This window comes from Paracoccus sp. SM22M-07, assembly GCF_001887735.1.
GTDB lineage: Bacteria > Pseudomonadota > Alphaproteobacteria > Rhodobacterales > Rhodobacteraceae > Paracoccus.
In genome coordinates this window covers 309,356-422,240 of record NZ_JPKW01000004.1, presented here as the reverse complement: position 1 = coordinate 422,240, position 112,885 = coordinate 309,356, and the positions used below count along the sequence as shown (strand labels likewise).

Below are 112,885 nucleotides of genomic sequence, written 5' to 3'. Positions count from 1 at the left end.
ACCTCGCCTGTGATGGCATAGCGCGACCCCATTTCCGCGGCGATCCGGGTGTCGGCGCCGTTGGAATGGGCGGGGTTCCGGATGCGGGCGACGTCTTCGGGGGCGGGTTCGGTCAGGGTGAAGCCGCGTTCGGTGAGCAGACCGGCCACGTAATCCTCGGTCATGGCGACACGGTCGGTTTCATCCTGACGGGGTCCGTTGATGTCACCTTCGGTCGAGGTGTCGATGAAATGGATGCCGAACCACGCGGCGGGGCCGGGTGTCAGATCCTGCGCCGCAGCGTGCTGGGACGACATCGCCAGCGATGCCACGGCAAGGGCAAGCGCCCCGATATGATGTCTGATGGTCATGCGCCAAGCTTGAACCCGTGCGCGCCGCGTCGTCCATAAGACCAAAGCCTGATGTCTCTGCGACCAAGGGTGCAGGGAAAAGTTCCCGTGTCTGACGGGAACAATAACCGGCTTGCCGCAAGGCCCCGTGATGATCACCATGTCCCCCAGGGAGACAATAAATGTTCAAGGGAATCATAGGGATTCTGGCCGGTGCCTGCGCATTGGCCCAACCCGTTCATGCCCAGGCACCGGAACCGGTGGTCATTCGTGCCGCCGTCCTGCGGGTCGACGACCCCGGCCTGCCGCCGATATCGCGGCTGGAGCTGCCGCCCGAGGATCTGGGCTTTGCCGGGGCGGATCTGGCCACCGACGACAATGACACGACCGGCCGCTTCATGGGGCAGGACTTCCAGACGGTGACGGTTTCCGCCACGCCTGAAACCGCCGCCGACAGCATGCGCCAGCTGCTGGACCAGGACATCCGCTTCATCGTGGTCATGGCCGATGACGCCATCACCCTGTCGCTGGCCGACCAGGTGGGCGACCGCGCCATGCTGATCAACGCGATGGCGCGGGGCGACAACCTGCGCGGCGCCGATTGCCGGATGAACACCATCCATGTCGCGCCAAGCCGGGCCATGCTGGCCGACGGTTTGACACAGTTCCTGATGTGGAAGAACTGGCCGCGCTGGATGCTGATCCATGGCAGCCATCCGCAGGATCATGCCATGGCCGAGGCCTATCGCCGGTCCGCCGCCAAGTTCGGTGCCGAGATCGTCGAGGAGCGCGAATTCGAGGATACGGGCGGCGCACGGCGCACCGACAGCGGGCACGTCCAGGTCCAGTCGCAGATGCCGGTCTTCACCCAACGCGCCGAGGACCACGACGTCGTCATCACCGCCGACGAGGCCGATGTCTTTGCCGTCTATCTGCCCTATCTGACCTGGGACCCGCGCCCGGTGGCGGGATCGGCCGGACTGGTCCCCCGCAGCTGGCATCCCGCGATGGAGGCCTGGGGTGCGACCCAGTTCCAGAATCGCTTCGAACGCCTGGCCAACCGCCGCATGCGCGAGGCCGATTACCAGGCCTGGCTGTCCCTGCGCATCATCGGCGAGGCCGCGACCCGCACGAATTCCGGCGATCCCGACACCCTGCGCGAGTTCATCCTGTCGCCCGAATTCGACGTGGCGGGCTTCAAGGGCCAGGCGCTGACGGTGCGCGACTGGGATCACCAGGTGCGCCAGCCGATCCTGCTGACGACGGGCGATCTGACCACCTCGGTCAGCCCCCAGGAACAATATCTGCATCAGACCAGCCAGCTGGACACGCTGGGCGTGGACCGCGCCGAAACCGAATGCCGTTTTGAGGACCCGTCATGAAACATCTGCTTGCCACCGCGGCGCTGATCTGCGCCGCCCAGCCCGCGCTTGCCAACCGCGTCTTCGTCACCAATGAACGCAGCAACGACATCACCGTGCTGGATGGCGAAAGCTTCGAGGTGATCGGCACCTATCCCGCCGGCAACCGGCCGCGCGGCATTACCATCAGCCCCGATGGGACGGAGCTTTACGTCTGTGCGTCGGATGACGACCTGGTGCGCGTCTTCGACCCCCAGACGATGGAAGAGATGCACACCCTGCCATCCGGCCCCGACCCCGAACTGTTCGTGCTGCACCCGTCGGGAAATCCGCTGTTCATCGCCAATGAGGACGACAACATCGTCACCGTGGTCGATACCAAGACCCACCAGATGCTGGCGGAGATTCCTGTTGGCGTCGAACCCGAAGGCATGGGCGTCAGCCCCGATGGCCGGGTGGTGATCAACACGTCGGAAACGACGAACATGGCGCATTTCATCGACACCGAGACCTATGAGATCACCGCCAACGTCCTGGTCGACAGCCGTCCGCGCTTTGCCCAATACACGGCCGATGGCAGCAAGCTCTATGTGACCTCGGAAATCGGCGGGACGGTCAGCGTCATCGATCCGGCCACGCAACAGATCACCAAGAAGATCAGTTTCGACATTCCCGGCGTCCTGCCCGAGGCGATCCAGCCGGTCGGCGCCCGCGTGACGTCCGACGGGTCCAAGCTGTTCGTGGCCCTGGGGCCGGCCAACCGGGTCGCGGTGATCGACGCCGCCACCGACGAGGTGATCGATTACCTGCTGGTCGGCCAGCGGGTCTGGCAGCTGGCCTTCAGCCCGGACGAGAAATACCTCTATACCACCAACGGCAATTCCAACGACGTGTCGATCATCGACGTGGCCGCCAACGAGGTCGTCCGCTCGGTTCCCGTGGGGCAGCAGCCTTGGGGTGTCGTCGTCGCCCCGGACTGATCCGGCATCCCTGCATATCCTGAGGAGGAGAGATTCCATGACCACGCTGACGAAACTGATGTCCGGTGCCGCCCTGGCCCTGATTCTGGCTGTGCCCGCCACCGCCCAGGATGCCGCGGCCCCCGATGCCTCTGCCGAGCAGGTCTCCGGTGGCGATGCCGTGGTGGGCGAACCCGCCGAGGCGGGCACCCAATCGGGCGAGGCTGTCGAGGCGGACGAAGATGATGACGACGACGAGGAAGAGGCGCCGTCCGAGGGCACCTATGACGCGACTGGCATGTTCGATTACGGCTTCTCGGGCCTTCTGGCGCGGGAAAACCGCACCGACCTGGCGCCCCTGACGCTGGCATCCGGCCAGCCCGTCGCGGGCGGCGAATACACGATCAAGTCGGGCGGCTACTATCGCATCAACATCGTGGCCGACGGCAGCCAGGAGCTGGCCCTGTCGGGTGGCGACTTCTTCCGCGCGATCTGGATCAACGAGATCGTCATCGGCGATACCGAGATCCGGCCGATGGGCGTGCACAGCATCGAATTCGATGCCGACGGCACGGCGGTCCTCAGCTTTGTCGCGGTGCTGCCCGGTCGATACACCTTGTCAGTGCCGGGTTCTTCGGGCGACAGTCTGCAAGCCGTCTTCAACATTCAGTAGGGCTCATTGACCGCCGCGTTGCAGATCGACCATGTCAGCCATAATTTCGGTGCCGTGCAGGCGCTGGACGACGTGTCGCTGACGGTGCCGCGCGGCGGGTTCACCGCGCTTCTGGGCGTGAACGGGGCGGGCAAGACGACGCTCTTTTCGTTGATCACGCGGCTTTACGACAACCGGTCCGGGGTGATCCGCGTGGGCGGCCACGACCTGCGGCGCGAACCGTCCAAGGCCCTGGCGCGGCTTGGCGTGGTCTTTCAAAGCCGCGCGATGGATGCCGACCTGACGATCCGCCAGAACCTGATCTATCACGCCAGCCTGCACGGCATTCCGGGCCGCATCGCCCGCCCCCGCATCGCGCAGGTGCTGGACCAGGTCGATCTGGCCGACAAGGCCGATGCCCGCGTCACGGCCCTGTCCGGCGGCCAGTCCCGCCGGGCCGAGATCGCCCGCGCCCTGATCCATCGCCCCGACCTGCTGCTGCTGGACGAGGCGACGGTGGGCCTTGACGTGAAATCCCGCGCCGAGGTGCTGGCCCTGACCCGCCGCCTGATTGCCCGCGACGGGGTCTCGGCGCTGTGGGCCACCCATATCATGGACGAGATTGCCCCCGACGACGACTTGGTGATCCTGCATCGCGGCCAGGTGCTGCGCCAGGGCAAGGCCGATGCCATCGCGGGATCGCAGGGGCTGACGCAGGCCTTCCTGGACATGACCGGGGTGGCGCCGTGACCGGATGGCTGACCGCCTTTCTGGGCATCGCGCGGCGCGAGACGCTGCGCTTCGTCAACCAGCGCGGACGCTTTCTGGCGGCACTGGTGCGGCCCTTGGTCTGGCTCTTCATCTTTGCCGCCGGCTTCCGCGCGGTCCTGGGCCTGTCGATCACGCCGCCCTATCAGACTTATGTCCTCTACGAGGTCTATGTGACCCCCGGCCTGGTCGCGATGATCCAGCTGTTCAACGGCATGCAATCGTCGCTGTCGATGGTCTATGACCGCGAAACCGGGGCCATGCGCACGTTGCTGGTCAGTCCCTTTCCGCGCTGGTTCCTGCTGGGGTCCAAGCTGGTGGCGGGGGTGATCGTGTCGATCATCCAGGTCTTCACCTTTCTGGCCATCGCCTGGTTCTGGGGCATCACGCCGCCGGGCTGGGGCTATGTCGCGGTGATCCCGGCGCTGATCCTGTCGGGGCTGATGCTGGGGGCGATGGGGCTGTTCCTGTCATCGGCCATCCGCCAGCTGGAGAATTTCGCAGGCGTGATGAACTTCGTGATCTTCCCGATGTTCTTTGCGTCATCCGCGCTTTATCCGCTGTGGCGGATGCGCGAAAGCAGCCCCCTGCTGCATGACATCTGCGCCTTCAACCCCTTCACCCATGCGGTCGAACTGATCCGCTTTGCGCTTTATCTGCAGGTGAACTGGACATCGCTGGCCGTGGTCATGGGATGTTTGGCGGGGTTCTTCGGGGCGGCGGTCTTCATGTATGATCCGCAAAAGGGCCTCTGGGCCCGCCGGAAAGGAGGACCCTCATGATCCGCATTCCCCTGCTGTTGGCCCTGTTGGCCGCGGCACCCGCCCATGCCGCGACGGGCAGCGACCCCGATTGGCCCTGCATCCAGCGCAAGCAGCCGCACCTGTCCCTGGGGCAGCTGTGGACGGGGCCGGTGCCGGACGAGCAGGTGATGAAGCTGGCGGAAACGCCCCCCATCGCCCAGCTGGCCGCAAGGCTGGAACAGCGTCGCCTGCCTCTGGATCAGGCTGCCACCCTGATCGGCGACTTTGCCCAAGGTGCCGACGACCGGCAGCTGACCGCCCTGATGCAGGCGATCTTTGCGCGCATCGACCGCGATCGCAGCGCGCTGATCGCGGGGATATCGCGCTATGGCCGCACGCAGGTGGCGCTGGCCGATCGCATCAAGGACCGCCGCACCCGGTTCGAGGAATTGCAGGCCGCCCCCAGCCCCGATTTCGACGCCATCGACGCCGAGGAAGAGGCGTTGGACTGGGACACGCGCATCTTCGAGGACCGGCAGAAATCGCTGACCTATGTCTGCGAAACGCCCGTCATCCTGGAACAGCGCGCCTTTGCCCTGGGCCGCGAAATCGCAGGGCATCTGGATTAGGGCGCAGCCCTGGTCAATCAGATCCTGACCGGCGCAGGATCTCCTCATGCGGGCGGTCCAGCTTGCGGGCCAGACCGTCGCGGACCGCCAGGTCCAGCATGACCCGGAAGGTTGCGGCATCATCGCCGTAATCGACCGCCTTGCGACGCCATTTGCGCAGCAGCACCGGCACCAAGGGCCAGAACCACGGCCCCGCCGCCACGCGATAGGCGATCAGCGCGTTGCGATACATGTAGAACACCTTCCACAAGGGACGCAGGACCAGCCCCGTCTTGCCCTGCAGGGCAAGGGTGTCATGTTCGAACCCGATATCCGGGGCAAAGCCGATCCGCAGTCCCTTGCGGCGCATCTGCAAGGTGTAAAGCTGGTCGTCACCATAGATGAACAGGCGCGGGTCGGGCAGGCCCGCATGTGACAGCGCGTGACGGGACAGGAACAGGCCGACAAAGCTGGACATGTCGACGGGCAGGATCGGACCGCCCGCCCGGTAATCGGCATCCGACAGGTGAAACCCCGCGCGCCCCTTGCCCAAGGGCATGCGGATCAGCGTGCGGGCAAAGCGGCCCAGGTGCCAGAACGGGTTGCGATAGGGGCGGTTCATTTCGCAGATGGCCCCGTCGGGATGCCTGACAGCCGCCCCGATCGCGTCCCACCCCGACAGGTCCATGGCGCGAAAGGCGTCGATGGCCCCCGGATGGGGTCGCCCGTCGTCATCCATGACCACCACCCAATCCGAACCGGTCCGGTCCCGCGCGATCTGCATGGCGATGGAAAAGCCGCCCGCGCCGCCCAGGTTCGTGTCGCTGCGATGCACGATGATGCGCGGATCATCCTGGCCCGCCAGCCATTCCGCGGTGCCATCCGTCGATGCATTGTCGACGATCACGACATGATCCAGGGATTCCGCCTGAAGGCGCCGGATCGTCTCGACCAGCTTGGGCAGCCTGTCATGGGTGACGACGGCGGCGGCGATGGTCATGGGGGGGTGGGGCATTCGCGGCTTACTCATGGCTGAAGAATGGCAGAAACCCGCATCAGGCCCGGCCAATCGCCGACCGCGTTAGCATGATCGCGCTTGCCCGGGCAACCGTGCAGCCACAACCCCGCCCGTGCGGATCTAGGCAGTCTCATCGCTGGCGGCGACCTGCTATTTTTCAAGGTTCGCGAAAATGGGGCAGCTAAAAGCCGAACTGAGATCCGAAACAGAATGACGTCTCCTGCTTTCGGAACGGAAAGCGCGCATATCGACCACGAGATCACCGCGGCGATGGCGATTATACGCGGGTTTATCCCACGCAGAAGCGGACCTTCATCTTCTGTCAGGGCAAGGATCCGATCCATGGTGCACCCAGCATCATCGAAGGGCCGTTCACCTTTCGCCCGCATCATCTCAGCCCGGAATACCTGGGCCGGGTCACCCGTCCGGGTGCCGGGGTCGATTCGCCGGAAGTGACGATCACCCTGACGATTCCCGGCCGTCCGACTCCGACCGAAGCCAAGCAGACCGACGCAAGCTGGCGGCCCGTGCGCCCCCTGGCCCGCCTGTTCACAGCCTGGCCGATCGGTTACGAGAAGATCCGCTATCTTGCGGAAATGCGGCGCAAAAAGCGTCGCGACAGCAAGATGACAAGCCGCGGTCTGTTGCGCGGCGAGGGTTCGGGGCACTTTCCGCCGCCCGCGCGCCCGGCAAGCGACAAGAAGCCTGCCATCCTGATCGGCATGCACTGGCTGGAGGTGGGCGGCGCCGAGAAGCTGGGCTTTGATACCATCCGCTGGGCGCTTGAGGCCGGGCTGCGCGTCTTCGTCGTGGCCAGCGTGCCCGCCCTGCAACGGCTGCAGACGAACCTGCCCGACAGCCCCGACGTCACCTTCATCCGGCTGGACCGCTATCTGGCGCATGACAAATGGCCGCGTTTCGTGGAACGGTTGATCCGGGACGAGAATATCGGCCTGATCCACAACCACCACTGCATTCCGCTGTACGAATCACTGCCGCAGATCCGTGCGATCCTGCCCTGGGTCAAGGTGATCGACAGCACGCATATCGTCGAATACGCGAACGGGGGCTATCCGCGGACATCGGGCGTCTGGTCCGAATTCGTCGACATCCACCATGTCATCAGCCGCGAGCTGGTCGATTATTATCGCGACAATTTCCAGGTCATCGGCAAGGTGAAGCTGGGTCGCATGCTGGACCGGGTGGAACCTGCGCGCGAGCTTCCGGCCATGACGATGACGCCGGGCCAGAACACGTTGCGCGTGACCTTCGTCGGCAGGCTTTACTATCAAAAACGCCCGGTCGTCGTGGTCGAGGCTTTGCGCGCCCTGGACAAATGGGCCGCCGCGAACGGCGTACAGCTGCGCGGCCGCATCATCGGCGAGGGGCCGTTCCTGGATACCCTGCGGCAGATGCTGAAGCGATACGGCCTGACCTCGAAGGTCGAACTGCTGCCGGCGGGATCGCCCGTCTCGCAGATCATGGCCGACAGCGACATCCTGCTTCTGCCCTCGAACAACGAGGGACTGGCCCTGGTCTGCTACGAGGCGATCGAGCAGGGCTGCATCCCGATTTCGACCGATGTCGGGTCGCAGGCTGAGATCGTTCCGGCCGATTTGCTGGTTCCGCTGGAACCTGCGGCCTGCGTCAAGGGCATCGTCTCGGTCGTCGATCGTCTATGGAAGGACGCCGCGTTCTGCGACCGCCAGAAGGCCGAACTGCACGCCGCATGGTCGCGGATCGCCGCCGACCCGACTGCCTATGAGATCCTGATGCCGGTCTATCGCGACGCGGCCCACGTGACAGAAGAATAGGTTTCCGCCATGCCTGCCCTGAACAAGACCGCGGCGATCATCGTCACCTTCAACCGGTCCGCCAAGCTGGTGAAGGTGCTGGATGCGCTGGACCGCCAGACCCGCCGCCCCGACATCATCCTGATCGTGGACAACGCCTCGACCGACGACACGCAGGCACTGATGGAGGCGCGGGCGCGCGACGACGACAGCCTGCGCTATCTTCGGCTGCCCAAGAACGTCGGCGGGGCAGGCGGTTTCCATGCGGGGCTGAAGGCGGCCTATGGCATGGGCGCGCATTATTTCTGGATCTCGGATGACGATGCCTATCCCGAACCCGATGCCATCGCGAACCAGCTGCATGCCATCACCACCTTCGAGGAAAGCCATGCCTGGCGCCCCAGCTTTGCCTGTTCGCGGGTCGAGTGGATCGACGGGACCCTGTGCGAGATGAACACCCCGCGCCCGGTCTGGGACTGGCCGCGTTTCGTCACTGCCGCCCAGAACTGGCCGCTGGTGGACAGCGCGTCCTTCGTGTCGGTCCTGATCCCGCGTTGGGCGGTCAGCGAACACGGGCTGCCGATCCCGGATTACTTCATCTGGTTCGACGATGCGGAATATACCCGCCGCATCGCGCGCAGCTATCCCGGCATCTTCGTTCCAGAAAGCGTCGTGCTGCACGACACCCCCGACAACAGGGGCGTCAATTTCGGCATGATCGACGAAAAGAGCCTGTGGAAATTCAAATATGGCGCCCGCAACGAGACATCGTTCCGCCGCCGCGAAGGCGGGCTGGTGAACGTCCTGGCCTATGCCTATGGCGTGCGCCGCCAGATGAAGGGGGCCAATGTTCCCAAGGTTCTGCGCCGCCAGATCTATGGCGCGATCCTCAAGGGGATCAGTTTCCGCCCCCGCATCGAGCGGGTGTGACGCCCAAGACCTTCCGTATGAGTATGGGACAAGAAAGTTAAATGACGATGCAGAACCTTTATATCCATGTGGGCACTCACAAGACGGCAACCACGTGGCTGCAGCATTATCTTGCCAAGAACAGCGACCTGCTGAACGATTTCGGGTTCTACTACCCCACGTCGGGGCGGGTGACGCAGGCTCAGCACCGGCTGGGGCAGGCGATCTTCAACCGCAAGGCACCCAAGGAAAAGCTGGACGGTATCGCGGTCTGGGAACGATTCAAGCGTGAGATCTCGCAGGTCAAATACCAGAACATCATCATCAGTTCCGAAGAGTTCGAATGGGTCCAGCACCCCGCGCTGATCAAGCGGTTCCTGCCCGAATTCTCGATCAGGCCGATCATCTATCTGCGTCGCCAGGATGATTACATCGAATCGCTCTATGGCCAACAGATCCGCGACTTTCAACCGCGGCTGAAAAAGACGATCCACCAGTATCTTGAAACCAGCAAGCTGGCCTTCCTGGATTACAAGCGCCTGATCAGCCAATGGCAGCAGGCCGCCGACGCGATCCATATCCGCGTCTTCGACCGCAAGTTCATGAAGAACGGCGATGTCGGCGCCGATTTCCTAAACGTGCTGGGCATCACCGATCCTTCGGGTTTCGAGCCGGCCTCGGGGCCCGTGATCGACCAGAAGACCAATCTCAGCATGGAAGCCCTGGAATTCATGCGTCAGTGCAACGCGCTGCCGATGACCGCCGCGCAACACATGCAACTGATCAATCACGTGATCCGCCTGGACAAGGTCGCCACGCAGGCGCAGGACAAGAAGCGCCTGCGCCTGCTGGATTTCCAGACCCGCAAACAGATCATGGAACGCTATCGGTCCATGAACAGCGCGATCTCGGCGGCGCACCCGTCGGCGACCGGCCTCAAGGATCTTTTCCCCGAGATCTCGGACGACGCTGCCGTCTTTTCGCAGGCCGAACAGTTCAACATGTTCGATGTGCTGTTGAAGGCGAACAGCCTGGTGAAGATGGGTTGAACGACATGGAGCAGGTGAACGGCAACCGCCGCACTCTTTATCTGCACTTCGGCGTGCATCGGACGGCCACCACCGCCATCCAGGCGACAATGATCGCCAACCGCGACACGTTGCGGCGGTCCGGCTTCCTGCATGCCTTGGGCGTCAAACGGCATATCGGATTGTTCAACAGCATCTTCGCCGGAAAGCAGAGCGTTGCGCATGTCGCCGAAACGCTGCTGGAGGAGGCCGATGCCCAGGACTGCGACATCCACAGCCTGATCCTGAGCGACGAGGCCGTCAGCAAACGTCCCGACCTTGGTCTGCTTGCCGGGTTTCGGGACCATTTCGACGTCAAGATGGTCATTGCCCTTCATCGACGCCCCGATGAAGCTGCGCCTTCACCTGATCCGCATGGCCGAGGCCGTGGAACGCCAGATCAGGGAACAGGATGCCACGACGCTGATGATCCCGCGGGAGGAGCTGTTTCTGGACGCTCTGCCCGATCCGTCCGCCCCGGTGAAGACGCCGTCCTTGCCGGACGACGCGACCCAAACGATGCAGCAGCTTGTCGTTCCGTTCATGCAGGAACTGGTCGCGCATTTTCGCGACAAATAGACCGGATTGACGGACATGCCGGATCGGGACTGATCCGGCATGTCCCGTTCTTCAGCTGGGGTCCGCGACGAAGGCGGGCATCGGTTGACCTTCGGCGGATTGCGCCAGGAAGGTCTGGGCGGTGTCCAAGGCCTCGCGGATGGTAACGTCCATGTCCAGATAACGATAGGTCCCCAGGCGACCGACGAAGGTCACTCCCCGGGTGTCGCGGGCCATTTGGACGTAGTCGGCCAGCAGGGCTTTTTCCTCGACCAGACGGATCGGGTAATATGGCGTGTCGCCCGGTTCGGCCAGGCGCGAGAATTCACGATAGCAGACGCTGCCGTCATGGGTTTCCCAAGGGCTGAAATGCTTGTGTTCGGTGATGCGGGTATAGGGCACCTCGGGGTCGCCGTAATTCATCACCGCGCAGCCCTGATAGTCGCCCTGGTAATCGAACCGTTCGAAATCCAGCGTGCGATAGCCAAGGCGCCCCAGCCGGTAGTCGAAATAGCTGTCCAGCGACCCCGACCAGAAAACGTGATCGGCCTTTTCGCCCATGTCCGGGGTATAGGGCGTGTCCAGTTCGACGGTGATGCGCGGGTGATCCAGGATCGCCTGCACCATCGCGGTATAGCCGTCCTGCGGCATGCCCTGGAAACGGTGGAAGAAATAATTGTCGTCATAGTTGAAGCGCACCGGCAGGCGCTTGAGGATCGAGGCCGGCAGTTCGGTCGGCGAACATCCCCACTGCTTTTCGGTATAGCCTTTGAAGAAGGCGCGATACATTTCGGGGCCGACAAAGCGCAGGGCCTGTTCCTCGAAGGTCCGGGGATCGGTGATCGTGGTATCGGCCTTGGATGCGACAAAGCTGCGGGCCTCGTCGGGGCGCATGGTCTGGCCGAAGAACTGGTTGATGGTCAGCAGGTTGATCGGCAGGGAATAGACCGCGCCCTGCGTCGTCGTCTTGACGCGGTTCTGGAAGGGCATGAAGGTCGCGAAATCATTGACGTAATTCCAGACCGCCTCGTCATCCGTGTGGAAGATATGGGGGCCATAGACATGCATCATCACGCTGGTGTCGGCGTCGCGTTCCGTGTGGCAGTTTCCGGCGATATGGGGGCGCGCATCGATGATGCGGCAATCATGGCCGGCCTCGGCCAGCTGGCGGCCGATCACTGCACCGGACAATCCGGCGCCGACAAGAAGTATCACCATTCAGCCCCCAATCCTGCGCAATCCGTGGCGTCGCGCCCATGGGCATCGCCCAGCCATGCCGATATCACGATAGTCCCGCGCGATGCCATATAGGGGCGCGCCTCAGGCGGGAATCCGGGGAACCTCCCAAGGGCGCAGAACGGCCTTCATCCAGGTGCCATGGGCGGCGTTCGGAAACACGATCCAGTCCTGGCCGAAGCGGTCGGCATGATGTTCGGCCAGCCTGTGCTGATCGTCCAATGCGGCCCCCGCGAAGGCGCCGTGGAAATCATGCAGCGTGTCGCCCAGCTGCAGGATGATCCGGTGATCGCGTTCGACGGCGGCGCGGCGTTCGGCCTTGGGGGGGCCGAACAACAGGACCTGGCGGTCATGGACCTGGGGAAGGCCCAGCCTGGACAGGGTGGCGATGGTGGCCAGCTTGTTTTCGTCGAACCGATCCGAGACATAGAAGATCGTCACGCCCAGCTGGTCTGCCAGATCGAAGAAGGCGGCCGCGCCGGGGATCAGGTGCGGATCGCCTTCGCGTTCCCACAGCTTCCAGGTCTCGAGGCTTTCGAACATGGCGTCGTGATGCATGGCCAGCGCCATGACGGCGCTGTTGTCCAGGATCGTCTCGTCGATATCGCTGAGGATCGCCAGCCCCGCACCGCCCCCCGCCGCATCGACCGCCTGGCGCAGGCGCAGGGTGGCCAGCGCATAGCATTGGCGCTGCAAGGCGCGGATTTCGGCCGAGGCCTGCTGATAGCGGACGGCGATGGCGTGATCGTGGGGGGTGCGGGTCATGGTCATTCCCAGGGCTCGACGACGGGTTCGGCGGCCCATTCGGTCAGGGGCGCCTCGGACCAGGTGCCATAGGCGGCATTGGGAAAGACGATCCATTCCGCGCCCCATTTGTCGCCGCTGTCGGTGACCAGGTTGCGCTGATCCTCCAGCGGCGTCTTGCGGAAGCCGCCGTCGAAATCATGCAGCGTGTCGCCCAGAAACAGAACGATCCGGTGATCCTTGGCGACGATGTCGCGCCGTTCGAACTTGGGCGGGCCCAGCAGCAGGACCGATTCCTCGCTGACCTGCGGCAGGCCCAGGGCGGTCAGGGTGGCCATCGTATCGACCTTCTGTTCGTCCGAACGGTCCGAGACATAGCGGATGGTCACGCCCAGGTCGTCGGCATGGGCCAGGAACGCCATCGCGCCGGGGATCAGCGTCGGCATGCCGTCGCGTTCCCAAGGCAGCCAGGTGTCCCATGCGTCATACATGTGGCAATCGGCCAGATCCCGCGCCAGCAGGGCCGAATTGTCGATGACGGTTTCGTCCAGATCGGTCACGACGGCCAGCTTGGCGGGGTCCTCGGCGCCTTCGACGGCAGCATCCAGGCGCATGGTGGCGATGTTGTAGGCCTGCATCTGCAGGGCGCGCACCTCGGCCGATTGCTGCTGATAGCGCAGTCCCATGGTGAATTCGGACACCTTGCAGTCATCCTGCGCCTGCGCGGCGGTGGCAGTCATCAGGGCAAGCCCGGTGGCAAAGGCCAGTGTCGGTCGTGCGGTCATGGTCAGGGGTCCCTTCGGATCGTGGCATGGATGTCGGCGCCACGACCCTAGGCAGGCGTTGACGCAGGGTCAAATGCCCCGTCCCGTCGGCTGGGCTTCAGGCCGCCAGGGGCACGCGGGCCGGGGCCTCGCGGACGGGCAGATGGATCAGGGCGCTGAAGGCGCCGACACCCACGCCGATCCACCAGACCAGCAGATAATCCCCCGAGGCGTCATAGAGCCAGCCGCCCAGCCAGACGCCCATGAAGGACCCGATCTGATGGGACAGGAAGACAAAGCCATAAAGCGTCGCCATGTATCGCAGCCCATAGATATAGGCGACCAGCCCCGATGTCAGCGGCACCGTCGCCAGCCACAGCCCGCCCATCACCAGCGAAAACAGGATCACCGATCCCGGCGTGATGGGCGCCAGGATGAAGGCGGCGGCGGCGATGGTGCGCAGGGTATAGATGCCCGCCAACAGGTATTTCTTGCTGTAGCGTTTGCCCAGCCAGCCCGCCAGGATCGCACCTGCGATATTGGCCAGCCCGATCATGGAAATGGCCACCGCCCCCAGGGCCGAGGTCGTGGTGATGCCCAGCCCGGCCAAGATGCCTGCCGGATCGATGGGGCCGCACATCTCGGTGATCATGGCGGGGAAATGGGCGGTGATGAAGCCCAGCTGATAGCCGCAGGAAAAGAAGCCCGCAAAGATCATCAGATAGGACGGATCGCGAAAGGCGCGCTTCAGCACCGTGCCAAGGCTGTCCTCCAGCTGGCCACGAGTGGCGGGCTTGCCGTCGCCCAGCATCGGCAGGAACAGCAGCGTGGTCAGGACGATGACGCCGAAGATGATGAAGACTGATTGCCAGCTGTAGAAACCCAGCAGGATCTCGGCCAGGGGGGCGCCGAAGACCTGGCCCGCCGACCCCGCCGCGGTGGCGATGCCCAGGGCAAGGCTGCGGTTTTCGTCGCTGGCGGCGCGGCCCACGATGGCCAGGATGACGCCAAAGCCGGTGCCCGCGATGCCGAAACCGACCATCACCTCCAGCAGCTGGATGCCGGCGGCGGTCGTGGCAAAGGCGGTCAGGATCAGCCCCAGGCTATAAAGCGCGGCCCCCAGAATGATCGCCCATCGGTCGCCCCACCGTTCCGCCAGCGCCCCGAAGATCGGCTGCCCGATCCCCCAGGCCAGGTTCTGGATGGCGATGGCCAGGCTGAATTCGGCCCGAGGCCAGCCGAAATCGGCGGCGATGGGGATCTGAAAGACGCCGAAGCTGGCGCGCAGCGCAAAGTTGATCAGCAGGATCAGCGATCCGCCGATCAGGATGGGGGTGAAGATGCGCGCGTTCTGGGACATGGCTGCGGCCTTGAAGGGATCAGGGCCGCAGGTTTGCGCGGCGACCGGGATCGGTCAATCACGCAATTGTATGGTCGCAATCGATCAGCGGCGGTTCAGCTCGGACTGGATCGAGAAACGCGATGACGGAATCGATCCGCCCTTGGACATGTCGCCCAGGATCACGGTCGTCTTCTGGCCGCTGTCATCGGTGACTATCCACTGGCGCAGCTCGGTCGGGTTGGAGAAGACCATCTGGATATTGCCGTTCTGCGGGCGCTGCGGGTCCTGCGCGGTCACGATGGTGGCGTTGTCCTTTTCGCTGTGCCCGGTGACCATGTTGGCGCGGCCCAGATCGACATTCGCGTCCAGGATGATCGACAGCGGCGTCTGCGACAGGGGGTATTGCTGCGGTCCGCCATTCGACTTGCTGTCGAAGACCGCGACGTTGCCGCCCGAGGCCAGGACCAGCGTGTTGTCGTTGTCGTATTCGAAGCGCACCCGCCCCGGACGGTGGATATAGACCGTGCCGGTCGACACCGTGCCGTCGGGATTGATCTGGGTGAATTCGGAGGTCACCGTCGACAAGCCGTTGAGATAACGCGAAATCTCGGACAGAGAGATACGCTCGGCCAGGGCCGGGAAGGCAAGACCGATGAGGAGGGCGGGCGCAAGTGCGAGTGAGCGAATGTTCATGACCCCGATCTTATCCTTTCGCGAAAGCGTTGCACATCACGTCTGGAGGATGGCTTTGCGGGCAACGATCGCGCCGCTGTGACAGTTCCGCGCAGTTTGTTTCAGCTTTGGCGGCTTGTCTGGAACATAAGCGGAACATATAGTCATGGCATGGCCCAGAGAACCCTTGATCAGAAATTGGCGATCCTGTCGGACGCGGCGAAATACGATGCATCCTGCGCCTCCAGCGGGACGACGCGTCGCGATTCGCGGTCGGGGGGCATCGGCTCGGCGGGGGGGACGGGGATCTGTCACGCCTATACGCCGGACGGGCGCTGCATCAGCCTGCTGAAGATCCTGATGACGAATTTCTGCATCTATGACTGCGCCTATTGCATCAACCGGGTCAGCAGCAATGTCGAACGCGCGCGGTTTTCCCCCGAAGAGGTCGTGAACCTGACGCTGGAATTCTATCGCCGCAACATGATCGAGGGGTTGTTCCTGTCATCGGGCATCATCCGCAGCCCCGATCAGACCATGGGCGACATGGTCCGCATCGCACGGATGCTGCGGGTCGATCACGGGTTCAAGGGATATATCCACCTGAAAACCATCCCCGATGCCGGCGCCGAATTGGTGGCCGAGGCCGGTCTTTATGCCGACCGCCTGTCTGTGAATGTCGAGCTGCCGCAGGATGCAAGCCTGCGCCAGCTGGCCCCCGAAAAGCGCCCCGAAACCATCCGGGCCGCCATGGCCGATGTCCGTCTGGGCCGCGAGGCCGCCAAGGAAAAGACCTTTACCGGCAAGCGCCCGCCGCGCTTTGCCCCCGCCGGTCAATCGACGCAGATGATCATCGGCGCGGACGCGGCGACGGATCGGGACATCCTGAAGACCTCGTCGAACCTCTATTCGGGTTACCACCTCAAACGGGTCTATTATTCGGCCTTCAGCCCCATCCCCGACGCTTCGGCCGCGCTGCCGCTGATCAAGCCGCCGCTGATGCGGGAACATCGCCTGTATCAGGCCGACTGGCTGATGCGTTTCTATGGCTTCGACGCCGAGGAGATCGGCGCGGCCCACCCTTCGGGCAACCTGGACCTGGCCGTGGACCCCAAGCTGGCCTGGGCCCTGGCGAACCGGGGCCAGTTTCCCGTCGATGTGCGCAACGCTTCCCGTGACATGCTGCTGCGGGTGCCGGGTTTCGGCACCAAGACCGTGGGCCGCATCCTGGCCGCCCGGCGCAGTGGGGCGGTGCGCTATGCCGATCTGTTGCGGATGGGGGCGATCATGTCCAAGGCGCAGGCCTTCGTGACGCTGCCCGACTGGCATCCCGGCGCGCTGACCGACAGCGACAGCCTGCGCGCCCGCTTTGCCCCTGCACCCGAACAGCTGTCGCTGTTTGGATGATCCGGGTCGATCTGCCCCGTTTCGACCGGTTCGAGGCATGGCGCGACGCCGCCCGCCACCTGGTCGGCGCGCGCATTCCCCCCGATCGGATCACCTGGGCCGATCCTGAAGCCCCCGCCGACCTGTTCGGCAGCGACCCGATGCCACCGGCGGGCGATGCCAAGGTCAAGGCGACCAAGGATTACCTTACACTGGCCCGCACCGTCGCCAGCCATTCCGACCCCGAACGTTGGTCGCTGATCTATGCGGCGCTGTGGCGCGCCCAGTCCGATCGTGGTTTTCTGGACAACCCTGCCGATCCGCTGATGGACCGACTGAATCGGCTGGCGAAATCCGTGCGCCGCGACATCCACAAGATGCATGCCTTCGTGCGGTTCCACGAACTGCCCTCGGACGGGCCACGCCGCAGCTTTGGTGCCTGGTTCGAACCCGAGCATCTGATCCTGCAGGCCGCCACGCCATTCTTTGCCAAGCGTTTCGCCGACATGGACTGGCTGATCGCCACACCCGAAGGCATCGCCCGTTTTACCGGCGACACCATCGCCTATGACCCGCCCGCACCCCGCCCCGATCTGCCCGAGGATGCGAACCACGGTCTGTGGCAGACCTATTTCGCCAACATCTTCAATCCGGCGCGCATCAAGACCAATGCCATGCGGTCGGAAATGCCGGTGAAATACTGGAAGAACCTTCCCGAAACGCACCTGATCCCGCAAATGCTGGCCGACGCGCCCCGTCGCGTGCAGGCGATGCGGGACGCGGGCGCCAGCGATGCGCCCGCCTTTGCCGCCAAGGTCACGGCCCGCATCCGCCAGCCTGCGCAGGACACGCCCCCCGAAACGCTGGCGCAGGCCCAAGACCAGGCGGCCCGCTGCACGCGGTGCGAGTTGTGCCACGCCGCGACCCAGACCGTCTGGGGGCAGGGCGATCCCGATGCCCGACTGATGCTGGTGGGCGAGGCGCCGGGCGATCAGGAAGACCTGTCGGGCCGCCCCTTCGTGGGTCCCGCGGGTCAGCTACTGCGCCAGACGATGGCCCAGGCCGATATCGACCCCGAGAAGGCCTGGCTGACCAATGCGGTCAAGCATTTCCGCTTTGCCCCGCGCGGCAAGCGCCGGATGCACCAGACGCCGGACCGGCCCCATATCGAACAGTGCCGCTGGTGGCTGGGGATCGAACGCGGCTTTGTCGCCCCAGACCTGACCGTGGCCCTGGGCGCGACGGCGGCCTTCGCGCTGACGGGTGACAAGACGCCCCTGACGCCGCGCCGGGGCAAGGTGCAGGCCGGGTTGGATGGCGGGCCGGTGCTGATCACATGGCATCCCAGCCTGATCCTGCGCCTGCCCGATGATCGCGCGGCCGCGGCGCGGGCCGAATTGCTGGAGGACCTGCGGCAGGCGGGGCGGATGCTGGCGGCCTAGGGCCTAGCCGAAGACCGACCAGCCGGTGAATTCCGCCAGTTTCTCGGCGGCCAGGGTGCCGGCGCGCGAATTGCCCCAGCCATCCAGCCCCGGCGACCAGATCGCGATCGAGGCCCGGCCCGGCGCGATGACCAGCAACCCGCCGCCCACGCCCGACTTGGCCGGCAGGCCGACGCGAAAGGCGAAGTTGCCCGACCCGTCATATTGCCCGCAGGTCATCATCAGCGCGTTGATGCGGCGCTGCTTGACGCGCGACAGCAGGCCCGGCGCGCAATCCAGGCCCGCGATGACGCGGCCCGCGCGGGCCAGCTGGATGCAGGACATCTCGATCGCGCATTGGTGGTAATAGGTGCCGGTCACATGGGTCGGCGGATTGCGCAGATTGCCGAAGCTGCGCAGGTAATGGGCCAGGGCCGCGTTCCTATGACCGGTGGCTGCCTCGGATTTGGCCACCGCCTTGTCGATATGGATGTCGTCATCTTCGGCGGCGCTGCGCAGAAAGCCGATCACCTCGGACAGGGCCTGACGGGGGCTGCGGCCGGTCAGCAATTCGTCTGTCACCACCAGCGCGCCCGCGTTGATGAAGGGGTTCCGAGGCCGGCCCTTTTCCTGTTCCAGAAGCAGGATCGAATCGAACCGGTCGCCCGAGGGTTCGCGCCCTACCCGCAGCCACAGCTGTTCCCCGATGCGCCCCAGCACGCAGGCCAGCGCAAAGACCTTGCTGACCGATTGGATCGAAAACGGCTGATCCGCCTGGCCCGCCGTCAGGACATTGCCATCGGCGGTGGCGACCGCGATGCCGAACTGGGCGGGATCGATGCGGCCCAGTTCTGGAATGTAATCGGCCACCTTGCCCCAGTGGCCGCCCGCGCGGATATCGCGGTCCAAGCCCGTCAGGAATTCCCCCAGATCGCCGGTCATGCTGCCCCCCTTCGCCTTGCGGCAAGGCTATGGCGTGAAACCGGCCTTGTGAAAAGGCTAAAGCGGGCGTCCGGTCAGCAGGCGCGGCATCGGGTCGACCGACAGCCCCGCCGCCTGCCGCATGAAGCCGCGACGCAGGGCGGGCAGGGCCGTGACCATGCCCATGCCAAGGCCCCTGACGGCGGAAACCACGGGATTGTCGGTCGCAAACAGCCGGTTCACCCCGTCCATCCCAAGCGCCAGCGCGGTGGCATCGAAACGCCGCCAGGACTGGTATCGCTGCAGGACCAGCTCCGATCCGATATCCTCGCCACGGCGCGAGGCCTCGACCAGCACCTGCGCCAGGGCGGCGACGTCGCGCAGGCCCAGATTCAGCCCCTGTCCCGCGATGGGATGCACCCCATGGGCCGCATCGCCCACCAGCGCCACCCGTGCCACCGCATAGCGATCGGCCAGCGACAGGCTGAGCGGATAGGAGAACCGCCCCCCCGCCAGTGCGATATCGCCCAGGAAATCGCCGAAACGCGGGCGCAGGACCTTCAGGAAGTCGTCATCGTCCAATTGCAGGATCGCCTGCGCGTTGGCCTGTGTTTCCGACCAGACGACGCTGCTGCGGTTGCCGGGCAGGGGCAGGATCGCCAAGGGCCCGGTGGCCATGAAATACTGCTGCGCGATGCCGTCATGCGGCAGGTCGTGATCAATGGCCGCGACCAGCGCCGTCTGGCCGTAATCCCAGCCCCGCCGCGTGATGCCCGCCCGTTTCGCGACCCCCGATCCGCGCCCGTCGGCGCCCACCAGCATGCGCGCCCGCATGGTGCCGCCATCCGACAGGGTGACCGTGACGCCCGCCTGATCGACCTGCTGACCCGTCACCGCGACGCCCGGCAGATGGGTGACGCGCCCCGTCATCGCCCCAAGCAGCGCCTTGTAGAGAAAGCGATCCTCCAGCATGTGGCCGACGGGGCCTTCCTCGGTCTCGGCGCTGTCGAAATGCAAAAAGAACGGCGCGGCCCCGTCGCCGGGACGCCCCTGCGACGCCTTGACCTGGCGGATGGGCTGGCTGTCGGCGGCCAGCCCGTCCCACAGCCCAAGCGCCTTCAGCAGCCGTTGGGACGACACCGCCAGCGCATAGGCCCGCCCGTCGAAGCTGTCGGTGGCGCGGGCATCGGCGGGGCGGGGGTCCACCACGGCCACGCTCAGCCCGGCCTGGGCCAGCGCAAGGGCCAGCGCGGGGCCGTTCAACCCGCCCCCGGCAATCAGCACATCATGCGTCTTTGTCATGTCGCGATCCTTGCATGGGGCGGTGTGATGCGCCGTCGGTTGTTTCGCTGGCCAGCAGGGCGGCCAGCCCGCTGCGGTAATCGGGGTAAAGCAGCCGGACACCCAACTGCGTCTTGATGCGGTCGTTCCGCACCCGCTTGCTGTCGGCATAGAAGGACCGCGCCATGGGCGACATGTCGGCCTGGTCAAAGGGCACCGCCGGTGGCAGGGGCATGCCCAGCAGATGCGCGGCATGGGCGATCACGTCCTGGGGCGGTGCGGGATCGTCGTCGCAGAGGTTGAAGACATCGCCTACGTCAGGCTGCAGGATCGAGGCCAGCAGCACCTGCGCGATATCATCCGCATGGATGCGCGAAAACACCTGTCCGGGCTTGATGATGCGGCGCGCCGTGCCGTCCAGAACCTTTTTGAAGGGGCCGCGGCCGGGACCATAGATGCCAGCCAGACGAAAGATCCGCAGCGGCAGGTGGTGGTCGCGTGCCAGGGCCTGCCAGTCGGCTTCGGCCCTGATGCGGGCCTGGCCGCGCGGGCCGGTGCCGTCCAGCACGCTGTCCTCGTCCACCCAACCGCCGTCGCGGTCGCCATAGACACCGGTGGTGGACAGGTATCCCAGCCAGCGCGGGCGCGCGGCGGCCAGGGCGTCGCGGAAATCGGCCAGCACCGGATCGCCGCCTTCGCCGGGCGCGGCCGATACCAGGATCGCATCCGCCCGCGCGATGGCGTCCAGCAGGGGCTGGCGTGGGCCGGGCCACAACAGGGGCTGCGCGCCCGCATGCGCGACGCGCGCCAGATCGCCGCGCGTCGTGCCCGTGACATCCCAGCCCCGCGCCCGCAACAGCGGCGTCAGGTGGCTGGCCGAGTAGCCGTGACCGAAAACAAGCATTTCCATGACGCTATCGTAACCCTGCCGTTCGGGCAGCGCCAGACGCTTGCCTGTCGCAGGCGGTGCTGGCAGGCTTTGTGCAATCACAAGGACATAAAGCACCATGACAACGGATTCCCGCTTCCTGCCGGTCGAAAGCCCCGAAACGCCCACCCGCCGCGAATTCACCGACCCCGCCGAGGCCATCGCCTATCTGCGCAGCCTTTACGACCAGGCGACGGGGTTCCTGCTGGACAACTTCACCCGCATCCTGGAGGGCGACCAGCCGACCGCGCGCTATCGCGCCTTCTATCCGGAAATCCGCCTGACGGTCCCGACCCATACCAAGACCGATTCCCGCCTGTCCTTCGGCCATGTGGTCCAGCCCGGCAGCTATGCCACCACCATCACCCGTCCGGACCTTTTCCAGAACTATCTGATCGAACAGGTGGGCCTGCTGATCCGCAACCACGGGGTGCCGGTGCGCATCGGGCTGTCGGACACGCCGATGCCGGTGCATTTCGCCGTCGCCTCGAACAGCGACCTGGCGGTGCCGCAGGAAGGGGTGCTGGCCTTTTCGCTGCGCGACGTCTTCGATGTGCCGGACCTGAACAGCATGAACGACGACATCGTCAACGGCATGGCCGCGCCGCTGCCTGACGGGACGCAATACCTGGCGCCCTTCACCGCGCAGCGCGTCGATTATTCGCTGGCGCGGCTGTCGCATTACACCGCCACCGCCCCCGAGCATTTCCAGAACTTCGTGCTGTTCACGAACTATCAGTTCTATGTCGACGAATTCGAGGCCTATGCCCGCCGCGTCCTGGCCGATCCGGATGCGGGCTATACCGGCTTTGTCGCGCCGGGAAACCAGGAGATCACCACGGCGGACGGCCAGATCGCGCCGCTGTCCAAGATGCCGCAGATGCCCACCTATCACCTGAAGCGCGCCGACGGGCAGGGGATCACGCTGGTCAATATCGGCGTGGGGCCGTCCAACGCCAAGACCGCCACCGACCATATCGCGGTCCTGCGCCCTCATGCCTGGCTGATGGTCGGCCATTGCGCGGGGCTGCGAAACAGCCAGTCCCTGGGCGATTTCGTCCTGGCCCATGCCTATCTGCGCGAGGATCACGTCCTGGACGACGACCTGCCCGTCTGGGTGCCCATCCCCGCCCTGGCCGAGGTGCAGGTCGCCCTGCAGGAGGCCGTGGCCGAGGTCACCCGCCTGGAAGGGTACGAGCTGAAGCGCATCATGCGCACCGGCACCGTGGCCACCATCGACAACCGCAACTGGGAATTGCGCGACCATTCCGGTCCCGTCCACCGTCTGTCGCTGTCGCGCGCCGTCGCGCTGGACATGGAAAGCGCCACCATCGCGGCCAACGGTTTCCGGTTCCGCGTTCCCTATGGCACGCTCTTGTGCGTCAGCGACAAGCCGCTGCATGGCGAACTGAAATTGCCGGGCATGGCCACGGATTTCTATCGCACCCAGGTCGCCAATCACCTGCTGATCGGGATCCGGGCGATGGAAAAGCTGCGGGGCATGCCGCTGGAAAAGATCCATTCGCGCAAACTGCGCTCATTCAGCGAGACGGCCTTCCTGTAAGGCGGCCTTCGGACGCGGGTTTCCGCAGGTCGGGCGAAAAAGGCTTGAACTGCTCGTCAAAACCGTGTGTAGCAAGCGATATGCCGCAAAAGGCGCAATATTTGGGCCCCGTCGGAACAGGGCAAGAGGAGACAGACCATGACTACGGCTGCTGCAAAACCGATGACCAAAACCCAGCTGGTGGCGACGCTCGCCGAGGAAATGGGTTCGGACAAGAAGTCGGCTTCGGCCGCACTGGACGCGATCGTGGCGATCGTCACGCGCGAAGTCGCTGGCGGCGGCGCCGTGACCCTGCCGGGCATCGGCAAGATCGCCTGCCGTGCCCGCCCCGAGCGTCAGGTGCGTAACCCGCAGACCCAGGAAATGATGACCAAGCCTGCCGACAAGCAGGTCAAGGTGACCATCGCCAAGGCCCTGAAGGACAGCGTCAACAGCTGATCCCTGACTGGATGACAGTCGCGAAGGGGTCGCACCTGCGGGTGCGGCCCCTTTTCTTTGGTCTTCACGGTTGCCCCTGCGTCTGCTAGCCGTTTTGCATGGCGTGAAAGAATGGGGCTGGCATGGATTTCAAGGCGTTGGTGATGGGCCTGGGGTTTGCGGTGATGTGGGCCTCGGCCTTCACCACCACCCGGATGATCGTGACCGAGGCCCCGCCCCTGACTGCCCTGGCGCTGCGCTTTGCCCTGTCGGGCGTGCTGGGCATCCTGATCGCGCTGGCGATGGGCCAGTCATGGCGCGGCCTGACGCGGCCCCAATGGCGGGCGGTCGTCATCCTGGGGTTGTGCCAGAACGCGCTTTACCTGGGCCTGAACTGGGTCGCGATGCAGTCGATCGAGGCCAGCCTCGCCTCGATCATCGCCGCCACCATGCCGCTGATGGTCGCCTTCCTGGGCTGGAGCCTGCTGGGCGAACGCCTGCGCCGTCTGGGCGTGGCGGGACTGGCCCTGGGGGTGGTGGGCGTGGCCATCATCATGGGCGCGCGCCTGCAGGGCGGCAGCGATCTGGTCGGAATCGCCATGTGCTTTGCGGCGGCCTTGGCCCTGGCGGTGGCGACCCTGACCGTGCGCGGCGCCAGTTCCGGCGGCAATGTCATGATGATCGTGGGCCTTCAGATGCTGGTGGGGGCCGTCACGCTTGGCGTCATCGCCCCTTTCGTGGAAACCTTCCAGTTCACGCTGACGCCCCGCTTGGTCGCGGCATTTGTCTATACGGTCGTGGTGCCGGGCATCGGCGCCACCTGGGTTTGGTTCCTGCTGGTCAGCCGCATCGGCGCGGTGCGCGCAGCGACCTTCCATTTCCTGACGCCGTTCTTCGGGGTGTCGCTGGCAGCGCTGCTGTTGGGTGAAAACCTGGGCGCGGGCGACGTGATCGGCGTGGCGATCATCATGGTCGGCATTCTGGCAGTTCAGCTGTCCAAGGCCCCGCCGGTCAAGCGCCCGCCCCCCAGCTGAGGGCCGGGCGCCCCGGTCACGCGGCGCGCGGCGAAAAAATCGCCGTCGCCGGATCGCCCCGGTATCGCGCCAGATGGTCCGGCGCATCGGCCGCCAGCCGGGTCATCGCCGCCAGGATCGCGTCGATCTCGGCCTCGGGGGCGGCCCAGCACAGGTTCAGGCGCACGAAACCCGGCTTATCGATCTCGCGCCCCGACAGGATCGCCGTCCGCATCGCCTGCGATTCTTCCTCCCCGATGCCCAGCAACCGATGCACATAGGGACCGGCGCAGGCGCAGCCGCCCCGCGCCTGCACCCCGAACAGGTCCGACAGCATCCGCGTCGCCAGCTGCTGATGGACAAAGCCGCCCGCGCCATCGCCGATCCGGAAGGCCAGGATCGGCAGCCGCGCGATGTCGTCGCGGCCCAGCATCCGCAACCCGGCCACATTCCGCAGGGCCGCCGCCTTGGACAGCCAACGCCGATGCCGGGCGTCGATCCAAGGCTGGCCCACGTGATCCTTCAGCGCAAAGACCAGCCCGGCGCGGATGTCGCCCACGACATTGGGGGTGCCTGCCTCCTCGCGGGCTTCGACCTGGGTGGCGTAATCATGGCCCGAATCGTTGACGAATTTCACCGTGCCGCCGCCAGGCAGGCTGGGCCGGTCCGACCGCACGGCATCGCGACGCAGGATCATCACCCCCGATGCCCCCGGACCGCCCAGGAACTTGTGCGGCGATGTCACCACCGCATCCATCCCCAGCCCCATGTCGATCGGCAGATAGGGCGCCCCCCCGGCGTAATCCCAGACCATCGCGGCCCCGGCGGCCTTGGCCATGGCGGTGATGCCGGCCACGTCGCTCAGCGCGCCCGTCACGTTCGAAGCCGCCGACATCGCCACGATCCGCCGCCCCTTGCCCGCCAGCGCCTTGGTCAGCGCCTCCACGTCCGGCCCGCCCTGTGCGCCCTCAGGCAGCTGGATCACCGTCGCGCCGCTTTCGCGCCATGGCAGGATGTTGGAATGATGCTCATAGGGGCCGATGATCACCGTCACGTCCGGCCCGGCCTGCATCAGATGCACCAGCCGGTTGATCCCCGCCGTCGCACCCGATCCGGTGAAGATGACGGCATGATCGACCCCGCCCCCGACGCAGCCCAGGATCTGCGCCCGCGCCGCGCGCCGCATGCGCGTCATCATCCCGCCGCAATGGCTGGCCTCGGTATGGCTGTTGGCATACCAGGGCAGAACATCCTCCATCACTGCCCGTTCGACCTGCCGCAGCGCCCGCCCCGAAGCGACGTAATCGGCATAGATCATGCGCCGCGGCCCGAACGGCCCATCGATCACCTGATCGTTCCCGATGATGTCGCGATGCAGATCCTCGGGGCGCCCCAGACCTGCGCGAAACCTGTCGAAAATATCCATGCCAACCCTCGTTCATTGGCCTGCAAGGTGACACGGAAAGCAGCAGGATTTGATTTCTCTTTTGCTCAAATACCCCTATTCTGCGGGTCATATGAACGACCAGACATATCAGATCGACGAAATCGACAACCGCATCCTGTCGGCGCTGCAGCAGGACGGAACCCTGTCGCAACGCGACCTGGCCGACCGCATCGGCCTCTCGCAGAACGCCTGCTGGCGGCGGCTGCAGAAATTGACTGCGGTCGGCATCCTGCAGGGCAACCGCGCAGTGATCGATGCGGCCCGCGCCGGATTGCATCTGACCGTCTTTGTGATGATCCGCACCCGCCATCATGACGATGCCTGGGCCGGCCGGTTCCGCGCCCGCGTCGAATCCATCCCCGAGATTACCGAGTTTCACCGCATCGGCGGCGAATGGGACTATATGGCCAAGCTGGTGACGACATCGATGTCGGGCTATGACCGCTGCTACAAGGCTTTGATCCGCGACATGGATCTGGAACGCGTCACGGGCGTTTTCTCGATGGAGACGATCTTCACGGCCCGCCCGCTGCGCCTGCCGCGTTGATTTTCGCGAAACACTCGCCATCTGGATCCTATGCGCGCCGATCAGATCTTGCACCCGACCGAGGCCGGGCTTTACTGCCCGCCCGGCGATTTCCATATTGACCCGATCCGCCCGGTCGCCCGCGCGCTGATCACCCACGGGCATGGCGATCACGCCCGCGCCGGCCATGGGGCCGTCATGGCGACCCGTCAGACGCTGGACATCATGGCCATCCGCTATGGTGCCGATTTCACCGAAACCCGTCAGGTGGCCGACGGCCCGATCCGCGTGGGTGATACCACCGTCAGCTTTCATCCCGCGGGGCATATCCTGGGCTCGGCGCAGATCGCGGTGCAGCCGGACAAGGGCCCGAAGATCGTCGTTTCGGGCGATTACTGCCGACGCCCCAATCCCGTCTGCGCGCCCTATGAACCCGTCCCCTGCGACATCTTCGTGACCGAGGCGACCTTCGGCCTGCCGGTCTTTCGCCATCCCGACCCGCTCCAGGAAATGGCCCGCCTGCGCGCCAGCATGGCCGAATTTCCCGAACGCCAGCACCTGATCGGGGCCTATGCGCTTGGCAAGGCGCAGCGGGTGATCTCGTTGGCCCGGCAGGCCGGGATCGACGGTCCCATCGCCATCCACGGCGCAGTGCAGCGGCTGTGCGACTACCACGTCGAACAGGGGATCGATCTGGGCGAACTGATCCCCGCCACCGCTGCCGACGTGCCTGCCCAGCTGGTCATCGCGCCGCCCTCGGCCTTCGCCAGCGCTTGGGTGCAGCGGTTCCGCGACCCCGTCATCGGTTTCGCATCGGGCTGGATGCAGGTCCGCGCCCGCGCCCGTCAGCGCGGGGTTGAGCTGCCTTTGGTCATCAGCGACCATGTCGATTGGCCGCAGGTCACGCAGACCATCCGCGACCTGGCCCCGTCCGAGGTCTGGATCACCCATGGCAACGAAGACGGGTTGATGCGCTGGTGCGAACTGCACCAGATCGCCGCCCGCCCCCTGCGGCTGGTCGGATACGAGGACGAGCCCGAATGAAGGCCTTCGCCACCCTGCTGGAGCGTCTGGCCTTCACCGCCGCGCGCAATGCCAAGCTGCGCATCCTGCGCCATTACCTGGAACAGACCCCGGACCCCGATCGTGGCTTTGCCCTGGCGGCCCTGACCGGCGATCTGAAGCTGCGCGCCGTGACGCCCAAGCTGTTGCGCGGGCTGATGGCCGAACGGGTGGATGAACAGCTGTTCGCATTGTCCTATGATTTCGTGGGCGATCTGGCCGAAACCATCGCGTTGTTGTGGGATGGTGACGGCGACGATGACGTCCCCTTGGGCGACGCGGTGACGCTGTTGTCGGATACGGGACGCGCGGGCCTGCCTGCCGCCATCAGCGCCATGCTGGACCGCCTGGGTCCGTCGGAACGGCTGGCCTTCCTGAAGCTGGCCACCGGCAACATGCGCGTGGGGTTGTCCGCCCGCATGGCCCGCATGGCGCTGGCCGAAATGGGCGAACCGCAGATCAAGGACCTCGAGGAGATCTGGCACGGCCTGACGCCCCCCTATCAGCCGCTGTTCGACTGGATCGCGGGCGGGGCGCGGCCCGAACATGCGGCCAAGGCGCCGTTCCGCCCGGTCATGCTGTCCACCCCCGTCGATCTGGACCAGCTGCGCGCGCTGGACCCCGATGACCATGTTGCCGAATGGAAATGGGACGGCATCCGCGTGCAGGCGATCAACGACGCGGGCGTGCGCCGGCTGTACAGCCGCACCGGCGAGGATATCAGCGGTTCCTTTCCCGACGTGATCGAGGCGCTGAATTTCGACGGCGCGGTCGATGGCGAATTGCTGGTCCGGCGCGGGGCCGACGTGGCGCCTTTTGGCGATCTGCAAAAGCGCCTTGGCCGCAAGGTGGTGGGCCGCGCCATGCTGGACAGCCATCCGGCGGGGCTGCGCGTCTATGACCTGATGATCTGGGACGGGCAGGACCTGCGCGACATGCCGCATCAGGACCGCCGCGCGATCCTGCAACGGGCCGATTTCGGCAGCGACCGGATCGACGTGTCACCCCTGCTGGATTTCACCAGTTGGGACGATTTGGCCGCTTTGCGCGCCGATCCGCCCAGCATCGTGATCGAAGGCGTGATGATCAAGCGCCGCGACAGCCCTTATGTCGGCGGCCGTCCCCGCGGACCCTGGTTCAAGTGGAAGCGCGACCCGATGGTGGTCGATGCGGTGATGCTCTATGCGCAGCGCGGGCATGGCAAGCGGTCGGGCTTCTACAGCGATTTCACCTTCGGCCTGTGGGACGGGGACGTGCTGGTGCCGGTCGGCAAGGCCTATTTCGGCTTCACCGACGAAGAGCTGCGCGAGCTGGACCGTTTCGTCAGGAACAACACCACCGAACGTTTCGGCCCCGTCCGGTCCGTCGCGCCCAAGCTGGTGCTGGAGGTCGCGTTCGAGGGGTTGAACGCATCCGCCCGCCACAAATCCGGCGTCGCCATGCGTTTTCCGCGCATCAGCCGCATCCGGTGGGACAAGCCCGCCCCCGAGGCCGACCGGCTGGAGACCCTGAAAGCCATGATCCCGTGACACTGCCCCCGCGTTTCCAAGACTGGTTCACCCGTCAGGGCTGGCAGCCTCACCCCCACCAGATCGCGCTGTTGCAGGCGACGGGCGACACGCTGCTGATCGCACCGACGGGGGGCGGCAAGACGCTGGCCGGGTTCCTGCCGACGCTGGTCGATCTGGCCGAACCGCATGACGGGATGCACACGCTCTATGTGTCGCCCCTGAAGGCGCTGACCGCCGATATCGCCCGCAACCTGTCGCGCCCCGTGGCCGATCTGGGGCTGGATATCCGCATCGAGGATCGCACCGGCGACACCCGCGCCAGCCAGCGTGCGCGCCAGAAGGTCGATCCGCCCGACATCCTGCTGACCACGCCCGAATCGCTGGCGCTGATGCTGTCCTATGAACAGGCGCCGCGCATCTTCGGAGGCTTGCGCCGGGTGGTCCTGGACGAACTGCACGCGCTGGCCGAAAACAAGCGGGGCGATCAGCTGATGCTGTGCCTGGCACGGCTGAAGGCACTGGCCCCCGACGTCACCGTGACCGGCCTTTCGGCCACGGTCGAGGACCCGCAGGCTCTGGCCGCTTTCATGGGCGGGGCGCAGGTCATCGACGCCGATCCGGGCCCCGATCCCGACATCGCCATGCTGCCCACAACCAACCCCGCCCCCTGGGCCGGCGGCGGGGGGCATTACGCGGTCCGCGACGTGCTGGCGCAGGTGGCCAAGGCCACCACCACCATCATCTTCATCAACACCCGCGCCCAGGCCGAGCTGTTCTTCCAGGCCATCTGGGCCGCCAATGACGACAACCTGCCCATCGGCCTGCACCATGGCAGCCTGTCGCGCGAAGCCCGCCAGCGGGTCGAGGCCGCGATGGCCGCCGGTGAATTGCGCGCCGTCGTGGCGACCGGCAGCCTGGATCTGGGCATCGATTGGGGGGCCGTCGATCTGGTCATTCAGGTCGGCGCGCCCAAGAACGTCAAGCGGCTGGTCCAGCGGATCGGGCGGGCCAACCACCGCTACAACGCGCCAAGCCGCGCGCGGATCGTGCCCGCCAACCGGTTTGAGGTGATCGAATGCACCGCCGCCCTGCAGGCGGTGCGCGAACGCGATCTGGATGGCGATCCGCGCGGCCCCGGCCCCTTGGACGTGCTGTGCCAGCATATCCTGCTGACGGCCTGCGCTGGCCCCTTCGATGCCGACGCCCTGTTCCGCGAGGTGCGCGAGGCCGGACCCTATCGCCACCTGACTCGTGACGATTTCGACGCCTGCCTGGATTTCGCGGCGACCGGCGGCTATGCCCTGCGCGCCTATGACCGCTGGCAGCGGCTGATGCTGCGCGACGGGCTGTGGCGGCTGCGCGACCCGCGGGCCACGCGCGACCTGCGGATGAATATCGGTACCATCGTCGAGGCCGAGATGCTGAAGGTCCGTTTCCGCGGCCGGGGCGGCGCCCCCTTGGGCGAGGTCGAGGAAAGCTTTGCCGCCACGCTGGAATCCGGCGACACCTTCCTGATCGGCGGGCAGACCGTCCGCTATGACGGGCTGCGCGACATGGTGGTCGAGGTCACCAAACAGCCCGCCCGCGAGCCCAAGATCGCGGTCTTTTCGGGGCTGAAGATGGCGACCTCGACCCAGCTGTCGCATCGGGTGCAGGCGCTGATCGGCGATCCGACGCAACATGGCACGCTGCCCGCCGACACCGCCGATTGGCTGGGGCTGCAGGCCACCGTCAGCGCGCTGCCGCGCCCCGGCGTGCTGGTCAGCGAAAGCTTTCCCCATCAGGGGCGTTGGCATCTGGCGGTCTATGGCTTTGCCGGACGCAACGCGCTGCAGACGCTTGGCCTTCTGATGGCCCGCGTGATGGAGGAGGCGGGCCTTGCGCCCTTGGGTTTCCTGTCCACGGATTACGCGCTGCTGATCTGGTCGCTGGACCCGGTGACCGATCCCGCGGCCCTGCTGGACCGCCATGCCCTGCGCGAGGGTCTGGGCGACTGGCTGGGCCGCAACGCCGTGATGAAGCGCAGTTTCCGCAATGTCGCGACCATCGCGGGGCTTATTCACCGCAACCTGCCCGGACAACGCAAATCGGGGCGCCAGGCGACGTTTTCCAGCGACATCCTTTACGACACGCTGCGGCGCTATGATCCCGATCACCTGATGCTGCGCATCACGACCGACGAAGCGCGGCGCGGATTGGTCGATTTCGACCGGATCGAGGAAATGCTGGATCGCAGCGACCGGCTTGATCACCGCATGCTGGATCGCGTATCGCCCTTGGCGGCGCCCCTGATGCTGGAAAAGGGTCGGGTGCCGATCGCGGGGCAGGGCCGCGAGCGTCTGGCCGAGGCCGAGGCCGCCGCCCTGATGGCAGAAGCGGGACTGACGTGACGACGCATGATTTCAACTTCGACGGCCAGCGGCTGCAGGCGCGACCCTCGGGAGCGTTGTTCTGGCCTGAACGCCGCTGGCTGGTCGTGGCCGATCTGCACCTTGGCAAATCCGAACGCATGGCCCGACGCGGCGGTGCGCTGCTGCCGCCCTATGAAACCCAGGCCACGCTGGACAGGCTGGGCGCCGAGATCGAGGCGACCGATCCCCGCAGGGTCATCAGCCTGGGGGACGGCTTTGATGACGATGCCGCGGGCATGGCGCTGCCCGATCCCGTCTGCCACGCGCTGCAGGCCATGGCGCAGGGGCGGGACTGGACCTGGATCAGCGGCAATCACGATCCGGGTGCGCTGAACCCACGCCTGCCGGGGCAGGTTCTGGCGCAGATGGACGAGGGCCTGATCTTCCGGCACGAAGCGGGGCAGGGGCCGGATGTCTCGGGGCATTTCCATCCCTGCCTGCGCCTGGCCGGACAACGGATGCGGTGCTTTCTGGCCGGGACCGATCATCTGATCCTGCCCGCCTTTGGGGCCTATACGGGCGGGCTGGCCATCGACGATCCGGTTCTGCGTGTACTGGTGCCCGCGGGCATGGCCATCGCCTGTGCCCATCGCGCCATCCCCGTGCCCGTCACCGACCAGGCGGCACAGCCCAAACCGACCCGAACCCGGCAGCGCGCATGAAAAAGGGCCGACCCGCCCATGGCGTGTCGGCCCCTTGTTCAAGTTGCACCAAGATCAGAAGCGATAGTTCACGCCAAAGCTGACATTGCTGTGCGCGGGGGTCGCCTCGGACGTGATCGTTTCACCGAAATCATCCGAGAAACTGACGGTTTCCTTGCCCAGATCGCGATACTGATAGGCCGCAAAGATCGACATTTTGTCGTTGATCATACGTTCTACACCCAGGCCGGCAGCAATACCGGTGGCGCTGAAGCCATCGGTATAGGACTGGCCACCGGTCGACAGGTTATAGTCGAAATCGCCATGGGCCACACCAAAGGTGCCATAGATCAGGGTGCCGGGCTGAACTTCGTAGCCGGTCTTCATGACCAGCGTGACCAGATAGTTCAACTCGGATTCGATGGTGGCCGCGGTTCCGAAGGGCAGGATGTCGGTTTCGCCGTCGACGCTGCCGCCTTCGACGCCCAGTTCCGGACCGAAGACCCAGTTGCCGCGCTGCCAGCGATAGCCGGCATGCAGACGGGCGGTCACACCCTTGATGTCGGCATCGCCAAGGTCGGTATCGCGGGCGATTTCCTCGCCATCCTCGACAACCGCAATGCCGACTTCGTCGTCACTGCCAAAACTGTAGCCCAGACCGCCGCCGACATAGGCCCCTGCCCAGTTGCTGGCGACCGGCGCCTCGTCGATCATGACGGGCTGCGCTTCGACGACGGGAACGATGGCGCCGCCAGCAAAGGAAGCCCCCGCGCTCAGCATCATGACAGTGGTGGTGGTGAACATGGGCATGAGATTCATGGCTAACTCCTGAAACAACGGGCCACCAAATGGAGGCTTTACCAGCGGAAAACTGCCACCTTTTACTACGAAAGCATGCTTTCAGGCAAATCAAACCAAGGGGACACGTCCGACATAATACCAAAGGTTATGGTCGAACGTGCTTATTTGGCAACAAATGCTTGGCAGAAAGCTCAGGTATCCAGGTTTTCCACGTTCAACGCATTTTGCTGGATGAATTCGCGGCGCGGCTCGACCACATCGCCCATCAGCTTTGTAAAAAGATCCTCGGCTTCGGCCACGTCTTCGATCCTGACTTGCAGCATCGTGCGGGCGACCGGGTCCAGTGTGGTTTCCCACAGCTGCTCGGGGTTCATCTCGCCCAGACCCTTGTAGCGCTGCAGCGACAGGCCCTTCTCGCCTTCCAGGAACACGGCCTGCAACAGGCCAAGCGGGCCATAGATCGGCTGGTCGCGGTCCTTGCGGATCAGGCGCGCGGGCTTGGCATAGATGTCCTGCAGCGCTTGGGTCATTTCGCCCAAGCGACGGCTTTCCCCGCTGCGCAGCATCTGCCCATCCAGGGTGCGGCTTTCCTCGACGCCGCGCAGGGTGCGGATCAGGCTGATGCCGGCGTCCTGCGTGGGCCGACCTTGCCAGCCGCGTTCGTATTCCTCGGCAATCAGGTCCAGGCGCGCGCTGATATCGTTGGCCACATCCTGGGGGTCGTCGTCGATCCGGCCCGGGCGCAGGGCCCCGGCGATGGCCGCCTGTTCGGTGATGTGCGGCGGATAATGCGTCGGGTAAAGCCGCAGGATGCGCCGCGCCATGCGGGCTTCCTCGACCACGCGGGCCAGGTCGTTGCCGGTGATCTCCTCGCCCGAGGCAAGCCGGAGGGCCGCACCCTCGACGCCCTGCTGGATCAGGTAATCCTCCAGCGCGGCCTCGTTCTTCAGATAGACCTCGGACCGGCCGCGGCCGACCTTGTAGAGCGGCGGCTGCGCGATATAGAGATGCCCGCCTTCGATCAGCTCCGGCATTTGGCGGAAGAAGAAGGTCAGCAGCAGCGTGCGGATATGCGCGCCGTCGACATCGGCGTCGGTCATGATGACGATCTTGTGGTAGCGCAGTTTCTTCAGGCTGAATTCGTCGCGCCCGATGCCGGTGCCAAGCGCGGTGATCAGCGTGCCGATCTGGTCGCTGCCCAGCATTCGGTCGAACCGCGCGCGTTCCACGTTCAGGATCTTGCCGCGCAGGGGCAGAACGGCCTGGTTCTGGCGCGACCGCCCTTGTTTCGCCGACCCGCCAGCCGAGTCACCCTCGACGATGAACAGTTCGCTGAGTGCCGGGTCCTTTTCCTGGCAATCGGCCAGCTTGCCGGGCAGGGACGCCACGTCCATCGCCGTCTTGCGCCGCGTCAGCTCGCGCGCCTTGCGGGCGGCTTCGCGGGCCAGGGCGGCTTCGATGATCTTGCCGACGATCTGGCGGGCCTCGGTCGGGTTCTCCTCGAACCACTCGGCCAGCTTTTCGCCGACCAGTCCTTCGACGGCCGGACGAACCTCACTGGAGACCAGCTTGTCCTTAGTCTGGCTGGAGAATTTCGGGTCGGGCACCTTGACGGACAGCACGCAGGTCAGGCCTTCGCGCGCATCATCGCCGGTAAAATCGACCTTTTCCTTTTTCGCGATGCCGCTGTCCTGCGCGTATTTGCCGATCACGCGGGTCAGCGCGCCACGGAAACCGGCCATGTGTGTGCCGCCATCGCGTTGGGGGATGTTGTTGGTGAAGGGCAGCACCGTCTCGTGATAGCTGTCGTTCCACCACATCGCGACCTCGACCCCGATGCCGTTCTTTTCGCCGGTCATGAAGATCGGCTCGGGCATGACCGAGGTCTTGGAGCGGTCGAGGTATTTCACGAATTCCCGCACGCCGCCTTCATAGAACAGCTCGGTCTTCTGCAGTTCCGCGTGGCGTTCATCCTCCAGGATGATGCGCACGCCGCTGTTCAGGAAAGCCAGTTCCCGCAAGCGGTTTTCCAGGGTCTTGAAGACATAATCCAGGTTGCTGAACGTGCCCTCGGGGTGGTTGGACTTGGCGGATGCCAAAAAGCGAACCTCGGTCCCTTTTTCGCCGGGCTGGGCATCGCCGACCTCGCGCAGGGATTCGACCGTGTCGCCATGTTCGAAGCGGACGTAATATTCCTTGCCGTTGCGCCAGATGCGCAGCTCCAGCCAATCCGACAGCGCGTTCACGACCGACACGCCCACGCCGTGCAAGCCGCCCGACACCTTGTAGCTGTTCTGGTCGAACTTGCCGCCCGCATGCAGCTGGGTCATGATGACTTCGGCGGCACTGACGCCCTCGCCGGCATGCATGTCGACCGGGATGCCGCGACCATTGTCGCGCACGCTGACGCTGCTGTCGGCATGGATCTTGACGCGGACGAAATCGGCGTGACCGGCCAGGGCCTCGTCGATGCCGTTATCGACGACCTCATAGACCATGTGGTGCAGGCCGGATCCGTCATCGGTATCGCCGATATACATGCCGGGCCTTTTGCGCACGGCCTCCAGTCCCTTGAGAACCTTGATGGAATCGGCGCCGTATTCGGCAGGCTGAGAGGCTGTGTCGGTCATGCGTCGGGCTTCCTGTTCGTCATGCCTCGATATAGTGCTTCGGGGCGGCAAAGTCACGGCTTTGACAGGGTTTTTCCCCGCCATGGGCAGGTTTTCTGCCCCCATGTGGCCAAAGGGACGGGGCGGGTCACGAAAGGGCGGGCAGATCGGACCGCCCGTCATGCTTTTCCACCGCAAGCCGCCGTGCCGCATCGCCCAGATCGGCAAACAGCTCGGGGCCCGTTCCCGTCAGCAGGCTTTGCGCGGGCAGGTCGCGGATCAGGTCGTAAAGGGCCGCGCGGCGGTCGCCGTCCAGATGGGCCGCGACCTCATCCAGCAGCAGCAGGACCGGCTGATCGGACAGGGCGCGGGCATTGGCCATGATCAGCGACAAAAGCAACGCCTTCTGCTCTCCGGTCGATGACAGGGCCGCGGGCATGTCCTGCGGTCCCCATGTCGCCCCCAGATCGGCCCGATGCGGCCCTGTCAGGCTGCGGCCGGCGGCAAGATCGCGCGGGCGCATCGCGGCCATGCGCGCGGCGATGCTGTCGGCGTCGTCGTCATCGGCATGGCCTTCGCCCGCCAGCAGGGTCAGGGTCGCGGCCGGAAAGGCGTCCGACTGCCCCTGCGCGGCCATGATGGCGGACAGCGCGGCCTGACGGTTGCGGGTCAGCGCCGCCCCGGCTTCGGCCATCTGCGCCTCGAGCGCGCGATACCAGCCGGGGTCCCCGATCTGGTCGCGCAGCAGGCGGTTCCGTTCGCGCATGGCCTTGTCATAGGCCAGCGCCAGATCGGCGTGGTCGGGCATCAGCGACAGGGTGACCCGGTCCAGAAAGCGGCGGCGCCCTTCGGGGGCCTCGGTCCACAGCCGGTCCATCGCGGGCACCAGCCAGATGACGCGCACCAGCCGCGCCAGGGCCGTCTGCGGAACGGGCTTGTCGTCCAGGGCGACGGTGCGGGTCTGGTCGGGCGGGGCCTGCGTGACCACCCGGTGGTCGCCCAGATCGGCGGCGATGCGCCAGCCAGCGTCCTTGCCCTGCCGCGCCTGTTCGGGCGCAGCCGAACCGCGCAGCCCGCGGCCGGGGGCCAGCATCGACACGGCTTCCAGAATGTTGGTCTTGCCCGACCCGTTCGGTCCGAAGATCGCCACGGGCCGGGCGTCCAGGTCCAGGTCCAGCCGGGGCCAGGACCTGAACTGTGCCAGCGACAGACGGCTTAACGTCAAACGCGCATCGGCATGACGACATAGACGGCGCTGAGGTCGCTGCCCTCGCGGATCAGGGCCGCATCGCCCGAGCCGTTGAACAGGAAGACCGCATTGTCGCGATCGACCTGGTTGGCGATTTCCTGCAGATACTTGGCGTTGAAGCCGATCTCCAGCGGCTCGGAGTCATAGGCCACGACCAGCTCTTCCTCGGCGGCGCCGGAATCGGGGGCGTTGACCGACAGGACCAGCTTGTCGCTGTCCAGGGACAGCTTGACGGCGCGCGAGCGTTCGCTGCTGACGGTGGCCACACGGTCCACCGCGCGGGCGAAATCGGTGGCGTCCACCTCCAGCTTGCGGGTGTTGCCCTGCGGGATGACGCGGCTGTAATCGGGGAAGGTCCCGTCGATCACCTTCGAGGTCAGGGTGATGGTGGTGGTGGCGAAGCGCACCTTGGTCTCGCTGACCGAAACCGAGATCTCGTCCTCATCCTCGTCCAGCAGCTTGCGCAGCTCGCCCACGGTCTTGCGCGGCACGATGACGCCAGGCATGTCCTCGGCGCCCGCCGGCAGGGGGGCGTCGATGCGCGCCAGGCGGTGGCCGTCGGTGGCCACGCAGCGCAGCACCGGTCCGTCCTCGGACTTGGCGACATGCATATAGACGCCGTTCAGGTAATAGCGCGTCTCCTCGGTCGAGATGGCGAATTTCGACTTGTCGAACAGGCGGCGCAGCACCTTGGCGGGCGCGGTGAAGGTGGCGCTGTATTCGCTGGTCGCCATGACCGGGAAATCCTCGCGCGGCAGCGTCGCCAGGCTGAAGCTGGACCGCCCGGCCTGAACCGCCAGCCGGCCCGTCGCATCGTCGGCGCTGATCTGGACCAGCGCCCCGTCGGGCAGCTTGCGCGAGATCTCGTTCAGCATCACCGCGCTGACAGTCGTCGATCCGGGGCGTTCGACATGGGCGGGCGAATGGTCCAGCACCTCGGTGTCCAGATCGGTCGCGCGGAAGCTGACGCCATCGGGCGTCGCCTCGATCAGCACGTTGGCCAGGATCGGGATGGTGTTGCGGCGTTCGACGACGGATTGGGCCTGCGATACGGCCTTGACCAATACGGCGCGCTCGATCGAGAATTTCATAAGCTTCCCCTGTCATTCAGGCGCATCGGCCGGTTTGTCGGACCTGATGTGTAACCGCCCGCGCGGGCGGTCACAAGAATAACGTGAGGGGGTGGGTGCTTACGCCTCCAGCATCCGCTTGAGGACGGCGATGTCTTCCGACATGGCGCTGTCGTCGATGATCAATTCCTCGATCTTGCGGACACCGTGCATGATGGTGGTGTGGTCCCGGCCCCCGAAGCGACGGCCGATTTCCGGCAGCGACCGGCTGGTCAGCTGCTTGGACAGATACATGGCGATCTGGCGGGGCCGGGCGACATTGCGGGCGCGTTTCGGACCCATCATGTCGGCCAGGCGGATATTGTAATGTTCGGCGACCTTGCGCTGGATGTCGTCGATGTTGATCTTGCGGTCGTTGGTGCGCAGGATGTCGGCCAGGCATTCCTGGGCCACCTCCAGCGTGATCTCGCGGCGCAAGAGGCTGGCATGCGCGAACAGACGCTGCAGCGCGCCTTCCAGCACGCGGACGTTGGTGGTGATGCGATGCGCCAGGAATTCCAGCACGCCCGCGCCGATCTCCAGGTCGGGCTGCTGGGCGCGGAAGACGGCGGTCTTGGACTGCAGGATGCCCAGACGCAATTCATAGGTGGTCGGGTGCAGGTCCACGATCAGGCCGCAGGACAGGCGCGACTTGATGCGTTCCTCGAGGCCCTTGATCTCGGCGGGGGCGCGGTCGGCGGAAATGACGATCTGCTTGCCCTGATCGACCAAGGCGTTGAACGTGTGGAAGAATTCTTCCTGGGTGCTGTCCTTGCCGGCGATGAACTGGACGTCATCGACCATCAGCATGTTCACGTTCCGGAACATGCCCTTGAAATCCATGATGGTGCTTTCGCGCAGCGCTTGGACAAAGCGGTACATGAACTGTTCCGCCGACAGATACAGCACCTGCGCCGAGGGGTGGCGGGTCTGATAATCATGCGCGATCGCATGCATCAGGTGCGTCTTGCCCAGGCCCACGCCGCCATAGAGGAACAGCGGGTTGAAGCCCACGGGCCCGCCTTCGGCCACGCGGCGGGCGGCGGCATGGGCCAGTTCGTTCGGCTTGCCGACGACGAAATTTCCGAAGGTATAGCGCGGGTCCAGCGGCGCGCCCAGATCGGCGCGGGGGGCGACGCGCGCGGTCGGGGCCTGGGCGGGCATGTCGGCCGGGGCGGCGGCCTGCGCTGCAGGGCGTGCCGCGGCACTGCCCACGTCAAAGCGCAGCCGTTCGACATGTTCGCCGGTCCGGTTCAGGACCGACATGATTTCCTTGGCAAAGTGACGGTTCACCCAGTCCGAGATGAAGCGCGTCGGGCTGATGAAGCGCGCGGCGCCCTCTTCGATGGCGGCAAGACGAAGCGGCTTGATCCAGTGGTTATAGTTGTTCGGCCCAACGCTGCTTTCCAGTTCGGCGCATGCCTGACCCCAGATCTTGTCCATCATCTTCCGTATCCCGTGCCTGTCCCCAAATCCCGCCGGGCGATCCGACGGGACAACGTTCACGCAGCAAGGGCCGTGACGCAGAAAAACAGGCATCCTCCGCGTCCGAGACCTCGGTCGCTAGAAGGGCGCCAGCCCGCTTTTCCAGTTCACAGACACAGATCCCGTGACAGCCGATGGCAGCCGACAGTCCGAAACCCGAGAGCAGAAGAAGGACGGTTGTCCCGACCTCGTCGCCCGGTCGATTTCTTGGTCGGCATCTGCCGGCCCCGAGGTTCGACCCGTCCCCCAAGCGACGTGAATCGCAAGATGGAAATTAGCCTCAGCGCGACGACCGCTGCAACCGAACTATGCGCTTGACAGCAACTTGGCGAAATCGAATCTGCGAGCCCTTTGACTCCAAAGACAAAAAACTGACTGTCTTGAAAATAAAGGATTTTATCGCTTTTCGCAGGCGCAGAAATGCAGATCGGGCGCAAAGCAAAGCTTGCACCCGATCGGTCGTTTCCAAGGCCTATCGTGGCCGTATGTCTGGATATTCTTCAGCCCCGAAGGGCGGGCCATCAGGCCGTCTGCAGCGCCTTGACGCGGGCTGCTAGGCGCGAAACTTTCCGCGATGCAGTATTCTTGTGCACGATGCCCTTGGTGACGCCGCGCATCAGTTCGGGCTGGGCGTTCTTCAGGGCTTCGCGGGCGGCGTCCACGTTGCCGCTGGCAATCGCTTCTTCGACCTTGCGCAGATAGGTGCGGATGCGCGAACGGCGGGCTTTGTTGATGTCGGTGCGACGCTCGGTCTGGCGTGCGCGTTTCTTCGACTGGGGCGTATTGGCCATGGGTCAGAATCCTAACGGGTCAGTTGCATTTCGATTGCGCAAAAGCCCCATGGCGCCGCACCCCGAAAGGTACGGTCATGATTCTTGCCTAAGCGGGCCCACACGCATGTAAGGGTGGGCCTATAGGACATGGGGCGGAAAAAGAAAACCCTTTTCAGCGGTCGCGGAACTGGGCTTCGCGTTTTTCCAGGAAAGCGGCCATGCCTTCCTTCTGATCCTCGGTCGCGAACAGCGCATGGAAGGCGCGGCGTTCGAACAGCAGGCCCTCGGCCAGGGTGGTCTCATAGGCGCGGTTGACCGATTCCTTGACCGTCTTGACCGCGATCTGCGATTTGTCGGCGATCTTGCGGGCGGCGGTCAGGGCTTCGGGAATCAGCTTGGGGGTGGGGACGACGCGGCTGACCAGCCCCGAGCGCTCCGCCTCGGCGGCATCCATGAAGCGGCCGGTCAGGTTCATGTCCATGGCCTTGGACTTGCCGACGAATCGCGTCAGGCGCTGCGTGCCGCCGATGCCCGCACAGACGCCCAGGTTGATCTCGGGCTGGCCGAACTTGGCGTTTTCCGCACAGATGATGAAGTCGCAGACCATCGCCAGCTCGCAGCCGCCGCCCAGGGCATAGCCGCTGACGGCGGCGATGATCGGCTTGCGGACGCGGGTGATCTTTTCGATCTGGGCGCCGAAGAGGTCGGCCTCATAGACCTCGACGAAGGATTTCTGCGACATTTCCTTGATGTCGGCACCTGCGGCAAAGGCCTTTTCGCTGCCGGTCAGGACGATGCAGCGCACCTTGTCGTTGCGGTCGGCGTCAGACAGGGCCGCAGACAGCTCGTCCAGAAGCGTGGCGTTCAGCGCGTTCAGCGCCTCGGGACGGTTCAGCCGGATCAGGGCGACCTCGTCCTCGATCTCCACGATGATGGTTTCAAAAGCCATGGGCTTGGACCTCGTTGCCAATTTGCATTGGCACAAGTCCTATCAGCTTGGACGCGGGAAATCCAAGCGTTCAGCGTTGGCAGGCCGGGCAGTAGAAACTGGACCGCCCCGACTGCACGATGCGCCGGATGGTCCCGTCGCATCCGTCCCGCAGGCAGGGTTGCCCCTCGCGGTCATAGGTGCGGAAGCTGTGCTGGAAATAGCCCAGCTCGCCGCTGGCCTGGCGATGGTCGCGCAAGGACGACCCGCCCGCCGCGATGGCATCCGACAGGACGTCGCGGATATGGCCGACCAGCGCCGCCAGCCGCGCCGCCCCGATCCGCCCCGAGGCCCGGCGCGGATCGATCCCCGCCCGCCACAGGGATTCGCTGACATAGATGTTGCCCAGGCCCGCCACGATGCGCTGGTCCAGCAACGCCTGCTTGATGGGCAGGCGCCGACCCGCCAGGCGCGCGGCCAGGTATTCGGGGGTAAAGACCGGATCGAAGGGTTCCGGCCCCAGATGGTCCAGCAGCGGATGCGCCGCGCCGTCGCGGATCAGGTCCACCATGCCAAAGCGGCGCGCGTCGTTGAAGGTGATGGTGGTGCCCGCATCGGTGGTCAGAACCACGTGATCGTGGCGCGCGATGATGCCCGGATCGCGGTGGAAACCGGCCAGGCCCGCGCCCTCGACCAGCATCCGCCCCGACATGCCCAGATGCCACAGCACCGTGCCGCCACGGTCCAGATCGGCCAGCAGGTATTTCGACCGACGCCGCAATGCGGTCACGGTGGCACCCGTCATCACCTGCACCAGGTCGGGCGGCATCGGCCAGCGCAGATCGGGGCGGCGGACCTCGGCGCGGGCGATGCGGGCGCCCTCCAGATGGGGCAGCAGGCCGCGGCGGACGGTCTCGACTTCGGGCAGTTCGGGCAATCGGGTTCCTTTCGTCGCATTGCACCCGTGGCGCATCGCGGTCATTGTGCCAGCGGCTGGCCGGACTTATCTGGCGATGGAACAGGTAAACGGCAAGCGTGATGACGGATTCAAAGACGACACATTTCGGTTTCCAGACCGTGGACGAAGATGCCAAGGCAGGCATGGTCCACGAGGTCTTTTCCAGCGTCGCGTCGAAATACGACGTGATGAACGACCTGATGAGCGTGGGCATCCACCGCGTGTGGAAGACGGCCATGATGGATTGGCTGGCCCCGCGCGAGGGTCAGCACCTGCTGGACGTGGCGGGCGGCACGGGCGACGTGGCCTTCCGGTTTCTGGACCGGGCGCCGCACGGCCGGGTGACGGTCTGCGACATGACCGAATCCATGCTGGTCGAAGGGCGCAAGCGCGCCGATGCGGTGGACAAGGCCGACCGGCTGGCATGGGTGACGGGCGATGCGATGGCGCTGCCCTTCGCGGATGCGACCTTCGACCGCTATACGATCAGCTTCGGCATCCGCAACGTGACCCGCATCCCCGATGCCCTGTCCGAGGCTTACCGCGTGCTGAAACCCGGCGGTCGCCTGATGGTGCTGGAATTCAGCCAGATCCCCGTCCCGGCGATGCAATGGGCCTATGACCGCTACAGCTTCAACGTCATCCCGGCGATGGGCAAGGCGGTGACGGGCGATCGCGACAGCTATCAGTATCTGGTCGAATCGATCCGCCGCTTCCCCGACCAGGAAACCTTTGCCCAGATGATCCGCGATGCGGGCTTTGGGCGGGTTCAGTACCGCAACCTGACCATGGGCATCGCGGCCCTGCATTCCGGCTGGAAGTTGTAGTTTCATGCGCGGCCCCCACAACATCCTGCGCCTGATCCGCACGGGCGCCACGTTCGAGCGCACCGGCGCGATGGAGGCCGTGCTGGACGCGGTCGAAGCCCCCGTCCGGCTGCGCGTCGCCGCCAGGGTGCTGGGCTGGCCGTTCCGCTGGCTGGGCTACAAGGGCGATCCGAACCTGCCGCCGATCACGCGGGCGATCACCGCATTGGGGCCGGCCTATATCAAGTTCGGGCAGATCCTCTCGACCCGCGCCGACGTGGTGGGGCCGGAACTGGCCGGGCAGCTGCGGATGCTGCAGGACCGCCTGCCGCCCTTCCCGACCCCCATCGCCAAGCAGGCCATCGCGGCCGAATTGCGCCGCCCCGTCGACCAGATCTTCTCGGAATTTTCCGAACCGGTGGCGGCGGCCTCGATCGCCCAGGTCCACCGCGCCCGCCTGCGCGACACCGGTCACGAGGTCGCGGTCAAGGTCGTGCGCCCCGGCATCGGCGCCGCCTTCAAACGCGACATCGACGCCTTCCATTTCGGCGCCCGCATCATCGAGATCCTGTCGCCCGGCACGCGCCGCCTGCGCCCCCGCGACGTGGTCAACCATTTCGAACACACGGTCATGGGCGAACAGGACCTGCGGCTGGAGGCGGCGGCCGCATCCGAATTCGCGGAAAACACCGCGCAGGACGCGGGCTTTCAGATCCCCATGCCGCATTGGGCCTATTCCTCGCGCAGCGTGCTGACCGCCGATTGGGCCGAAGGGCTGCCGATGGGCGATCCGCAGGCGCTGATCGCGGCGGGACACGACACGACCGACCTGGCACGGCGGGTGATCCAGCTGTTCCTGTCCCATGCCCTGCGCGACGGGTTCTTCCATGCCGACATGCATCACGGCAACCTGAAGGTCGCGGCCAATGGCGATGTCATCGCCTATGATTTCGGCATCATGGGCGAGATCGACGAATATACCCGCCGCGTCTATGCCGAGATCCTCTATGGCTTCATCCAGCGCGATTATCGTCGCGTCGCCCGGGTGCATTTCGAGGCGGGCTATGTCCCTCGCGACCAGGACGAGGCCGCCTTTGCCCGCGCCCTGCGCGCCGTGGGCGAGCCGATCTTCGGCGCCGATGCCAGCCGCATCAGCATGGCGAACCTGCTGTCCTATCTGTTCGAGGTGACCGAACGGTTCGGCATGCCCACAAGGACGGAACTGATCCTGCTGCAGCGCACCATGGTCGTGGTCGAAGGCGTCGCGCGTTCGCTGGACCCGCAGCTGAACATCTGGGACGCGGCCAAGCCGGTGGTGTCGGATTACATCAAGGGCAGCATCGGCCCCAAGGCGGCCCTGCGGGATCTGTCGCATGTGGCGCAGACCATCGGCCGCTATGGCCCGCTGTTGCCGCGCATCGTCGAACAGGCCCTGTGGGAACGCGCCCACCCCGAGGAAGCCCGCCTGACCGTCGTCCAGCCCAAGCCCGCCGTGCCCCTGTGGCTGGTGGCCGTGCTGGCCTTGGCGGCAGGGGCGGGCATCGGGCTGGGCCTGGGCTGAGGCTGGCGATCAGAAACAGATGATCTCGGCCTCGGCCTCGGCGCGGCGCAGGGTGGCGACGGTTTCGTTCATCTGCGCCATCCCCTTGAACATCGAGGACCTTTCGCCATTGGTCTGCTGCATGCGCAGGATGGTTTCGGCCCCGACATAACCCTCATAGGGCAGGATTTCGGCGATGCGGTCGATGGCGCAGGAACAGCGGTCCAGCATTTCCCGCGTGTTGCCGTTGGTGGCCATGCAGGTGGTCACGTATTCGACCCGGGCATTGGTGGGGTAATCGTTCACCGACTGCGCCGCCGCCGGCCAGGCCAGCAGGGCGACGCATCCGGCGGCGAAAACCCTCATTGCAGCACCAGCGTATTGCGATAGCCGGGGGTCTGGTCGGTGGCGGCGCGCAATTCGCGGATCGGGTCCTTGGGGTCATCCATGACGAAGGTCAGGGTCAGCGAATCGAAACCCTTCATCCGGGCGGCGTTCTGATCCTGGGCGAAGGGCTGGAAGGTCGCGACCTTGCGGCCATCCTGTTCGGTGATCTCTCCGCCGCGGAAGATGGCATCCTTCATCCGGTTGCGGATGTAATGCGGGCTGCCCCCGGTCAGGGCGGCCATGTCGCTCACGGTCTCTTCCAGGAAATAGGTCAGCACCGGGTCGCCTGCCGAAATCGGAAAGGGCCCGATCTTGCGGTTCGCCGTATCGCCCTGCTGTTGCAGCTGCAGCACCGGCTGCTGATCCGAAGGGTCGATGATCTGGCTCAGGATCAGGCGGCTATCGGCGGTCGGGCGGAACCCTTCGGCGGCGGGGCCTTCGACGGTCATCTGCCATTCCAGGGCTTCCTGCCCCAGATCCCACGGACCGCGTTCGGAAAAGACCGCATCGCCCGCCTCGGCGGCAAGCCCGGCCTGAGGAATCGAAAGGGCTGCCCAAAGGGCAATGGCAATGGCGCGTTTCATCATCTCTCGTCCTCCCAAACGTGGGGCCATGATGGGGCAGTGGGCGGGGATCGCAAGCCCCGCAATCGGTCCTGTCCACCCTTGGTCTTAGGCCAGAAGCCGGCCCAGCATCTCGGCCAGCTCGTGGGGATGGACGGGCTTTTCCAGCAGATGCACCCCCATCGCCGAACAGGTTCGCGCGATGATCGCGTCGCGATGGGCGGTGACCATGACGGCGGTGACAGGACGATCCGAGGCGGCCCGCAACGCCTCGATGGCCGCGACGCCGGTATCACCGTTTTCCAGGTGGTAATCGGCCAGGATGACGTCGGGGGGCTCGTCCCCCATGGTGGCCAGCGCCTCGGCCGTGCCGCCGGCGATGCGGGGAACCATACCCAGACGGTCGCGCAGGATCATCTCATAGCCGCGGCGCATGTCGGGATCGTTCTCGACGACCAGCGCGACCCGCCCGCGCAGGGCCAGGATGGCGGCATCGGTCGGCTTGTCGGGCTTGGCCTCGCGGGCGTGGACCAGGGGCAGGCCGACGCGGAAGGTGGTGCCCCGCATCGCTTCCGAACTGAAGCTGATCGGATGGCCCAGCTTGGCGCAGGCGCGGCGGACGATGGACAGGCCCAGGCCCATGCCGGGTGTCGCCTGATCATGGGTCAGGCGCTGGAATTCGTCGAAGATGCGGTTTCGATCCACGGCCGGAATGCCGATCCCCGTGTCATGGATGGTCAGCCAGCACATGCCACCCCGTCGCCTTGCGCCGACGATGACCCCGCCCTTGTTTGTATATTTGATGGCGTTCGATACAAGATTTTGTGCAATGCGCCGAAGAAAGACCGGATCGCTTTCCACGACCAGATCGGTCGGGCGGAACCCCAGTCGCAGATCCTTGGCCTCGGCCAGAGGCGCGAATTCGGCGGCCAGCCTCCGGAACAGATCGCCCAAGGGGACGGGCTGGCGGTTGAATTCGATCCGCTGGCTGTCCAGCCGCGAGATGTCCAGCACCGCGTGCATCAGCTGTTCGACCGATTCAAAGGCGCTGCCCAGCCTGTTGGTCAGCTCGGTCTGATGATCGTCCATGGGCGTGTCGGTCAGCGCCGACAGGAACAGCCGCGCCGCCGACAAGGGCTGCAACAGGTCATGGCTGGCCGCGCGCAGGAAGCGGGTCTTGGACCGGTTCGCCTCTTCGGCCGAGGCGCGGGCCACGGCCAGTTCGCGGTTGCGCTGCGACAGGTCGGTCATCGCCCGTTCCAGGTCGCGGGTGCGGGCCAGGACCTCCTGCTCCAGCGCGACGGCGGCCTGGAACATCGACCAGGCCGATCCGCGCGATTCCTCCAGCCGGTCGATGCGGTCGATCAGGACGGCATTGATGCGGTCCAGTTTCTGGACCTGGCGCGCGGGGGTGTCGTCGTCACGCAGCATCGCTGTCCCCGGCCTCGGGGGCCATGAAGGCCAGTCCCACGAAGGTTTGGTTCACATGCATGCCGCAATGCTGTTCGCCATAGGTGTTGAACCCGGCAATGCGATAGCGGCGATACATGGCCGACATGCAATCGGTCAGCCCGGCGCGTTCCAGCGCCAGCCGTCGCAGGATGCAGTCGAAGGCCAGAACCATCAACGGTGGGCGGGGCAGGGCGTCCAGCGCGTCGGAAAACCCCTGGGTCATGTCCTCGGCCCGCCCCAGGGTCAGCACGGTGCCGATATCGATGGCCGACAGCAGGGACAGGCCGTCATCCTCGGTCACGGCACTGATGGCGCGGACATGGTGACGGCGGCCCATGCGCAGCAGCAGCGGGTGGCGCGCGAATTCCGACGGCGTCAACCTGTCGGGGCTGAGCCCGGCCAGCCGCGCATATTCCAGCGCGGCGGGTTCGGCATTCAGTTCCAGGATGCGCCGCTTTTCGGGAATGGCGGCGGTGACCACGGCGCGGATCGGGGTGGGGCTGAAATGGGCGAAGGTCACCTCGGAAATGTCCAGATCCGTCTCGACCAGCATGAAGACCGCGACATTGGACATCACCCGCGATTGCGCCAACAGAGAGGTGCGTTCGAAATCCAGCCCGTCGCCCGCCGACCCCCCGATCACCGGCAGCGATGGCAGGGCCGCGTCCAAGGTGGCGACCAGCGCGTCCTCCTGTCCCGAAAGACCGTCGACCAGCAGCAGACCGAAAAGATTGCGCCGCGGATCGGGGCGAAAGGCCCGGTGCATGTGCCGCAGCCCCGCCAGCCAGTCCGACACCGGAAGCGCCGAGATGTCGGGCAGCACCATCGCCCGCGCCCGGAACTGCGTCGCCGGAAAGCCGATGGCCACCACGCTGTCGCTGGAATAGCCCTGTGGACCGATCTCTCCGGCCGATGAACAGCCGGTGATGACGCAATCGGGGGGCAGGTGGTCGCGCAACGCGGCGTCCAGATCCGCCAGCTGCTGTCCCTGCGCCCCGAACAGCAGCACCAGCGCGGGATTGATGCCGCGCAGGCCGTCCAGCAGGGTCGGGACCAGATCGGCCCCGCCGCGGTCAGCCTGCACGGCCACCGGCCCGGATGCGCCCTCCTTCGCCGCCGGGTCGGTATGCATCACCCAGCCTCGAAAAGCCGGATCGAATTGGCCAGCAGCACCGCCTGCGTGCGACGGCGTGCGTTGATCTTGGACATGATCGCCGTGATGTGGGTCTTGACCGTGGCCTCGGCGATCGACAGCTCGTAGCTGATCTCCTTGTTGGCCTTGCCCTTGCAGATCAGCCGCAGGATCTTCATCTGCTGCGGTGTCAACGAGGCAAAGCGGCGGGCCAGTTCGGCCCGTGCCTGATCCTCGGCCCCGTCCAGTTCCGGGCAATATCCCTCGGGGGTGACATGCTCGCCCTCCCACATGCGGCGCAGGCTGTCGACCAGCGCCTCGCGCGACAGGGACTTGCTGATGTAACCCTGTGCGCCCGCCGCCATCGCAGCCGAAATCATCGCCCCTTCCAGATCGGCCGAGATCATCGTGATGGGCACGTCGGGCAGTTGCCGACGCAGGGTGACGATGCCTTCGGCACCGCGGGCATCGGGCAGGTTCAGGTCCAGGATCACGGCATCGGGCGCGCCCTGCGTCCGGATCTGTTCGACGGCAGCCGCCAGGCTGCGGGCCGTGCGGACATTCTTCAATCCGAAGCTGATCTTCAAAGTCAGCGCCAGCGCATCGCACATCAACGGATGGTCATCGACGATCAGGATTTCACGGACCTGGTCGGCGGTGGGTCGCGGTGACGGCGCAGGGCGCGCCTGAATGGCGGCTGCGGTCATGGCATTCCTCCCTGGTTTTCGGCGGTGCCTCCTCCTCGAGGCGTCCCGTCCGAAAGGTCAGTTTAGGTAAGGTTGCACATAAAGCAAGCGTCATGGCGCGACCTAAGTCGCATGACCCGCGATTGGTCCTTGGGGCTTAGCCGCTGACCGGCTGGAAGGTTTCGTCCCAGACGTTGCCTTCGGTATCTTCGACATGGACATGGATCGGCCGACCGTCATCCTGATAGGCAAAACGGAAGACCGGGTCCTCGGCGACCGAGATGCCCGCCGCCATCGTGAACAGCACCCGGTCCCCCTGCCGAACTTCCAGCTTGTCGATGAAATGGGCGGGGATGTTCAGCAAGGTGTACTGATCGCGCTGCAACCCCGAAAAGTTCGGGTGTCGAATCATCAGCGTGCCGATGTCGCGCCCGTCCTCGGTCGCGGTCCGCCAGCGCATCTGGCCCATGGTGCGCGTCACCTCGGCCATGTTCTTGCCCGCCGGGGCCGAACAGCCGCCCGCCGCCTTGACAAAGCGCCCCGCCATGACCCGCGATCCGTCGGCGGTCGTGGCGATGCTGCGCAGGTCGGAATAGCGGTCGACACGAACGCGCATTTCGAAATCCAGCGGCATCAGCGCATCGCCGAAGGTGTATTCCGCGGCGACGGGCGCCGGGTTTTCATCGATCACGATCGTCGCCGCGGTCACCGGCGGCGCGTCCTGGGGCTGGATCAGCCGCACAGGCACGATGGCCGGGTCGTTGGCGCGATGGGGCGCGGTCAGGTCGATCACCCCCGGATCGACGGGCGGTTCGGTCGCAAGACCCACGACGGATTCGCGGATGTCCTCCCATGTGGGCGAGGGTTGCAGCGGGTTGTCCGGTGGCGTGCCCTGAGCCCAGAGGGGCGTGGCCAGCGCAAGCGCGGCGGCGATCAGCCAAGGCTTCATGTCCTATCCTCCCTTTGACATGCGCCGATAGACGAACTCGGTCGTGTCGGCGGCCGCATCCTCCTCGGCCCGCCGGACGATCTGCGCATGAAGTGGTGACTTGGAACAGACCGGGTCGGTTGCCCGCGCATCACCTGCCAAGGCCATAGCTTGACACCGACAGCCGCCGAAATCCACGGTTTTCCGCTCGCAGCTGGCGCAGGGTTCGGGCATCCATTCCGTGCCGCGAAAGGCGTTGAAGCTGTCCGACAGGTGCCAGATATCCGACAGGCTGCGGTCCTGCACGTTCTCGAAGCGCATCCAGTCGATCGATTGCGCGGCGTGGCAGGGCAGGACCGTGCCGTCCGGCCCAACATTCAGGCCAAGCGAGCCCCAGCCCCCCATGCAGGCCTTGGGATAGATGGCATGGTGATCGGCGGGGACGTAATCGATGACCATCCTGCCGCGCAGGCGGATGCGGGCCTCGTTGACGATCCGGCGCGCCGTTTCGGCCTGGTCGCGGGTCGGCATCAGCGCCTTGCGGTTCAGCTCGGCCCATCCGTGGAACTGGACGGTCGCCACCTCGATCCGGCGGGCGCCAAGACGTTCAGCCAGCGCGATCATGTCGGGCAGGCGGTCCATGTTCTGGCGGTGCACGACGGCGTTGATGGTCAGCGGAAAACCGATTTCGGTCACCCAATCGGCAAAGCCCATCTTCTTGTCCCAGGACCCCGGATGGCCGCTGATGCGGTCGGCCATGTCGGGGCGGATGCCCTGCAGCGACAGCTGGACGTGATCGACCCCCGCCGCGTCCAGTTCCAGCAGCCGGTCACGGGTGATGCCGATCCCCGAGGTGATCAGGTTCACATAGAGCCCCGCGTCGCGCGCATGGGCCACGATCTGCGCCAGGTCACGCCGGGCGCCCGGTTCCCCGCCCGAGATATGGACCTGCAACACGCCCAGTGCCGCCGCCTGACGAAAGACGCGGCCCCAGTCATCGGCGGTGATTTCCGATTTGGCGCGGATCAGCTCGACCGGGTTCGAACAATAGGGGCAGGCCAGTGGGCAGCGATGCGTGATCTCGGCCAGCATCGCCATGGGCAGGCCGGGGGTCACGGTGTTGCCGTCAAGGTCGCGGGGCTGTGCGGGAAGATCCTTCATGTGATGTCCCGCAGGAAGACCATGCGCCTTTCGATCAGCCCGGTCAGAAAGTCGCGGACATCGCCCTCGATCTGTTCCACCGGCGCGTCATAGCGAGCGGCCAGATCCCGTGTGATCTGCGCCAGGCTGCGTGCGCCGTCCAGTTCGCCCAGGATGGCATCGCCGATCTGGTCCAGCTGCATGGCGCGTTCGGGGGCCTGCAGCACGCGGATGTTGCGCAGCTGGTCATTCTCCAACCGCACGCCGCGCGGCAGATAGGGGACGTCGTCGGGGGTGATCAGTGCGGTCATGACAGCATTCCTTCGCCCGGTTGCCACGCGCCCGGCGGCGTGTTGCCCATGACATAGCCGTTCCACAGCGCATCCAGCTGCGCCCACAGGACATCCGTCTTGAAGATCAGCGCCGCCGCCGCCGCATCCTGCTTTTCGCGGGTGTCGGCATGGGTCAGCACGTAATCCAGGCCGAATTTGACGTCGTCGGGGGCCTCGGTCAGGCGCTTGCGGAAATAGGCCAGGCTGCTGTCATCGGCGAAATCGTAATGGGCCAGCAGCCCTTCGATGCGTTGGGCATGGATCTTGGGGGCGAACAGCTCGGTCAGGCTGGCGGCGACCGCGTCCAGCAGCGGCATGTCCCGCACGAAGCGGACATAGGCATCGACCGCAAAGCGCGTCGCCGGCATGATGCCCACGCCCGATGCGACATAGTCGGGGTCCAGCCCCACGGCCTGCGCCAGGGCCAGCCAGCGACGGATGCCGCCGCCTTCGGTCGTGCCGCCGTCATGATCCTCGATCCGCTTGCGCCAGGCGCGGCGCAGGTCGGGATCGTCAACGCGCGACATGAAGGCCGCGTCCTTCATGGGGATGCGCGACTGGTACATCCAACGGTTGATGACCCAGGCCCGGACCTCGTCGGGGGTGCAGTCGCCGCCATGCAGGCGGGCGTGGAACGGGTGGCGGTCGTGATATCGCTCGGCCCCGATGGCGCGCAGCCGCGCCTCGAAATCCTGGCGCGATTGCGCCTGATTCTGGATGTCCTTCACGGCAAGATCTCCATTCCGTCGCGACCCACCTGCCAACCCTGCGCGCGGGCCTGGGCCGTCTGCGCGCTGTCGGGGTCGGTCAGGGGGTTCGAATTGTTCATATGCACGAAGATCCGCTGCCCGATGGACATCCCATCCAGCGCGGTCATCGTGTCGGTCACGGCCATGTGGCCCATCCTGCGACCCGTCTTGACGCCCAGGCCCATGCGGATCATCTCGTCATCCTCCCACAGGGTGCCGTCGAACAGCAGCGCATCGGCGCCGTCGATCCGGGCCTTCAGCCAGTCGGGCATGTCGGCGCAACCGGGGATGTAGAAGGCGCGCTTGGCCCCGGCCTTCAGTTCGACACCGACCGTGGTCTCGCCCATCAGGCCGGTCTGAACCTCGCCCTGTTCCTGATACAGCGGCACCTTGCCCGGCACCGCGAACAGCGTGGCTGTCAGGCCGGGGGCCAGGTCGATGGTCCGGTCCAGCGCCACGGTCCGGCGCGGCACCAGATCGGCGCGTAGGGCGCCGATCATCGGATTGGCCGCCAAGGCATCATGGATCGCCTGCGTCGCGAACAGGTCATAGGGCTGGCTTTCGCGCAGCGTCAGCAGACCAGCCACATGGTCGATATCGCCATTCGTGACCAGGACGGACCGCAGCGGCATGTCGCGCGGGCCGGTGGGATGCAGGGCAGGGGTCGCGGCCAGCTGCATGCGGATGTCGGGGGATGCGTTCAGGATCGCCCAATCCCGCCCGTCCGCGCTGACCGCGACCGAGCTTTGCGTCAGCGAGGGTATCCGCCCCGCGCGCGCCGCGTTGCAATTGTCGCATCCGCAATTCCACTGGGGCAGGCCGCCACCGGCCGCCGCCCCCAAGATGATGATCCGCATCAGACCCCGCTTGATGAAAAAGACCCCGTCCGACGGAATCGGACGGGGCCGTCACTTTGCCGGTTAGGCAAGGCTCAGAACAGGACGGGTTCGTCCTCGGCCGGCGCATACATGTTGATTTCCATGCCGCAGGCGATCTCGGTCAGTGTCGGTTTCTTCCAGGCCATTCACATATCCTCCTTCATGTCAGGTCCGCCACATCGAAGGCGACTGGATTCAAATGTAGATCAGGGGCAGGATGAATCAACCCGACAAAAGTCTTAAGGTTAGGTCCGATGCGGGCGGATCGTGAAATTACTGGATTTTTCGGGCATGTTTCATCTGATTGTGAACGTCTGTCTGGCTGCGGCCCCCTCTGATTGCGCACCTGTGCTGCTGCCCGCGGGGGATGCCGCGACGCGGCACCAGTGCATGTCGCGGATGCAGCGAATCGCGGATGACTGGCTGGACGGCCGTCCGCAGCTGCGGGGTGACAGCCCCGACTGTGTCGACAATGCCGATCTGCCCGCCGCGCCCCTGACCGAATTGCGTCCCGGCATCCACGCGTTCCTGGGCGATCCCGTGCAGATGGAACAATCCCCCGATGGCCGCATCGCCAATCTTGGCGTCATCGAGGGGCGCGACAGCCTTGCCGTCATCGATGCGGGCGTCTCGCGGGCGCAAGGGCAGGCGATGTATGTCGCGATCCGGCGGATGACCGACAAGCCGATCAGCCATCTGGTCCTGACCCACATGCATCCCGATCACGTCCTGGGCGCCGAGGTCATGGCCGAGGCGGGCGCCACCATCGTGGCCCATCACGCCATGTCGAACGGGCTGCAATACCGCGCCGGCACCTATCTGGAAAACCTGCAGCGCCTGTTTCCGCCGTCGGAATGGATCGGCACCGGGGTCGCGCTGCCCCGGATGGGGGTCACGGATCGCGACGGCATCGACCTGGGCGGGCGGCCCATCCGGCTGCAGGCCTGGCCTTCGGCGCATACCGACAACGACCTGACGGCGCTGGATGTGACGACGGGAACCTTCTTCACGGGCGACCTTGTTTTTCGCGGCCTGACGCCGGTGGTTGACGGATCGCTTTCGGGATGGCTCTCATGGTTGCAGGGGGACCCTGCGGACGGGGCGCGGCTGATCGTGCCGGGGCATGGCGAACCCACCGCGGACTGGGCGCTGGCGCATCAGCCCCAGGAGGATTTTTTGAAAGCGCTTGCAGAGGCTGCGCGAAGCCGCATCGCCCAAGGTATTCCCATGTCCAAGGCCGTTCCGATGATCGCGAACGATCTGAAATCCTTTGCGACATCGTGGAATTCCTTCGACATGACCGTGGCACGCGATGCCACCGCCGCCTACAAGGAACTGGAGTGGGAATGATAAGCGTTTGACAGCATCGGTGAATCTGTCGAATGTTCACGGCAAAGGGCCGCCGCAAGGCCCGCAGCGTTCAGGGAGGACGACTTGAAGAAAACATTGCTGACTACCGCCGCCATCATCGCATTGGGTGCTGGCTTTGCGCAGGCTGAACTGGTGATCGAACCGGGCAGCGACGACCGCATCAACTGGGCCAGCCTGGACGAATTCAAGGCCGCCCATCCCGGTCTGGAAGGCGAAAGCTTCAACATTCTGGGGCCGTGGCTTGGCGGCGACCAGGAGCTGTTCCAGTCGGTCATCGCCTATTTCAACGAGGCGACCGGGGCGCAGGCGAACTATTCCGGTTCCGACAGCTTCGAACAGCAGATCGTCATCGACAGCGAGGCCGGATCGCCCCCCGACATGGCGGTCTTTCCGCAGCCGGGGCTGGCCGCCGACCTGGCCAAGCGCGGCTTCCTGCGCCCCTTGGGTGACGAAACCGCGCAGTGGCTGAAGGACAATTACGCTGCCGGCGAAAGCTGGGCGGCGCTGGGCACCTATGCCGATCAGGACGGCACCGAGCAGCTGTTCGCCTTCCCCTACAAAGCCGACGTGAAATCGCTGGTCTGGTACGTCCCCGAGAACTTCGAGGATGCCGGCTATGAGGTTCCCGAAACCTACGAGGATCTGAAGACCCTGACCCAGCAGATCGCCGAGGAGGGCGAGACGCCCTGGTGCATCGGCCTGGGATCGGGCGGCGCGACCGGCTGGCCCGCCACCGACTGGGTCGAGGACCTGATGCTGCGCACCGCCACCCCCGAGGATTACGACGCCTGGACCACCAACCAGATGCCGTTCAACGATCCCAAGGTCGTGGCGGCCATCGAGGAATTCGGCTGGTTCGCCAAGAACCCCGATCACGTCGCGGGCGGCGTCGGGGCCGTCAGTTCGACCGATTTCCGCGAGAGCCCGGCCGGATTGTTCGACAGCCCGCCCGCCTGCTATCTGCATCGCCAGGCCAGCTTCATCACGACCTTCTTCCCCGAAGGGACCATCGTGGGCGAAGATGCCGATTTCTTCTACATGCCCGCGCCCGCTTCAGGCGATCTGGGCCAGCCCGTTCTGGGCGGCGGCACCATGTTCGCGGTCCTGTCGGACAACCCGGCCGCCATGGCCTTCGTCGACTTCCTGAAAACCCCCGCCGCGCACGAGATCTGGATGGCGCAGCAGGGCTTCGTGACGCCCTTCACCGGCGCCAATGTCGAAGCCTATGACGACCCGACCGTCCGCCGCATGGGAGAGATCCTGCTGGACGCCACCGTCTTCCGCTTTGACGGGTCGGACCTGATGCCGGGCGCCATCGGCGCGGGCGCCTTCTGGACCGGCATGATCGATTTCGTGGGCGGCGCGTCCGCCCAGGAGGTCGCGGACCGCATCCAGGACACCTGGGCGTCGCTGAACTGATCGCGGCAGGAACCGACCGGCGCGACGGCACCAGGCTGTCGCGCCCTTTGTGACCAAGGGGGGTAGGACATGGAACTGCTGTGGTTGGCCGTCAGCACGATCGCCATCGGGGTGTTCGGATGCGTGGCATGGTTCTGGGGGTCGAACTGGCTGCTGGACCGGATCTATCCCGCCAAGGGTGAAAAGGCGGGCGACAACATCCGCCGCGCCGGCCAGATCAGGCCCTGGCTGTTCCTGGGGCCGGCCATCCTGTTTTTGGGGATGTACCTGGTCTATCCCGTCTTCGACAGCCTGTGGCGGTCGCTGTTCAATTCGGACGGGTCGCAATTCGTGGGCGTCGACAACTATGTCTGGCTGATGGGCGACGCCAAGTTCCGCGAATCGATGCTGAACAACATGCTGTGGCTGTTGGTCGTGCCGGCGCTGGCGACGCTGTTCGGCCTGCTGGCGGCGCAGCTGACCGACCGGCTGAAATGGGGTAATATCGGCAAGTCGCTGATCTTCATGCCGATGGCCATCAGCTTTGTCGGCGCGGGCGTGATCTGGAAATTCATCTATGAATATCGCGCATCCGGCGAAACCCAGATCGGCCTTCTGAACTGGATCGTGACCCAGTTCGGAGGCGAGCCGCAGATCTGGCTGACGCTGCCCGGCTGGAACAACTTCTTCCTGATGATCGTGCTGGTCTGGATCCAGACCGGTTTCGCCATGGTGATCCTGTCGGCCGCCCTGCGCGGCATCCCCGAGGAAACCATCGAGGCCGCCGTGCTGGACGGCGCATCCCCCCTGCAGGTCTTCTTCAAGATCAAGGTGCCCCAGATCATGGGCACCATCGCCGTCGTCTGGACCACAATCACCATCGTCGTGCTGAAGGTCTTCGACATCGTGTTTGTGATGACCAACGGCCAGTGGGGCACGCAGGTGCTGGCCAACCTGATGTATGACTGGATGTTCCGCGGCACGCCCGATTACGGGCGCGGATCGGCCATCGCCATCGTGCTGATGATCCTGGTCACCCCGATCATGGTCTGGAACATCTACAACGCCCGCAAGGAGGTTCGCTGATGGAAGGCATGGCCGGACAGAAATCGTCGCTGGCTTGGGCGGTCAATCTTGCCGCCTTCCTGCTGGTGCTGTTGTGGACGATCCCGACGCTGGGCTTGTTCGTGTCCTCGTTTCGCGACCGCGACCAGATCTCGACCTCGGGATGGTGGCAGTCGTTTTCCGGGTCGGTGCAGACCGGCTTCGTGCGGTCGGGCACGACCGATGACCAGGTCCAGCGCGACGGGCTCTACGTGATCGAGGGCAGCGCGCTGGAAGGCACGCAGGAACTGGTGTCCTGGGGCACCAGCGCCCGCGCCCCCGATGCCAACGCGCCCGGCGACACCGTCGAGATCGAGCCGGGCGTCAACCTGACCGTGGCCGAGGATGGCCGCTATCAGATGACCTCGGCCCAGCCCTTCGACATGCGGCGCGGCGAGCGGATCTTTACCACCACGGAATCGCCCCCCAGCTTCACCACCGACAACTATGCCAGGGTGATGACGGCGGGCGGTCTGGGTCGAGCGTTCATGAACACGATGACGGTGACCATCCCGGCGACTGTGATCCCGATCCTGATCGCGGCCTTCGCGGCCTATGCGCTGGCATGGATGCGGTTTCCGGGCCGCGCGATCCTGACGGCCTGCGTGGTCGGCCTGTTGGTCGTGCCGCTGCAGGTGGCGCTGATCCCGCTGCTGCGGATGCATAACGACCTGGGCATCGGCAAGGGCTATCTGGGGATCTGGCTGGCCCATACCGGCTTCGGCCTGCCCTTGGCGGTCTATCTGCTGCGAAACTACATGGTCGGCCTGCCGCGCGAGGTGATCGAAAGCGCGCGCGTCGACGGCGCGACCGAGTTCCAGATCTTCCGTCGCATCATCCTGCCCCTGTCCTTCCCGGCGCTGGCCAGTTTCGCGATCTTCCAGTTCCTGTGGGTCTGGAACGACCTGCTGGTCGCGACGGTCTTTCTGGGCAATACGCGCGAACAGCTGGTGATGACCGGCCTGCTGCGAGAGCTGATGGGATCGCGCGGAGGTGAATGGGAGATCTTGGCGACCTCGGCGTTCATCTCTATCGCGGTGCCCTTGGCGGTCTTCTTCGCGATGCAGAAATACCTGGTCCGCGGATTGCTGGCCGGGTCAGTGAAAGGTGGATGAATTGACGGAAATGAAGACGGATTGGTGGAAGGGCGGCGTGATCTATCAGATCTATCCGCGCAGCTTTCAGGACACGACGGGGGACGGCATCGGCGATCTGACCGGGATCGCGCAGCGCCTGCCCTATGTCGCGTCACTGGGCGTGGATGCGGTCTGGATCTCGCCCTTCTTCACCTCTCCGATGCGTGATTTCGGCTATGATGTCAGCGATTACCGCGGCATCGATCCGATCTTCGGCAAGATGGACGATTTCGAATGGCTGGTCGAACGGGCGCATGAACTGGGCCTGAAGGTGATGATCGACCTGGTGATGTCGCATACCTCGGACCAGCATCCCTGGTTCAAGGAAAGCCGCGCCACCCGCGACAACCCCAAGGCGGACTGGTATGTCTGGTCGGACCCCAGGCCCGACGGAACGCCGCCCAACAACTGGCTGTCGATCTTTGGCGGCAGTGCCTGGCAATGGGATGCGCGGCGCGAACAGTATTACCTGCACAACTTCCTGAACTCGCAGCCCGACCTGAACTTCCACAACATGGAGGTGCAGGACGCGTTGCTGGACATGGTGAAGTTCTGGCTGGAAAAGGGTGTGGACGGCTTCCGGCTGGACACGATCAACTTCTATTTCCACGACGAACAGCTGCGCGACAACCCGCCCTTGGCGCCGGAACTGCGCAAGGCCGACACCGCACCGGCCGTGAACCCCTATAACCACCAGAGCCACCGCTACAGCAAGTCCCAGCCCGAGAACCCGGTCTTCCTGGAGCGGTTGAACCAGGTGATCGTGCCCTATGGCGCGTCGGTCGTCGGCGAAATCGGCGACAGCGAACGTGGGCTGGAACTGCTGGAGGAATATACCGGCGTGCCGGGGCGCGTGCAGATGTCCTATGTCTTCGACTTCCTGTCGGGCGACAACCTGCCGGCCAGCCGCATCGTCGAGGTCTTCGAGGGCCTGCTGGCGACCGCGCCCAATGCCTGGCCGTGCTGGGCCATGTCGAACCATGACGTGGTGCGCCATATCAGCCGCTGGAACCTGACCGATCAGGCGGCCAAGGCCTATGCCACGGTGCTGATGTGCCTGCGCGGGTCGGTCTGTCTGTATCAGGGCGAGGAACTGGGCCTGCCCGAAGCCGAGCTGAAATTCGATGAATTGCGCGACCCCTATGGCATCGAGTTCTGGCCCGAGTTCAAGGGTCGCGACGGCTGTCGCACGCCGATGGTCTGGGACATGGGTGTGAATGGCGGCTTTTCGACCAGCCAGCCTTGGCTGCCGGTGCCGCATCCGCATCTGCAGCGGACCGTGGTCGGCCAGGAAGCCGACGCCCAGTCCATGTTGCACCACTACCGTTGGGCGATCGGACTGCGCAACAAGCACAGCGCCCTGCGTCGCGGCAGCATGACCGACATCAGGTCCGAGGGTCCGGTCCTGTCGTTCCGCCGCGCAGACGACCAGCAGACCCTGCTGATCCGGGCCAACCTCTCGGAAGACGAGGTGGCCGGGCTGATGCCGTGGCAGGTCCAGATCATCGAAGGATAAGGGAGAGAGAACCGAAATGGCCGACCTCAAATTGACCAGCCTCGCCAAGTCCTATGGCGATGTCAGCGTGCTGAAGGACATCGACCTGGATATCAGGTCGGGCGAGTTCATCGTCTTTGTCGGCCCTTCGGGTTGCGGTAAGTCGACCCTGCTGCGGATGATCGCGGGGCTGGAACAGATCACGGCTGGCGAACTGCAGATCGCGGGGCGGGTGGTCAACGACATCCCCCCCAGCCAGCGCGGCATCGCGATGGTGTTCCAGTCCTATGCGCTTTATCCGCACATGACGGTGCGCGACAACATGGCCTTTGCCCTGAAGATCGCGGGCCAGTCCAAGGACCAGATCAGGGCCGCCACCGACCGCGCGGGCAAGATGCTGCAGCTGACGCCCTATCTGGACCGCCTGCCCAAGGCGCTGTCGGGCGGCCAGCGCCAGCGGGTGGCCATCGGCCGGGCGATCGTGCGCGATCCGCAGGTCTATCTGTTCGACGAACCGCTGTCGAACCTGGACGCCGCCCTGCGCGTCGCCACAAGGATCGAGATCGCGCAGCTGAAGGCATCCATGCCCGACCGCACGATGATCTATGTCACCCATGACCAGACCGAGGCGATGACGCTGGCCGATCGCATCGTGGTGCTGGCCGGTGGCGGCATCGCCCAGGTCGGCGCGCCGCTGGAGCTGTATGAACGCCCGGTCAATGAATTCGTGGCCCAGTTCATCGGCAGCCCGGCGATGAACCTGCTGCCCGGCCGCGTCAAGACCGTCGGCCCCGTCACCACCGTCGCGCTGGAGGGTGGTCTGGAAGCCCGGGTCGCCATCCCCACGCGCGAGGGCGATCAGGGCATGCAGGTCAACCTGGGCGTCCGCCCCGAGGACATGCGCGAGGCCGATGGCGATGCGCTGTTCGAGGGCACCGTCGATCTGACTGAGGCCCTGGGCGAGGTGACGCTGCTTTATTTCGGGACCAATGCCGAAACGGTGCCGATCATCGCCAAGCTGCCGGGCATCCATCCGGGCCTGAACGGGCGCAAGGTGCGCCTGACCGCCGATCCCGATGCGCTGCACCTGTTCCACAACGGGCAGTCGCTGCTGTATCGTGACGGCGACCTGCCGCCCTATCAGCCGCGCACGACGCCTTCGGGCAGCATGGGCAGCACGCCTGCGGGCGACGACCGTCAGGCCCCGACCGACGGCATCATCAAGCCGGAAGGCCCGGTCCGCTGAGGACCCCTCCGGGGTGCGACCAAAGTTCTGCATCGCGCCCCGGAAACTCTGTTATAGTTCCCCCACCTTGGGAGGGGGAACATGATGCAACGCAACCACGCCGATCTGGTCGCCGAGCAATCGCAATCGCGCAGCGCCACATCGGCCCTGGCCGCATCCTGGCGGCGGTCGATGATGAAGCACGGGCTGGATCCCGGTGATCACCGCACGCCCGACCGGCTGTCGGCCACCGAACTGCGACAGCGCCACCAGGCGATGCAGGCGTTCCTGCATGTCGCGGGTCCGCAGCTGGACCAGCTTTACAATCTGGTCGGCCTGTCGGGCTGCAACGTGCTGCTGACCGACGCGCATGGGGTGGTGCTGGACCAACGCGTGTCGGATGGCGATGCGGCGCAGTTCCGCGAATGGGGTCTGTGGCGCGGCGCCGACTGGTCCGAGGCCGCGCAGGGCACCAACGGCATCGGCACCTGTCTGGCCGAGGGGCGGCAGGTCACCATCCATCGCGACGAACATTTCCGCACCCGCAACACCGGCATGTCCTGCATGGACGCCCCCATCTGGGGCCCCGACGGGCGGCTGCTGGCGGCGCTGGATGTCAGCAGCGCGCGCGCCGACCAGACGGAACGCTATAACCGGCTGATCTCGGCGCAGGTGGCGCAGACGGCGCGCGGGATCGAGGCGATGTTCTTCCGTTCCAGCTTTCCGGATGCGCGGATCGTGGTGGCCTCGGACGATCACCCCGATGCGGCGGTCCTGCTGGCGGTGGACAAGGACGACCTGGCCATCGGCGCGACGCGGGCCGCCCGCCGCATGCTGGGTCTGGAACGCGAGGGGCGCATCCGTCCGCGTCCCGCCGCCGATCTGCTGGGCCGCCAGGACGACCTGACGGGCTTCGACCGCGCCGAACGCGCGGCCGTCATCCGGGCGCTGGCGCGGGCGCAGGGCAATGTCTCGGCGGCGGCGCGGGCCCTGGGGATCGGGCGGGCGACCATGTACCGGCGCATGACGCGGCTGGGGATCAGCGAAAACCACGGCTGACTGTCCCACCGCTGATACACCTTCTGCGCCGCGGCGATGATCACCCGTTGCCGCGAATCGCTGCGCGGCTCAGCCTTGGGGCATACCCGGATGGGGAGATCCGGGAAGACACCCCAAGGAGGAAACCGATGCCGAACGACCAGACGCATGAATTCAAGGGCGTGGGCGTGATGCCCTTTGCCGCCCGTTACGACAACTTCATCGGTGGTGAATGGGTCGCGCCGAAATCGGGCAAGTATTTCACCAACACCACCCCCATCACCGGCGCCGCCATCGGCGAGATCGCCCGGTCGAACGCCGATGACATCGAGGCCGCGCTGGACGCCGCCCACAAGGCCAAGGACGCCTGGGGCAAGGCCTCGACCACGGAACGGTCGAACGCGCTGCTGAAGATCGCCGACCGGATGGAACAGAACCTGCAGCTGCTGGCCACCGCCGAAACCTGGGACAACGGCAAGCCCATCCGGGAAACCATGGCCGCCGACCTGCCGCTGGCCGTCGACCATTTCCGCTATTTCGCCGGTGCCCTGCGCGCCCAGGAAGGCGGCATCAGCGAGATCGACCACGACACCGTCGCCTATCACTTCCACGAACCGCTTGGCGTCGTGGGCCAGATCATTCCCTGGAACTTCCCGCTGCTGATGGCCTGCTGGAAGCTGGCGCCCGCACTGGCCGCCGGCAACTGCGTGGTGCTGAAGCCCGCCGAACAGACCCCGGCGACGATCATGCTCTTTGCCGAACTGATCGCCGACATCCTGCCGCCGGGCGTGCTGAACATCGTGAACGGTTTCGGCCTGGAGGCCGGCAAGCCCTTGGCCAGCAACCCGCGCATCGCCAAGATCGCCTTCACCGGGGAAACCACCACCGGCCGGCTGATCATGCAATACGCGTCGGAAAACCTGATTCCGGTGACGCTGGAACTGGGCGGCAAATCCCCCAACATCTTCTTCGAGGATGTCACCCGCGAGGATGACGATTTCTTCGACAAGGCGATCGAGGGCTTTGTGATGTTCGCGCTGAACCAGGGCGAGGTCTGCACCTGCCCGTCGCGCGCCCTGATCCACGAAAAGATCTATGACCAGTTCATGGAAAAGGCGCTGAAGCGGGTCGAGGCCATCGTCCAGGGCGATCCGCGCCACGAGGCCACGATGATCGGCGCCCAGGCATCCAGCGAGCAGAAGGAGAAGATCCTGTCCTATTTCGACATCGGTCGGAAAGAGGGCGCCGAGATCCTGACGGGCGGCGAAACCGCCGATCATGGCGGCGAATTGTCGGGCGGCTATTACATCAAGCCGACGGTCTTCAAGGGCCACAACAAGATGCGCGTCTTCCAGGAGGAGATCTTTGGCCCGGTCGTGTCCGTGACCACCTTCAAGGATCATGACGAGGCGCTGTCGATCGCCAATGACACGCTTTACGGCCTTGGCGCGGGCGTCTGGTCGCGCGATGCCAACACCTGCTACCGCTTTGGCCGCGCCATCCAGGCGGGCCGGGTCTGGACCAACTGCTATCACGCCTATCCGGCCCATGCGGCCTTCGGCGGCTACAAGCAGTCGGGCATCGGGCGCGAAAACCACCGCATGATGCTGGACCACTATCAGCAGACCAAGAACATGCTGGTCAGCTACAGCCCCAAGAAGCTTGGCTTCTTCTGATCCGCAACGGTGGGCGGGCCGCCGGGGCCGCCCACCGATCCTTCGGCAACCGCCGGGGGATCTGCGGCGTTGGGGCAGGACGCATCCCCTCCCTGTCGGACTGCCCCACATGCCCAAGGACTGCATCATCGACCCCCAGGACGCCGCCGAAAGCGCGGGCCTGATTTACGTGAACGACGACATGGCGGGCATCACCCGCGTCAGGTCGGGCAAGGGCTTTTCCTATCGCGACGCAACAGGCCGGACGATCAGGGACAAGGCCGAACGCAAGCGCCTCGCGGCTCTGGCCATTCCGCCCGCCTATGACGATGTCTGGATCTGCCCGGACCCGCGCGGCCACATCCAGGCGACGGGCCGCGATGCCAAGGGGCGCAAGCAATACCGCTATCACCCGGATTTCCGCGAGGTCCGCGACAGTGCCAAATACGACCGCATGCTGGATTTCGCGAAGGCCCTGCCGGCCTTGCGCGCGCAGGTCGATCAGGACATGTCGCGACGCGGGATGCCCGCGGAAAAGGTGCTGGGCACCATCGTCTATCTGCTGGAACACACGATGATCCGCGTCGGCAATTCGGATTATGTCAAACAGAACAAGTCGCACGGCCTGACGACCCTGCGTGATCGCCATGTCAGCTTCGACGGCAACCGGATCCGGTTCAGGTTCCGCGGCAAAAGCGGCAAGGAATGGGATCTGGGGCTGCGCGACCGCCGCGTGGCGCGCATCGTGCGGGCCGCGCAGGAGATCCCCGGCCAGCACCTGTTCCAGTATCTGGATGAAGACGGCGCGCGGCATCAGGTGTCATCGTCGGATGTGAACGCCTATCTGCGCGACATTTCGGGGCGGCAGATCACGGCCAAGGATTTCCGCACCTGGACCGGCACGGTTCTGGCCGCCCTGGCGCTGTCGGAATATGAAAAGGCCGACAGCGACGCCGCCGCCAAGCGCAACATCCGCGACGCCATCGAAACCGTGGCGGCGCGTCTGGGGAACACGCCGACCATCTGTCGCAAATGCTATGTCCATCCACAGATCATCGATGCCTATCTGGCCGACGAGTTGAAGCTGGAACTGCAGGACAGCATCGAGGACAATCTGAACAGCGCGGACCTGCGCCCCGAGGAAAAGCAGGTGCTGCGCCTGCTGAAAAGGAGGTTGAAGTCATGAGCACCGTCACCGCCACCCCCGAAGCCCTGGACCTGATCCGGGAAATCGTGGCCGATCACGGCCCCGTCCTGTTCCACCAGTCGGGCGGCTGCTGCGACGGGTCGTCGCCCATGTGCTATCCCCAAGGCGAATTCCGCATCGGCGACCGCGACGTGAAACTGGGAGAGATCGGCGGCGCGCCCTTCTACATCTCGGCCAGCCAGTACGAGGCGTGGCAGCATACCGACCTGATCATCGACGTTGTGGCCGGGCGCGGCGGCATGTTCAGCCTGGATAACGGGCGGGAAAAGCGCTTTCTGACACGGTCGCAGCTGTGCAGCATCTGATGCGCATGGACGTTGTGACCCCGCACAGGTTCGGCTAGACAGGCGGCACCCCCCCAAAGGAAGGTTGTCCCATGACCCACAGCGTCTTCATCGATGGCGAAGCCGGAACCACCGGCCTTCAGATCCGCGACCGCCTGCTGGGACGCGACGACATCCGACTGATCCAGATCGACCCCGCACGCCGCAAGGATGCAGAGGCGCGGGCCGAGGCGTTCCGCGCCGCCGATGTCGCGATCCTGTGCCTGCCCGATGATGCCGCGCGCGAGGCGGTCGAACTGACCCGCGACATGGATGTGCGCCTGATCGACGCGTCGACCGCGCATCGGATCGATCCGGACTGGGTCTTCGGCTATGCCGAACTGGCCCCCGAGATGCGCGAACTGATCGCGGGCGCGCGGTTCGTCAGCAATCCGGGCTGCTATTCCACCGGTTCGATCGCGATGATCGCCCCGCTGGTGGCGGCCGGCTTGATCGAGGAAAACGAGGCGCTGACCATCAATGCCGTCAGCGGCTATACCGGCGGCGGCAAGGCCCTGATCGCGGAATACGAGGCGCAGACCGCGCCGCAGCATTTCGTCTATGGCCTGACGCAGCGCCACAAGCACATCCCCGAGATCATGACCCATGGCGGCTTGCTGATCCAGCCGATCTTCTCGCCCTCGGTCGGGAATTTCGCGCAGGGCATGGCGGTACAGCTGCCGCTGCATCTGGATGACGAACGCAGCATCGCGGGCCTGCATCAGGCGCTGTCCGATCACTATGCCGGGCAGGATTTCGTGCAGGTCGTGCCCGCCGACCAGATCGGCGCGCGGATCGATCCCACCGCGATGAACGGCACCAACGTGATGCAGATCAGCGTCCATGGCGACGAGGACGCGGGCTGTGCCAATGTCATCGCGGTGCTGGACAACCTGGGCAAGGGCGCATCGGGGGCCGCGGTTCAGAACCTGAACATCATGCTGGGCCTTCCGGAAGGCGCGGGGCTGTAACAGGCCGCAGGCTTTATCCTTTGACAGACGGAAAATCCGGTCGTTAACGTTTCAGGCGTTCACACGTGCCGGAAGGCCTGCAAATGGCTGCAGGCCTCCGTTGTCAAACCGGAGGCCGAGATGGCGAGACTGACCGCAGATGCCCGCTTTGATCAGACCCGGATGGATCTGAATGTCCTGAGCCGCAACCTTGTCGATGTCGAATTCTTCGACGACGTCAATCTTGCCATCGACGGCCAGGCCATCGAGGATGTCTTCCTGATCAGCTATGTCGATGGCGGCTTTGATTCCAGCGCCTATCTGGGCGGCCGGGATTTCCGGCTGGGTTCGGACGGTTTCTCGATCATGGGCACGCTGAACGCGGTCGCCATTGCTGCCGAAAGCGCGGGCGTGACGATCCAGGACTGGCGGATCAGCGGCCTTGATACGCCTTTGTCCGACCTGGTGACCGCCGCCGAAAGCGCGGGCCAGGCCGACGACCGGCAATTCATCAGCCGCGTCCTGTCGGGCAGCGACGTCTTCCGGCTCAGCTTCGGTGACGACAGGGCGATGGGTCTTGACGGCGATGACCGGATGATGGGCAAGGGCGGCGATGACCGCCTGCAGGGAAATGACGGCGCCGATACGATCCTGGGCGATGGCGGCGCGGACCTGCTGTGGGGTGGCAAGGGCTTCGACGTCCTGCGCGGTGGATCGGGTGCCGATACCCTGATCGATGGCATGGGCAACGACCGGCTGTTCGGCGGCCTTGGCGACGACCGGCTGTCGCTGGACATAGGCGCGGACGTCATCGATGGCGGGGGCGGCACCGACCTGCTGACTTTTGGCGGAACACGCGACATTCGCATCGATCTTGCGCGAACCGGCGCGCAGGACACGGGGTTTGGTCGCGATGTCATCACCGGCATCGAAATCGTTTCCGCCGGCGGCGGCGATGATTTCCTGGGCGGCAATGGCGCCGCCAACATCCTGCGGGGCAATGTCGGCGATGACCGCATATCCGGCAGGGGGGGCAACGATCTTCTTGATGGCGGCATTGGCAACGATCTGATCACGGGCGATTTCGGCAACGACACCCTGCTGGGCGGCAATGGCGCCGATACCGTGATCGGCGGCGGGGGCCAGGACCAGCTGCTGGGGGGCTTTGGCGGTGACCGCCTGGAGGGTCACGCGGGCAGCGATCAGCTGACGGGCGGTCGGGGCAATGACCTGCTGATCGGCGGTCGCGGGCGCGACCTCATGACCGGCGGGCAGGGCGCGGATGTGTTCAAGTTCAACATGCTGGCGGATTCGGGGCGCTTTGCCGCCGGGGCGGACGTGATCCAGGATTTCGGTGTCGGACGCGACCTTATCGACCTGTCGGCGATCGATGCGGACATGGGGGTCAAGGGCAATCAGGCCTTCACATGGTCGCTGGACGGGCTGAGCGGACAGGCGGGCCAGCTGGCGATGCTGATCGACGCGGACCGGACCCGGGTAATCATCGATATCGACGGCGACGCGACCGCCGACATGATGATCAGCCTGATGGGTCAGCTGGATCTGGGTGCGGATGATTTCATCCTGTGACGTCATGCCCTGCGCAGCCGGACTGCGCAGGGCGGTCTTCGTCCCTTATTCCGCGGCCTCGGCATAGGCCTCGAGCGGCGGACAGGTGCAGATCAGATTGCGGTCGCCATGGGCATTGTCCACGCGCCCGACCGGCGGCCAGTACTTGTCCACGCGGAAGGCACCCGGCGGAAAGCAGCCCTGTTCGCGGCTGTAGGGGCGGTCCCAATCGCGGACCAGATCCTCGACCGTGTGGGGGGCGTGGCGCAGGGGGCTGTCCGCGACGCCGATCCGGCCTTCGGCGACATCGGTGATTTCGTCCCGGATCGCCAGCAGGGCGGTGATGAAGCGGTCGATCTCGGCCTTGGTCTCCGATTCCGTCGGTTCGACCATCAGCGTGCCTGCGACGGGCCAGCTCATGGTCGGGGCGTGAAAGCCGTTATCGACCAGACGCTTGGCGATGTCATCGACCGTGACGCCGTGTTCGGCAAAGGGACGGGTGTCGATGATGCATTCATGCGCCACACGGCCACGATTGCCCATGAACAGGATCGGATAGGCCCCGGTCAGCCGCGCCGCGATATAGTTGGCGTTCAGGATCGCCACGCGGGTCGCCTGCGTCAGCCCTTCGCCGCCCATCATCAGGCAATAGGCCCAGCTGATCAGCAGGATCGATGCGCTGCCATAGGGCGCCGCGCTGACCGCGCCGCTGTCACCTGACTGCGGATCGCCGGGCAGGAAGGGGGCCAGATGCGCGCGCACGCCGATGGGCCCCATGCCGGGACCGCCGCCGCCATGCGGGATGGCGAAGGTCTTGTGCAGGTTCAGGTGGCTGACATCGCCGCCGATCTCGCCCGGTTTCACCAGACCGACCAGCGCGTTCATGTTCGCTCCGTCGATATAGACCTGTCCGCCATGATCATGGGTGATGTCGCAGACCTGACGCACGGTGTCCTCGAAAACGCCATGCGTGCTGGGATAGGTGATCATCACCGCCGCCAGCCGGTCGCCGGCCTTGGCCGCCTTGTCGGCGAAATCCTCCAGGTCGATATCGCCGTTCGGGGCCGATTTCACCACCACGACCTGCATGCCGCACATCTGCGCGGTGGCGGGGTTGGTGCCATGGGCGCTGACGGGGATCAGGCAGATGTCGCGCTGATCGTCCCCGCGACTACGGTGGTAGGCCTGGATGGTCAGCAGCCCGGCATATTCTCCCTGCGCGCCGCTGTTGGGCTGCATGGAAAACGCGTCATAGCCGGTGATGCGGCACAGCTTTTCCACCAGATCGCCGATCGCCTCGTGGTATCCCGCCGCCTGATCATGCGGCGCGAAAGGGTGCAGCGCGCCGAATTCCGGCCAGGTGATGGGCATCATCTCGGCGGCGGCATTCAGCTTCATGGTGCAGGACCCCAGCGGAATCATCGCCCGGTCCAGCGCCAGGTCGCGGTCCGACAGGCGGCGCATATAGCGCATCATCTCGGATTCGGCGCGGTTCATGTGGAAGACCGGATGGGTCAGATAATCGCTGTCGCGCAGCAGGTCGTCGGGGATGGCGGGCGCCGTGGCGGGCGTTGCCGCATCGGTGATGCCGAAGGCGTCCAGCAGCTTGGTGATGACGGTCGCGTCCGTCGTCTCATCCACGCTGATGCCGACGCGGTCGCGGCCGACCTTGCGCAGGTTGATGCCACGGTGACGTGCGGCGGCCATGATGCCCTGCTGGCCCACGCCGACGCGCACGGTGATCGTGTCGAAGAAGGCCTCGGGGGCGACATCCGCGCCCGCGTCGCGCAGGGCGTCGGCGATGGTCACGGCATGCAGGTGGACGCGCTGCGCGATGGCGCGCAGGCCCACCGGCCCGTGGAAAACCGCATAGAAGGACGCCATCACTGCCAGCAGCGCCTGCGCGGTGCAGACGTTGCTGGTCGCCTTTTCGCGGCGGATATGCTGTTCGCGGGTCTGCAGCGACAGGCGATAGGCCTGGTTGCCCGAGGCGTCGATGCTGACGCCGACGATCCGCCCCGGCATGGCGCGCTTCAGCGCATCGCGGCAGGACATGAAGGCCGCGTGCGGCCCGCCATAGCCCATCGGCACGCCGAACCGCTGCGCCGAACCCACGGCGATGTCGGCACCCATCGCACCCGGTTCCTTCAAGACGCAGAGCGCCAGAAGGTCGGTCGCGACGATGGCCAGCGCGCCCGTGCCATGCAGGGCGTCGATATCGGCGGTCAGGTCGCGGACATGCCCATAGGTGCCGGGATACTGGAAGATCGCGCCAAAGACGGCTGCGGGGTCCAAGTCCTGGGCGTCGCCCTGGATGACCTCGATGCCCAGGGGGGCGGCGCGGGTCTGGATCACGGCGATCGATTGCGGGTGCAGGTTGCGATCGACGAAGAAGCCCTGGGCCTTCGATTTCGACTGGCGGCGCGCCATGGCCATCGCCTCGGCGGCGGCGGTGGCTTCGTCCAGCAGCGATGCGTTCGCCACCGGCAGGCCGGTCAGATCCGCGACCATGGTCTGGAAGTTCAACAGCGCCTCAAGCCGCCCTTGGGCAATCTCGGGCTGATAGGGGGTATAGGCCGTGTACCAGGCGGGGTTTTCCAGGATGTTGCGCTGGATCGCGGGGGGCGTGACGGTGCCGTAATAGCCCTGGCCGATCAGGCTGGTCATCACGCGGTTCTTCGACGCGACCTCCTTCATGCGGGCCAGCAGGCCGGCCTCGGACAGGGCGGGCCAGTCCAGCACGTCCTTCTGGCGGATGGCCTGGGGCACGGTCTGGTCGATCAGCGCATCCAGGCTGTCGGTGCCGACGGCCTTCAGCATCTGCTCCATCTCGGCGGGCGAGGGGCCGATATGGCGGCGGTTGGCGAAATCATCGGGGTTGTAGTTGCTTGCTGTCCAGCGGGTCATCGGCGTCACGCTCCAGAGAGGGGGTGTCCGGGGGCGCGGTCCGCCCCCGGTCGGGATCAGTCGACCAGCGCCTTGTAGGCGGCCTCGTCCATGAAGCCTTCGATCGCGGCCGGATCGGCCGGCTTGATGCGGAAGAACCAGGCCGCCATCGGATCGGCGTTCACGTCGCCCGGCGCATCGGCCAGCGCGGTGTTGACGGCCGTGATGGTGCCGCCGACGGGGGCAGTGATGTCAGAGGCGGCCTTGACCGATTCGATGACCACGATCTCGTCTCCGGCAATGACATCGGTGCCTTCCTCGGGCAGTTCGATGAAGACCACGTCACCCAGTTGTTCGCTGGCGTGTTTGGTGATGCCGACCACGATCTCGTCGCCTTCGGCGCGCAGCCATTCGTGGTCGTCGGTGTATTTCAGCATGGAAAGGGTCCTTCAGCGTTTATAGGAGGGCGTGACAAAGGGCAGTGCGGCGATGGTGACCGGAACGCGCTTTCCGCGCAACTCGGCCCAGATGGTGGCGCCTTCGGGAAGGTCCGCATCGATGATGGCCATGGCCACCGGGCCGCCGACGGTGGGTCCGAAACCGCCCGACCGCACCGCGCCCAGAACGTCGCCGCCCGCCTGATCGGCATAGAGGGCGACGCCCTCGCGGATGGGGGCGCGGCCTTCGGGGCGCAGGCCGCGGCGGGTCCGGGCGGGGCCGGTTTCCAGTTCGGCCAGGACGGCATCAGCGCCGGGAAAGCCGCCTGCCCGCGCGCCGCCGTTGCGGCGGGCCTTGGGGATCGACCAGCCAAGGGCGGCCTGGGCCGGCGTCACGTCGGGGTCCATGTCATGGCCGTAAAGCGGCATGCCGGCCTCCAGCCGCAGGCTGTCGCGGGCGCCAAGGCCGATGGGGGCGACCTCGGGCTGGTCCAGCAGGGCGCGGGCGAAAGCCTCCAGCGCGGTCGCGGGGACCGAGATCTCGAACCCGTCCTCGCCGGTATAGCCCGACCGCGAGATCCACAGTTCGTGCCCCTGCCAGCCGAAGGTCAGGCTGTCCATGAAGCGCATGTCCACGGTGGCCGGGATCAGGCGCCCCAGCACACCCGCCGAACGCGGACCCTGCAAGGCCACCAGCCCGCGATCGGTCACGGGTTCGATGGCGACGCCGTCCAGCGTCCGCAGATGGGCGATGTCCTGTTCGGCGCAGGCGGCATTCACCACCAGCAGGAAATGATCGCCCCGGTTGGCAAACATCAGATCGTCCAGGATGCCGCCGTTTCCGTCGGTGAACAGGCCATAGCGCTGGCGTCCCGGCGCCAAGTCCAGCACATTGGCCGGGATCAGCGTTTCCAACGCAAGCGCGGCGGTCTGGATGTTGCCGTCCAGCGGGCGCACCAGGACCTGTCCCATATGGCTGACATCGAACAGCCCGGCGTTTTCGCGGGTATGCAGATGTTCGGCCATGACGCCCATCGGGAACTGGACGGGCATGTCCCATCCGGCAAAGGGCACCATCCTGGCGCCAAGTTCGACGTGAAGGTCGTGCAGACCTGTCCGGCGGGTCGTGTCGGCCATGGGGCCTCCTGCTGTTCCTGCCGAAAGCTCGGCATCGGTTGGGCGGGCAAGCTGCCCGCGCGTCGATGCCCCCTCTGTCCCTGCCCGGATCGGGCGCCTGAGATCGTTATCCCTTCGGCGGGCCTTGCGGCCACTCTCCAGAGTTCTTGGGGAAAACGGTCCTTTTGCCTGAGAGTTCGCCGGGGCGGCTGCTCCTTCGGCCCCGGATTGTCACCGGTTTCTCCCGAATTCCTGTGATGGTGCTACTGTCAGGCCGCTGTCAAAGCAAGCCTTTTGTCTTAGGGGGCGGTGCGGTTGACAGCGCCCGCCGCCCCGGCCCATCGTCCGGGCGGACCTGTCGCGGAAAGATCCGATGCCCCCCAAGTTCTTCCAGATCGGCTTCAACAAATGCGGCACGACCTTCATCGCCAGGCTGTTCGACCTGAACGGCATTCCCGCCATCCACTGGGCCGAGGGTGCGCTGGCCGATGACATCGCCTATTCGCGGCTGACGGGGCGGGCACCGCTGCAGCGCTGGTCCCGCGACACCGTCGCCTTCACCGACATGGAATCGGTGCGGTTCCTGAACATGCCGGTCATCGAGGCCTTCAAGGATTATGCCTTTCTGGATGCCAGCTTTCCGGATGCGGTCTTTCTTTTGAACACGCGCGATGTCGATGATTGGGTCGCCAGCCGCTATCTGCATTGGGGCGGGCGCTATGCGCGCAGCTATGCGGCCTGCCTGGGGGTGCCGCTGGCCGATCTGGGCGATATCTGGCGACAGGACTGGCACGACCACATCGCCGGCTGTCGCGCCCATTTCGCGGGCCGCGACCGGTTTCTGGACATCGATATCGACAGGGCCGCCCCCGAGGATTACCGCGATGCCCTGGCCCCCTGGTTCGACCTGCCCGTCCTGCCCAAGGCGCCGGGCGCGGGGGTGCGCCAGGCCCGCAAGTCCTATCCGGAACGTCTGCAAAAGATGCTGCAGGCCCCTGCATCCGACATCCGCCCCGACCGCCGGGACAAGCTGGCCGCCCGATTGGCAGGCTTAGCCCGACCCGCGCGGCTGACGGGGCGGACGGGATGCCCCGGCGATCACGCGCTTCTGCTGGATCTGGACCTGGTGCGGCTGACGGATTCCAAGGGTGCGGCGCAGCCCGTCACGCGTGGACCGGATGGGCGTTTCTATCAGGATGCCGGGCATTTCGAACTGCTGCGCACGACTTCGACCGCGAATGACATCGCGCAGCTGACGGATACGGGCCGCTATTGGCTGGACATGCGGCCTGCCTGCCTGACGGGCAGCGTCCAGCCTGCCGGCGGGCCGGTGATCGCGGGGTTGCGCCGCCGGGGGGCCAGCGACGTGTTCCTGTGGCCCGCGCCCTGGTTGCACCGCATCGGCAATGCGGGCTTTCCGGGTGCCGGCATTGCCGATGATCCGCCCTTCGACGACCGCCCCGACATCGCCGTCTGGCGCGGCGCGCTGTCGGGCTATGCCCAGGACCCCGGCGCGCAGGATCTGCATCTTCGGGTCGAAGGCGCCCTTGGAGACCATCCCGATGCCCAAACCATCCGGCGCAGCGCCCGCTGGCGGTTCCTGAAGGCCCATGCGGGCATGGCGGGGACCGATCTGGCGCTGCGGGCCGATGGCCGGACGCGGCGCGCGCTGAAGGCGGCGGGGCTGAGCGTCCCCATGCGCGATGATGCGCCGCAGGGTCGCTATGCCATCTGCCTGGGGCGCAGCGACGGTGACGCCGATTTCCTGCCTTTGGCCAACAGCCACGCCGTCGTCCTGAAAGAGGAGGATGGCTGGGAAAGTTTCGCAACCGGGCTTTGCAAGCCGTGGCGGCATTATATCCCGCTGGCCTCGGGCGGGGCGGATCTGGAGGCACGACTGGACTGGGCGCGGGCGAATCCGGATGAATGTCGGCGCATCTCGGGCCGGGCGCGGCGGATCTGCGAAGGCCTGGCCGATCCCGCCGGGCGTCGCGCGCATCTGGAACAGGTGCTGGCGGCCTATCGCGCGGCCACGGGGCAGGGCTAGCTGCGGGGAAAGACGAAGACGCGGTCGCGGCGCAGCATCAGCCACATCTGCGTGTCCACCGGTGGCAGAAAGACCCCCGGCACCGTCGCGTTCAGGCTGATGTTTCCCTGATCCGTGGCGAATTCCACCAGCGATTCGCGGCCCAGATAGCGCGCCCGCGTGACCCGTGCGCGCGCCGCCGTGCCGTTTTCGACCGTGGGGGCCGGTCCCTGGCCCGCACGGTCGAAATCCAGTTTCAGATGCTGGGGGCGGATGACGATATCGACCCGCGCCCCGTCGGGCATGCCCGGCGTCAGGAATTGGCCGAAGGGCGTGTCGGTCAGCGCGCCTTGGACGGTGCCTTCCAGAACATTGATATCGCTGAAGAACCCTGCCGCCTGCCGGTCCACCGGCGCGTTATAGAGGTTATAGGGCGCCCCCTGCTGGACGATGCGCCCCTGACGCATCAGCAGGATCTGGTCGGCCATGCGCATCGCCTCGTGCGGTTCATGGGTGACCAGCAGGACGGCGGTGCCTTCCTCCTTCAGCAGAGCCAGGGTTTCGTCGCGGATGCCGTCGCGCAGGCGTTCGTCCAGGCCGCTGAACGGTTCGTCCATCAACAGCACGCGGGGGCGGGGGGCCAGGGCGCGGGCCAGGGCGACGCGCTGCTGTTCGCCGCCCGACAATTCATGGGGAAAGCTGTCGATATGGGCCGACATGCGCACCCGGTCCAGCAATTCGGTCACGCGGTCGCGGTTGGCCTTGAAGCCGCCGGGAAGGCCGAAGGCCACGTTTTCGCGGACGGGCAGATGGGGAAACAGGGCAAAGTCCTGGAACATCAGCCCGATGGCGCGGCGTTCGGGGGGGACGCGGAAATGCGTGTCGCAGATCAGCTTGCCGTCCACCATGATGCGGCCGCTGTCCTGCATGTCGACGCCCGCGACGATCCGCAGCGTCGTCGATTTGCCGCAACCCGAAGGCCCCAGCAGGCAGGCCACCTGCCCGGCCTGGACTTGGAAGCTGACGTCCTCGACGACGGGCGCGCCGTCGAAGGCGCGGGTCAGGCTCTGGACTTCCAGTCTTGGGGGCGTCGTCACGATCTTGGCCTTGGCAGATGGAAAGGGTCGGGGATGCCTATCAGGGCCACCCCCGGCCCGCAACTGCGGCCCCTTACAGCGTGGCGTTCACCGCGCCGCCATCCAGCAGGATGTTCTGGCCGACGATGAAGCGCGCCTGCTGGCTGCACAGGAAGGCGCAGGTCGCGCCGAAATCATCCGCCCGGCCATAGGTGCCGGTGGGAATGGTCGCCTCGCGCTGGGTGCGGGCCTCGGACGGGGTGATGCCCTTGGACTTGGCCACGCCCGCGTCAAGGCCGGTGGCACGGTCGGTGTCGTGGATGCCGGGCAGGATGTTGTTCACGCAGACGCCCTTGCCCGCGACCTGGCGCGACATGCCCGCGACAAAGCCCGTCAGGCCGGCACGCGCCGTGTTCGACAGCCCCAGCACCGCGATGGGTGATTTCACCGATTGCGAGGTGATGTTGACGACGCGGCCCCAGCCCCGGTCCATCATGCCGGGCACCAGCGCCTGCATCAGCGCCACGGCCGACAGCATGTTGGCGTCGATGGCCTTGATGAAATCGTCGCGGCTCCAATCCTGCCAGTCGCCGGGGGGCGGGCCGCCCGCGTTGGTGACAAGGATATCGGCCTGCGACACGGCATCCAGCACCTTGGCGCGGCCTTCGGCGGTGGTGATGTCGGCGGCGACCGGCGTGACGCTGACGCCGTATTTCTCGGCGATTTCATGGGCGGCCTGGGTGATTTCGGATTCGGTCCGGCTGTTGATGACCAGATCGACGCCCGCCGCGGCCAGCGCCTCGGCGCAGCCCCGCCCCAACCCCTTGGATGCCGCGCATACCAGCGCCCGCTTTCCCTTGATGCCCAGATCCATCGCGTCCTCCTCATCGGTCATGTCGGCGGGCAGCAGACGCGCGGCCGGGCCGATTGTCAAACGGCTTCGATGGCCCCGCGGATTGCGCGCATGTTGTCGCCATAGACCGAAGGCCGATCGACCGAGCCGCCCTTGAAGACCGCCGATCCCGCCACCAGCACATCCGCGCCTGCCTTGGCGACCAGCGGTGCGGTGACCGGATCCACGCCGCCATCGACCTGGATGTGGATGGGCCGGTCCCCGATCATGCCGCGCAGGCGGGCGATCTTGTCGATCTGGCTGTGGATGAACTTCTGCCCGCCGAAGCCGGGGTTCACGGTCATCACCAGGACCATGTCGGCCAAGTCCAGCAGGTATTCGACCGCCTCGACCGGGGTGCCGGGGTTCAGGGCGATGCCCGCCTTCTTTCCCGTGGCGCGAATCGCCTGCAGCGTACGGTGGGGATGAGGGCCTGCCTCGACATGGGCGGTGATCATGTCGGCGCCCGCCTCGGCATAGGCGTCGATATAGGCATCGACCGGCGCGATCATCAGGTGGACATCCATGAAGGTCTTCACATGCGGGCGGAAGGCCTTCACGGCTGGGGGGCCAAAGGTCAGGTTCGGGACGAAATGCCCGTCCATCACGTCGACATGGACCCAATCGGCGCCCTGATCCTCGATGGCGCGAATCTCGGCGCCGAAATTGGCGAAATCGGCCGAAAGGATCGAAGGGGCGATCTTGATGGTGCGGTCGAAGGTCATGACGGGTCCTTTCTGCGGCTGCCCCCGGCGTTCAGTCCGCGCGGAACGATGCGCCCGGCGCCAGGGTCGCCACGGGTTAAGGTCGAAAGCATCTCCGCGTCAACAGGTCTGTCCAGCCGGCCGGGCCGTCCCTGCCGTCACGCGGGGTCGCGCAGCGCCGTCACCTGGTCGGCAGGGGCAGAGCTGCCGCCCTGGAAGATCACCTTGGCGCCTTCGGGACCCAGCTGGGCCTCGGTGATGCGGGCATAGGCACCGGCACGGGCCTCGTCGATCAGCTCTCCGTTGCGCCAGCTTTCCAGGGTGAAGCTGTAGGTGCCGTCGGGCAGCTTGCTGCCATCCTCGGCCCGTCCGAACCAGTCGATCTGACCCGTGCCCGGCCCGATCTCCTCGCGGGCGACGACGTTGCCGCTGCCGTCCATGGTGATCAGTTGAACATTGTCGGCCATGGCATGGGGGGCGATGTCCAGCGTCAGGGGGCTGTCGCCGAACCAGACGGGGGCCATCGTGCGGGCCTCCTTGCCGATCCATCCCGAAATGCTGCCAAGGCCGCCTGCGCCACCGGACCCGGCCATCTGTTCCAGGTATTTGTTGCCAAGCGCCTGCTGTTCCACCCCCGCGAAGGTGGCCAGCTGTATCGCGAAATCCGTCCCCTCCATGGGGTTCAGGGGGTCCTGATTCTTCAACTGCGCGGTCAGCATGGTCAGGAAGGTCTGAAAGTCGCCCCCCGCCGCACCCGAAAATCCGGAGGCCGTGGGTTGGGCGCCGACCTGCTGGGTCGCGGTGGTGGTGATGGCATCGACCATGGGTTTCTCCTAAAGCCGGATATCGACGCGGCGGTCGCTGACCGGCGGCGTTGCGATCTGCATGCGGGTGGTCACGGGACGATCGGTGTCATCAAGGTCGGGACGGGCGGTTCCCGCATCGCCGTCCTGCCAAGGGCCGCCGTGATCCTGGCGGAATTCCATGTCCATCGTGTCGATGCCGGCCTCCTGAAGATGCTGGACCAGCATGTCGGCGTTGCGCCGCACCAGATCCAGCGTTTCGGGGCGTTCGGCCCAGATGGTGACGTGGTTCCGATCCGGTCCGGACATGACGACCCGAAGACGTCCCAGCTCCTCGGGCGAAAGGGCGATTTCGGTGGCATCCTTGCGGGTCGTGACCATGGCCGACGTGACCTGCTGCATCACCGGGCGCGGGTCCGCATGGGGTGCCGGGGCATGTGATGGGGCCAGGGCGGGCGCGGTCGAAGACGAGGCATCGCGATGCGGCTGAAGGGGTTGGGCGTCGAGTGCTGCCGCCTGATCGGGAATGAACGATGCATCCCGCAGGATCGGCGCCGCCGGTTTGTGGACAAGGGGCGGGCCTTCAGCAACGCTGCGCGGCCGTTCGGACTGCACCGGATTGGTCGATTGGGGTGCATCGCCGATGGTGGGCGCGATGTTGTCCCCGGTCGACAAGCTTTCGGGTGAAACCGGCGTCGCCTTGACAGAGGCGTCCACGGCAAGGGCGGGCGCGGGCTTCTGCGTGCGCTGATCGGCCCTGCCGCCAAGGGGCGGCATGACGGTTGCCTTGGCGGCGACGGGCGGCTGCGCGTCGGCAGGCTGCGTTGGCTGCACGGGTGTCGGGACCGGAGGCACCTGCGCCGACGGTTCCTCTGGCGTCGCACCTGCCGCGGTGGCGGGGACGGGCGCATCCTGCCTTTGCAGCGCGATGGACACCGCCACACCCGCCATGGGTGGCGCGTTCCGGGCCTCGGCGAAAGCCTCGCGGGAAAGGGGCATCGCAACCGGTGCGGGAATGACAGGGGCCTCGGATGTCGCCACCATACCGTCCGCCGTCATGGCCGACGGTATGGACATCTCCGGCTCCGGAACCGTCGCAAAGATCGGCTCGGCCTCCGCCATTTCTTCAATCGGCGCTGCGGGGGCCGGCGTGGCCGTGGCCGCGAATTCCGGGGGCAGGACGCTTGGCGGGGGGGCAAAATCGGCGCTGATGCCGCTGGCCTGTTGCAGCCATTGGGCCAGTGGATCGCCGCCCTTCGGCATGACGGGAATGCCGGGCGTCAGCGCCTGCGGCGCCACCTGCATGGTGCCCATCGTCCAGTCCAGCAGACCGGGATCAAAGCCCGAATCGACCGTTGGCGGCGTCGGGGCAATGCCGGGCGGCATATCCGCGACTGGGATCAGGCTGGTGGTGACGTGCATGTCCGACATTGAAAGCCCCGTGGTTTTTCCCTGCCTATCCGGGATTCCTTACCAATTATTTACGGCTGTCTGCTTATTTGGCCCCATCCAGACATTGACGGGAAATTTCATGAAAATCGACCCCATCGTTCCTACGCAGACGACCGACCCGAAGGTGACGGTCGAATCGAAACTGGAACAGGCGTTCCTTGAAGAGATGCTGAAATATTGCGGGCCTTCGTCGATGAAGGGCGAATTCTCGGGCGGTGCCGGAGAGGATCAGTTCAACAGTTTCCTGACCCGCGAATACGCCGCCAGCCTGGCCGGACGGCTGGACCTGAACCTCAATCCGGGACTGTCCCGCATCGCCGGGGGGACCGGCGCATGAGCCGCGCCCTGATACGCCAGGTGGGCCAGATCCGGGCCGCGCTTCTGTCCGGCGATCCTCATGCCGCCCTGATCCGCATCGAAGATCTGGTCCGCACGGCCGCCCGTCAGGGGGTGGATGCCGGAACCCGCGCCACCCTGGAGCCTGCGTTGGCCGAGCTGCGTGACCTTGCCCAGGCCTCGCTTTCGGGGGCGCAGCAGGCGGCCGAACAGGTGCGCGCCATCATCCAGGCGGCGCGCAGCCTGCAGACCTATGATTCCCAAGGGCGCAAGACGGTCACCGCCACCCGCGCCGTATCACCGCAAAGATTTTGATAAAATGCACCGCAAGGTTTGTTTGAGAGGAGACCTTGCATTCACTAGTTGTAAATCACCGCCGGTTAGAACGGTGACATGCCAGAAAAGGCGCAGGGCAAAGGCCCGTCCGGTCAGAAGGCCATCAATGCAAACCCCGGTGCAAAGCACCTTTTGACGGAGGACAACATGTCCAGCATTCTGACCAACAACAGCTCGATCGTCGCACTTCAGACCCTGAAGTCGATCAACTCGCAACTGGGTAAAACCCAAAGCGACATCGCGACCGGCAAATCGGTCGCCAACGCCAAGGACAACGCCGCTGTCTGGGCCATCTCGAAGGTGATGGAAACCGACCAGTCGGCATTCAAGGCGATCCAGTCGAACCTGAACGTGGCCGACGCGACCGTCGCAACCTCGCGCACGGGGGCCGAGCAGGTCACCAACCTGCTGCAGGAAATCAAGGACCTGGCCATCGGTGCAACCGTCAGCACCGCCGATTTCGCCAAGATCGACACCGATATCGACGCCAAGTTCAAGCAGATCGCCTCGGTCATTTCCGGGACGCAGCTGAACGGTGTGAACCTGCTGAAAACCGGCACCTCGATGAGTGTCGTCGGATCACTGGACCGGACCAACGGTACGGCCGAAACGACAGCCAACGTCATTGACGTCGCGACTGTCGATCTGGAAGGCGGGTTGAACCTCGACCTGGCGACGGGTGTGTCCGCGGACTACACCGGCATCACCGACACCACGACGGCTGAAGCCATGGTGACGGCGATCGAAACCATGATCGATGCCTCGGTCAAGGGTGCCGCACAGCTGGGTTCGGATGGCAAGCGCATCAGCGACCAGGCGAACTTCGTCGGCAAGCTGGGTGACTCGCTGAAGCAGGGCGTCGGCTCGCTGGTCGATACCGACATGGAAGAAGCGTCCGCCCGCCTGCAGGCGCTGCAGACGCAACAGCAGCTGGGCATCCAGGCGCTGTCGATCGCGAACCAGTCGCCCTCGGCCGTCATGTCGCTGTTCCGCTGATGACAGAACGGGGGGCGCTGAACGGCGCCCCCTGACCCCATCACCATTCCAGAACGGGAAACACGACCTTGAACGCGGTAACGCCACTGACCCAGCATGGGTACAAGACAAGCGGCCTGCGCACGGCGCGGGATGCGGAATACGATGTCTTTTCGCGGGTGACGCGGATGATGCGCCAGGCGGGTCGAATGGCCGACAATGGCGATACCATCATGGCCGTCCTCAAGAACAACGAATTATGGACCCTGCTGGCCATCGACCTGGCAGATCCGGGCAATGCCCTTCCCGATGCCACCAAGGCAGGCCTGCTGTCCCTTGCCAGCTTCTCGATCAGACACGGGCAGGCGGTCCTGGCAGGCGAACAGGCCTCGGACCCGCTGATCGACATCAACATGACCGTCATGCGCGGTCTGCGCGGCGAGGTCGGCGCATGAGCGGGCTTGTCCTGAAGCTGGCCCCGAACGAACGGGTGCTGATCAACGGTGCGGTCATCGAAAATGGTGACCGGCGGTCCAGGATCGCCATCAAGACGCCGAACGTGAACGTGCTGCGACTGCGTGACGCGATCCACCCCGACAAGGCGGCGACGCCCGTGTCCCGCGCCTGCTATATCGCGCAGCTGATCTTGTCGGGCGATGCCGAGCCCCGCGAAGGGCGTCAGCAACTTCTGCTGGCCATCGAACAGCTGAGCCAGGTCTTCGAGGACCGCGACAGCCGCCTGCTGCTGGCTGATGCAACCAGTGCTGCCATCGACGAAAATCCTTATCTGGCCATGCGCAAGCTGCGCGAATTGCTGCCGCGAGAGGCTCGTCTCTTCGCCGCGGCTGCCAGGTAGTTCCATGGGCGGCGCGATCACCATCGGCCTTGGAGGACTGGCCGGCTGGAAGGTCCTGCAGCGCACCGAAGCCCGCCAGCTGCAGGTCGTGGCGCAGGACCCGGTGGTGATCCGCTCGACCACCTATTTCAAGGACAATATCGCCAAGGCCGCCAAGGCCGAGGAGCTGGTCAAGGATTATCGCCTGCTGAACACGGCGCTTTCTGCATTCGGTCTGGAAGGCGACATCGCCAACAAGGCGTTCATCCAGAAGGTTCTTGAATCCGATACCAGCGACAAAAGCTCTCTGGTGAACCGGCTGGCGGACAAACGCTATCTGAAGCTGGCCGAGGCTTTCGGTTTTGGCAGCACCGCCCCCGCAGCGGATCTGGCAGAGACCGTGTCGCAGGCTTTCGTGCAGCGCGAATATGAAAAGCGCGTGGGTGAAAGCGACGAAAACATGCGGCTGGCCTTGAACGCGACGCGCGAACTGAAGGCGATGCAGGGGCGCAGCTCTTCGGACAAGACCCTGTGGTACGAGGTGATCGGCAACCAGCCGTTGAAGAAGGTTTTCGAAGGCGCCTTCGGCTTCGGGGCCAGCTATGGCAACCTGCCCGTAGAACGCCAGCTGGAAGAGTTCATGGACGCGGCCGAACGCGTTCTTGGCAGCTCCAGCTTCAAGGACATCACCACGCCCGAGGTAACGGACCGGCTGATGGTGTCCTTCATGGCGCGGTCGCAATTGACCGAGAGCGTGGCGCAGAACCGCTACAGTGCGGCGTTGACCCTGCTGACCGGATTGTGACGGGCGCGCCAGGATCGTTGGAACAGGGCAGTGACTTGACGGCTGTTGTGAATACGACAAAGGTGACGTTAGGCCAGTTTTAGGTCCTTTGCCCGCTTGCCGCACCTTGCGTCCAAGCGTTGCTTGGCTATAACCCCGGACGATTTGCCGCGATCCATCATCCAAGCCCGGGGGCAAGACCATGCCGAAAAGAACCGACATCAAATCGATCCTGATCATCGGGGCAGGACCGATCGTCATCGGGCAGGCCTGCGAATTCGACTATTCCGGTGCCCAGGCCTGCAAGGCCCTGCGCGAGGAAGGCTATCGGGTGATCCTGGTCAACTCGAACCCCGCCACGATCATGACCGATCCGGAAATGGCCGACGCCACCTATATAGAGCCGATTACCCCCGAGATCGTCGAAAAGATCATCGCCAAGGAACGTCCCGATGCGCTTTTGCCGACGATGGGCGGGCAGACGGGCCTGAACACGGCGCTGGCGCTGGCCGATAACGGCGCGCTGAACCGCTATGGGGTCGAACTGATCGGCGCGCAGCGCAGCGCGATCGAGATGGCCGAGGACCGCAAGCTGTTCCGCGAGGCGATGGACCGCATCGGCATCGAGAACCCCAAGGCCACGATCATCGCCGCCCCCAAGCTGGCATCGGGCAAATACGACATCAACGCCGGCGTCAGCCAGGCCATGGAAGCGTTGGAGGAGATCGGCCTGCCCGCCATCATCCGCCCCGCCTTCACCCTTGGCGGCACCGGCGGCGGCGTGGCCTATAACCGTGACGATTACGAACGGATCGTACGCTCGGGGCTGGATGCCTCGCCCATGGCGCAGGTGCTGGTCGACGAATCCCTTCTGGGTTGGAAGGAATTCGAGATGGAGGTCGTGCGCGACCGCAACGACAACGCCATCATCGTCTGCGCCATCGAAAACGTCGACCCGATGGGCGTGCATACCGGCGACAGCATCACCGTGGCCCCGGCCCTGACCCTGACCGACCGCGAATACCAGATCATGCGCAACGGCTCGATCGCCGTCCTGCGCGAGATCGGCGTGGAAACCGGCGGTTCGAACGTGCAATGGGCGATCAACCCCGAGGACGGCCGCATGGTCGTGATCGAGATGAACCCCCGCGTCAGCCGCAGCTCGGCGCTGGCCTCGAAGGCCACCGGCTTCCCGATCGCCAAGATCGCCGCGAAACTGGCCGTGGGCTATACCCTGGACGAACTGGACAACGACATCACCAAGGTGACGCCGGCCAGCTTCGAACCCTCGATCGACTATGTCGTCACCAAGATCCCGCGCTTTGCCTTTGAAAAATTCCCCGGCTCCAAGCCCGACCTGACCACCGCGATGAAATCCGTGGGCGAGGTCATGGCCATCGGCCGCAGCTTCCACGAATCGCTGCAAAAGGCACTGACTTCGATGGAAAACGGGCTGACCGGCCTGGACGAGATCGCCATCGAGGGCGCCGCCGACCAGGGCAAGCCCGCCGTCATCGCGGCCCTGTCCAAGGCCACCCCCGACCGCATCCGCGTCATCGCCGAGGCGATGCGCTTTGGCCTGTCCAACGACGAGATCCAGCGTGTCACCAGCTTTGACCCGTGGTTCCTGGCGCGCATCCGCGAGATCATCGACGCCGAACATGTCGTGCGCGAAAACGGCCTGCCGCAGGACGTGGATGGCCTGCGCAAGCTGAAGATGATGGGCTTTACCGACGCCCGCCTTGCGCATCTGACCGGCCAGGACGAAGACGCCGTCCGCCGCGCCCGGCGCGCCCTGGACGTCCGCCCTGTCTTCAAGCGCATCGATACCTGCGCTGCCGAATTCGAGGCGCAGACCCCCTATATGTATTCGACCTATGAAGCCCCCGCGATGGGTGACGTCGAATGCGAATCCCGCCCGACCGATGCCAAGAAGGTCGTGATTCTGGGCGGCGGTCCGAACCGGATCGGCCAGGGGATCGAGTTCGACTATTGCTGCTGCCACGCCTGCTATGCGCTGACGGATGCGGGCTATGAAACCATCATGGTCAACTGCAACCCGGAAACGGTCAGCACCGATTACGACACCAGCGACCGGCTGTATTTCGAACCGCTGACCTTCGAGCATGTGCTGGAGATCCTGCATACCGAACAGCAGAACGGCACGCTGCACGGCGTCATCGTCCAGTTCGGCGGCCAGACCCCCCTGAAGCTGGCCAATGCGCTGGAGGCCGAGGGCATCCCGATCCTGGGCACGACCCCCGACGCCATCGACCTGGCCGAGGACCGTGAACGCTTCCAGGATCTGCTGAACCGTCTGAACCTGCGCCAGCCGGTCAATGGCATCGCCAGCAGCGCCGAACAGGCCATCGCCATCGCCCATGACATCGGCTTCCCGCTGGTGATCCGCCCGTCCTATGTCCTGGGCGGGCGCGGCATGGAAATCGTGCGCGACATGGATCACCTGCGCCGCTATATCACCGAGGCCGTGAAGGTGTCGGGCAAGAACCCGGTGCTGCTGGACAGCTATCTGACCGGCGCGATCGAGGTCGATGTGGACGCGTTGTCGGACGGTGAGAACGTCCATGTCGCGGGCATCATGGAGCATATCGAGGAAGCGGGCGTCCATTCCGGCGACAGCGCCTGTTCGCTGCCGCCCCACACGCTGACCCCCGAGACCATCCAGGAGATCAAGCGCCAGACCGTCGCCATGGCCCGCGCCCTGCACGTGGTCGGCCTGATGAACGTCCAGTTCGCGCTGAAGGACGGCGAGATCTTCGTCCTTGAGGTCAACCCGCGCGCCAGCCGCACGGTGCCCTTCGTGGCCAAGGCCACCGACAGCGCCATCGCATCCATCGCCGCGCGCCTGATGGCGGGCGAACCGATGTCGAATTTCCCCGAACGGGCGCCCTATCCTGCGGGGGTCGGTCCGGAAACCGATCTGCCCTTCGCCGACCCGCTGACCCTGGCCGATCCGATCACCCCGTGGTTCAGCGTCAAGGAGGCCGTGCTGCCCTTCGCGCGCTTCCCCGGCGTCGATACCCTGCTGGGCCCGGAGATGCGCTCCACCGGCGAGGTGATGGGCTGGGACCGCAACTTTGCCCGCGCCTTCCTGAAGGCGCAGATGGGGGCCGGCACGCATCTGCCGCATGAAGGCCGCGTCTTCGTTTCGGTCAAGGACAGCGACAAGACCGAGGCGCTGGCGGGTGCGGCGCGCGATCTGGTGGCGATGGGTTACACGCTGATCGCCACATCGGGGACGGCCGATTTCCTGGCCGCCGCCGGCGTCGAGACGCAGCGCGTCAACAAGGTCTATGAAGGCCGCCCGAACATCGTCGACCGGCTGAAGAACGGCGATGTCGCCATGGTTCTGAACACCACCGAAGGTGTGCAGGCCATCGCCGACAGCCGCGAAATCCGGGCCGTCGCGCTGTACGACAAGATCCCGTATTTCACCACGGCCGCGGGCAGCATCGCCGCCGTCGCCGCGATCAAGTCGCGCGGCGAGGGTGAAGTGGGCGTGCGCAGCCTGCAGGCCTGATCCGGCCATCATCCCGGCCCCCATGGCGGGGCCGGGGTTTGACCTTTGTCAGCCGACGCGCGGTCATGCTTCGCGAGGCGAGTTATCTCTGCTAAGAACAACCCATGATTGCCGCCCTTCGGGGCCAGGATCGCCGCAGGCAAAGCAAGGGGTTCCCATGTCGCAAGCCACGTCCGCCGAACGATATTTCCTTGAACTGGTCAATCGCGAAAGGGCGGGGCACGGCCTGGACCCTGTCACGCTGGAAACGCATCTGAACCAGTCCTCTGATGCGCATAGCGGCTGGATGCTGCGCAATGACCGGTTTTCGCATGACGGGGCCTCGGGATCTTCGGCGACGGACCGGGTTCGCGCCGCCGACTTCCCGCTGGAGGGCAGCTGGCGCGTGACCGAAAACCTGGCCTATGTTTCGGTCGATGGCGACGGTTCGCTGCTGGACGAGGTTGCGCAGCTGCACACCAACCTGATGAACAGCTCCGGGCACCGCGCCAATATCCTTGATTCCAAGGTCGATCATATCGGCATCAGCCTGCAGGTCGGCGACTTCAGCGGCTATCAGATCCTGATGGCCACGCAGAATTTCGCCGCGACCGGGGGCGATGTGACCCTAGACCTGGCGCCGGGGGTCACGATCACCCAGATCGACCGCCCCTTCATGGGGGCCATGTCCAAGGCCACCTGGCTGGATGCGCATGGCCCGCTGCGGACCGGCCCGCAGGGGACCGGCGCGGATGATCGCATTATCAAGGGATCGGCCGACAACACGCTGTCGGGCTATGGGGGTGACGACCTGATTGCGGGCGGCGGGGGCCGTGACGTGCTGCTTGGCGGGCAGGGCGATGACTTCATCATGGGCCAGAAGGGTCATGACCGGCTTGTCGGGCAGATGGGCAACGACGTCCTGTCCGGCGGCATCGGCTTTGACACGCTGGCCGGCGGGGCGGGCCGCGACCATCTGAAGGGAGAGGCGGGCAACGACCGCCTGCTGGGAAAGATGGACAATGACCGCCTGCTGGGGGGCAATGGCAATGACACCTTGTATGGCGGGGCGGGGCGCGACGTGCTGATCGGCGGGGGCGGCGCTGACCTGCTCAGCGGAGGTGATGGCGCGGATCAGTTCATCTTTGCCGGCAATTTCGGGCGCGACGTGGTCACCGATTTCACCGCGGGCCAGGATCGCCTGATGATCGCCGATGGTCTGGTGGATGGGTCGATGGCCGATTTCCTGGATGATCACGTGCAGCGGACCGATCGCGGCGTCCTGATCACGTTGTCCGACGGCAACCACATTCTGGTGCAAGGGTCCGACCTGTCGGTTCAGGACGTGGCCGACGACATCTTCCTGTTCTAGCCGCGCGCCAGCAGATAGCAGTCCATGATCCAGCCATGCGCGGCCCTTGCGGCGCGGCGCGTGGCGATGATGCGGGGGCCTGCCTGCGCTACCGTGCCGCTGTCCAGGATCTGTTGGGGCATGCCCAGAAAGGCCCCCCACCAGATGCGCGTGTCGCCCGGCAGCCCGCCAAAGGCGCATTGCCCGTCCAGCATGACCACCAGCCGGTCCACGCCCTGCGGCCAGCCATGATCGCGCAGCATCCGCCCCGTGGTGATCTGCACGGGGGCGCCCAGATCGTTCAGGGGGATCGCATGGGCCGCGCACAGCGCCTGAATGGCGGTGATGCCGGGAATGACCGTGACGGCCAGATCCAGCCGCGCCGCGATCCGAAGGCTGCTGTCATAAAGCGACGGGTCCCCCCAGACCAGCAGGGCGACGCGGCCCCCCTGCGGCAGGTGCCGGTCGATCTGGGCGCGCCAGGCGTCCGCGATGGCATCGTGCCAGCGCTCGACGCCGTTCAGGTAATCGGGGTCGGCGGCATCCCGGCGCGGCAGGTCGAATTCGGCCAGCCGCAGGGGCGCATCCGTCAGGTGCCGATCCAGCATGGCCCGCCGGATGCCCGCCAGATCGGCCTTGTCGTCACCCTTCAGCGGGATCAGCACCAGATCCGCCTGCCGCATGGCCGCGATGGCCTGCAGGGTCAGGTGGTCGGGGTTGCCCGTGCCGATCCCGATCAGGGTCAGGTCGATCATGCGAAAAGGCGCGGCGTGACCAGCCCGCTGCCGCGCAGCCCGCGCAGGGATTTCGCGCCCGCCAGCACGGCCAGATCGACCAGCGGCTCCAGCGCGATGACCAGCATGTAGGCCGCGCCGAAGCTGGCGACACCGGACCATGCGCCGATCCCCTGGCCATAGAAGGCCCAGAACGCGACCCAGGCCACGACGCCGCCCTGGAAGGCGGTCGACAGCGCCAGTGCCTGCCCATAGGTCAGATCGACATAGGCGGTCCGGGGCGCGATGATCCGCCCGGCCAGCGCCGAGACTGCGAACAGCGGCACCAGCAGCGTGGTGACGTTCATCCCGTATTGCGGCAGATCGGCGGGTGCGAAGAACAGCCCCTGCGCCAGCAGCCCAAGCGCCAGCCCGATGGCCGCAGGTGCCGCCCCGAACAGCAGGAACAGGGTCGATCCCATGATCAGGTGCACCTCGGACACGCCGACGGGCGCGGTGGGCAGGACCTGAAAGAAGACGAAGGTGGCGATGGTGGCCAGCAGGCCGCGCCCGGCCAGCGATGCGATCCCGCGTTCGCGCAGCGCGGTGGCGGCGATCTTCAGCGTGTAAAGGCCGGCCGTGGCCGCGGTGGCATAGCCCAAGATCAGCTTGGCGCCGGTCACGACGCCATGTTCGATATGCATGTTCAGTCTCCTGTGGCCGTCATCCCCGACGGCGGGAAAATTGCCTGCATGGCCGGTTTCCTGGCTTGCGGGTCAGGGCGTGGCGTCGGCCTTCCCAGGCCCGTGGGGCCCAGTGGCGTCGGTGACGCACGCTCTCCGCATACAGTCGCGGGGGCGGCTGAGGCTTCGGGTGCCGCGATTGGGTCCACCCTTCCCCATTCCCGATGAAGCCCGACGCTTGAGCGTCCTGATGGGCACCATCCAGGCGATCAGATAGACGTGATCGGCCCGCGCGCGTCAAGTCGCGGCCGGTGCGATCATGTGAAAGAAGGTGCCGGTGACCTGCCCGGCCCGGGTCGCGCGCCACGATCCGGTTTCGGGCACCGCCGCGCCATTGGCATCGGTGACGCGGGCCAGCGGCGCATCGGGCTGGTCGGTGATCGAGGCATAGTGGAATTCATGGCCGCGCAGCGCGCCTTGCCCAACACCCGGCAGGGGCGCGACCAGTTCGGCGCGGCGGTATCCCAGATGCATCCGGCGCTTGTGATAGCTGGTCTCCAACCCCAGCAGGCCCAGCATCCGGTGGCGTTCGCCCGCCGCATCGACCAGCCCCGCCCCAAGCGCCATATAGCCGCCGCATTCGCCATGCACGGGCCGGGTCGCGGCAAAGCGGTGCATGGCGCCGCGGAAGCTGTCGGCGGCGGCCAGTTTCGGCGCATGCAGTTCGGGATATCCACCCGGCAGCCAGCAGCAATCGGCGCTGTCATCGGGCGCCTGGTCGGCCAGCGGCGAAAAGGGCAGGATCGTCGCCCCGGCCTTGCGCCACGCCTGCAGGACATGGGGATAGGTAAAGCTGAAGGCCGCGTCGCGGGCCAGCGCGATCCGCCCGCCCGGCGCGATGATCGGCAGGGGCGCATCGGCATCCGGCAGGGCGCGGCTGGCGGCGGCGGCGATGATGGCGTCCAGATCGCAATGCGCGCTGAAAAAGTCGCCCGCCTGGTCCAGGATTGCCTGTAATTCCGGGGTTTCTTCTGCCTGCACCAGGCCCAGGTGGCGTTCGGGCAGGGTGATGTTGCCCTGACGGGGCAGGGCGCCCAGCACGGTGATGCCCGCCTCGGCCATGCCCTCGCGGATCAGGGCGTCGTGGCGCGGGGACGCGACGCGGTTCAGCACGACCCCCGCAAAGGGCAGATCTGGGCGCAGGGTCGCGAAACCCCGCGCCACCGCCGCCGCCGATTGCGCCTGCCCCGAGACGTCAAGGATCAGCACGACGGGCCAACCCATCATCTGCGCCACCTCGGCGCTGGATCCGATGCCGGTTTCCCCCGGCGTCGCCACCCCGTCGAACAGGCCCATCGAGCCTTCGGCCAGAATCAGGTCGGCATCCGGCTGGCCCGTCACATGGGCGATGATCCGTCCCGGCTGCATCGCCCAGGCATCCAGGTTGAACGACGCCCGCCCCGAGGCCGCCGCGTGAAACGCCGGGTCGATGTAATCGGGCCCCGACTTGAAGGGCTGCACCGCCATGCCCCGCCGCCGCAGCGCGCTGAGCAGCCCCAGCATCAGCATCGTCTTGCCGGTCCCCGAGGCGGGGGCCGAGATCATCAATCCGGGGGTGCTCATTCGGGGAACCTCGGGTCTGGCCCGACGGGACGGTATCGGCGGTCGTAATCGGCGGCGTAAAGGCGGCTGTCGTCAAACCCGTCCCCGGCAAGGGCGGGGCCGACCAGGATCAGCGCCGTCCTGTCGATGCCTTGGGCGGCCGCCGCGATGCCCGACAGGGTCGACCGGATCACCCGCTGGTCCGGCCAGCTGGCCCGCCAGACGACGGCCACGGGGCAATCGGGGCCGTAATGGGGGGTCAGATCGGCCACGACCCGGTCCAGCGCATGGATCGACAGGTGGATCGCCAGCGTCGCGCCGGTGGCCGCGAAGGCGGTCAGGCTTTCGCCCGCAGGCATGGTCGATGCCCGCCCCGGCGTGCGCGTCAGCACCACCGATTGCGCCAGTCCGGGCAGGGTCAGTTCGCTTTCCAGCGCGGCGGCGGCGGCAGCGAAGGACGGCACCCCCGGCACCACCTGAACGGGAATGTCCAACGCCCGCAGGCGGCGCAGTTGTTCGCCCATGGCCGACCAGACCGACAGATCGCCCGAATGCAGCCGCGCCACGTCCTGTCCCGCGGCATGGGCCGTCTGCATTTCGTCGATGATCTGGTCAAGGCTGAGGGGGGCCGTGTTCACGATGCGCGCGCCGGGCGGGCAATGGGTCAGCAGGGCGGGGGGCACCAGGCTGCCTGCGTAAAGGCAGACGGGGCAGGCCGCGATCAGGTCGCGCCCGCGCAGGGTGATCAGATCGGCCGCGCCGGGCCCTGCGCCGATGAAATGGATGGTCATGGAACCTCTGCGATGGCGATGGCGATGGCGATGGTGATGCGGCCGCAGGCCGAGACGATGCGCGGGCCGGTCAGCCGCCCGGCGGGACCTGCGGCGGCCAGGGCCGCGGCCTCGGCCACCGATCCGGTGGCATGAAGGGCCTGGATGCGCGGCGATTGCGTGGGGGTCGGGATGCCCGCGACGCGCACGATGCGCAGGGGCAGGCCAAGCCGGTCCGCCACGGGACGCAGCAGGTCGGCGCGTTCGGGAATGGTGGCCAGCATGTCGGCACCACGGGCCGCCTGGATCAGCGCCGCGACGGGCGTGCCGGGGCGGCAGCCGATGCCCGCGACCCTCATGCGGTGACCGCCCATTGCGTCACGGGCCGCGCCGCCTGCCAGCCGCGCATGCCGCCCAAGGGGGCGGCGCGGGCGATGTCGATGCGGGTCAGATCGCCCCCGTGGCGGGCCGACAGGGCCGAAAGCAGGCTTTCGGTTTCCAGCGTGACCCCGTTCGCGACCAGCCGCGCGCCGGTCGGAAGCATCGGCCAAAGCGCGTCGAACAGCGCCGCCGATCCGCCGCCGCCGACGAAGACGGCGTCCGGTTCGGGCAGGTCCGACAGGGCCTGCGGTGCACGCCCCTGGACCGGTGTGACCAGATGGCCGACGCCGAAAGCCTCGATATTGGCGCGGATCAGCGCGATCCGGTCGTCGCGGGGTTCGATGCAGATGGCGCGCCCCCCCGCCAGCGCCCATTCGACCGAGATCGCCCCCGAACCGCCGCCCACATCCCACAGCAGCGCGCCGGGTCGCGGGCCAAGGGCGGCCAGGGTCATGGCGCGGATGGGGGATTTGGTGATCTGGCCCCGATGGGCAAATCCGTCATCGGGACGCCCCGGCGCGGTGCCGATGCCCGCCCCGCGCGGCAGGTGGGCGCCGTCGATGGCCACCGCCACGGGGGCGGCGATATCGGCCAGGTCCATGTTCTGCGCCCAAGCCTTGCGGATGCGTTCCGCAGGCCCGCCAAGCCGTTCAAGCACCGTCAGCCGGGCGGACCCCGCCCCTTGGGTGCACAGCCAATCGGCCAGTTCGCGCACCGCATCGCCGTCGCGCAGCGTGGCGATGATGCGGCAGCCGCGCGCCAGATGCGGGCGCAGCCGCGCGAAGGGCGCGGCGTGCAGGCCAAGGGTCGCCGTCGTCTCGGCCCGCCAGCCAAGGCGCGCAGAGGCCAGCGGGACGGTGCCGGCCACGGGCAGCGCGATCCAGTCCGAAAGGTCCAGATGCGCGGCCAGCGTGCCCCCCGCCCCGTGCCAGAACGGATCCCCCGAGGTCAGCGCCACCACCCGCCGCCCCCTGGCCGCCAGAACCGGGGCGATGTCGAAGGGCACGGGCCAGGGGCGGCCCTTGTCCGCGACCCCTGCCAAGGCCAGGTGCCGTGGGCCGCCAAAGACCAGGTCGGCCCGGTCCAGCGCCTGTCGGCTTGCATCCGGCAGGTCGGGCAGGCCATTCTCGGTGATCCCGATGATCGTCAGCCAAGGCTCAGACATGACACGCATCCTGCTGCTGGGCGGCACATCCGAGGCCAGCGCCTTGGCGCGCCTGTTGGCGCGGGCGGGCGTGGCGGCCCAGTTTTCCTATGCCGGGCGCACGGCGGCGCCGGTCGCGCAGCCGCTGCCCACGCGGATCGGCGGCTTCGGCGGCCCCGAGGGCCTGGCGCGGCACCTGCGGGACGGCGGCTTTTCCCATCTGATCGACGCGACCCACCCCTTCGCCGCGCAGATCAGCGCCAATGCCGTGGTGGCCGCCGCCATGGCGGGGGTTCCCCTGCTGGTGCTGCAGCGACCGGAATGGCGCGCGGGGGCCGGCGACGACTGGTGCCATGTCCGCGATATCGAACAGGCGGCACAGGCGCTGCCGCGACAGCGGGCGAACGTGTTCCTGGCCATCGGCAAGCAGAACCTGGCGGCTTTTGCGGGTCTGCCGCACAGGTTCCTGCTGCGGCTGGTGGACGAACCGGCGGCGCTGCCCCTGCCGGATGCACAGGTGGTGGTCGCGCGCGGACCCTTCACGGCCCAGGGGGACACGCGCCTGATGCGCGACCGCGCCGTCACGCATCTGGTCGCCAAGAATGCGGGCGGGATCGGAGCCGCGGCCAAGCTGGAGGCCGCCCGCAGCCTGGGGGTGCGCGTGATCATGATCGACCGCCCCGCCATGCCTGCAAGGCAGGTGGTGGACAGCCCCGAACTGGCGATGGCCTGGCTGCATCAATTGGCCCCGCGCGGGGTATAGACCCATCTGCCCACCCGCCGCGTCGCCGAATTGCCGACCAGCACGACGGTGCGCATGTCCGCCATCTGGGGCGTGGCCTGCGACAGCGGGACGGTGGTCAGGCATTCGTCGGGGGTGCTGACGGCGCGGGCGAAGATAATCAGGGTCTCGGGGGTGCATTCCTGCCGCAGGATCTCCAGCACGCGGGCGAATTGTTGCGGGCGGCTGCGCGAACGCGGGTTATAGAAGGCCATCGCGAAATCCCCCCGCGCGGCGTGGCGCAGACGATGTTCGATCAGATCGAAGGGCTTGAGGTTGTCCGACAGGTTGATGGCGCAGAAATCATGCCCCAGGGGCGCGCCCGCCCGCGCCGCCGCCGCCAGCATCGCGGTGATGCCGGGCAAGATGCGGATGTCGGTGTCATGTCGGTCGGGCTGATCCTCCAGCGCCTCAAACAGGGCCGAGGCCATCGCGAAGACCCCCGGATCGCCCGAGGAGACGATCACCACCCGCCGGCCATCGGCCGCCAGGTCCAGCGCCATCCTTGCGCGGTCCAGCTCTACCCGGTTGTCCGACGGGTGCAGCGCCAGCCCCGGCCGTGCCGCCACCCGCGCGACATAGGGGATATAGCCGATGACATCGGTGGCCTGGTCCAGCGCCTGCGCGACCTGCGGCGTCACCAGCGCATCATCGCCCGGCCCAAGTCCCGCGACGGTGACCCAACCGGTCATTCCGCCACCTGCGGCAGGACCATGGGACGGCGCCCCCGGCCATGCACCATGACGATGGCGAAATAGGGGCAATCGGCATCGGCGACCTCGGCAAGGCGGGCGATGCGCTGGCCGGGCATGGTGCCGCGCTCGATCAGCCAGGCGTCCTCCAGCCTTCCACAGGCGGCCAAGGCGCGGCGGACCTTGGGCAGGTTGCGGCCGGTCTTCATCACCACCAGCGCGTCGGTGCCCGCGATGTGGCGGCGCAGGTCGGGTTCGGGCAGGGTGCCCATCAGCACGGTCAGCACGTCGTCGCCCCAGGTGATCGGCGTACCGCTGGCGTTCCAGCATCCCGCCATGCCGGGAATGCCGGGAATGACCTGCATGTCCACGACGTCGCGCAGCCGCACGTAAAGATGCATGAAAGAGCCATAGAAGAACGGATCGCCCTCGCACAGGACCACGACATCCTCGGTCTCGGCCAGATCGCGCAGGCGGGCGGCCCAATCGTCATAGAAAGCGGCCAACAGGTTGTTGTATTCAGGGCTGTCGAAGGGGATTTCCGTCGTGACGGGGTATTCCATCGGGTATTCGCGGGCACCATCGGCCAGCATGCCCGTGACGATGCGGCGCGCCTGCCCCTGCCGCCCCGGCTTGCGGAAGAAGGCCACATGGCGCGCGCCGCGGATGGCGCGGTCGGCGCGGACCGAGATCAGGTCCGGATCGCCCGGTCCCAGCCCCGCACAGATGATCTGTCCCATTCGGTTCACTCCTTCCGGCTGGCCAGCGCGTTGATCGCAGCGACGGTGATGGCGGACCCGCCAAGGCGGCCCTGCACGATGACCGCGGGCACGGGCGGGGCGGCCATCAGCGCGTCCTTGGATTCCGCCGCGCCGACAAAGCCCACGGGGCAGCCGATGATGGCGGCGGGGCGGGGACAATCGGGGTCCTCCAGCATGTTCAGCAGGTGGAACAGCGCGGTCGGCGCATTGCCGATGGCGACCAGCGCGCCCGCCAGGTGGGGACGCCACAATTCCAGCGCGGCGGCGCTGCGGGTGTTGCCCATGTCGCGGGCCATGTCGGGCACGCGCGGATCGTTCAGGGTGCAGATGACCGGATTGTCGGCGGGCAGGCGGGCGCGGGTGACGCCTTCGCTGACCATGCGCGCATCGCACAGGATCGGCGCGCCCTTGGCCAGGGCGGCGCGGGCGATGGTCGCCATGCCGGGGGTGAAGCGGACATGGGCCTCCAGCCCCACCAGGCCCGCGGCGTGGATCATGCGGGTGACCACGGGTTCCTCATCGGCGTCGAAACGCGTCAGGTCGGCCTCGGACCGGATGGTGGCAAAGGACTGGCGATAGATCGCGGCCCCGTCCTTTTCGTAAACATGCGGCATCAAAGCACCTTCGGCAATTGGTCGGGGTGAAGCCCGCGCAGGGCGGGCACGTCATGGGCGCAGCCATGGCGGATCAGGTCAAAGCCCTGCGGCGTCGCGGTCAGGGTCATGTCGGCCGCGCGCGGCCAACCGCAGCCCTTGGCACAGCCCGACACGTGCAAGACGGCGCCTTGCGGCACCAGCGCCGCCAGGTCGCGGGCCAGGGGGCGGGTTGCGGCATGGGCATGGGCGCAGCACGGGCTGCCGGGGCAGGCGCGCAGGCGCAGGCGGGGGTCATCGGCGGTCAGGATCAGCCCCGGCATGGGCGGCAGATGCCGCGCACCCCGCACCAGCATCATCCGCCAGGGCGTCAGGCGCAGCGTGCCCAACCTGCCAAGCCGGCGCAGCGTGTCGGGCGGCACCTGCCCGAATTCGATACCGGCCAGCATGCCCTGCGGGGTGGGACCCGGCGTGGCGGAGGCGGCGGCGGTGGGTGCCGCGATATCGGCTCGGGGCGCGATGCCGCGCGCGACCAGCGCCGCCATGCGCCCTCGACCGCCGATAGCCCCGCCGCGTTCCAGAAACCAGCCCGCCAGCGCGACAGCATCCTGCGGTGAACCCAGGGCCGCGCCAGACCCCATCCCGTCGGCGCGCAGGATCAGGCCCGAACCCGCCCGCTCGATCCGGATATCGGCGGGGTCCCGGGTCAGGACCGGGGTGGGGCCGGTATCGACGGCAAAGCCGAACTTGGCAGGCAGCGGCAGGGCGCTGGCGGCCAGCGCGGTTTCCAGATCGCGGACCAGCGCATCGGTGGCGTCCCCGCCAAAGGGGGTGACGATGACATTGCGGCGCGTTTCGGTGGCGATGTCGGGGTCGATCAGGTCCAGCGCGCGCAGATCCGCGATCAGCGGCGCATGGCTGTCGGGCGTGACGCCGCGCAGTTGCAGGTTGCCGCGGCCCGTCAGCTCGATCAGGCCGTTGCCATGCCGTTCGGCGGCATCGGTGATGCCCTGGGCCTGGTCGCGGGACAGCATCGCCCCGCGCGGCTTGACCCGCACGACCCAGCCATCGCCCGATTCCATCGGCCGCAGGGCGCCGGGGCACCAGCCCTTGACGCCGCTCATGTGTCCGCCCCCATGCTGGCGGCGATGGAATTGCGCCGCGTCACCCACAGGCCCGCATCATACAGCCGCCGGAACAGGTCGCGCATGGCGGCCAATGCGGCGGGGTTGGCATCGGCCATGAAGGCGGTGATGTCGTCGCGCCCCAACGTGGCGTCGTGATAGAGGTCGAACAGATGCGGCGGCACCGCACCCGCCAGATGGGCAAAGGCCGCCATGTGATCCAGCGTCGCCGCGATTTCGGCGGCACCGCGAAACCCATGCGCGGTCATCGCATCGGCCCAACGCGGATCGGCGGCGCGGGACCGGACGGTGCGGGCGATCTCCTCGGTCAGGCTGCGGGCGCGGGGGCGGTCGGGCTGCGTGGCGTCCAGATGATAAAGCGCGGGCGCATCCGCCCCGATGCGGGCCATGGCGGCGGCAAAGCCGCCCTCGTGGGCGGCGTAATCGGCGGCCAGCAGCAGGTCGCTTTCGGGCAGGTCCTGCGCATGGACGAAACTGTCGGCGGTTTGCAGGCGGGCTTCGATGCCGCCCCGGTCCTGCGTGACGACGCCGTCCTGACCGATGGCCCAGCTGGAGGCCGCGATCCAAGCCTCGCCCGCGGCCTGCCGCGCGGCATCGGTGAAGGTGTCGGGGGCGGTGCCCATGCCCAGGCCGTATCGCCCCGGTTCTGGCCCAAAAACGCGGGCCATGCGCGCGGCATAGGGGTTCATCTCGGGCGCCTCGTCGCGGTCGGCCAGCGCCTTTGCGCCGGTTTCGAACAGCTGAGCCAACACCGGAAAGACATCGCGGAACAGGCCCGACACCCGCAGCGTCACGTCGATGCGCGGCCGGTCCAGCAGGGCCAGAGGAACGATTTCCACGCCCGACACCCGGCCCGACCCGTCATCCCAGACAGGCTTCAGCCCCGCCAGATGCAGGGCCATGGCGAATTCCTCGCCTGCGGTGCGCATCGTGGCGCTGCCCCACAGATCGACGACCAGGCCGCGCGGCCAGTCGCCGTGATCCTGCAGGTGTCGGCGCAGCAATTCCTCGGCCAGCTTGACGCCCTGGGCATGGGCGGCGCGGGTCGGCACCGCGCGCGGATCGGTGGCAAAGAGGTTGCGCCCGGTGGGCAGCACGTCCCGCCGCCCCCGCGCGGGCGATCCCGACGGCCCCGGCGCGACATGACGCCCCGACAGCGCGTCCAGCAGGCCCGCGCGTTCCTGCGCCCCGCATTCGCCCTGTCCAAAGATGTGCAGACCCTGCCCGTATTGGCTTTCCTTGATGTCGCAGACGAAACGGTCGATGCGGGTGATCGCCTCGGCCTCGGACGCATCGGGCGGGATGCCCAGATCGCGGTCGACGCCAAGCGCGCGGGATGTGTCGCGGATGTCGCCGACCAGCCGGTCGCGGCGCGCGGGGTCCAGCCCGTCGGCGGTGGAATACTCGTCCAGCAGCCGTTCCAGCCCCGCCATGTCGTCGGGCAGGGTGGCGGCCAGCATGGGCGGCGGCAGATGACCAAGCGTGACCGCCCCGATGCGGCGCTTGGCCTGCGCGGCCTCGCCCGGATCATTGACGATGAAGGGATAGATCACCGGCAGCGCCCCCGTCAGCGCCTGCGGCCAGCAGTCGCCCGACAGCGCCACCGCCTTGCCGGGCAGCCATTCCAGCGTGCCATGCGCGCCCATGTGGATCATCGCGTGCAGCCCCTGCGACCGCAGCCACAGGTAGAAGGCCACATAGGCGTGGCGCGGCACGCGCGTCAGGTCGTGATAATCGTCGTCGCGGCTGGCGCGATGGCTGCGTTCGGGCTGCAGCGCCATCAGCAGCTTGCCCGCGCGAAGGGCGGCAAACTGGAAGGCCCCGTCCCGCATGTCGGGATCGGTGTCGGGCGCACCCCATGCGGCATGCAGATCGTCGCGCAGGGTTCGGGGCAGGGTGGCCAGCGCGGCGCGGTATTCCTCCAGCGGCCACATGATCCGGTCGCGGATCAGATCGCCCTGAACGGCGGGCACGTCATGGCCGTGTTCGGCCAGCAGCCCCGCCACCTGTCGCGCGGATGCCAGCGCGTCCAGCCCCACCGCATGGGCCATCTGCCAGTCGCGGCCCGGATAGGTGGACAGGACCAGCGCCAGCCGGCGGTCTGCCGCAGGCGTTGCGCCAAGGCGGTGCCAAGCGGCGATGCGGTCCGCGGCGGCATCGACCAGCGCGGGGTCGGGGCGGTGGGCAAAGCGGGAATATTGCAGGTCCGGGTCGCGTTTCGCGGGGGATTTGAAGCTGATGACACCGGCCAGGATGCGTCCATCCACCTCGGGCAGGACGACATTCATGGCCAGGTCGGACGGCGACAGCCCGCGTTCGGCCTGGTGCCATTCGCGGCGGCGGTTGGTGGACAGCGCGACCTGGAAGACGGGGCTGGCGAAGCCGTCGAACGCCCCGCCCCCCTCGGTGCGGGCGGAAAAGCCGGTGGCGTTGACGATGACGGCAGGGGCGTCGGGCAGGGCGCCTTGCAGCCATGCGGCAAAGCCCTGTGCCTTCAGCGAGGGCGCAAAGGCACCGCAGGCTGCGAACCCACGGGCGCGCAGGGCATGGATCATCGCATCGATCGCGGCGGTATCGGCCGCCGCCAGCCAGCTGCGATAGAAGGTGACCAGGGCCAGCGGTCCGGCGGGCGGGGCGTCGATCACGCCCGCATCCGGGTCGTAAAGCCCCATCGGCGGCAGCGTCTTCCGGCCCGGCACGGGGGCCGCGTTCAGCCCTGCCGCAATCGCCATCTGCGCCAGCGCGGCCTGGGCCGCCACCGCCCCGCCCTGATCGCAATGGCGGCGCAGCACGCGCAGCACGGATGCGGGCACGGTGGACAGCTGGTCCAGCCGCGCGTCGTCCCGCCCGTCGGCGGGCAGCACGGCCAGCGCGATGCCCCGCCGCCGCGCCAGGTCCTGCACCGATGCCAGGCCATAGGGCCAATAGGCCTCGCCGCCGATCAGACGGATCAGGATGCCCTTGGCCCCCGACAGCGTCTGGTCCAGATAAGTGTCGACCGACACCGGATGGCGCAGCGCCACAAGGTTGCACAGCCGCAGGGACGGCAGCCCCCCCGCCGCGCGATGCCAGCCCGCCGCGAAGGCGCCAAGATCGCTGTCCGAAAAGGACAGCACCACCAGATCCGCCGGCGACTGGCCGGGGTCATAGGGGGCGTCGGACTGGTCCAGCCCGTGGCGTTCGCGGAAGACGACATGCATCAGGCAGGTACGCCCGTCAGCATGGCGCGGATCGCGTCGGGGTTCACGTCGTCATGTTCGGCGATGACCACCAGCTGCGACCGGCGCGGCTGGCTGCCCCAAGGGCGGTCGTATTGATGGCGCACGCGTGCGCCCACGGCCTGCACCAGCAGGCGCATCGGCTTGCCCTGCACCGCGACATGACCCTTCACGCGCAGGATGTTCTGTTCGGTGGCCAGGCGTTCGATGGCCGCGACCAGATGCGCGGGATCGGTGATTTCGGGCAGGTCGATGACGACGGTGTCGAAATCCTCGTGTTCGTGGTCGTCATGGCCGTCGTGATGGCTGGGGCGGGCGGCCAGATCATCCTCGGCGGCGGCGTTCAGGCCCAGGATCACCTGCGGATCGATCGCGCCTTCGGTCACGGTCAGGATGGGCAGCTTGCGCGGGGCGTGGTCCAGGATGGCCTGGCGGGCGGCTGCCACGCCGGCATCACCGGCCAGATCGGCCTTGGTCAGCAGGACGACATCGGCGCAGGCGATCTGATCCTCGAAGACCTCGGACAGGGGCGTTTCGTGGTCCAAGCTGTCATCGGCGGCGCGTTGGGCGTCCACTGCGGCGATGTCGGGGGCGAAGCGGCCCGCCGCCACGGCCTCGGCATCGGCCAGGGCGATGACGCCGTCCACGGTGATGCGCGACCGGATGGCGGGCCAGTCGAAGGCCTTGAGCAGGGGTTTCGGCAGCGCCAGCCCCGAGGTCTCGATCAGGATGTGGTCGGGCTTCTGCGGCAGGGCCATCAGCCGTTCCAGCGTCGGGATGAAATCATCGGCCACGGTGCAGCAGATGCAGCCGTTCGACAGCTCCATGATGTTTTCGGCGGGGCAGTTGTCGTCGGCGCAACCCTTCAGGATCTCGCCATCGACGCCCATGGTGCCGAATTCGTTGACCAGCACGGCCAGGCGCCGGCCGCCGGGATTGGCCATCAGGTGCCGCACAAGCGTGGTCTTGCCCGCGCCCAGAAAGCCGGTGATCACGGTCACGGGGGTCTTGGTCAGGTCGGTCATGGTCACTCCTGCGGGGGGATGCGGGCAAGGCTCTGCTTGCGGAAGATGGCGGGGCGTTCGCGCCACGGCACGATGCCGTCGCCGCTGGCGGCATAGGCGGCGGCCCCATCGGCGATATCGGCGGCGTCGGCGGGCGTCAGGCGGCCATAGACATAGGACCACTTGCCCGGTCCCGACAGCGACACCGAACAGCCCTGCGAACAGGCGGACAGGCATTCGACGGGGCGGATCTCGACGCCTGCGGGGGGATCGTCGGACAGGGCCTGATGCAGCACCGCGCCGGGGCGGGGGGCATCGGGGTCGTCCATGGGCACCGTGCCGCGGCAGGTGGTGCAGACATGCAAGATGGCGCGCATTGCGGCCCTTCCCTTAAGCTGTGGCATCAAGGGGATAGGCCGAGAGGACATGGCACGGGGCATCCGGCCATCACCTGCCGGTCGCGAAACACCCCGTTCGCCCGTCATCATCAGGTGCTGGCAGGTCTCCCGGCTTGCGGATTCTGGGCCTGGGCCCAACGGTCGTCCCACCTTCCCAGCCCATGGGGGGCCAGTGGATCGGGCGACCTTTCCGGTCACGGTCGCGGGGGCGGCTGCGCTTGGGCGGGGCGGTGACGCCTTGCCTGTCGCATTCCCTTTTCACCTGCCTTACGACAGGAACCAACACGCGCCAACCAAAGGCCCGCGGCCCCGATTTGTCAACCCGAAGGAGCGACCCGATGACGCAGCCCGACCCCATTCCCGAACAGGATCTGGCCCGCCACGCCCAGAAGATGGCCAAGAAAAAGGCCGCCCGCGACCGGATGATGGAAACCAAGACCGGCGAAAAGGGGCTGATCATCGTCCACACCGGTCCCGGCAAGGGCAAGTCCAGCAGCGGTTTCGGCATGATCATGCGCTGCATCGCCCATGACATGCCCTGCGCCGTGGTGCAGTTCATCAAGGGCGCGTGGGACACGGGCGAACGCCGCCTGCTGACCACGCATTTCGCCGACCTGTGCCAGTTCCACAGCATGGGCGAAGGCTTTACCTGGGAAACCCAGGACAAGTCCCGCGACATCGCCGCAGCCGAAGCCGGGTGGGCCAAGGCCCAAGACCTGATCCGCGATCCGGACAACCGCATGATCCTGCTGGATGAAATCAACATCGCCTTCCGCTATGGCTATCTGGATGTGGCCCAGGTGCTGGCCTTTCTGGAGGCCGAGAAGCCGCCGATGACCCATGTGGTCCTGACCGGGCGCGGCGCCCCCGAGAGCCTGATCGAGGCCGCCGATCTGGTCACCGAAATGGGGCAGGTCAAGCATCCCTTCCGGACGGGCATCAAGGCGCAGGCCGGGGTCGAATTTTGAGGCGCCGTGGCACCGGGGCACAAAAAGTTGACCTTGGGGCGAACCCATGACCCGATGGCGGGGTTGATCTGGCATCATCACCAAAGGAAAGCCCATGACCCCGCCCAAGCTGACCCCCGATGCCGCGCTGTTCCTGGATTTCGATGGTTGCCTGGTCGAAATCGCGGATCGGCCCGATGCGGTGGTGGTGTCCAGCCAGCTGCGTGACCGTCTTGGGCGTCTGCACGCGATGCTGGACGGTGCGGTCGCGCTGATTTCGGGGCGGGACGTGACGGCGCTGCGGGGGTTCCTGCCCGATTTCGCAGGCATCGTCGCCGGCAGCCACGGGGCCGAGCTGTCCCTGGCGCCCGGCCAGATCGATTCCGTCCACGACCACGCCTTCGACGCCGCCGCCTTGCATGCCCGCGCCCATGATCTGGCCCGCCCCCATCCCGCCCTGCTGGTCGAGGAAAAGCCCCATGGCGTCGCCCTGCATTACCGCGCCGATCCGTCCTTGCAGGATTATGTCGAACGCGTCATGCAAGATATGCTGCAGGACAATCCGGGTCTGATGCTGCAACCGTCCAAGATGGCGCTGGAACTGCGCCCGGGCGGCGTCGGCAAGGACAGCGCCCTGGCCGGCCTGATGCAGCGGGCGCCCTTTGCAGGCCGGATGCCGGTCTTTGCGGGCGACGATCATACCGACGAACCCGCGATGCGGCAGGCGCAGGCCCTGGGCGGCTATGCCATCAAGGTCGGCGAAGGCCCGACCGCGGCCCGTCACCGCCTCTCTGATCCCGACGCATTGGCCGCCTGGCTTGATGCATCCCTGACCTGAATCCGACAAGGAGCCCCTATGTCCCGCCTGATCGTCGTTTCGAACCGCCTGCCCCTGGGTGAAAACCCGTCCGGCGGCCTGGTGGTCGCGCTGGAAGATGCCCTGCGCAGTTCGGGCGGCGTCTGGATCGGATTCTCGGGCGAGGTCACCGAAAATCCGGGCGACAGCCTGCAGGACCATCCAGGCGCGCCGTTCCAGCGCCTGTCCTTCGACCTGAATTCCGAAGATCACGAACGGTACTACCTGGGTTATTCGAACTCGATCCTGTGGCCGCTATGTCACGGGCGGCCCGACCTGATGCGCATCAGGCCGGAATTCGTCGACGGCTATCGCCAGGTCAACCGGCGCATCGCGGATCTGATGATCCCGCATCTGCGCGATGACGACCGCATCTGGGTGCAGGATTACCACCTGTTCCCGCTGGCCGCCGAATTGCGCGCGCGGGGCGTCACCGCCCCCATCGGTCATTTCCTGCACATCCCCTTTCCAGGTCCCGCCGATTGCGGTGCCCTGCCCAACCCCGAGGAGCTGTTCGACTGGCTGTCCCATTACGACCTGCTGGGCTTTCAGGCGGAACGGGACCTGGGGGCCTTTGCCGAAAGCGGACGCCAGCTGTCGGACATGGATCACCTGTCGGATACCAAATTCCGCCTGTCGGGACGCTTGCTGCGGGCGGGGGTCTTTCCCATCGGCATCGACGCCGCCGATTTCATCGCCGAGGCCAAGGACGCCCCCGACGAGGACCGCATGCGCATCCTGACGGGCGCCAAGATGATGATCGGCGTCGACCGGCTGGATTATTCCAAGGGCATCCCGCACCGGTTCCGCGCCTATCAGCTGTTGCTGGAAAAGATCCCCGACCTGCATGAGAAGATCTCGTTCCTGCAGATCGCGCCGCCCACCCGCGGCGAGGTCGAGGCCTATCAGGACATCCGCGAGGAGACCGAGCATCTGGCCGGGCGCATCAACGGCCAATTCGCCAGCCTGAACTGGACGCCGATCCGCTTCATCCACCGCTCGATGCCGCGCCATGTGTTGGCGGGGCTGTATCGGCAGGCGCGGATCGGGCTGGTGACGCCCCTGGCGGACGGCATGAACCTGGTCGCCAAGGAATACGTGGCGGCCCAGGACCCCGATGATCCGGGCGTTCTGGTCCTGTCGCGCTTTGCCGGTGCCGCCGAGACGATGGAAGACGCGCTGATCATCAACCCCCATGACCCCAGCGATACGGCGGGCGCCATGGCCCAGGCCATGCGGATGACGCTGGAGGAGCGGCGCGAACGTCATTCCCGGCTGCTGAAGGGCGTCGTCGAACAGGATATCGCCTGGTGGTCGCGCGCCTATCTGACGACCCTGGATCAGGCCAGCTGAGCGCCATTTCGAATCGATTTCGGGGCGGGAACAGCCGAAGACTGCCTGTTTCCTGGGCAGGGTAAGGAAATCCTGCCCTGTGAATGCCCATCCCCTGCGCGCCTTGCCGCGCTGCGGCGTCAGGGCGTGACGCAGGCGCGGGGCCCGTGCATCCTGAAGTTACGAAGCACGGATTGCTTCAGGCGCTCCTCCTCCTACGGTCCTGCAACGGACCACGCCAAGGCCGTCATTCCCGCCGCTCCTCCTCCTCCCGGCGGTCGGGAATGACGGTTTTCGCGTCAGTCGATCAGCGATACCACGTGACGCACCGCCGCCGCATAGCCGCGCACGCCCAGGCCCGCGATCACCCCATCCGCCCGCATCGAGACATAGGAATGGTGGCGGAAGGCCTCGCGCTTGTGGACCTGGCTGATATGGATCTCGATCACGGGGCCGTCGAAGGCGTTCAGCGCATCCAGCACCGCGACCGAGGTATGGGTCAGCGCCGCCGGGTTGATGACGATGGCCGCGCCGTCCTGGCGGGCCTCGTGGATCCAGTCGATGATCTGGCCTTCCCAGTTCGATTGCAGAAAGCGGATCTTGTGGGGGCCGGCGGCGTCGCGGCACAGATCCTCGACATCCGAGAGGGTGGTGCCGCCATAGATCTCGGGCTGGCGCTGCCCCAGAAGGTTCAGGTTCGGGCCGTTCAGGACATAGATCAGCGACATGGGTTTTCCTTGGTAGGTGATGGCCCTTGCTAGCAACCGGGGCGCGTTCTGTCAGCCCTCAACGGGCGCGGCGGTGACATCCGGGCGCTGCCCCGTCGGGTCGATCAGGATCAGGCGGGCGGGGTGGGCCGCCACCGCGATCCGCGCCTGCGGATCGGCCTGCGGGCCGGTCCATGCGGGCGACCCGTCGCGCGCGATCAGCACCAGCCGGTCGCCCTGCATCTGCAACCGCCCCGCAGCGCCCGCGCGCCACAGGGTCCGATCGCCGTCGCGCAGGACCGGACCCTGGTCGGGGTCGTTCACAAGCGTCACGGGGCCGTCCACCGCGCGCAGTGCCTGTCCCGGCCAAATCGGCCCCGCGCTGCAATCGGGCGCGGCGCATTCCCCCGCCAGGCTGCGCTGCATCAGCGCGCGCAGCGTGGCGCGGTCCCATCCATGGTGATCGGCGGCGGCGGACAGCACGGTCAGCTTGGCCAGTGCCGCGACCGGCGTCAGGTCGGCGCAACCGATGGCGCCCGTATCGGCGATCCAGGCGCCGGCGGCATAGTGGAAGGCCCCCACGGACCCCGCCGTCACGCGGCTGGCGATGACGGTGACGGCATCGGCCGCCTGCGCCGCCTGCAGCGCGGCGCGCGTGGCGGGGCTGGTGGGGATGTTGCCCTCGCCGAAGCCCTGCAGGATCAGACCGGTCGCGCCCGATGACAGGGCGGCGTCGATCAGCTGGCCCATCAGCGGCCCTGCGGCGGGCACGGCGGGGATCTGGGCGATGCCCTGCGCGTCGATCCGGTCGGCCACCGCCTGCAGCTGGGCGCGGACCAGCGCCATCGCGGCGGGGTTATCCAGCGCCTGCGCGGGCCGTGTCGGGCCGCGCAGGGGTTCGCCCGCGCCGTGCCAGCAGCCGATCCCGGCATGGGCCAGCGGCGGCAGATGCGGGCTGTCGAAACCGGCGAATTCGGTGGTCGATGATTTCAGCGCCCGGTTGCCGCGCAGCAGCCTGCCGTCGAAAAACAGCGCCACTTCGGGCAGGCGCAGCCGGGCCGTGGACAGTGCCCCCGCCAGGTTGCTAAGCGCATCGCTGGCCGAATTCAGCGCTAGGCCATCGGCGGTCTGCACGAACAGCGGCAGCTGCGATCCCGTCAGGATGACCGGCTTGGACAGCGTGGCCCTTGCCCGCCCTTGCCCGTCCGCGACATTCAGCAGAAAGGACAGCGCCGCCGCCGAATAATCCATCGTGTCCGTGCCGTGCAGGATCACGAAGCCGTCGTGGTCGTCGTAGAGATCCAGCAGCCGCGCGGCCATGCGGCACCAGTCGCGGGGGCGCAGGTCGGTGCTGTCCAGCGTGCCGGGGCCGTCATCGGAAAAGCGCAGGACGGTGTCGAAATGCACCGTCACCCCTTGCAGGCTGGCGGCCAGCGACGGGCCCAGCAGATGCTGGGCGGCCTGCGCGAATTGCCCCGCGGACATGGGGGCCAGCGGCGATCCCGTGCAGGCGATGGTACCGCCGGTGTTGATGACGCAGATCCGCATGATGCCCCCTTGATGATCCCCGCACCCTATAGGGCGGGACAGGGGGCGCGATCCAGCCCCTTGACCCCGCCCCGGCCCGCCTCAGAACCCCTTGTGGGTTTCCAGGAAGACCGCTTCCTCGGGGGTGCTGTCGCGGCCCAGCACGGCGTTTCGGTGCGGAAAGCGGCCGAACCGTTCGACGATGTCGCGGTGTTCGCGCGCGAAATGCAGCGAATGCTGGTTTCCCAGATCCTCGTACAGGCGGACCGAGGTTGTCTGGTCGGCCAGATCCTCGGAATGCATGAAGGGCAGATAGAAGAACTGGCGGCGGGTCGGGTCCTGCGCCTGGTCGTGGCCCAATTCCAGCGCCTTGCGGGCATGGTCCAGCGCGATGCGGTTGCTTTCGAAGCTGCGCGGCGATCCGCGGAACATGTTGCGCGGAAACTGGTCCAGCACGATGCACAGGGCCAGTGCGCTGTCGGCATCCTTGATCCAACCGTCCAGCTGTCCGTCATGGGCGGCCTGATAGGTATCGGCGAAACGCTGGCTGATCTGCGCGTCGATCTGGTCCGACTTGGCGAACCAATAGGGCTGCATCTGGTCCGAGAACCAGAAATCCAGAACCTCGGCTGCGGTGGTGACGGTCATGGTCTTCTCCTGCTGTCTTTTGGACGTCATGGCAGGGTGGGCCGTCCGGGGCGGCACGGCAAGGTGCTTGGCGTTCGCGCAGGCAGAACGCGGGGTTCGTCGCCGGACGGTCTGGCGCGAACAGCGCGCGCGGCGCATCTTGCGGGGCAAGGAAAGGAAGGTGTCCCATGACAACCGGACTTCATCACGTCACGGCCATCACGCGCAATGTGCAGGCCAATGTCGATTTCTGGATGGGCTTTCTGGGCCTGTCCCTGGTCAAGCAGACGGCGGGCTTCGAAGACGCAGCCCAGCTGCATCTGTTCTATGGCGACGCGCAGGGCCGTCCCGGCACGCTGGTCAGCTTTCTGGTCTGGCAGGACGGGGCCGCCGGTCGCGTGGGCCATGGCCAGGTGGCCGAGATCGCGCTGGCCGTGCCGCGCATGCGGATGGGCGACTGGCTGACCCGCGCGCTGCAGCATGGCATCGCGGTGCAGGGCCCCCTGCGGCACCTGGGCGATACGGTGCTGCGGTTGAAGGACCCTGACGGCATCATGGTCACGCTGGTCGGGCGCGATCTGCCCGATGCCGGATGGCCGGCCGCGCCCATGCGCCTGGCCGGGGTCACGCTGTGGTCGGAAGACCCCGCCGCCACCGCCGCCTTTCTGGGACCCTTCGGTTATCACCGCGGGATGGTGGCCGAGGGGATCACGCGGCTGGTTTCGGACAGCGACCACCTGGATATCCGCGATGCGGGCGGTTTCGTGCCGGGCATTCCGGGCACGGGGATGATCGACCATGTCGCCCTGCGGATGCCCGATGTCGACGCGATCCGCGCCCATCAGGCGCGGCTGGCGGACACGACGCTGCATGACCGGCGGTATTTCACCTCGCTCTACGTGCGCGAACCGGCCGGCACGCTGATCGAGCTGGCCACCGACGGTCCCGGCATGACCGTGGACGAAGACCACCCCGGCAGCACCCTGATGGTGCCGCCGCATTTCGACGACACCATCGACCTGCGGCTGCACTTGCCGCAATTCGCCCGCCCGGGCGAGGAAAGGACCCCCATGCGCGATCTGCCCTTCACCCACCGCCTGCACCAGCCCGAGGACCCCGATGGCAGCGCCATGATCCTGCTGCACGGCACTGGCGGGTCGGAAACCGACCTGATGCCGCTGGCCCATCGCATCGCCCCGCGCGCCCGCCTGCTGGGCCTGCGCGGCCGATCGACCGAGGAAGGCGTGGCGCGGTTCTTCCGCCGCCTGTCCATGGACCGCTTCGACCAGGACGACATCCGCGCCGAGGCCGCGGCCTTTGCCGAATTCTGGACAGGCGCCATCGCCAGCTATGGGTTGGACCCGGCGCGGCTGACGGTTCTGGGCTATTCCAACGGCGCGAATTTCGCGGCTGCGGTGATGGGGCTGCATCCGGGGCTGATCCGGCGGGCGATCCTGCTGCGGCCCATGCTGGCGCTGCAGGACCCGCCCTTGGTCGATCTGACCGGGGTGCAGGTTCTGGGGCTGCAGGGTGCGCGCGATCCCTATGGGGTCCATGCGCCCGCCCTGCAGGCGTGGCTGGAGCGCACCGGCGCAGAGGCGCGGATGCTGCGTGTCGATGCAGGACATGAACTGGCCGCAGAGGACCTGCGCCTGGCCAGCGACTGGCTGGCCAGCCTGCCGGCCTCAGATCAGGCGAAAGCGGGTGCCCCAGGGGTCGGTCAGGACCTCTCCGGCGCGGTCGGGGGCGGCGACGACGACCTGCACTAGGCCCGCCATGCGCGGATCGCGGGGGCCCGCGCCCCCGCTGTTCCAGGCATTGACCGCCAGATGGTGGTGATAGCCGTTCCAGCCGAACCACGCGGCATCGGGGGCATCGAAGCTGCGTGTCAGGCCCAGATCCCCTGTCATGAAGCGACCGGCCAGATCGACATCGCCCACCTGCAGGTGGACATGCCCGATGCCGGTCCCCAGGGGCGCACCCTGCCAGCTGTCGGTGGTGTGCTGGGACAGCGCGAACAGGTCCAGCCGCCGGGTCGTCATCTGCACCCGGTCGCCCGTCCGCTGCCAGTCGCTTTCGGGGCGGTCGCGATAGATCTCGATGCCGTTGCCCTCGGGGTCGGTCAGGTACAGCGCCTCGCTGACGCCGTGATCCGAGGCGCCCGACAGCCGCAGCCCGATATCGGCCGCGTGGCGCAGCCAGCGCGACAGGTCGGCCCGCGACGGCAGCAGGAAGGCGGTGTGATACAGCCCCGCCTGCGCGGGGTCGGCGGGGATCGCGTCGGGGTCGGACAGCAGCGTGACCAGGACGTTGCCGCCCACCCCCAGCTGCAAACCGTCCCCGCCGCGCCCCATCACCCGCAGGCCGATGGCGTTTTCATAGAAGGCGGTCATGGCGGGCAGGTCGCGGACCCGAAGGACGACCTGTTCGATGATGCGCTTGGGGGACATGAGGCGGACCCTACTCTTTGGTGATGGCGGCGGCACCCGGACCGATCAGCGCCTGAACGATCAGCGCGATGGCCCAGAAAGCAGGATATTCCCACCCTCCGCCCTGATTGTTGAAGAAGAAACCGTTGGCGCCATGCGAAAAGATGATGGTCCCCAGCATCAGCGGCACCAGGGCCAGCGCCACCAGGCGGACCTGCAGCCCGATGATCAGGGCGATCCCGCCCAGCAGCTCCGCCGCGATGACCAGATAGGCCAGCCCGCCCGGCAGCCCGATCGAGCCGAAGAACTGCGCCGTGCCCGCCGGGGTGAAGACGACGATCTTCAGACCCGCATGCGTCAGGAACAGTACCCCAAGAGTCACGCGCAGGATCAGCGCGGCCAGGTCGGGGTTGCGAAGGCGGTCATTCTGGGTGGCAAGCATCGGTCTGTCCTTTCGGGCCCGTCAGGGGCCTGTGTCTGGCCCCCGATATGGATCATGACGACCCCTGCGATAATCCGGCCCTTGGGAAGAAGATTTGTGCCGTATCGGAATCAATCATCCCATCGGTGATCCGGTCCCCATCTGTCGCGCAGGAAATCGACCAGCAACCGGACCCGCGCGGGCATGTGCCGCCCCGGAGGCGTGATCGCCATGATCGGCACCTGCTGGGGGGTCATCGGGGCGAAAAGCTGGGTCAGGGCGCCATCGCGGATCGCGGGGGCCGCGATGAAATCCGGCACGCGGGTCACGCCAAGCCCCGCGATGGCGGCGCTGACGCAGGCTTCGGCATTGGAAAACCGCAGGCGACCGGGCAGTGACAGGGTCACCCGCCGGCTACCGTCCTGGAATTGCCAATCATCGGGCTGGGCAAAGTTCAGGTCGGTGATGATGGCATGGCCGCGCAGATCCTCGGGCCGTTGCGGCGTGCCGCGCGCTGCCAGATAGGCGGGCGCTGCGACGACCTGGATGCGCATCACCGCCAGCTTGCGCCCCACCAGCGTCGAATCGCGGGGCTGTCCCGCGCGGATGGCCAGATCGACGCCCTGCTGGGCCAGGCTGACGATGTCGTCGGTGAAATCCACTTGCAGGGTCACGGCGGGATGGGCACGGGCAAAATCGTTCAGCGCCGGCATCAGCTGGACCGTGCCGAAGGTCAGCGGCGCGGTCAGCCGCAGCAGCCCCGACGGGTTGGCCGCGGCGTCGCGCAGGCTGTCATCCAGGTCGTCCAGCTGGTCCAGGATGGCGGCGATGCTGGCCAGATAGGCCTCGCCCTCGGGGGTCAGGCTGATGGCGCGGGTGGTGCGGGTCAGCAGCCGCAGGCCAAGATGCGATTCAAGCCGAGAGACCAGCTTTGACGCCTGGCCCGGCGACACCCCCGCCCGCGCGGCCGCCGCCGAAAAGCCGCCCATGCGGACGACCTGGACGAACATGCGGTCGGCGGCCAGTCGGTCCATTCACAGGCTGGCGGCAAAGCCCGCGACGAAATCATCCAGCCGCTGGCGGGTCTTGTCATCGGTCAGGTTGCCCTGGTCGTCGAACAGCTTGCCCGCGCCCGCCACCATCAGGCGACCCTCGAACCAGGGGCGCATCTGCAGGGTCCGCAGCACCGGCAGCCAATGCGCCTGGGCAAGGGTGGTGCCAAAGCCGCCGGGCGATGCGCCGAGGACGGCCACGGGCTTGCCCTTGAACAGCGCCATCCCGTCGCCGCGCGACATCCAGTCGATCACGTTCTTGAAGACGCCCGGAATGCCGTTGTTGTATTCCGGCGTCACCAGCAGCAACCCGTCGGCGGCGGCCAGTTGTTGCTGAAGCGTCGCGACGGCGGGGGGCAGGCCGTGGGCGGCCTCGGCATCGCCATCGTAAAGCGGCACCTGGCGGATATCGCCGATGGTCAGGCTCACCCCCTGCGCGCCGTCGCGGGCGGCGCGCAGAAGGCCCGCGTTGAAAGACGCCTGACGCAGGCTTCCGGCAAGTCCCAGGATCGTGGTCATGGCGTCTTTCCTTTCACGGTTCAGGCCAGGGGCTTCAGCTTGGCCTCGATTGCGGCGCGCTTGCCTTCCAGGAAGGGCGGCAGCGACAGGCCCTGGCCCATGCTGTCACGCGGTTCGTCCACGTCAAAGCCCGGGCCGTCGGTGGCCAGTTCGAACAGATTGCCACCCGGTTCGCGGAAGTAAAGCGACCGGAAGTAATAACGCTCGACCTCGCCCGAGCTGGGGACCCGGTATTTTGCGACGCGGTTCGTCCATTCGGTCAGTGCCGCATTGTCGGGCACGCGGAAGGCGACGTGGTGGACGCCGCCCGCGCCCTGACGCGCACGGGGCAGATCGGGCTGGACCGCCACATGCAGTTCCGCGGCCGCCCCGCCTTCGCCCATGGAAAAGACATGCACCTGGCCCTGCCCGTCGGGGCTGGCATAGTCGCGGACCTTGCGCATGTTCATCACCTGGGTCAGCACGGCCTCGGTCGGGCCCAGCTCGGCGACGGAAATGGTGATCGGACCCAGGCCGCGGATCTGGTGTTCGGCGGGCACGTCGCTGTCGGCCCAGGGTTCGCCCACGGGCTGCGGGGCGGCGACCAGGCGCAGGCGCTGGCCCTCGGCATCCTCGACGTCAAGGCTGGGACGGCCGTCCAGCGCGGCGATCTGGCCGGTGCTGACGCCCAGGCCGGACAGGCGGTCGGCCCAGTAATCCAGGCTGGCCTCGTCCACGCGCAGGCCGGTGCGGGTGATGGCATTGGTGCCGCGGCGTTCGCGGGCGGCGGGCCAGTCGAAGAAGGTGATGTCGGTGCCCGGGGTGCCCGCCCCGTCGGCGAAGAACAGGTGATAGGCCGAGGTGTCGTCCTGGTTCACCGTCTTCTTGACGCGGCGCAGGCCCAGCGTCTGGGTATAGAAGCGGTTGTTGGCGGGTGCGTCGGCGGTGATCGCCGTCAGGTGGTGGATGCCGGTCAGTTGCATGGGATGCCCCTTTCGATAAGCGTTGAGGGGAATATGCACCCGGGCGGGCGTTCGTGACACCCGTCGCGCAGGCAACGCCGTGTTCGGTTCTTGCGAACGGTCGGCGGGGCGCTATGGTCGGGGGATGACATGGACCCTGACCGATATCCGCACCTTCCTGGCCGTTCTGGACGCCGGCAGCATCTCGGGCGCGGCGGTGCGGGCGGATCTGTCGAAATCGGTGGTCAGCAAGCGCATCAGCGAATTCGAGGCGACGCTGGGAGTGCCGCTGTTCACGCGTCACGCGGGCCGCATCACGCCCACCGACAGCGCCTGGGCCCTGGCCGACCGGCTGCGCCCCGCGCTGGCCGAACTGGTGGCCGCGACCGAAAACATCGGCGGGGCCGAAACCCCCCTGCGCGGCCGTCTGGCCATCGCCGCCCCGATGAGTTTCGGCATCCGCCATCTGGGTCCGATCATCGCCGATTTCGCCAGCGCCCATCCCGCGCTGGAGATCGTGCTGGATTACGACGACCGCAACACCGACCTGGGGCGGGCGGGTTACGACGTGGCGCTGCGCATCGGGCAGTTGCGCGACAGCAGCCTGATGGCGCGGCGCCTGTGCCAGGACCCGCGCACGCTGGTGGCCAGCCCCGAATACCTGGCGCGGCACGGCGACATCCGGCATCCCGACGACCTTGGGGGGCATGATTGCATCGGCTATCTGAATGTCCGCCTGTCCGACATCTGGCCTTATGGGGCCGATACCCAGGCCCCCGCGCAGGGCCGCATCACCGCCAATAACGGCGAGGCGATGCGCGACATGGCCTTGGGCGGCATCGGTCTGGCGCTGCTGCCGCTGTTCATCGTGGATGATGCGATCCGGGACGGGCGTCTGGTGCAACTGCTGCCGGACCTGCCGCAGGAGCTGCTGCCGATCAGCGTCGTCTGGCCGCCCGCCAAACCGATGCCCCGCAAGACGCGGCTGTTCGTCGATCACATGGTTCAGGCCTTCAACGAAGTCCCGGGGTGGCAGCGCGGCATCGCCCTGCCGCCCGCGACCTGACCTGCGGCAACGGCATGCG

The 112,885-nt window shown here is 66.5% G+C and carries 108 protein-coding genes and 3 riboswitches (1 of these 111 only partly in view); of the genes, 49 read left to right on the top strand and 59 right to left on the bottom strand.

What is annotated here, in order from left to right; translation table 11 throughout:
* Positions 1-350: the 5' portion of a DUF3280 domain-containing protein gene (locus tag IE00_RS08960; RefSeq protein ID WP_072296726.1), read on the bottom strand. 175 nt of this gene lie to the left of the window's left edge; the window shows 350 of its 525 coding nt (coding positions 1-350); it begins with the start codon at positions 348-350; the stop codon falls past the left edge of the window.
* A gap of 161 nt (positions 351-511) precedes the next feature.
* Between IE00_RS08960 and IE00_RS08955 the strand changes: the two genes are divergently transcribed.
* The 6 genes from IE00_RS08955 to IE00_RS08930 all read left to right on the top strand — a co-directional run bounded on the left by IE00_RS08955 (position 512) and on the right by IE00_RS08930 (position 5,441).
* Complete coding sequence (locus IE00_RS08955) at positions 512-1,711, top strand: ABC transporter substrate-binding protein (RefSeq protein WP_072296725.1); 1,200 nt, start codon at positions 512-514, stop codon at positions 1,709-1,711.
* A complete protein-coding gene (locus IE00_RS08950; protein ID WP_072296724.1) occupies positions 1,708-2,670 on the top strand; it encodes a YVTN family beta-propeller repeat protein in 963 nt (320 codons plus the stop codon). Before IE00_RS08955 ends, IE00_RS08950 begins: the two co-directional genes overlap by 4 nt.
* A 277-nt stretch (positions 2,671-2,947) precedes the next feature.
* Entirely contained in the window at positions 2,948-3,322 is a 375-nt protein-coding gene (locus IE00_RS20855) for a hypothetical protein (protein WP_173404495.1), read from the top strand.
* 6 nt (positions 3,323-3,328) lie between these two features.
* Positions 3,329-4,051, top strand: coding sequence for an ABC transporter ATP-binding protein (locus IE00_RS08940; protein WP_072296723.1), 723 nt, complete (start codon positions 3,329-3,331; stop codon positions 4,049-4,051).
* On the top strand, positions 4,048-4,851 hold the full coding sequence (locus tag IE00_RS08935) for an ABC transporter permease (RefSeq protein ID WP_083554203.1): 804 nt from the start codon (positions 4,048-4,050) through the stop codon (positions 4,849-4,851). The genes IE00_RS08940 and IE00_RS08935 overlap by 4 nt, the downstream gene beginning before the upstream one ends.
* Entirely contained in the window at positions 4,848-5,441 is a 594-nt protein-coding gene (locus IE00_RS08930; RefSeq protein ID WP_072296722.1) for a hypothetical protein, read from the top strand. The genes IE00_RS08935 and IE00_RS08930 overlap by 4 nt, the downstream gene beginning before the upstream one ends.
* 13 nt (positions 5,442-5,454) lie before the next feature.
* Here the strand turns inward: IE00_RS08930 and IE00_RS08925 are convergent, their stop codons facing one another.
* On the bottom strand, positions 5,455-6,450 hold the full coding sequence (locus tag IE00_RS08925) for a glycosyltransferase (RefSeq protein ID WP_083554201.1): 996 nt from the start codon (positions 6,448-6,450) through the stop codon (positions 5,455-5,457).
* Positions 6,451-6,890: 440 nt separating this feature from the next.
* On the opposite strand from IE00_RS08925, the gene IE00_RS08920 reads away from it, so the two are divergent.
* From IE00_RS08920 to IE00_RS08905, 4 genes are all read left to right on the top strand, one after another.
* On the top strand, positions 6,891-8,252 hold the full coding sequence (locus tag IE00_RS08920) for a glycosyltransferase (RefSeq protein WP_072296720.1): 1,362 nt from the start codon (positions 6,891-6,893) through the stop codon (positions 8,250-8,252).
* A gap of 9 nt (positions 8,253-8,261) precedes the next feature.
* Positions 8,262-9,161 (top strand): glycosyltransferase family 2 protein, encoded by a 900-nt coding sequence (locus tag IE00_RS08915; RefSeq protein WP_083554199.1) that lies wholly within the window; start codon positions 8,262-8,264, stop codon positions 9,159-9,161.
* Positions 9,162-9,202: 41 nt separating this feature from the next.
* Positions 9,203-10,189 carry a hypothetical protein gene (locus tag IE00_RS08910; protein ID WP_072296719.1) on the top strand — a complete coding sequence of 329 codons (987 nt, stop codon included), beginning with the start codon at positions 9,203-9,205 and terminating at the stop codon, positions 10,187-10,189.
* 366 nt (positions 10,190-10,555) lie between these two features.
* Entirely contained in the window at positions 10,556-10,786 is a 231-nt protein-coding gene (locus IE00_RS08905) for a hypothetical protein (protein WP_139291375.1), read from the top strand.
* Positions 10,787-10,837: 51 nt separating this feature from the next.
* Here the strand turns inward: IE00_RS08905 and IE00_RS08900 are convergent, their stop codons facing one another.
* The 5 genes from IE00_RS08900 to IE00_RS08880 all read right to left on the bottom strand — a co-directional run bounded on the left by IE00_RS08900 (position 10,838) and on the right by IE00_RS08880 (position 15,544).
* Entirely contained in the window at positions 10,838-11,983 is a 1,146-nt protein-coding gene (locus tag IE00_RS08900; RefSeq protein ID WP_072296717.1) for a UDP-galactopyranose mutase, read from the bottom strand.
* A gap of 102 nt (positions 11,984-12,085) precedes the next feature.
* Positions 12,086-12,766, bottom strand: coding sequence for a 5'-nucleotidase, lipoprotein e(P4) family (locus IE00_RS08895; protein WP_072296716.1), 681 nt, complete (start codon positions 12,764-12,766; stop codon positions 12,086-12,088).
* A gap of 2 nt (positions 12,767-12,768) precedes the next feature.
* Positions 12,769-13,530, bottom strand: a complete 762-nt coding sequence (locus IE00_RS08890; protein WP_083554197.1) for a 5'-nucleotidase, lipoprotein e(P4) family — start codon at positions 13,528-13,530, stop codon at positions 12,769-12,771.
* A 97-nt stretch (positions 13,531-13,627) separates the two neighbouring features.
* Entirely contained in the window at positions 13,628-14,869 is a 1,242-nt protein-coding gene (locus IE00_RS08885) for an MFS transporter (RefSeq protein WP_072296714.1), read from the bottom strand.
* A gap of 84 nt (positions 14,870-14,953) precedes the next feature.
* Positions 14,954-15,544 carry an outer-membrane lipoprotein carrier protein LolA gene (locus tag IE00_RS08880; RefSeq protein ID WP_072296713.1) on the bottom strand — a complete coding sequence of 197 codons (591 nt, stop codon included), beginning with the start codon at positions 15,542-15,544 and terminating at the stop codon, positions 14,954-14,956.
* A 150-nt stretch (positions 15,545-15,694) separates the two neighbouring features.
* Between IE00_RS08880 and IE00_RS08875 the strand changes: the two genes are divergently transcribed.
* The gene (locus IE00_RS08875; RefSeq protein ID WP_072296712.1) at positions 15,695-16,930 is read left to right on the top strand and encodes a putative DNA modification/repair radical SAM protein; all 1,236 of its coding nucleotides are present in this window, start codon (positions 15,695-15,697) and stop codon (positions 16,928-16,930) included.
* A complete protein-coding gene (locus tag IE00_RS08870; RefSeq protein WP_072296711.1) occupies positions 16,927-18,351 on the top strand; it encodes a UdgX family uracil-DNA binding protein in 1,425 nt (474 codons plus the stop codon). Before IE00_RS08875 ends, IE00_RS08870 begins: the two co-directional genes overlap by 4 nt.
* A 3-nt stretch (positions 18,352-18,354) precedes the next feature.
* Here the strand turns inward: IE00_RS08870 and IE00_RS08865 are convergent, their stop codons facing one another.
* From IE00_RS08865 to IE00_RS08855, 3 genes are read right to left on the bottom strand one after another with little or no spacing between them, the layout of a single operon-like run.
* Positions 18,355-19,272, bottom strand: a complete 918-nt coding sequence (locus tag IE00_RS08865) for a glutaminase (RefSeq protein WP_072296710.1) — start codon at positions 19,270-19,272, stop codon at positions 18,355-18,357.
* Between the two features lie 57 nt (positions 19,273-19,329).
* Positions 19,330-20,553 (bottom strand): UbiH/UbiF/VisC/COQ6 family ubiquinone biosynthesis hydroxylase, encoded by a 1,224-nt coding sequence (locus tag IE00_RS08860; RefSeq protein WP_072296709.1) that lies wholly within the window; start codon positions 20,551-20,553, stop codon positions 19,330-19,332.
* Positions 20,537-21,442, bottom strand: coding sequence for an SDR family oxidoreductase (locus IE00_RS08855; protein WP_072296889.1), 906 nt, complete (start codon positions 21,440-21,442; stop codon positions 20,537-20,539). Before IE00_RS08855 ends, IE00_RS08860 begins: the two co-directional genes overlap by 17 nt.
* A 97-nt stretch (positions 21,443-21,539) precedes the next feature.
* Here IE00_RS08855 and IE00_RS08850 point away from each other — a divergent pair, with 97 nt between their 5' ends.
* From IE00_RS08850 to IE00_RS08840, 3 genes are all read left to right on the top strand, one after another.
* Positions 21,540-23,024, top strand: a complete 1,485-nt coding sequence (locus IE00_RS08850; RefSeq protein ID WP_072296708.1) for an AMP nucleosidase — start codon at positions 21,540-21,542, stop codon at positions 23,022-23,024.
* A gap of 138 nt (positions 23,025-23,162) precedes the next feature.
* Positions 23,163-23,462, top strand: coding sequence for an HU family DNA-binding protein (locus IE00_RS08845; RefSeq protein WP_072296707.1), 300 nt, complete (start codon positions 23,163-23,165; stop codon positions 23,460-23,462).
* Positions 23,463-23,584: 122 nt separating this feature from the next.
* The gene (locus tag IE00_RS08840; protein ID WP_072296706.1) at positions 23,585-24,475 is read left to right on the top strand and encodes a DMT family transporter; all 891 of its coding nucleotides are present in this window, start codon (positions 23,585-23,587) and stop codon (positions 24,473-24,475) included.
* Between the two features lie 16 nt (positions 24,476-24,491).
* On the opposite strand, the gene IE00_RS08835 is transcribed toward IE00_RS08840, so the two are convergent.
* Entirely contained in the window at positions 24,492-25,880 is a 1,389-nt protein-coding gene (locus IE00_RS08835) for an aminotransferase class V-fold PLP-dependent enzyme (protein WP_072296705.1), read from the bottom strand.
* A gap of 91 nt (positions 25,881-25,971) precedes the next feature.
* On the opposite strand from IE00_RS08835, the gene IE00_RS08830 reads away from it, so the two are divergent.
* Genes IE00_RS08830 through pdeM form a run of 5 tightly spaced genes read left to right on the top strand, consistent with a single transcriptional unit; the run spans position 25,972 to position 32,073 of the window.
* Complete coding sequence (locus IE00_RS08830) at positions 25,972-26,448, top strand: Lrp/AsnC family transcriptional regulator (RefSeq protein ID WP_072296888.1); 477 nt, start codon at positions 25,972-25,974, stop codon at positions 26,446-26,448.
* A 30-nt stretch (positions 26,449-26,478) separates the two neighbouring features.
* The gene (locus IE00_RS08825) at positions 26,479-27,471 is read left to right on the top strand and encodes a ligase-associated DNA damage response exonuclease (RefSeq protein WP_072296704.1); all 993 of its coding nucleotides are present in this window, start codon (positions 26,479-26,481) and stop codon (positions 27,469-27,471) included.
* Complete coding sequence (locus IE00_RS08820) at positions 27,468-29,018, top strand: cisplatin damage response ATP-dependent DNA ligase (RefSeq protein WP_072296703.1); 1,551 nt, start codon at positions 27,468-27,470, stop codon at positions 29,016-29,018. Before IE00_RS08825 ends, IE00_RS08820 begins: the two co-directional genes overlap by 4 nt.
* Positions 29,015-31,390: a ligase-associated DNA damage response DEXH box helicase gene (locus IE00_RS08815; protein ID WP_072296702.1), complete on the top strand. Its 2,376-nt coding sequence runs from the start codon at positions 29,015-29,017 to the stop codon at positions 31,388-31,390. The genes IE00_RS08820 and IE00_RS08815 overlap by 4 nt, the downstream gene beginning before the upstream one ends.
* On the top strand, positions 31,387-32,073 hold the full coding sequence (gene pdeM, locus IE00_RS08810) for a ligase-associated DNA damage response endonuclease PdeM (RefSeq protein ID WP_072296701.1): 687 nt from the start codon (positions 31,387-31,389) through the stop codon (positions 32,071-32,073). The genes IE00_RS08815 and pdeM overlap by 4 nt, the downstream gene beginning before the upstream one ends.
* Positions 32,074-32,127: 54 nt before the next feature.
* On the opposite strand, the gene IE00_RS08805 is transcribed toward pdeM, so the two are convergent.
* The 8 genes from IE00_RS08805 to mutM all read right to left on the bottom strand — a co-directional run bounded on the left by IE00_RS08805 (position 32,128) and on the right by mutM (position 41,943).
* Positions 32,128-32,871 (bottom strand): outer membrane protein, encoded by a 744-nt coding sequence (locus tag IE00_RS08805; RefSeq protein ID WP_072296700.1) that lies wholly within the window; start codon positions 32,869-32,871, stop codon positions 32,128-32,130.
* Between the two features lie 173 nt (positions 32,872-33,044).
* Entirely contained in the window at positions 33,045-35,483 is a 2,439-nt protein-coding gene (gene gyrB / locus IE00_RS08800) for a DNA topoisomerase (ATP-hydrolyzing) subunit B (protein ID WP_072296699.1), read from the bottom strand.
* Between the two features lie 127 nt (positions 35,484-35,610).
* Positions 35,611-36,687 (bottom strand): DNA replication/repair protein RecF, encoded by a 1,077-nt coding sequence (recF, locus tag IE00_RS08795; RefSeq protein ID WP_072296698.1) that lies wholly within the window; start codon positions 36,685-36,687, stop codon positions 35,611-35,613.
* Entirely contained in the window at positions 36,684-37,802 is a 1,119-nt protein-coding gene (dnaN, locus tag IE00_RS08790; RefSeq protein WP_072296697.1) for a DNA polymerase III subunit beta, read from the bottom strand. The genes recF and dnaN overlap by 4 nt, the downstream gene beginning before the upstream one ends.
* Before the next feature lie 99 nt (positions 37,803-37,901).
* Positions 37,902-39,266 carry a chromosomal replication initiator protein DnaA gene (dnaA, locus tag IE00_RS08785; protein WP_072296696.1) on the bottom strand — a complete coding sequence of 455 codons (1,365 nt, stop codon included), beginning with the start codon at positions 39,264-39,266 and terminating at the stop codon, positions 37,902-37,904.
* Positions 39,267-39,826: 560 nt separating this feature from the next.
* Positions 39,827-40,096: a 30S ribosomal protein S20 gene (rpsT, locus tag IE00_RS08780; RefSeq protein ID WP_072296695.1), complete on the bottom strand. Its 270-nt coding sequence runs from the start codon at positions 40,094-40,096 to the stop codon at positions 39,827-39,829.
* 154 nt (positions 40,097-40,250) lie between these two features.
* Positions 40,251-41,027, bottom strand: coding sequence for an enoyl-CoA hydratase (locus tag IE00_RS08775; protein ID WP_072296694.1), 777 nt, complete (start codon positions 41,025-41,027; stop codon positions 40,251-40,253).
* Positions 41,028-41,097: 70 nt separating this feature from the next.
* Positions 41,098-41,943 (bottom strand): bifunctional DNA-formamidopyrimidine glycosylase/DNA-(apurinic or apyrimidinic site) lyase, encoded by an 846-nt coding sequence (gene mutM, locus IE00_RS08770; RefSeq protein ID WP_072296693.1) that lies wholly within the window; start codon positions 41,941-41,943, stop codon positions 41,098-41,100.
* A gap of 101 nt (positions 41,944-42,044) precedes the next feature.
* On the opposite strand from mutM, the gene ubiE reads away from it, so the two are divergent.
* Positions 42,045-42,791 (top strand): bifunctional demethylmenaquinone methyltransferase/2-methoxy-6-polyprenyl-1,4-benzoquinol methylase UbiE, encoded by a 747-nt coding sequence (ubiE, locus tag IE00_RS08765; RefSeq protein WP_072296692.1) that lies wholly within the window; start codon positions 42,045-42,047, stop codon positions 42,789-42,791.
* 4 nt (positions 42,792-42,795) lie between these two features.
* Positions 42,796-44,331 carry a 2-polyprenylphenol 6-hydroxylase gene (ubiB, locus tag IE00_RS08760; protein ID WP_072296691.1) on the top strand — a complete coding sequence of 512 codons (1,536 nt, stop codon included), beginning with the start codon at positions 42,796-42,798 and terminating at the stop codon, positions 44,329-44,331.
* A gap of 9 nt (positions 44,332-44,340) precedes the next feature.
* On the opposite strand, the gene IE00_RS08755 is transcribed toward ubiB, so the two are convergent.
* From IE00_RS08755 to pqqA, 11 genes are all read right to left on the bottom strand, one after another.
* Entirely contained in the window at positions 44,341-44,676 is a 336-nt protein-coding gene (locus IE00_RS08755; RefSeq protein WP_072296690.1) for a hypothetical protein, read from the bottom strand.
* Entirely contained in the window at positions 44,673-45,281 is a 609-nt protein-coding gene (locus tag IE00_RS08750; protein ID WP_072296887.1) for a hypothetical protein, read from the bottom strand. Before IE00_RS08750 ends, IE00_RS08755 begins: the two co-directional genes overlap by 4 nt.
* An 87-nt stretch (positions 45,282-45,368) precedes the next feature.
* Positions 45,369-46,691 (bottom strand): hybrid sensor histidine kinase/response regulator, encoded by a 1,323-nt coding sequence (locus tag IE00_RS08745; RefSeq protein WP_072296689.1) that lies wholly within the window; start codon positions 46,689-46,691, stop codon positions 45,369-45,371.
* Entirely contained in the window at positions 46,681-47,844 is a 1,164-nt protein-coding gene (locus IE00_RS08740; protein WP_072296688.1) for an FIST N-terminal domain-containing protein, read from the bottom strand. The genes IE00_RS08745 and IE00_RS08740 overlap by 11 nt, the downstream gene beginning before the upstream one ends.
* Positions 47,844-48,551 carry a response regulator transcription factor gene (locus tag IE00_RS08735; RefSeq protein ID WP_072296687.1) on the bottom strand — a complete coding sequence of 236 codons (708 nt, stop codon included), beginning with the start codon at positions 48,549-48,551 and terminating at the stop codon, positions 47,844-47,846. Before IE00_RS08735 ends, IE00_RS08740 begins: the two co-directional genes overlap by 1 nt.
* Before the next feature lie 136 nt (positions 48,552-48,687).
* Positions 48,688-49,479, bottom strand: coding sequence for a quinoprotein dehydrogenase-associated SoxYZ-like carrier (locus IE00_RS08730; protein ID WP_072296686.1), 792 nt, complete (start codon positions 49,477-49,479; stop codon positions 48,688-48,690).
* 3 nt (positions 49,480-49,482) lie between these two features.
* Entirely contained in the window at positions 49,483-50,619 is a 1,137-nt protein-coding gene (pqqE, locus tag IE00_RS08725) for a pyrroloquinoline quinone biosynthesis protein PqqE (protein ID WP_072296685.1), read from the bottom strand.
* Positions 50,616-50,909, bottom strand: coding sequence for a pyrroloquinoline quinone biosynthesis peptide chaperone PqqD (gene pqqD / locus IE00_RS08720; protein WP_072296684.1), 294 nt, complete (start codon positions 50,907-50,909; stop codon positions 50,616-50,618). The genes pqqE and pqqD overlap by 4 nt, the downstream gene beginning before the upstream one ends.
* Positions 50,906-51,658: a pyrroloquinoline-quinone synthase PqqC gene (gene pqqC / locus IE00_RS08715; RefSeq protein ID WP_072296683.1), complete on the bottom strand. Its 753-nt coding sequence runs from the start codon at positions 51,656-51,658 to the stop codon at positions 50,906-50,908. Before pqqC ends, pqqD begins: the two co-directional genes overlap by 4 nt.
* On the bottom strand, positions 51,655-52,536 hold the full coding sequence (gene pqqB / locus IE00_RS08710; protein ID WP_072296682.1) for a pyrroloquinoline quinone biosynthesis protein PqqB: 882 nt from the start codon (positions 52,534-52,536) through the stop codon (positions 51,655-51,657). Before pqqB ends, pqqC begins: the two co-directional genes overlap by 4 nt.
* A gap of 74 nt (positions 52,537-52,610) precedes the next feature.
* On the bottom strand, positions 52,611-52,703 hold the full coding sequence (gene pqqA, locus IE00_RS08705; RefSeq protein WP_072296681.1) for a pyrroloquinoline quinone precursor peptide PqqA: 93 nt from the start codon (positions 52,701-52,703) through the stop codon (positions 52,611-52,613).
* A 145-nt stretch (positions 52,704-52,848) separates the two neighbouring features.
* Here pqqA and IE00_RS08700 point away from each other — a divergent pair, with 145 nt between their 5' ends.
* The 12 genes from IE00_RS08700 (at position 52,849) to IE00_RS08645 (ending at position 67,049) form a co-directional block, all read left to right on the top strand.
* Positions 52,849-53,907 (top strand): quinoprotein relay system zinc metallohydrolase 2, encoded by a 1,059-nt coding sequence (locus IE00_RS08700; protein ID WP_072296680.1) that lies wholly within the window; start codon positions 52,849-52,851, stop codon positions 53,905-53,907.
* A gap of 84 nt (positions 53,908-53,991) precedes the next feature.
* Entirely contained in the window at positions 53,992-55,347 is a 1,356-nt protein-coding gene (locus tag IE00_RS08695; protein WP_072296679.1) for an ABC transporter substrate-binding protein, read from the top strand.
* 69 nt (positions 55,348-55,416) lie between these two features.
* Entirely contained in the window at positions 55,417-56,412 is a 996-nt protein-coding gene (locus tag IE00_RS08690; protein WP_072296678.1) for a carbohydrate ABC transporter permease, read from the top strand.
* Positions 56,412-57,545 carry a carbohydrate ABC transporter permease gene (locus IE00_RS08685; protein ID WP_072296677.1) on the top strand — a complete coding sequence of 378 codons (1,134 nt, stop codon included), beginning with the start codon at positions 56,412-56,414 and terminating at the stop codon, positions 57,543-57,545. Before IE00_RS08690 ends, IE00_RS08685 begins: the two co-directional genes overlap by 1 nt.
* Before the next feature lie 10 nt (positions 57,546-57,555).
* Positions 57,556-59,082, top strand: a complete 1,527-nt coding sequence (locus tag IE00_RS08680; RefSeq protein WP_072296886.1) for an alpha-amylase family glycosyl hydrolase — start codon at positions 57,556-57,558, stop codon at positions 59,080-59,082.
* 16 nt (positions 59,083-59,098) lie between these two features.
* Positions 59,099-60,307 carry an ABC transporter ATP-binding protein gene (locus IE00_RS08675; RefSeq protein WP_083554195.1) on the top strand — a complete coding sequence of 403 codons (1,209 nt, stop codon included), beginning with the start codon at positions 59,099-59,101 and terminating at the stop codon, positions 60,305-60,307.
* A gap of 81 nt (positions 60,308-60,388) precedes the next feature.
* Positions 60,389-61,345 (top strand): GAF domain-containing protein, encoded by a 957-nt coding sequence (locus tag IE00_RS08670; protein ID WP_240493829.1) that lies wholly within the window; start codon positions 60,389-60,391, stop codon positions 61,343-61,345.
* 128 nt (positions 61,346-61,473) lie between these two features.
* The gene (adh, locus tag IE00_RS08665) at positions 61,474-63,000 is read left to right on the top strand and encodes an aldehyde dehydrogenase (RefSeq protein ID WP_072296676.1); all 1,527 of its coding nucleotides are present in this window, start codon (positions 61,474-61,476) and stop codon (positions 62,998-63,000) included.
* Positions 63,001-63,109: 109 nt separating this feature from the next.
* On the top strand, positions 63,110-64,165 hold the full coding sequence (locus tag IE00_RS08660; protein ID WP_072296675.1) for a DNA topoisomerase IB: 1,056 nt from the start codon (positions 63,110-63,112) through the stop codon (positions 64,163-64,165).
* Positions 64,162-64,491, top strand: a complete 330-nt coding sequence (locus tag IE00_RS08655) for a DUF779 domain-containing protein (RefSeq protein ID WP_072296674.1) — start codon at positions 64,162-64,164, stop codon at positions 64,489-64,491. The genes IE00_RS08660 and IE00_RS08655 overlap by 4 nt, the downstream gene beginning before the upstream one ends.
* Before the next feature lie 71 nt (positions 64,492-64,562).
* Positions 64,563-65,480: an N-acetyl-gamma-glutamyl-phosphate reductase gene (argC, locus tag IE00_RS08650; protein ID WP_072296673.1), complete on the top strand. Its 918-nt coding sequence runs from the start codon at positions 64,563-64,565 to the stop codon at positions 65,478-65,480.
* Between the two features lie 120 nt (positions 65,481-65,600).
* Positions 65,601-67,049: a calcium-binding protein gene (locus IE00_RS08645; protein WP_072296672.1), complete on the top strand. Its 1,449-nt coding sequence runs from the start codon at positions 65,601-65,603 to the stop codon at positions 67,047-67,049.
* Positions 67,050-67,094: 45 nt separating this feature from the next.
* Here the strand turns inward: IE00_RS08645 and gcvP are convergent, their stop codons facing one another.
* Genes gcvP through gcvT form a run of 3 tightly spaced genes read right to left on the bottom strand, consistent with a single transcriptional unit; the run spans position 67,095 to position 71,488 of the window.
* Positions 67,095-69,935, bottom strand: a complete 2,841-nt coding sequence (gene gcvP / locus IE00_RS08640; RefSeq protein ID WP_072296671.1) for an aminomethyl-transferring glycine dehydrogenase — start codon at positions 69,933-69,935, stop codon at positions 67,095-67,097.
* Positions 69,936-69,991: 56 nt separating this feature from the next.
* On the bottom strand, positions 69,992-70,348 hold the full coding sequence (gcvH, locus tag IE00_RS08635) for a glycine cleavage system protein GcvH (RefSeq protein ID WP_072296884.1): 357 nt from the start codon (positions 70,346-70,348) through the stop codon (positions 69,992-69,994).
* 15 nt (positions 70,349-70,363) lie between these two features.
* Positions 70,364-71,488 carry a glycine cleavage system aminomethyltransferase GcvT gene (gcvT, locus tag IE00_RS08630; protein WP_072296670.1) on the bottom strand — a complete coding sequence of 375 codons (1,125 nt, stop codon included), beginning with the start codon at positions 71,486-71,488 and terminating at the stop codon, positions 70,364-70,366.
* A gap of 146 nt (positions 71,489-71,634) precedes the next feature.
* A riboswitch (glycine riboswitch) is annotated at positions 71,635-71,724 on the bottom strand.
* 116 nt (positions 71,725-71,840) lie between these two features.
* Between gcvT and IE00_RS08625 the strand changes: the two genes are divergently transcribed.
* Positions 71,841-73,514: a glycosyl transferase family 90 gene (locus IE00_RS08625; RefSeq protein WP_072296669.1), complete on the top strand. Its 1,674-nt coding sequence runs from the start codon at positions 71,841-71,843 to the stop codon at positions 73,512-73,514.
* Here the strand turns inward: IE00_RS08625 and IE00_RS08620 are convergent.
* From IE00_RS08620 to IE00_RS08600, 5 genes are all read right to left on the bottom strand, one after another.
* Positions 73,511-74,590, bottom strand: coding sequence for an ABC transporter ATP-binding protein (locus IE00_RS08620; RefSeq protein ID WP_083554191.1), 1,080 nt, complete (start codon positions 74,588-74,590; stop codon positions 73,511-73,513). The genes IE00_RS08625 and IE00_RS08620 overlap by 4 nt on opposite strands.
* A gap of 73 nt (positions 74,591-74,663) precedes the next feature.
* Complete coding sequence (locus IE00_RS08615) at positions 74,664-75,443, bottom strand: SDR family oxidoreductase (protein WP_072296882.1); 780 nt, start codon at positions 75,441-75,443, stop codon at positions 74,664-74,666.
* Positions 75,444-75,499: 56 nt separating this feature from the next.
* Positions 75,500-76,186 carry a ribulose-phosphate 3-epimerase gene (rpe, locus tag IE00_RS08610; RefSeq protein ID WP_072296668.1) on the bottom strand — a complete coding sequence of 229 codons (687 nt, stop codon included), beginning with the start codon at positions 76,184-76,186 and terminating at the stop codon, positions 75,500-75,502.
* A gap of 137 nt (positions 76,187-76,323) precedes the next feature.
* Positions 76,324-76,989 carry a flagellar hook capping FlgD N-terminal domain-containing protein gene (locus tag IE00_RS08605; RefSeq protein WP_072296667.1) on the bottom strand — a complete coding sequence of 222 codons (666 nt, stop codon included), beginning with the start codon at positions 76,987-76,989 and terminating at the stop codon, positions 76,324-76,326.
* 9 nt (positions 76,990-76,998) lie between these two features.
* Positions 76,999-78,399, bottom strand: coding sequence for a flagellar hook-length control protein FliK (locus IE00_RS08600; RefSeq protein WP_072296666.1), 1,401 nt, complete (start codon positions 78,397-78,399; stop codon positions 76,999-77,001).
* A 100-nt stretch (positions 78,400-78,499) separates the two neighbouring features.
* Between IE00_RS08600 and IE00_RS08595 the strand changes: the two genes are divergently transcribed.
* From IE00_RS08595 to IE00_RS08560, 8 genes are all read left to right on the top strand, one after another.
* Positions 78,500-78,757 (top strand): rod-binding protein, encoded by a 258-nt coding sequence (locus tag IE00_RS08595; protein ID WP_072296665.1) that lies wholly within the window; start codon positions 78,500-78,502, stop codon positions 78,755-78,757.
* Positions 78,754-79,071 (top strand): hypothetical protein, encoded by a 318-nt coding sequence (locus tag IE00_RS08590; RefSeq protein ID WP_072296664.1) that lies wholly within the window; start codon positions 78,754-78,756, stop codon positions 79,069-79,071. Before IE00_RS08595 ends, IE00_RS08590 begins: the two co-directional genes overlap by 4 nt.
* Before the next feature lie 168 nt (positions 79,072-79,239).
* Complete coding sequence (locus tag IE00_RS08585) at positions 79,240-80,088, top strand: flagellin (protein WP_072296881.1); 849 nt, start codon at positions 79,240-79,242, stop codon at positions 80,086-80,088.
* Between the two features lie 68 nt (positions 80,089-80,156).
* Positions 80,157-80,522, top strand: a complete 366-nt coding sequence (gene flaF, locus IE00_RS08580; protein ID WP_072296663.1) for a flagellar biosynthesis regulator FlaF — start codon at positions 80,157-80,159, stop codon at positions 80,520-80,522.
* The gene (gene flbT, locus IE00_RS08575) at positions 80,519-80,923 is read left to right on the top strand and encodes a flagellar biosynthesis repressor FlbT (protein ID WP_072296662.1); all 405 of its coding nucleotides are present in this window, start codon (positions 80,519-80,521) and stop codon (positions 80,921-80,923) included. Before flaF ends, flbT begins: the two co-directional genes overlap by 4 nt.
* Before the next feature lie 4 nt (positions 80,924-80,927).
* Positions 80,928-81,707 carry a DUF1217 domain-containing protein gene (locus tag IE00_RS08570; protein ID WP_072296661.1) on the top strand — a complete coding sequence of 260 codons (780 nt, stop codon included), beginning with the start codon at positions 80,928-80,930 and terminating at the stop codon, positions 81,705-81,707.
* A 181-nt stretch (positions 81,708-81,888) separates the two neighbouring features.
* The gene (gene carB, locus IE00_RS08565; protein WP_072296660.1) at positions 81,889-85,227 is read left to right on the top strand and encodes a carbamoyl-phosphate synthase large subunit; all 3,339 of its coding nucleotides are present in this window, start codon (positions 81,889-81,891) and stop codon (positions 85,225-85,227) included.
* Between the two features lie 157 nt (positions 85,228-85,384).
* Positions 85,385-86,578 carry a CAP domain-containing protein gene (locus IE00_RS08560; protein WP_072296659.1) on the top strand — a complete coding sequence of 398 codons (1,194 nt, stop codon included), beginning with the start codon at positions 85,385-85,387 and terminating at the stop codon, positions 86,576-86,578.
* Here IE00_RS08560 and cobF read toward each other — a convergent pair.
* The 6 genes from cobF to cbiE all read right to left on the bottom strand — a co-directional run bounded on the left by cobF (position 86,575) and on the right by cbiE (position 91,871).
* Positions 86,575-87,312 carry a precorrin-6A synthase (deacetylating) gene (cobF, locus tag IE00_RS08555; protein WP_072296658.1) on the bottom strand — a complete coding sequence of 246 codons (738 nt, stop codon included), beginning with the start codon at positions 87,310-87,312 and terminating at the stop codon, positions 86,575-86,577. The two genes, IE00_RS08560 and cobF, sit on opposite strands and share 4 nt — an antisense overlap.
* The gene (locus tag IE00_RS08550; RefSeq protein ID WP_072296657.1) at positions 87,309-87,974 is read right to left on the bottom strand and encodes an energy-coupling factor ABC transporter permease; all 666 of its coding nucleotides are present in this window, start codon (positions 87,972-87,974) and stop codon (positions 87,309-87,311) included. Before IE00_RS08550 ends, cobF begins: the two co-directional genes overlap by 4 nt.
* Before the next feature lie 32 nt (positions 87,975-88,006).
* Positions 88,007-88,230, bottom strand: a riboswitch (cobalamin riboswitch).
* Between the two features lie 20 nt (positions 88,231-88,250).
* Positions 88,251-89,576 (bottom strand): cobyrinate a,c-diamide synthase, encoded by a 1,326-nt coding sequence (locus IE00_RS08545; RefSeq protein ID WP_072296656.1) that lies wholly within the window; start codon positions 89,574-89,576, stop codon positions 88,251-88,253.
* Complete coding sequence (gene cobM / locus IE00_RS08540; protein ID WP_072296655.1) at positions 89,573-90,346, bottom strand: precorrin-4 C(11)-methyltransferase; 774 nt, start codon at positions 90,344-90,346, stop codon at positions 89,573-89,575. Before cobM ends, IE00_RS08545 begins: the two co-directional genes overlap by 4 nt.
* Positions 90,343-90,684, bottom strand: coding sequence for a cobalamin biosynthesis protein (locus IE00_RS08535; protein ID WP_072296654.1), 342 nt, complete (start codon positions 90,682-90,684; stop codon positions 90,343-90,345). Before IE00_RS08535 ends, cobM begins: the two co-directional genes overlap by 4 nt.
* Entirely contained in the window at positions 90,681-91,871 is a 1,191-nt protein-coding gene (gene cbiE / locus IE00_RS08530) for a precorrin-6y C5,15-methyltransferase (decarboxylating) subunit CbiE (protein ID WP_072296653.1), read from the bottom strand. Before cbiE ends, IE00_RS08535 begins: the two co-directional genes overlap by 4 nt.
* On the opposite strand from cbiE, the gene IE00_RS08525 reads away from it, so the two are divergent.
* Complete coding sequence (locus tag IE00_RS08525) at positions 91,870-92,613, top strand: cobalt-precorrin-6A reductase (protein WP_072296652.1); 744 nt, start codon at positions 91,870-91,872, stop codon at positions 92,611-92,613. The genes cbiE and IE00_RS08525 overlap by 2 nt on opposite strands.
* Here the strand turns inward: IE00_RS08525 and cobJ are convergent.
* The 7 genes from cobJ to IE00_RS08490 are packed head-to-tail and all read right to left on the bottom strand — an operon-like array spanning position 92,589 to position 100,421.
* On the bottom strand, positions 92,589-93,323 hold the full coding sequence (gene cobJ, locus IE00_RS08520) for a precorrin-3B C(17)-methyltransferase (protein ID WP_072296651.1): 735 nt from the start codon (positions 93,321-93,323) through the stop codon (positions 92,589-92,591). The two genes, IE00_RS08525 and cobJ, sit on opposite strands and share 25 nt — an antisense overlap.
* Positions 93,320-94,063: a precorrin-2 C(20)-methyltransferase gene (locus IE00_RS08515; RefSeq protein WP_072296650.1), complete on the bottom strand. Its 744-nt coding sequence runs from the start codon at positions 94,061-94,063 to the stop codon at positions 93,320-93,322. Before IE00_RS08515 ends, cobJ begins: the two co-directional genes overlap by 4 nt.
* Before the next feature lie 5 nt (positions 94,064-94,068).
* Positions 94,069-94,698, bottom strand: a complete 630-nt coding sequence (locus IE00_RS08510) for a precorrin-8X methylmutase (protein ID WP_072296649.1) — start codon at positions 94,696-94,698, stop codon at positions 94,069-94,071.
* Positions 94,698-95,801 carry a precorrin-3B synthase gene (cobG, locus tag IE00_RS08505; RefSeq protein ID WP_072296648.1) on the bottom strand — a complete coding sequence of 368 codons (1,104 nt, stop codon included), beginning with the start codon at positions 95,799-95,801 and terminating at the stop codon, positions 94,698-94,700. The genes IE00_RS08510 and cobG overlap by 1 nt, the downstream gene beginning before the upstream one ends.
* Positions 95,798-99,022 (bottom strand): cobaltochelatase subunit CobN, encoded by a 3,225-nt coding sequence (gene cobN, locus IE00_RS08500; protein ID WP_072296647.1) that lies wholly within the window; start codon positions 99,020-99,022, stop codon positions 95,798-95,800. Before cobN ends, cobG begins: the two co-directional genes overlap by 4 nt.
* Entirely contained in the window at positions 99,022-100,065 is a 1,044-nt protein-coding gene (gene cobW, locus IE00_RS08495; protein WP_072296646.1) for a cobalamin biosynthesis protein CobW, read from the bottom strand. The genes cobN and cobW overlap by 1 nt, the downstream gene beginning before the upstream one ends.
* A gap of 2 nt (positions 100,066-100,067) precedes the next feature.
* Positions 100,068-100,421 carry a DUF1636 domain-containing protein gene (locus IE00_RS08490; RefSeq protein WP_072296645.1) on the bottom strand — a complete coding sequence of 118 codons (354 nt, stop codon included), beginning with the start codon at positions 100,419-100,421 and terminating at the stop codon, positions 100,068-100,070.
* A 101-nt stretch (positions 100,422-100,522) separates the two neighbouring features.
* A riboswitch (cobalamin riboswitch) is annotated at positions 100,523-100,741 on the bottom strand.
* 39 nt (positions 100,742-100,780) lie between these two features.
* Here IE00_RS08490 and cobO point away from each other — a divergent pair.
* The 3 genes from cobO to IE00_RS08475 all read left to right on the top strand — a co-directional run bounded on the left by cobO (position 100,781) and on the right by IE00_RS08475 (position 103,598).
* Positions 100,781-101,410, top strand: a complete 630-nt coding sequence (cobO, locus tag IE00_RS08485) for a cob(I)yrinic acid a,c-diamide adenosyltransferase (protein ID WP_072296644.1) — start codon at positions 100,781-100,783, stop codon at positions 101,408-101,410.
* A gap of 94 nt (positions 101,411-101,504) precedes the next feature.
* Positions 101,505-102,227: a trehalose-phosphatase gene (gene otsB, locus IE00_RS08480; RefSeq protein WP_072296643.1), complete on the top strand. Its 723-nt coding sequence runs from the start codon at positions 101,505-101,507 to the stop codon at positions 102,225-102,227.
* 18 nt (positions 102,228-102,245) lie between these two features.
* Positions 102,246-103,598 carry a trehalose-6-phosphate synthase gene (locus tag IE00_RS08475; protein WP_072296642.1) on the top strand — a complete coding sequence of 451 codons (1,353 nt, stop codon included), beginning with the start codon at positions 102,246-102,248 and terminating at the stop codon, positions 103,596-103,598.
* A 278-nt stretch (positions 103,599-103,876) separates the two neighbouring features.
* Here the strand turns inward: IE00_RS08475 and aroQ are convergent, their stop codons facing one another.
* From aroQ to IE00_RS08460, 3 genes are all read right to left on the bottom strand, one after another.
* Positions 103,877-104,305 carry a type II 3-dehydroquinate dehydratase gene (gene aroQ / locus IE00_RS08470; protein WP_072296641.1) on the bottom strand — a complete coding sequence of 143 codons (429 nt, stop codon included), beginning with the start codon at positions 104,303-104,305 and terminating at the stop codon, positions 103,877-103,879.
* Positions 104,306-104,356: 51 nt separating this feature from the next.
* Positions 104,357-105,832: an asparaginase domain-containing protein gene (locus IE00_RS08465; RefSeq protein WP_072296640.1), complete on the bottom strand. Its 1,476-nt coding sequence runs from the start codon at positions 105,830-105,832 to the stop codon at positions 104,357-104,359.
* A gap of 81 nt (positions 105,833-105,913) precedes the next feature.
* Positions 105,914-106,459 carry a DUF924 family protein gene (locus IE00_RS08460; protein ID WP_072296639.1) on the bottom strand — a complete coding sequence of 182 codons (546 nt, stop codon included), beginning with the start codon at positions 106,457-106,459 and terminating at the stop codon, positions 105,914-105,916.
* 167 nt (positions 106,460-106,626) lie between these two features.
* Here IE00_RS08460 and IE00_RS08455 point away from each other — a divergent pair, with 167 nt between their 5' ends.
* The gene (locus tag IE00_RS08455) at positions 106,627-108,207 is read left to right on the top strand and encodes a VOC family protein (protein WP_072296638.1); all 1,581 of its coding nucleotides are present in this window, start codon (positions 106,627-106,629) and stop codon (positions 108,205-108,207) included.
* Here the strand turns inward: IE00_RS08455 and IE00_RS08450 are convergent.
* The 5 genes from IE00_RS08450 to IE00_RS08430 form a co-directional block, all read right to left on the bottom strand.
* Complete coding sequence (locus tag IE00_RS08450; protein WP_072296637.1) at positions 108,124-108,888, bottom strand: VOC family protein; 765 nt, start codon at positions 108,886-108,888, stop codon at positions 108,124-108,126. The two genes, IE00_RS08455 and IE00_RS08450, sit on opposite strands and share 84 nt — an antisense overlap.
* Positions 108,889-108,898: 10 nt before the next feature.
* Positions 108,899-109,309, bottom strand: coding sequence for a DoxX family protein (locus tag IE00_RS08445; protein WP_072296636.1), 411 nt, complete (start codon positions 109,307-109,309; stop codon positions 108,899-108,901).
* Between the two features lie 110 nt (positions 109,310-109,419).
* A complete protein-coding gene (locus IE00_RS08440; RefSeq protein WP_072296635.1) occupies positions 109,420-110,322 on the bottom strand; it encodes a LysR family transcriptional regulator in 903 nt (300 codons plus the stop codon).
* Positions 110,323-110,859 carry an NADPH-dependent FMN reductase gene (locus tag IE00_RS08435; RefSeq protein ID WP_072296634.1) on the bottom strand — a complete coding sequence of 179 codons (537 nt, stop codon included), beginning with the start codon at positions 110,857-110,859 and terminating at the stop codon, positions 110,323-110,325. It lies immediately after the preceding gene.
* 20 nt (positions 110,860-110,879) lie between these two features.
* Entirely contained in the window at positions 110,880-111,821 is a 942-nt protein-coding gene (locus IE00_RS08430) for a ring-cleaving dioxygenase (protein ID WP_072296633.1), read from the bottom strand.
* 124 nt (positions 111,822-111,945) lie between these two features.
* Between IE00_RS08430 and IE00_RS08425 the strand changes: the two genes are divergently transcribed.
* On the top strand, positions 111,946-112,866 hold the full coding sequence (locus IE00_RS08425) for a LysR family transcriptional regulator (RefSeq protein ID WP_072296880.1): 921 nt from the start codon (positions 111,946-111,948) through the stop codon (positions 112,864-112,866).
* Positions 112,867-112,885 lie beyond the last annotated feature (19 nt).

Coding starts and splice junctions, on each gene's coding strand:
- IE00_RS08955 (WP_072296725.1), top strand. CDS start 512: ATGTTCAAGGGAATCATAGGGATTCTGGCCGGTGCCTGCGCATTGGCC.
- IE00_RS08950 (WP_072296724.1), top strand. CDS start 1,708: ATGAAACATCTGCTTGCCACCGCGGCGCTGATCTGCGCCGCCCAGCCC.
- IE00_RS20855 (WP_173404495.1), top strand. CDS start 2,948: ATGTTCGATTACGGCTTCTCGGGCCTTCTGGCGCGGGAAAACCGCACC.
- IE00_RS08930 (WP_072296722.1), top strand. CDS start 4,848: ATGATCCGCATTCCCCTGCTGTTGGCCCTGTTGGCCGCGGCACCCGCC.
- IE00_RS08925 (WP_083554201.1), bottom strand. CDS start 6,450: ATGAGTAAGCCGCGAATGCCCCACCCCCCCATGACCATCGCCGCCGCC.
- IE00_RS08915 (WP_083554199.1), top strand. CDS start 8,262: ATGCCTGCCCTGAACAAGACCGCGGCGATCATCGTCACCTTCAACCGG.
- IE00_RS08910 (WP_072296719.1), top strand. CDS start 9,203: ATGACGATGCAGAACCTTTATATCCATGTGGGCACTCACAAGACGGCA.
- IE00_RS08905 (WP_139291375.1), top strand. CDS start 10,556: ATGAAGCTGCGCCTTCACCTGATCCGCATGGCCGAGGCCGTGGAACGC.
- IE00_RS08900 (WP_072296717.1), bottom strand. CDS start 11,983: ATGGTGATACTTCTTGTCGGCGCCGGATTGTCCGGTGCAGTGATCGGC.
- IE00_RS08895 (WP_072296716.1), bottom strand. CDS start 12,766: ATGACCCGCACCCCCCACGATCACGCCATCGCCGTCCGCTATCAGCAG.
- IE00_RS08890 (WP_083554197.1), bottom strand. CDS start 13,530: ATGACCGCACGACCGACACTGGCCTTTGCCACCGGGCTTGCCCTGATG.
- IE00_RS08885 (WP_072296714.1), bottom strand. CDS start 14,869: ATGTCCCAGAACGCGCGCATCTTCACCCCCATCCTGATCGGCGGATCG.
- IE00_RS08880 (WP_072296713.1), bottom strand. CDS start 15,544: ATGAACATTCGCTCACTCGCACTTGCGCCCGCCCTCCTCATCGGTCTT.
- IE00_RS08875 (WP_072296712.1), top strand. CDS start 15,695: ATGGCCCAGAGAACCCTTGATCAGAAATTGGCGATCCTGTCGGACGCG.
- IE00_RS08870 (WP_072296711.1), top strand. CDS start 16,927: ATGATCCGGGTCGATCTGCCCCGTTTCGACCGGTTCGAGGCATGGCGC.
- IE00_RS08865 (WP_072296710.1), bottom strand. CDS start 19,272: ATGACCGGCGATCTGGGGGAATTCCTGACGGGCTTGGACCGCGATATC.
- IE00_RS08860 (WP_072296709.1), bottom strand. CDS start 20,553: ATGACAAAGACGCATGATGTGCTGATTGCCGGGGGCGGGTTGAACGGC.
- IE00_RS08855 (WP_072296889.1), bottom strand. CDS start 21,442: ATGGAAATGCTTGTTTTCGGTCACGGCTACTCGGCCAGCCACCTGACG.
- IE00_RS08850 (WP_072296708.1), top strand. CDS start 21,540: ATGACAACGGATTCCCGCTTCCTGCCGGTCGAAAGCCCCGAAACGCCC.
- IE00_RS08845 (WP_072296707.1), top strand. CDS start 23,163: ATGACTACGGCTGCTGCAAAACCGATGACCAAAACCCAGCTGGTGGCG.
- IE00_RS08840 (WP_072296706.1), top strand. CDS start 23,585: ATGGATTTCAAGGCGTTGGTGATGGGCCTGGGGTTTGCGGTGATGTGG.
- IE00_RS08835 (WP_072296705.1), bottom strand. CDS start 25,880: ATGGATATTTTCGACAGGTTTCGCGCAGGTCTGGGGCGCCCCGAGGAT.
- IE00_RS08830 (WP_072296888.1), top strand. CDS start 25,972: ATGAACGACCAGACATATCAGATCGACGAAATCGACAACCGCATCCTG.
- IE00_RS08825 (WP_072296704.1), top strand. CDS start 26,479: ATGCGCGCCGATCAGATCTTGCACCCGACCGAGGCCGGGCTTTACTGC.
- IE00_RS08820 (WP_072296703.1), top strand. CDS start 27,468: ATGAAGGCCTTCGCCACCCTGCTGGAGCGTCTGGCCTTCACCGCCGCG.
- IE00_RS08805 (WP_072296700.1), bottom strand. CDS start 32,871: ATGAATCTCATGCCCATGTTCACCACCACCACTGTCATGATGCTGAGC.
- gyrB (WP_072296699.1), bottom strand. CDS start 35,483: ATGACCGACACAGCCTCTCAGCCTGCCGAATACGGCGCCGATTCCATC.
- dnaN (WP_072296697.1), bottom strand. CDS start 37,802: ATGAAATTCTCGATCGAGCGCGCCGTATTGGTCAAGGCCGTATCGCAG.
- dnaA (WP_072296696.1), bottom strand. CDS start 39,266: ATGATGGACAAGATCTGGGGTCAGGCATGCGCCGAACTGGAAAGCAGC.
- rpsT (WP_072296695.1), bottom strand. CDS start 40,096: ATGGCCAATACGCCCCAGTCGAAGAAACGCGCACGCCAGACCGAGCGT.
- IE00_RS08775 (WP_072296694.1), bottom strand. CDS start 41,027: ATGGCTTTTGAAACCATCATCGTGGAGATCGAGGACGAGGTCGCCCTG.
- ubiE (WP_072296692.1), top strand. CDS start 42,045: ATGACGGATTCAAAGACGACACATTTCGGTTTCCAGACCGTGGACGAA.
- ubiB (WP_072296691.1), top strand. CDS start 42,796: ATGCGCGGCCCCCACAACATCCTGCGCCTGATCCGCACGGGCGCCACG.
- IE00_RS08755 (WP_072296690.1), bottom strand. CDS start 44,676: ATGAGGGTTTTCGCCGCCGGATGCGTCGCCCTGCTGGCCTGGCCGGCG.
- IE00_RS08750 (WP_072296887.1), bottom strand. CDS start 45,281: ATGAAACGCGCCATTGCCATTGCCCTTTGGGCAGCCCTTTCGATTCCT.
- IE00_RS08745 (WP_072296689.1), bottom strand. CDS start 46,691: ATGCTGCGTGACGACGACACCCCCGCGCGCCAGGTCCAGAAACTGGAC.
- IE00_RS08740 (WP_072296688.1), bottom strand. CDS start 47,844: ATGCATACCGACCCGGCGGCGAAGGAGGGCGCATCCGGGCCGGTGGCC.
- IE00_RS08735 (WP_072296687.1), bottom strand. CDS start 48,551: ATGACCGCAGCCGCCATTCAGGCGCGCCCTGCGCCGTCACCGCGACCC.
- IE00_RS08730 (WP_072296686.1), bottom strand. CDS start 49,479: ATGAAGCCTTGGCTGATCGCCGCCGCGCTTGCGCTGGCCACGCCCCTC.
- pqqE (WP_072296685.1), bottom strand. CDS start 50,619: ATGAAGGATCTTCCCGCACAGCCCCGCGACCTTGACGGCAACACCGTG.
- pqqD (WP_072296684.1), bottom strand. CDS start 50,909: ATGACCGCACTGATCACCCCCGACGACGTCCCCTATCTGCCGCGCGGC.
- pqqB (WP_072296682.1), bottom strand. CDS start 52,536: ATGCGGATCATCATCTTGGGGGCGGCGGCCGGTGGCGGCCTGCCCCAG.
- pqqA (WP_072296681.1), bottom strand. CDS start 52,703: ATGGCCTGGAAGAAACCGACACTGACCGAGATCGCCTGCGGCATGGAA.
- IE00_RS08700 (WP_072296680.1), top strand. CDS start 52,849: ATGTTTCATCTGATTGTGAACGTCTGTCTGGCTGCGGCCCCCTCTGAT.
- IE00_RS08690 (WP_072296678.1), top strand. CDS start 55,417: ATGGAACTGCTGTGGTTGGCCGTCAGCACGATCGCCATCGGGGTGTTC.
- IE00_RS08685 (WP_072296677.1), top strand. CDS start 56,412: ATGGAAGGCATGGCCGGACAGAAATCGTCGCTGGCTTGGGCGGTCAAT.
- IE00_RS08680 (WP_072296886.1), top strand. CDS start 57,556: ATGAAGACGGATTGGTGGAAGGGCGGCGTGATCTATCAGATCTATCCG.
- IE00_RS08675 (WP_083554195.1), top strand. CDS start 59,099: ATGGCCGACCTCAAATTGACCAGCCTCGCCAAGTCCTATGGCGATGTC.
- IE00_RS08670 (WP_240493829.1), top strand. CDS start 60,389: ATGATGCAACGCAACCACGCCGATCTGGTCGCCGAGCAATCGCAATCG.
- adh (WP_072296676.1), top strand. CDS start 61,474: ATGCCGAACGACCAGACGCATGAATTCAAGGGCGTGGGCGTGATGCCC.
- IE00_RS08660 (WP_072296675.1), top strand. CDS start 63,110: ATGCCCAAGGACTGCATCATCGACCCCCAGGACGCCGCCGAAAGCGCG.
- IE00_RS08655 (WP_072296674.1), top strand. CDS start 64,162: ATGAGCACCGTCACCGCCACCCCCGAAGCCCTGGACCTGATCCGGGAA.
- argC (WP_072296673.1), top strand. CDS start 64,563: ATGACCCACAGCGTCTTCATCGATGGCGAAGCCGGAACCACCGGCCTT.
- IE00_RS08645 (WP_072296672.1), top strand. CDS start 65,601: ATGGCGAGACTGACCGCAGATGCCCGCTTTGATCAGACCCGGATGGAT.
- gcvP (WP_072296671.1), bottom strand. CDS start 69,935: ATGACCCGCTGGACAGCAAGCAACTACAACCCCGATGATTTCGCCAAC.
- gcvT (WP_072296670.1), bottom strand. CDS start 71,488: ATGGCCGACACGACCCGCCGGACAGGTCTGCACGACCTTCACGTCGAA.
- IE00_RS08625 (WP_072296669.1), top strand. CDS start 71,841: ATGCCCCCCAAGTTCTTCCAGATCGGCTTCAACAAATGCGGCACGACC.
- IE00_RS08615 (WP_072296882.1), bottom strand. CDS start 75,443: ATGGATCTGGGCATCAAGGGAAAGCGGGCGCTGGTATGCGCGGCATCC.
- rpe (WP_072296668.1), bottom strand. CDS start 76,186: ATGACCTTCGACCGCACCATCAAGATCGCCCCTTCGATCCTTTCGGCC.
- IE00_RS08605 (WP_072296667.1), bottom strand. CDS start 76,989: ATGGTCGATGCCATCACCACCACCGCGACCCAGCAGGTCGGCGCCCAA.
- IE00_RS08600 (WP_072296666.1), bottom strand. CDS start 78,399: ATGTCGGACATGCACGTCACCACCAGCCTGATCCCAGTCGCGGATATG.
- IE00_RS08595 (WP_072296665.1), top strand. CDS start 78,500: ATGAAAATCGACCCCATCGTTCCTACGCAGACGACCGACCCGAAGGTG.
- IE00_RS08590 (WP_072296664.1), top strand. CDS start 78,754: ATGAGCCGCGCCCTGATACGCCAGGTGGGCCAGATCCGGGCCGCGCTT.
- IE00_RS08585 (WP_072296881.1), top strand. CDS start 79,240: ATGTCCAGCATTCTGACCAACAACAGCTCGATCGTCGCACTTCAGACC.
- flbT (WP_072296662.1), top strand. CDS start 80,519: ATGAGCGGGCTTGTCCTGAAGCTGGCCCCGAACGAACGGGTGCTGATC.
- IE00_RS08570 (WP_072296661.1), top strand. CDS start 80,928: ATGGGCGGCGCGATCACCATCGGCCTTGGAGGACTGGCCGGCTGGAAG.
- carB (WP_072296660.1), top strand. CDS start 81,889: ATGCCGAAAAGAACCGACATCAAATCGATCCTGATCATCGGGGCAGGA.
- IE00_RS08560 (WP_072296659.1), top strand. CDS start 85,385: ATGTCGCAAGCCACGTCCGCCGAACGATATTTCCTTGAACTGGTCAAT.
- cobF (WP_072296658.1), bottom strand. CDS start 87,312: ATGATCGACCTGACCCTGATCGGGATCGGCACGGGCAACCCCGACCAC.
- IE00_RS08550 (WP_072296657.1), bottom strand. CDS start 87,974: ATGCATATCGAACATGGCGTCGTGACCGGCGCCAAGCTGATCTTGGGC.
- IE00_RS08545 (WP_072296656.1), bottom strand. CDS start 89,576: ATGAGCACCCCCGGATTGATGATCTCGGCCCCCGCCTCGGGGACCGGC.
- cobM (WP_072296655.1), bottom strand. CDS start 90,346: ATGACCATCCATTTCATCGGCGCAGGGCCCGGCGCGGCCGATCTGATC.
- IE00_RS08535 (WP_072296654.1), bottom strand. CDS start 90,684: ATGAGGGTCGCGGGCATCGGCTGCCGCCCCGGCACGCCCGTCGCGGCG.
- IE00_RS08525 (WP_072296652.1), top strand. CDS start 91,870: ATGACACGCATCCTGCTGCTGGGCGGCACATCCGAGGCCAGCGCCTTG.
- cbiE (WP_072296653.1), bottom strand. CDS start 91,871: ATGTCTGAGCCTTGGCTGACGATCATCGGGATCACCGAGAATGGCCTG.
- cobJ (WP_072296651.1), bottom strand. CDS start 93,323: ATGACCGGTTGGGTCACCGTCGCGGGACTTGGGCCGGGCGATGATGCG.
- IE00_RS08515 (WP_072296650.1), bottom strand. CDS start 94,063: ATGGGACAGATCATCTGTGCGGGGCTGGGACCGGGCGATCCGGACCTG.
- IE00_RS08510 (WP_072296649.1), bottom strand. CDS start 94,698: ATGCCGCATGTTTACGAAAAGGACGGGGCCGCGATCTATCGCCAGTCC.
- cobG (WP_072296648.1), bottom strand. CDS start 95,801: ATGAGCGGCGTCAAGGGCTGGTGCCCCGGCGCCCTGCGGCCGATGGAA.
- cobN (WP_072296647.1), bottom strand. CDS start 99,022: ATGCATGTCGTCTTCCGCGAACGCCACGGGCTGGACCAGTCCGACGCC.
- cobW (WP_072296646.1), bottom strand. CDS start 100,065: ATGACCGACCTGACCAAGACCCCCGTGACCGTGATCACCGGCTTTCTG.
- IE00_RS08490 (WP_072296645.1), bottom strand. CDS start 100,421: ATGCGCGCCATCTTGCATGTCTGCACCACCTGCCGCGGCACGGTGCCC.
- cobO (WP_072296644.1), top strand. CDS start 100,781: ATGACGCAGCCCGACCCCATTCCCGAACAGGATCTGGCCCGCCACGCC.
- otsB (WP_072296643.1), top strand. CDS start 101,505: ATGACCCCGCCCAAGCTGACCCCCGATGCCGCGCTGTTCCTGGATTTC.
- IE00_RS08475 (WP_072296642.1), top strand. CDS start 102,246: ATGTCCCGCCTGATCGTCGTTTCGAACCGCCTGCCCCTGGGTGAAAAC.
- aroQ (WP_072296641.1), bottom strand. CDS start 104,305: ATGTCGCTGATCTATGTCCTGAACGGCCCGAACCTGAACCTTCTGGGG.
- IE00_RS08465 (WP_072296640.1), bottom strand. CDS start 105,832: ATGCGGATCTGCGTCATCAACACCGGCGGTACCATCGCCTGCACGGGA.
- IE00_RS08460 (WP_072296639.1), bottom strand. CDS start 106,459: ATGACCGTCACCACCGCAGCCGAGGTTCTGGATTTCTGGTTCTCGGAC.
- IE00_RS08455 (WP_072296638.1), top strand. CDS start 106,627: ATGACAACCGGACTTCATCACGTCACGGCCATCACGCGCAATGTGCAG.
- IE00_RS08450 (WP_072296637.1), bottom strand. CDS start 108,888: ATGTCCCCCAAGCGCATCATCGAACAGGTCGTCCTTCGGGTCCGCGAC.
- IE00_RS08445 (WP_072296636.1), bottom strand. CDS start 109,309: ATGCTTGCCACCCAGAATGACCGCCTTCGCAACCCCGACCTGGCCGCG.
- IE00_RS08440 (WP_072296635.1), bottom strand. CDS start 110,322: ATGGACCGACTGGCCGCCGACCGCATGTTCGTCCAGGTCGTCCGCATG.
- IE00_RS08435 (WP_072296634.1), bottom strand. CDS start 110,859: ATGACCACGATCCTGGGACTTGCCGGAAGCCTGCGTCAGGCGTCTTTC.
- IE00_RS08430 (WP_072296633.1), bottom strand. CDS start 111,821: ATGCAACTGACCGGCATCCACCACCTGACGGCGATCACCGCCGACGCA.
- IE00_RS08425 (WP_072296880.1), top strand. CDS start 111,946: ATGACATGGACCCTGACCGATATCCGCACCTTCCTGGCCGTTCTGGAC.